This is a genomic window from Dendronalium sp. ChiSLP03b (assembly GCF_034531165.2).
Taxonomy (GTDB): Bacteria; Cyanobacteriota; Cyanobacteriia; order Cyanobacteriales; family Nostocaceae; genus Dendronalium; species Dendronalium minutum.
In genome coordinates this window covers 1-80,818 of sequence record NZ_JAVRBR020000138.1, presented here as the reverse complement: position 1 = coordinate 80,818, position 80,818 = coordinate 1, and the positions used below count along the sequence as shown (strand labels likewise).

At 42.4% G+C, this 80,818-nt stretch carries 59 protein-coding genes and 1 pseudogene; 31 read left to right on the top strand and 29 right to left on the bottom strand.

The features are described 5' to 3' along the window. Positions 1-157: 157 nt before the first annotated feature. The 16 genes from RMY31_RS31715 to RMY31_RS31640 all read right to left on the bottom strand — a co-directional run bounded on the left by RMY31_RS31715 (position 158) and on the right by RMY31_RS31640 (position 29,531). Positions 158-913, bottom strand: a complete 756-nt coding sequence (locus RMY31_RS31715) for a thioesterase II family protein (protein WP_322658435.1) — start codon at positions 911-913, stop codon at positions 158-160. A 228-nt stretch (positions 914-1,141) separates the two neighbouring features. Then, complete coding sequence (locus tag RMY31_RS31710) at positions 1,142-1,891, bottom strand: DUF4386 domain-containing protein (RefSeq protein ID WP_322658436.1); 750 nt, start codon at positions 1,889-1,891, stop codon at positions 1,142-1,144. An 81-nt stretch (positions 1,892-1,972) separates the two neighbouring features. After that, on the bottom strand, positions 1,973-2,575 hold the full coding sequence (locus tag RMY31_RS31705; RefSeq protein WP_322658437.1) for a cupin domain-containing protein: 603 nt from the start codon (positions 2,573-2,575) through the stop codon (positions 1,973-1,975). A gap of 224 nt (positions 2,576-2,799) precedes the next feature. After that, a complete protein-coding gene (locus tag RMY31_RS31700; RefSeq protein WP_322658438.1) occupies positions 2,800-3,240 on the bottom strand; it encodes a hypothetical protein in 441 nt (146 codons plus the stop codon). Positions 3,241-3,747: 507 nt separating this feature from the next. Then, positions 3,748-4,830 carry a spondin domain-containing protein gene (locus RMY31_RS31695; protein WP_322658439.1) on the bottom strand — a complete coding sequence of 361 codons (1,083 nt, stop codon included), beginning with the start codon at positions 4,828-4,830 and terminating at the stop codon, positions 3,748-3,750. Between the two features lie 25 nt (positions 4,831-4,855). Further along, positions 4,856-5,782: a PEP-CTERM sorting domain-containing protein gene (locus tag RMY31_RS31690; RefSeq protein WP_409878985.1), complete on the bottom strand. Its 927-nt coding sequence runs from the start codon at positions 5,780-5,782 to the stop codon at positions 4,856-4,858. A 385-nt stretch (positions 5,783-6,167) separates the two neighbouring features. Continuing rightward, a complete protein-coding gene (locus RMY31_RS31685) occupies positions 6,168-11,165 on the bottom strand; it encodes a non-ribosomal peptide synthetase (protein WP_322658441.1) in 4,998 nt (1,665 codons plus the stop codon). 227 nt (positions 11,166-11,392) lie between these two features. Then, on the bottom strand, positions 11,393-20,782 hold the full coding sequence (locus RMY31_RS31680) for an SDR family oxidoreductase (RefSeq protein ID WP_322658442.1): 9,390 nt from the start codon (positions 20,780-20,782) through the stop codon (positions 11,393-11,395). 403 nt (positions 20,783-21,185) lie between these two features. Then, the gene (locus RMY31_RS31675) at positions 21,186-21,932 is read right to left on the bottom strand and encodes a 4'-phosphopantetheinyl transferase family protein (RefSeq protein WP_322658443.1); all 747 of its coding nucleotides are present in this window, start codon (positions 21,930-21,932) and stop codon (positions 21,186-21,188) included. Positions 21,933-22,016: 84 nt separating this feature from the next. Next, on the bottom strand, positions 22,017-22,451 hold the full coding sequence (locus RMY31_RS31670; RefSeq protein ID WP_322658444.1) for an acyl carrier protein: 435 nt from the start codon (positions 22,449-22,451) through the stop codon (positions 22,017-22,019). A 45-nt stretch (positions 22,452-22,496) separates the two neighbouring features. Continuing rightward, positions 22,497-23,663: an MFS transporter gene (locus tag RMY31_RS31665; RefSeq protein ID WP_322658445.1), complete on the bottom strand. Its 1,167-nt coding sequence runs from the start codon at positions 23,661-23,663 to the stop codon at positions 22,497-22,499. Between the two features lie 118 nt (positions 23,664-23,781). Next, positions 23,782-24,639 carry a DNA-binding response regulator gene (locus RMY31_RS31660; RefSeq protein ID WP_322658446.1) on the bottom strand — a complete coding sequence of 286 codons (858 nt, stop codon included), beginning with the start codon at positions 24,637-24,639 and terminating at the stop codon, positions 23,782-23,784. A 660-nt stretch (positions 24,640-25,299) separates the two neighbouring features. Then, positions 25,300-25,638 carry a hypothetical protein gene (locus RMY31_RS31655; protein WP_322658447.1) on the bottom strand — a complete coding sequence of 113 codons (339 nt, stop codon included), beginning with the start codon at positions 25,636-25,638 and terminating at the stop codon, positions 25,300-25,302. 483 nt (positions 25,639-26,121) lie between these two features. Then, entirely contained in the window at positions 26,122-26,865 is a 744-nt protein-coding gene (locus RMY31_RS31650) for a DevA family ABC transporter ATP-binding protein (RefSeq protein ID WP_322658448.1), read from the bottom strand. 112 nt (positions 26,866-26,977) lie between these two features. Further along, positions 26,978-28,138, bottom strand: coding sequence for an ABC transporter permease DevC (devC, locus tag RMY31_RS31645; protein ID WP_322658449.1), 1,161 nt, complete (start codon positions 28,136-28,138; stop codon positions 26,978-26,980). 103 nt (positions 28,139-28,241) lie between these two features. Continuing rightward, on the bottom strand, positions 28,242-29,531 hold the full coding sequence (locus RMY31_RS31640) for an ABC exporter membrane fusion protein (RefSeq protein ID WP_322658450.1): 1,290 nt from the start codon (positions 29,529-29,531) through the stop codon (positions 28,242-28,244). A 240-nt stretch (positions 29,532-29,771) separates the two neighbouring features. On the opposite strand from RMY31_RS31640, the gene RMY31_RS31635 reads away from it, so the two are divergent. From RMY31_RS31635 to RMY31_RS31580, 12 genes are all read left to right on the top strand, one after another. Further along, positions 29,772-29,897: a hypothetical protein gene (locus RMY31_RS31635; RefSeq protein ID WP_409878981.1), complete on the top strand. Its 126-nt coding sequence runs from the start codon at positions 29,772-29,774 to the stop codon at positions 29,895-29,897. Between the two features lie 85 nt (positions 29,898-29,982). Beyond that, entirely contained in the window at positions 29,983-30,975 is a 993-nt protein-coding gene (locus tag RMY31_RS31630) for an ATP-binding cassette domain-containing protein (RefSeq protein WP_322658451.1), read from the top strand. Further along, positions 30,972-31,787: an ABC transporter permease gene (locus RMY31_RS31625; protein ID WP_322658452.1), complete on the top strand. Its 816-nt coding sequence runs from the start codon at positions 30,972-30,974 to the stop codon at positions 31,785-31,787. The genes RMY31_RS31630 and RMY31_RS31625 overlap by 4 nt, the downstream gene beginning before the upstream one ends. 158 nt (positions 31,788-31,945) lie before the next feature. Then, positions 31,946-32,692: an ABC transporter permease gene (locus RMY31_RS31620; protein WP_322658453.1), complete on the top strand. Its 747-nt coding sequence runs from the start codon at positions 31,946-31,948 to the stop codon at positions 32,690-32,692. Positions 32,693-33,102: 410 nt separating this feature from the next. Beyond that, positions 33,103-33,363, top strand: coding sequence for a hypothetical protein (locus tag RMY31_RS31615; protein WP_322658454.1), 261 nt, complete (start codon positions 33,103-33,105; stop codon positions 33,361-33,363). 9 nt (positions 33,364-33,372) lie between these two features. Continuing rightward, the gene (locus tag RMY31_RS31610) at positions 33,373-33,726 is read left to right on the top strand and encodes a PIN domain-containing protein (protein ID WP_322658455.1); all 354 of its coding nucleotides are present in this window, start codon (positions 33,373-33,375) and stop codon (positions 33,724-33,726) included. A 101-nt stretch (positions 33,727-33,827) separates the two neighbouring features. Then, entirely contained in the window at positions 33,828-35,558 is a 1,731-nt protein-coding gene (locus RMY31_RS31605; RefSeq protein ID WP_322658456.1) for a D-aminoacylase, read from the top strand. A gap of 124 nt (positions 35,559-35,682) precedes the next feature. Next, a complete protein-coding gene (locus RMY31_RS31600) occupies positions 35,683-35,961 on the top strand; it encodes a hypothetical protein (protein ID WP_322658457.1) in 279 nt (92 codons plus the stop codon). Beyond that, the gene (locus RMY31_RS31595; protein WP_322658458.1) at positions 35,954-36,217 is read left to right on the top strand and encodes a type II toxin-antitoxin system RelE/ParE family toxin; all 264 of its coding nucleotides are present in this window, start codon (positions 35,954-35,956) and stop codon (positions 36,215-36,217) included. Before RMY31_RS31600 ends, RMY31_RS31595 begins: the two co-directional genes overlap by 8 nt. 178 nt (positions 36,218-36,395) lie before the next feature. Then, a complete protein-coding gene (locus tag RMY31_RS31590; protein WP_322658460.1) occupies positions 36,396-36,815 on the top strand; it encodes an Mpo1-like protein in 420 nt (139 codons plus the stop codon). Next, entirely contained in the window at positions 36,802-37,827 is a 1,026-nt protein-coding gene (locus RMY31_RS31585; RefSeq protein ID WP_322658461.1) for an aromatic ring-hydroxylating dioxygenase subunit alpha, read from the top strand. The genes RMY31_RS31590 and RMY31_RS31585 overlap by 14 nt, the downstream gene beginning before the upstream one ends. A gap of 138 nt (positions 37,828-37,965) precedes the next feature. Beyond that, on the top strand, positions 37,966-39,297 hold the full coding sequence (locus RMY31_RS31580; RefSeq protein WP_322658462.1) for a hypothetical protein: 1,332 nt from the start codon (positions 37,966-37,968) through the stop codon (positions 39,295-39,297). 48 nt (positions 39,298-39,345) lie between these two features. Here RMY31_RS31580 and RMY31_RS31575 read toward each other — a convergent pair whose 3' ends face one another. Then, the gene (locus RMY31_RS31575) at positions 39,346-39,675 is read right to left on the bottom strand and encodes a hypothetical protein (protein WP_322658463.1); all 330 of its coding nucleotides are present in this window, start codon (positions 39,673-39,675) and stop codon (positions 39,346-39,348) included. Between the two features lie 283 nt (positions 39,676-39,958). Here RMY31_RS31575 and RMY31_RS31570 point away from each other — a divergent pair, with 283 nt between their 5' ends. The 3 genes from RMY31_RS31570 to RMY31_RS31560 are packed head-to-tail and all read left to right on the top strand — an operon-like array spanning position 39,959 to position 42,697. Continuing rightward, positions 39,959-40,699, top strand: coding sequence for a hypothetical protein (locus tag RMY31_RS31570; RefSeq protein ID WP_322658464.1), 741 nt, complete (start codon positions 39,959-39,961; stop codon positions 40,697-40,699). A 5-nt stretch (positions 40,700-40,704) separates the two neighbouring features. After that, positions 40,705-41,778, top strand: a complete 1,074-nt coding sequence (locus RMY31_RS31565) for an aromatic ring-hydroxylating dioxygenase subunit alpha (RefSeq protein WP_322658465.1) — start codon at positions 40,705-40,707, stop codon at positions 41,776-41,778. A gap of 1 nt (position 41,779) precedes the next feature. Then, complete coding sequence (locus RMY31_RS31560) at positions 41,780-42,697, top strand: ferritin-like domain-containing protein (RefSeq protein ID WP_322658466.1); 918 nt, start codon at positions 41,780-41,782, stop codon at positions 42,695-42,697. A 2-nt stretch (positions 42,698-42,699) separates the two neighbouring features. Here RMY31_RS31560 and RMY31_RS31555 read toward each other — a convergent pair whose 3' ends face one another. Beyond that, complete coding sequence (locus RMY31_RS31555; RefSeq protein WP_322658467.1) at positions 42,700-43,521, bottom strand: alpha/beta hydrolase; 822 nt, start codon at positions 43,519-43,521, stop codon at positions 42,700-42,702. 33 nt (positions 43,522-43,554) lie between these two features. On the opposite strand from RMY31_RS31555, the gene RMY31_RS31550 reads away from it, so the two are divergent. The 4 genes and pseudogenes from RMY31_RS31550 to RMY31_RS31535 all read left to right on the top strand — a co-directional run bounded on the left by RMY31_RS31550 (position 43,555) and on the right by RMY31_RS31535 (position 47,724). Then, entirely contained in the window at positions 43,555-44,802 is a 1,248-nt protein-coding gene (locus RMY31_RS31550) for a P-aminobenzoate N-oxygenase AurF (protein WP_322658468.1), read from the top strand. Positions 44,803-44,807: 5 nt separating this feature from the next. Then, the gene (locus RMY31_RS31545) at positions 44,808-45,098 is read left to right on the top strand and encodes a 2Fe-2S iron-sulfur cluster binding domain-containing protein (protein WP_322658469.1); all 291 of its coding nucleotides are present in this window, start codon (positions 44,808-44,810) and stop codon (positions 45,096-45,098) included. A 7-nt stretch (positions 45,099-45,105) separates the two neighbouring features. Beyond that, positions 45,106-45,255: pseudogene (locus RMY31_RS31540) on the top strand (transposase family protein); the annotation flags it as partial. A 1,050-nt stretch (positions 45,256-46,305) separates the two neighbouring features. Beyond that, a complete protein-coding gene (locus RMY31_RS31535; RefSeq protein ID WP_322658470.1) occupies positions 46,306-47,724 on the top strand; it encodes an AAA-like domain-containing protein in 1,419 nt (472 codons plus the stop codon). A 224-nt stretch (positions 47,725-47,948) separates the two neighbouring features. Here the strand turns inward: RMY31_RS31535 and RMY31_RS31530 are convergent, their stop codons facing one another. Beyond that, positions 47,949-48,242, bottom strand: a complete 294-nt coding sequence (locus tag RMY31_RS31530) for a CVNH domain-containing protein (RefSeq protein ID WP_322658471.1) — start codon at positions 48,240-48,242, stop codon at positions 47,949-47,951. A gap of 483 nt (positions 48,243-48,725) precedes the next feature. Between RMY31_RS31530 and RMY31_RS31525 the strand changes: the two genes are divergently transcribed. Next, positions 48,726-52,373 (top strand): AAA-like domain-containing protein, encoded by a 3,648-nt coding sequence (locus tag RMY31_RS31525; protein ID WP_322658472.1) that lies wholly within the window; start codon positions 48,726-48,728, stop codon positions 52,371-52,373. Positions 52,374-52,439: 66 nt separating this feature from the next. On the opposite strand, the gene RMY31_RS31520 is transcribed toward RMY31_RS31525, so the two are convergent. Next, the gene (locus RMY31_RS31520; RefSeq protein WP_322658473.1) at positions 52,440-53,045 is read right to left on the bottom strand and encodes a DedA family protein; all 606 of its coding nucleotides are present in this window, start codon (positions 53,043-53,045) and stop codon (positions 52,440-52,442) included. Between the two features lie 158 nt (positions 53,046-53,203). On the opposite strand from RMY31_RS31520, the gene RMY31_RS31515 reads away from it, so the two are divergent. The 4 genes from RMY31_RS31515 (at position 53,204) to RMY31_RS31500 (ending at position 59,877) form a co-directional block, all read left to right on the top strand. Continuing rightward, the gene (locus RMY31_RS31515; protein WP_322658474.1) at positions 53,204-53,986 is read left to right on the top strand and encodes an ABC transporter permease; all 783 of its coding nucleotides are present in this window, start codon (positions 53,204-53,206) and stop codon (positions 53,984-53,986) included. Between the two features lie 170 nt (positions 53,987-54,156). Next, a complete protein-coding gene (locus RMY31_RS31510; protein ID WP_322658475.1) occupies positions 54,157-54,534 on the top strand; it encodes a hypothetical protein in 378 nt (125 codons plus the stop codon). Between the two features lie 29 nt (positions 54,535-54,563). Next, complete coding sequence (locus RMY31_RS31505) at positions 54,564-57,083, top strand: caspase, EACC1-associated type (RefSeq protein WP_322658476.1); 2,520 nt, start codon at positions 54,564-54,566, stop codon at positions 57,081-57,083. A gap of 214 nt (positions 57,084-57,297) precedes the next feature. Beyond that, positions 57,298-59,877 (top strand): BsuBI/PstI family type II restriction endonuclease, encoded by a 2,580-nt coding sequence (locus RMY31_RS31500; RefSeq protein ID WP_322658477.1) that lies wholly within the window; start codon positions 57,298-57,300, stop codon positions 59,875-59,877. Positions 59,878-60,122: 245 nt separating this feature from the next. Here the strand turns inward: RMY31_RS31500 and RMY31_RS31495 are convergent, their stop codons facing one another. From RMY31_RS31495 to RMY31_RS31485, 3 genes are all read right to left on the bottom strand, one after another. Continuing rightward, positions 60,123-60,551 (bottom strand): hypothetical protein, encoded by a 429-nt coding sequence (locus RMY31_RS31495; protein ID WP_322658478.1) that lies wholly within the window; start codon positions 60,549-60,551, stop codon positions 60,123-60,125. Positions 60,552-60,965: 414 nt separating this feature from the next. After that, positions 60,966-61,739, bottom strand: a complete 774-nt coding sequence (locus RMY31_RS31490; protein WP_322658479.1) for a hypothetical protein — start codon at positions 61,737-61,739, stop codon at positions 60,966-60,968. A 98-nt stretch (positions 61,740-61,837) separates the two neighbouring features. After that, the gene (locus tag RMY31_RS31485; RefSeq protein ID WP_322658480.1) at positions 61,838-62,245 is read right to left on the bottom strand and encodes a hypothetical protein; all 408 of its coding nucleotides are present in this window, start codon (positions 62,243-62,245) and stop codon (positions 61,838-61,840) included. Between the two features lie 67 nt (positions 62,246-62,312). Here RMY31_RS31485 and RMY31_RS31480 point away from each other — a divergent pair, with 67 nt between their 5' ends. Continuing rightward, positions 62,313-62,978 carry a class I SAM-dependent methyltransferase gene (locus RMY31_RS31480; protein WP_322658481.1) on the top strand — a complete coding sequence of 222 codons (666 nt, stop codon included), beginning with the start codon at positions 62,313-62,315 and terminating at the stop codon, positions 62,976-62,978. Positions 62,979-63,103: 125 nt separating this feature from the next. On the opposite strand, the gene RMY31_RS31475 is transcribed toward RMY31_RS31480, so the two are convergent. From RMY31_RS31475 to ureE, 4 genes are all read right to left on the bottom strand, one after another. Next, positions 63,104-69,841, bottom strand: a complete 6,738-nt coding sequence (locus tag RMY31_RS31475) for a HAMP domain-containing protein (protein WP_322658482.1) — start codon at positions 69,839-69,841, stop codon at positions 63,104-63,106. Between the two features lie 622 nt (positions 69,842-70,463). Then, a complete protein-coding gene (gene ureG / locus RMY31_RS31470) occupies positions 70,464-71,060 on the bottom strand; it encodes an urease accessory protein UreG (RefSeq protein ID WP_322658483.1) in 597 nt (198 codons plus the stop codon). Between the two features lie 117 nt (positions 71,061-71,177). After that, positions 71,178-71,870, bottom strand: coding sequence for an urease accessory protein UreF (locus RMY31_RS31465; RefSeq protein ID WP_322658484.1), 693 nt, complete (start codon positions 71,868-71,870; stop codon positions 71,178-71,180). Then, positions 71,845-72,291, bottom strand: coding sequence for an urease accessory protein UreE (gene ureE / locus RMY31_RS31460; RefSeq protein ID WP_322658485.1), 447 nt, complete (start codon positions 72,289-72,291; stop codon positions 71,845-71,847). Before ureE ends, RMY31_RS31465 begins: the two co-directional genes overlap by 26 nt. Positions 72,292-72,723: 432 nt before the next feature. Between ureE and RMY31_RS31455 the strand changes: the two genes are divergently transcribed. From RMY31_RS31455 to RMY31_RS31440, 4 genes are all read left to right on the top strand, one after another. Then, on the top strand, positions 72,724-73,872 hold the full coding sequence (locus tag RMY31_RS31455; protein WP_322658486.1) for an FIST signal transduction protein: 1,149 nt from the start codon (positions 72,724-72,726) through the stop codon (positions 73,870-73,872). 5 nt (positions 73,873-73,877) lie between these two features. After that, on the top strand, positions 73,878-75,491 hold the full coding sequence (locus RMY31_RS31450; RefSeq protein ID WP_322658487.1) for an ATP-binding protein: 1,614 nt from the start codon (positions 73,878-73,880) through the stop codon (positions 75,489-75,491). Positions 75,492-75,593: 102 nt separating this feature from the next. After that, complete coding sequence (locus RMY31_RS31445) at positions 75,594-76,898, top strand: sensor histidine kinase (protein ID WP_322658488.1); 1,305 nt, start codon at positions 75,594-75,596, stop codon at positions 76,896-76,898. A gap of 184 nt (positions 76,899-77,082) precedes the next feature. Continuing rightward, a complete protein-coding gene (locus RMY31_RS31440; protein WP_322658489.1) occupies positions 77,083-77,292 on the top strand; it encodes a hypothetical protein in 210 nt (69 codons plus the stop codon). A 14-nt stretch (positions 77,293-77,306) separates the two neighbouring features. Here the strand turns inward: RMY31_RS31440 and RMY31_RS31435 are convergent, their stop codons facing one another. Further along, positions 77,307-78,587, bottom strand: a complete 1,281-nt coding sequence (locus RMY31_RS31435) for a sensor histidine kinase (protein ID WP_409878972.1) — start codon at positions 78,585-78,587, stop codon at positions 77,307-77,309. 118 nt (positions 78,588-78,705) lie between these two features. After that, positions 78,706-79,386, bottom strand: a complete 681-nt coding sequence (gene rppA / locus RMY31_RS31430) for a two-component system response regulator RppA (protein WP_292723872.1) — start codon at positions 79,384-79,386, stop codon at positions 78,706-78,708. Positions 79,387-79,526: 140 nt separating this feature from the next. On the opposite strand from rppA, the gene RMY31_RS31425 reads away from it, so the two are divergent. Both RMY31_RS31425 and RMY31_RS31420 read left to right on the top strand, forming a co-directional pair. Further along, positions 79,527-79,913, top strand: a complete 387-nt coding sequence (locus RMY31_RS31425; RefSeq protein ID WP_409878970.1) for a hypothetical protein — start codon at positions 79,527-79,529, stop codon at positions 79,911-79,913. Positions 79,914-80,125: 212 nt separating this feature from the next. Further along, positions 80,126-80,335 carry a hypothetical protein gene (locus RMY31_RS31420; protein WP_322666362.1) on the top strand — a complete coding sequence of 70 codons (210 nt, stop codon included), beginning with the start codon at positions 80,126-80,128 and terminating at the stop codon, positions 80,333-80,335. Positions 80,336-80,818 lie beyond the last annotated feature (483 nt).

Genomic DNA, 80,818 nt, shown 5'->3' with positions numbered 1-80,818 from the left:
AACGCACCCTACTGGCATGGCAAGGCTAAAATGTTGCATTAAAAATCTCTGAAAAATTGAAGTTTAGACACATAATCGAATTTTTCTATTGCACTACTTTAGCCTTGACACGCCACTACAGAAAATTTTTTAATTGATAGTCGTTTCACTTTAAAAGTTAAGCTGCAATTTTTTGACTCAGATTTCGAGCTATAACTGATAAAATTTGCTGGTACTCCTTACGTAAAAATAAGTGATTACCAGGAAATAAGTGAAGGTAGAAATCACTATTAGTTAACTCTCGCCAAGCCATGATTTCTTCAGAGCCGACTTTGCGATCGTGTAACCCGCCAAAGGCTGTTATTGGGTAATTAAATTGAGTGCCTGGGGTGTATTTATATGTTTCATGAATGGCAAAGTCTGCTCGCAACAGTGGTAGAAAAAACTTGGCTATTTGAGAACTTTGTAATAGTGTATCGGGTACACCATCATAGAGGCGAAGTTGCTCCCAAAAAGCGGTTTCAGGTAGTTTATGAATAGGAGGCTCTGAAGAAGGAAGATGAGGAGAGCGACGGCTAGAAACAAATAAATGTTGAGGTTCGGGGTAGCGTTGTTTTCTAATTTGACGAGCTAATTCAAAACTAATTAAGGCTCCCATACTATGGCCAAAAAAAGCATAAGGAAGGTCTAGATATGAGTTTAAAACTGGTAATAAACTCTCAACCAGCGGCGTAACATGAGTGAAAGGAGCTTCCATCGATCTGTTTTCCCGTCCAGGAAGTTGTACGGGACAAACTTCAATATCTGATGGTAATAACTCCGACCATTTACGATATGTAGAGGTACTACCTCCAGCATAAGGAAAGCAAAATAAGCGCAAACGAACTTTAGGATGGGATTGATAGCGGACAATCCAACGATTTGTGTCAATCATGATTATATTTAATTAGTAATTTATCACAACAGAATTCAGTAGTGAGAAGTAAGAATTGAATTCTGAATTTTGTACGAATGGTAGATGAATTGCTTGGTTTAAGACCACTAGTCAATCTTCTATTTAGTGGTTTTCTATTAGTAGCGGCTCTAAATCTTCCACTTTTTTTAGTCTGACTCCTAAATTCTAACTTCTGAATTCTTCTTCAAGACTGAGAACTGTTGATTTTCAAATTCTGGAGAGTTGTTGAGTTTTGTCGGTACTTTTATATTTATTTGCTGTCAAAAGTAGACTGACTCCTGTTATTAAAAGCCAAACTTCCCAAAGCATGAAACCAATAGGAGTGACTTTCCACACTGGCATAGATGGAATAACTGTTGCAAGTAATTCAGTTTGTCCGAGAATTAAAAGAGGTACTGTAAAAAGACCAAACCAAGCAATCCAAGATTTAAAGAAGGGTGAGCCAAGCATCGCCACACCAACTCCCAATGTCCATAAGGCGAGTAAAGTTTGTCCCAAATGTTCGCCGATAACAACACCACCATATTGATGAACTGCTTGAAAGACAACAGCAACAGCAGAACGAGTTGCTCTATCGGTTGTTGGTTGAACATACAAATCGGCTAAGACAGGAACGACAAATACCCAGCGCATGAGTCCAATAGACTGCAACAAACCAGAAAGCACACCCATTAAGGTAGCTGCGGACAAATAGACAGTATCTTCTCTTGTAAGTACTTTTTGTAGAAATGTACTGGCTGGAATGAATAGCAATGCTAACAAAGCAAAAAGAAACCAAGTAAAAATTAGTCCTGAACCGCCTTCGTGAAATTTAGTGAGGATGTAGTTAGTGGGTGCGCGGAGAATATCATCATACTCAAAATTTTGAATCAGCAAAATGTAGGGTATGTTGATGGAAATAGATAGAAAAGTCAGCACAGCACCTGTTATTCTCAAAAGTTGTACGCGGTCTTTCATGGTTTTCTCCTAGATAATTCGTAGTTCGTAATTCGTAATTAAAATTACTTTAACTACGAATTACTCTTGTTGATGCTGGTGTTACCGCCAATATTTGACTAGGGTTCGCTCTACTTTTAAAATACGAGCAATTTTAGTCAGTATGTTGAGTATTATTTTTTGCAGAAACGGCGGTTGTCCGACAACTATGGTGTCGGATTTCTGAACAATTAAGGCTAGTTGCAATAAATTGGTAGGTACTCCATCTTTGTTTACTTTTCCGTCTCCAGCTAAACCGTACCAAGCTTTTAAAAATTGCTCAAAATTCCCAGCAGGACGTATTTCACTAATGAATGTTACCCAGTCATTAGATTCATTCCAGAAACTATGATACATACCAGGGTAAACGTATACTTTATCTCCAGTTCGCAATGTTTTTATGTTGCCTTTTTCACAAAGTTCCATATTGAGCGAACCTCTTAAAACCTCAAAGGTTTCATGCATATAACCGTGGTAATGCAAGGGACTGCCTTTTGCTCCTGGTGGTAGGTCAAATTGAACTTGAAAATATTCTCCATTACTATCGGCGGTGGAGCAAAGAATAGTCATGCGATCGCCTGTCACAGGATTGATAATAATTTGTTTCGATAGAAACAGGTCGTCATGTGAAAATGACGAATCTTTATAAGATTTTGATGTGGTCACGGTAAGATTCCTTTCACCTAAAATGTGTAGTTAATTGATGGAATTAGCGTAATACAAAGAATTATGCTTGTGAGATAGCAATCCTATTTCAACTGTGAAAGTTATCTTTTTAACGAACCACAGAGAAGCAGAGGACACTGAGAGACAAGAATTAGAGATTTTCACAAGTGATTTAGGATTGCTATATTTACCCAGATAATATGCTTGAAGGGTCTGGATTTACGCTACTTTTGAGATGATATCTTGAATGCAGGTTGACCATCTACTAAAGTGAGCAGCAGGTAACACTTACCAAGTATATCATCATTCCATCGATGGACGGGAATGCCAGAACAATTTGTGGATTCTGTAACAACTTTTGGTAAATCTTTGAAGGTAATGTTTTTAACTGAATGCAATGATGAAAGAGCTTCTGCAAGTATCAATACTGAACCTATTTCACTTAGTCGTCTGCTTTCTAATGAAACGGTATTGCCATGTTTCAGTTCGTTCAATTCAATATCTGAGACTTTTAATCCTAAAAGATTAAAACCTTTTTGAATTTCAGGAGTTTCTATTTGAGTCGGTACAGGTATAATTGCTGTTGGAGTTGCTAAAGACATAATTTCAGGTGTTCCTAGTTGAGTGGATACGGGCATAATTGGTGTTGGAATTGATGTAGACATAATTTTTGAACCTGTTGAAATGATGTAGTTGAATTAATTTGACTTAAACAGTGGTGAGATAACCAATAAAGAATTCGGTCAAAGCTAGAAATTAGCTATATTTAAAGGTTTCACCAGTACATGTGAGTTATTTACGAAACAGATGATTTCTCACAAATATTGAGTGTAATGAGGACTAGATAAGAGTTTTATCTAGCTGTATTTCATAAGCGTTAGTCACACGAACAAGAAACTTGATAATTCACGTATGCATGAACGTGAAATTGATGATTAAGCTGATTGTGATAATTATTGAAGCGAGTTGTTCTGAAAAGGTAAGTTGGGGGGGTTTGTAGTAAGGCAGATTCAGCCCTGAAGGTATTACCGAAAGAAGGTTAAATCCTTCACTACAAACCTGTATAATTGGGCAATTTAAGGTTGGTCGAGTACGAGCAAAGAAACCTACCTGTAATGCAGGGTTTTTTTCAAACAATACAAATCTTAATTTTCCGTTTTTCGGTTGACTTTTTAGTTAAACCGTGACGAAAAATTGTTTTTTCTTTGCTTTAATTTGCTCATGATTGTAACTATCGATAACAACCCGCCGAGAACAAGTAAACCCTGATTAGTGTTTGGTTCATCTACCTTAGTAATTGTGATACGTGCTATCTGATAGCCTGGAGCTGAAAAGTCAGCGTTGGCAAAGCTTAATCCATCCAATTGAGAATCTACAATCCCTCCTTTGCCTGGTGCTTTTAAACCCGGATGGGGTTGAACTGTGCCGTTTTCATCGATGTTTGCGGGCATAGAAAAAATTTTCTCGTCGTTGACTTCGGTACCTGCATCCCATGCTTGATTCCCAAGAACGAGGAAGTCGGCTCCTAAGAAGTTTCCTTGTTCGTCAAAAACTTGAATCCCTTGAGGATCGTCATTGCCAATAAAAGCATCGTTACTAGGGAAAAGCATTGTGGCGTAACTAAAGAAACGATTTTTTTGCGGATCGTCCACTTCAATGAGTCTGGAAGCAGTTGTACCAGGAGGCTGGACTATGGGAATTGGCGATAGGGTGGGATAGAACAAGATATCTTGTGTGCCACCATTTTTTCCGGCTTGACTGTTAGCGAACTCAGCGGCAATGGTTCCTGGTGAGGGAGGTAAATCCTTCACGTCGATGTCGGAATTAAAAATCGAATCCAGGATTGCAGATATGGTGGCGCGATCGCTACCTGCTTCTAACGCAGACTGAAGTTCTGGGGAGATGAAAGCATAGTCAGTACCCGCTGCAAATGTGGAAATGACTATATCAGTGAGTTGTGGGGTAGGAATATTAAAATCCGCTAGAATTCTAGCACCAAGACCGATTACCTGTTCTTCAGCCATGAGAGCGATCGCATCGGAAGCAGCCTCACCAGCATTAAAAGCATCAAAACTACCATCATGAAAGCCTATCCAAAAATGAGCTAAGTTAATCCCACTTTCTGGAGCTACATTTTCCACAGTAACTTTGAAAGTTGCTGCTGTGGATGGTGGTGCTACTATTGCTCCAGTCGCAATCATCGAAGCTGTAACCAGGGTATGAAAATACATACCCATTTTTCCAAAAATAGCCATTCTACTTCCTCTTCTGAATTCTTCTTTACTTGCTAGTCTTTCCTACTTTTTTCTGTTGTTTTGGAAAAGAGAATATACCTGAACCTGCAAGTATCAAAAACCCCAAAATTGCAGAAGGTTCGGGAACGGAAACTGCACGAACGGATAGGGGTAGTGGAAAGTTGAATATATTAAAGCCATTGCCAGATGCAAATGCACCATCTTCAGCTGCAATGTCTTCTATAACTAGTTGAACGTTACCTCCATTGTTGGCAATGTCTAGTAAAAAGGCATCTGCAAGACCTTCTGTTAGGGGATCTAACCCAGCTACTTTTGTGGCTTTGACAGGTTCTGTGTAGAAGAGGTCAATGTTATCTTCAAGTGCTGGTGTTTCACCATACTCAAAAAGTACGTAAAAAGGGGTATATCCTAAGTTTACTATTCTGGTATCACCTAATGAAAAATAGCTTTCTACAGCATCTGGATTAGCTGTATAAATTCTTTCTTCAATTGTGGAAGTTGGACTAGCTAACCAATCTTGACCGAGTTTATCTTCCCCTAGATTCCAAGTTTCTTTGAAATCGCGATCGCTTTTTTGACCATAGCTGAAGCCAATACTATTGGGTGCAATTGAATTATTACTCAGGTAATTGAAAAAGTTAGGAAAATTTGTTGCTCCTTCTAAACTTGCGGCTCTAGTAGCACCACTATTTTCTGGGCTAGCGTTACGACCAGTTGCATAGTAAGGTGCTATGCTTCCTGAATTTGGGCTAATTTCAGCATGGCCTCTATCTACAGCATCGGGGTCGGGATTAAAGAATGCTGTTTGACCTTCGTTGTTATCCAGACTACCAAAAAACGATAATTCGGAATTAGATTCAATGGGTTTTGTGGAAATCAATTGTAATTTACTGAAGTCAAAAGTCGCAGCTTGAACTGGTAAAGCAGCCGAGACCGCAACAGTCGTTGACACAACAAAAGTGGAAAAATAATTACGCATAACGAATAGTTGTACTTTCGATGAAAGTGGAATTCCTTCAGTACTTTACCAGTACTTTCACTTAATTTAACTTCCAATTTTTGTGCTGATTTTTGCAAATCTGTCATTCTAGCAATTACTAGGTTAGTATTAAATTATTACTCGGTTAAGAATTTGCGATCGCCAGCTATACTTCAGACTTTTTTAATCATTAGTAACTGAGTACAGCATGTCATAAATTCATCAACTTTGCGCTCCTTTGCGTTTCAATTTCAACCCTCGTTTTACCCCTCCCTAACCCTCCCTTTATAAAGGCGAGGGAATCGGATTTTTCTGGTTTCCCCCCTTTATAAGGGGGGAAATATCAATTTGCTATGAATTACACTGTTAACTCTTGCAAACTTGTTTTGCGACTATTTAGACGATTATGACCATTATTTGCAGATACCACAGGTACAGCTGACACCATGTCATTCACTAATTCTAAATATCGTTCGCCCAACCGATTAATAGTTGCTGGTAGATGGAAATTAGTAGAATATTCAATCTCCAATTCTAAGGAACCATTCACAAGAGTAAAGAAGAACTCTAACAAAGTTGTACGTTTTTGTTGGGGAGGAGATAAGCGGCGATCCCAATCTTCGGGAATGAACTCAAATACCTGAGAATTAGGAATAGTACGATTGCCTAAATAATTAGCTCTCACAGGTGTTAAACGAGTATCTGGATACATATAACTGGGTAGCTTATCAGCTAACCAATCAAAAGTAACCCCATTCATCGGTAGCCATTCAAATTGTTGTTTGATTTGCTTAATGATTGGCTCCCATCTGGTTTTTTCTTCAACAGTGATACCCATAGGATAATTAACAGCAAAATTCCCAACACTGTCAAAGAATCTGTGATTATCGCCCAAATCTCTGCCGTGACTGCGATGACTTAATACTACTCCAGGTCTTCCACTCCATTCAGCAAGGAGGCGATATAGAGGAGCAAGTAAAAGATAATAAAGGTTGCAAACATAATACTCCTTGGCTTTGGTTAATAAAATTTCGCTTTGGGGTTTGGGAAGGAGAAATCTTTTTTGAGCAGCAGAAGCCTCGATGTTTTCTCCTTTTTCAAAATCGAAAGGAACTTGAAAAGCAGATTTTTCCGAAGGAAATTGGTACAACCAGTAATAAATGTGCTTCGCCAAATCTCCTTGTGCTTCTTTTTCTGTTAATAGACGCACATAGTCATTGTAGGAAGGCTTGTTGGTTGTTGCCAGATTAATATTATTTGGGTTGCCTAAATTTTGAGTGTAGGTAAACCAAAATTCTTGGAAAACTAAACCGTTGCTCAATAAATCGCCGATTAAGTGATGTCCAATAAATGCCATGTCGTAACATGAATCATTGACCTTAACAACAATTACCTTTAGTAGCGGCCATTGGTCAATTTGCAATTGTTCGCCAGCTTGTTGAATTAAATTACGAATTTCTTCATCTCGTTTTTCAGGTTTTAAATGGCTACCATCGTAGATAACTGCCTTTAATTGTTCAGTTGGCTGAATAATTTTTTGTTGCCATTGACCTGCTTTTTGGACAAAGATTGTGCGTAAAACATCATAGCGTTCTACAATCAAGTTCAGCGTTTGGTTGAAAATATTAAGTTCTAGGGGATGGCGGTACACAAAACGAGTGTAACCAGTCCATTGATAGGGAGGTTCAAAGTATTTCATGACCCAGCGCTGTGCGGGGCCTAAAGGTACGTATTCCTCGGTAGAGACGGTAGAGACGCGATTAATCGCGTCTGTACAAGGGGTTTCGCCGTTGAGGATAGCTGCGATCGCTTGCCGATCCAGTTTGCCGTTATGATTCTTGGGTAAGCTGTCTAGCAATTCTATCCGGTGCGGAATCATGTAATCAGGAACCCAGCGTCCTACGTATTCTTTGAGTTGTTTGCTGTCTACCTGCTGTCCAACGATACCAGCAACTAGCTTTTTCTGTCCCGAACCAGAGTCTAAGGCGACGACAGCCGCTTCTCGAATATCTGGGTGGCTGTTAAGCACATTTTCAATTTCTCCCAGTTCCACACGGAAGCCGCGGATTTTAACTTGATGGTCGATGCGTCCGTGATATTCAAAACTACCATCGGGTAATTGCTTGGCTACATCGCCGGTACGATAGAGATATTTGCTGTTGATGTCTGCAAAGGGGTTAGGACGGAAAGATTGTTCTGTTTTTTCAGGGTTTTTGAGATAACCAAGAGCTAATTGTACGCCACCAATCCACAGTTCTCCTAATTCACCCGGCTTCACGGGTTGCATTTGTTCGTCTAGGAGGACGATATTAACGTTGTCAATTGCTTTGCCAATGGGGATACTGGTTGCATCTCGGACACTACTAGGAATGATATGAGCGGTAACATCTATAGATGCTTCTGTGGGGCCGTAAAGATTTGCTAACCCTACTTTAGTTCCGTGCTTGTCTAACCAACGTTGAATGAAAGAAACCGGTAAGGCTTCACCACTAAACACCAACCAACGCAAGTGAGGAAATGTCCAGGCTTCTTCCTCTAAAGCAGTGACAAACTCTCCAAATAAGGAGGGAACGAAATGCATGATATTAATTTGGGTGTCATGCATCCACTGCACTAAATTCCAAGGATTTCTTACGACTTCTCGCTTCACAGGACAAGCTGTAGCGCCTACCATGAGAGGCCAGAATATTTCCCAAACTGAGATATCAAAGCAACAGGATGTTTTTTGTGCAACTCGTTCCCCAGGCGACAATTGGAAGGCTTTTTGCATCCAGTTGAGGCGGTTCATGTAACCCCGATGATTGAGCATCACTCCCTTGGGACGACCTGTAGAACCGGAGGTGTACAATACTGTCATCAAATCGTCAGGAGTATTGACGCTAGCGGGAGTTAGTTCGGAACTATTAGACCAAGAACTCTTATTAACTTGGGTTAAAGTTGTCCCAGTTAAAGCTTCTCCCTCATCCAAGAATACTAAAGTTGATAGGGGTAACTGTGCTGTCAGACATTCTGTTAATTTTGCATTCAGCTGATGTTCGCTTAATAAAGTTTGAACTTCAGCATGTTCTAGTATGTATTGAATTCGTTCGTTAGGATAAGTAGGATCTAAAGGAACGTAAGCGCCTCCCGCCTTGAGAATACCCAACATTCCCACCCACATCAGATAACCAGGAGCGAGCATTATGCCTACTAAAACACCCGGTTTAACTCCCTGAGTTTTTAAGTAATTCGCAACTTGATTAGAAAGATTATGCAGTTGTTGATAAGTGAGTTTGGTGTTGCCATCAATAACGGCCACTGCATCAGGAGTGCGCTTAACTTGTTCGATAATCTCTAAGTAAGGTATTTCTAATGCTTGGGGAGTGACTGCAGCCGTCGCGGGTATTTCTCCGTGGCTCAGTGTATAGACCATTTCTCGCAAGCTTCTGCAAGATAGTAAAGCCTGACGATTTACCTTACCTAATTGCTTTTCTAATTTAGTAATAATGCGGATTAGTTCTAGCGAATCTAAACCTAAATCTACTACTAAATCTTTATCTAAAGCTGCATCAGTAATAGTGTCATGACAAACTTCTGTGGCTATTTGTTGCAGGATGGACTTGAACTGAGTATCTGTTGCTGATAGCGAAAGTGGCTGAGTAATTTGCTGGGGCTGAATTTGCAAAGTTGCTAGTTCTTCAATATCTGCAATCAATTGTCTGCAAAAAGTATCGATGAGATATTCACTAAAGAAGTTGCTATCATAGCTGGTGTTTAAGTGCAAGCAGTTATCGAATATCTCTACTAATGTGTCTACAGTACCAGCGTTGGTGACGGTAGCTGCTCGGTAATTAAGAATCTTTAGAGAACCATACTCAGGTTTGATGTGGGTTTGCCCCATGTTGGAAAGGAATAAATTCGCTTTCATCCCCATTTGCATCAAACTAGCAGCAGTAGGGGGAATTTTGCCATCTTCGAGGGCTACTTTTTCTCGCAGCCAAATCCCCATTTGACGAGTTTGAGCGTTGTCATGATTTGCTGCTAAATTTGTATGAATTTCTGAATGAATGCCATACAGCAAATTAGACCAATTTTCGTCAGGTGTTGGTGCTTTAAAACTCAGTGCGAGATTTTGAGCAAAACAGCCAATTTCTTTAGGAATATCTACCCCAGGATAGATGCGTCCGCTAGTTGGGACGTTCAATACAACAGATTCTGGTAGCTGACAGAACTTAGCAGCAGTTCGTAAATAAGCACCAACTACTAAAGAATTGAGTGGTAAACGCCAGTCGCGGGTACGGCTAATTAAGTTATCTGTGACTTTGCGGCTGAGGCGGTAGGATAAAGTTCTAATGTTGGTAGAGTTATATTTAACGGTACTGCCTTGCGGGTTCCAGAGGAATTTATCTTTGCCCTGCTTGCTCAAATATTTTTGCAGAGATTGTTCTGCTTGTTGATTTTGCCAAGTGTTGAGCGTATTAGCGATCGCTCGATAATCTGCAACTGCGATCGCAGCAGGTAAAATAGCCTGAGTGCCGTTTAATCTTGCACCATAAATTTCCATGAAGTCGCGTAACACAATTTGGTTACTCAAACCATCAGAAATCAGGTGATGATTGGTGAAAAAGACTTCGTAAACTGCATCTTCGAGTTGAAAGACAAAGAACTTATGCAATGGCCACTGAGAGATATCCCATCTGGAATTGATGCAACGATGAATTTCTTCGTTGATGCGGTAATCTTGAGTTTGGCGATCGCAATTTCTTAAATCGGTAATGGCAATTTCTGGAGGAGTGGGATTATCCAGAACCATTAAGCGATAATCTTTAAAACTAGTTGCTCCAGCGGGAATGGAAAAGTATGCTCTCAGCATGGGATGGCGAGTCAGCAATTCTTCCCAGCTTTGGCGAAAAACTTGGGAGTTGAAAGGCCCGTTCAACCGTAATGTGGAACATAAGCTGCAAGTAGATACAGCCCAGTGGGAAGCTAAGAATATATATTGAGCATCAAGAATGGGGACTTCTTGTGCTGTTTTTTCTTCTATTTGGGGTGAGGAAATAGGAGTAGGTTGAGGTACAGAAATAGTAGCAGAAGATGCGACTGATTCTTGCGTAGCTATCCAAGTTTGACCGAGCTGGAGAACTTCTGCTAAAGTTTGCAGTTGCATTAGTTGTTCCATTGGGACAACTTGCAAAAATTCTGCTTGTTTTTCCTGTGGAACCATTTGAATAAAGCTGTTGAGTAGCTCTACCATTTTGATAGAGTCTAGTCCCATGTCGCTTTCCAGATACATATCTGGTTCTAAGTCTTCGACATCGTGTCCTGTGATTTTGCCGACTAAGGTGAAGATTTGTTGTTGCAAATTGTTAAGGCTCATAATGCTCCAATAAATAGTAGTAAATGTTTATTCAAACAGCGAGTAAGGAGGGATGAAGGGAAACGAACCGCGAAGAACGCAAAGGACGCGAAGATAAGAGATTTAGAGAGTTATTGCGTGTATACCAAAACAAACTTTGCGTTCCTCTGCGTAAACCTCAGCGCGACGGCAGTCGCTACAATGGGGGGAACCCCCACAACGCGCTGCCTCTCCTTTGCGTTTCAATCTTAATTAGTCGTATTCTCAACAGTTTTAGGAGCGAATCCGAATTCTTCAAGTAAAGCTTTGTAGCTAGATTGTCGCTGTTCTGGTGATAGTGCTACTAGATGTTCTATGAGTAGCAAACCTTCAAGTTCTAAAGCTGCTTGCAGTTCCGGTTCGCTATAGTCAATTGGAGCTTTATAAGTTTTTCGCTCGAATGGGTAAGTCGGTAATGGTACTCTCCGCAGTCCTTTGGGGAATAAACCTAGGCTGTTAAACTGAACTCCTGCGGTGTACAATCGAGCGATCGCAGTTAAGAAATTTGCGATTGGCTGATTTTTCTCGAAGTGAATCCAAAGTGTATCGTCTGCAATATTTAATTGCTGTCTGATGTTTGCTTCTCCTAGATATAAATAAGCTCCGGCTTCACTACATGTTTCTCGGCAATGTTCGGTTTTTAATGAACCAGAAACATGTACGAGTGACTGCATTTGTGTTTTGGTGAACTTACCAGATGGTTTGTAAGTTCCTAGTGGGGTTACTAAGGGAGAATTCCAAACTGTTACTAATGGAGCTTCTAATCTTGGTTCTTCGACAGAATTGTTAATCTGCTTTCCTTCTAATTCCGCTAATAATATGAATGCCTCTTTTAAAGAGAACATCGCAGTCAAACAAGCTCCGACTAAGATTCCGACTCCTTCTGTTAATAAAGCGCTGGGTTGAAGTTGCAAAGACATCAACAAGTTACACAAAGCATACTGTATGGCAAAGGTATGGGCTTTTTGTGAAAGGGCGGCGTTACTGTTTAAATCCCAGGTTGATATTGTGCGTCGCCAGAGAAACTCACAATCAGCGTAGGCTTTTCTAAATTCTGGGTAGCGATCGCTTAATATTTTGGCTTCTTCGGGTGTTAAAGTACAGCTACTATCTAAAACTAGATAAGTTGGTGTGGCTTTTTGGGGATTTGAACGATTGATTTGAATGTTTGGCTGGTTTTGCTCTGATAAAATGGCGTTTAAGGAATCCAACAAATGTTGGCGGTTATTCACAACTAACGCTGCTTTGTAAGACAGTTCGCGTTGGGAATTACTGAGCGTTAAGCAGATTTCTGATAATTCTTGTTCTGGATGTTTGCTAATATGCTCGTGTAATTGTTTGACAATTTCTTTGAGAACTTTTTGATTGCGTCCAGTCAAGCACAAAAGATGAGGAGAGGAAGTTTGTTCTGCGGATTTAGCAGATTGTGAAATTGGAGATTGTTCGACAATTAGGTGACAATTTGTGCCGCCAAATCCAAATCCGTTGACTCCGGCGCGTAACAATTCGCCATTGCTTGTCCAAGGTTTACCTTCTCCACCGACTACATATAAAGGTGTATTGGCAAAATCGATATGGGGGTTAGGTTTTTCAAAGCCGACTGTTGGCGGAATATTGCCGTTTTGCATGGCGAGTACGACTTTAATCAAGCTGATAACGCCGGAACCAGCCATTAAGTGACCGATAGAAGATTTGACTGAACCGATACCGCAAAAACCTTTACGGTCGGTGAAATCACGAAAAGCTTTGGTGATGCCCTCGACTTCTACGGGATCGCCTAACATTGTGCCAGTGCCGTGAGTTTCAATGTAGGAGATGGTTTCGGGGTCGATGCCAAACTTATTGTAAGCCTTACGAATCGCTTCAGCTTGACCTTCGGGTTTTGGGGCGGTGATGCCTTGGGAATGTCCGTCGTTGTTGATGGCGGAACCTTTAAGGACAGCGTGAATGTAATCGCCATCTTCTAAGGCTTTGCGTAAGGATTTGAGAACAACTGCGCCTGTACCTTCGCCGACAACCATCCCGTTAGCGCGGCTATCGAATGGGAAACATTCACCTGTGGGAGAAAAAGCTTGGACGCGGCTGAGGAAAGTAAAGGGAGTAGGACTGAGGTTTAGGTTAACGCCACCTGCGATCGCAATGCAAGTATCGCCCGCCCGGATACTCTCACAAGCCAGGTGTATTGCCACTAAAGAAGAGGAACAAGCTGTACCTACTTCTAAACTTGGCCCCATCAGGTCTAAGCAGTGGCTAACTCGCGCCGCAATTTGATTTAACTCGTTCCCAGCGGTTGCTTCGGGGAGGAGTTCGCTAGGTTTGAGAACATCTGAAACCGTATCCAGTAAATTTTTCTGTTCGCTAGGAGTGAGTTGCTTAAACCAAGAAGTCTTGTGCAAACGCCGCTTGAGTACAGTACTGTACTGATAATTAAAGAAGTGTTCTACATAGTTATTTTGGTCGCCACCAACGATTACCGCGATATCTTTTGTCCGGTATTTGCCGCCGTAACCTGCTTGTTGTAAAGCTTGCCAAGCTACTTCCAAAAACACCCGCTGTTGGGGATCCATCGCCGTGGCTTCCCGTGGCGAAATGCCAAAGAACATCGGGTCAAAGTCAAAGGGATTTTCGATAAAGCCACCACGCTTACAATAGGTCGTATGCGGGGCTGTTCCATTCTCCTCATAGTAATCCTCAATTAACCAGCGATCGCTCGGAACTTCTTTAATAAAGGAGCGTTTTTCAGTGAGAAACTGCCAATATTGTTCTAAATTGTCAGCCCCTGGAATTTTACAAGCCATGCCGATAATGGCAATATCTTCTTGTTTAACGTCCATTGCTTTAAAGTTTGATTGTTGTTGAACCATCAAATTATTTGCAGTCTCCTTTTTAGGTGTGCTGACGGGCGTTTCTGGAGTTGCGATCGCAGATGCGCCATACTGTTTTTCTAAATGGTCTGCTAGTTCATCCGGCGTTTGATACTCGAAGAAAAGTGTCGGAGATAATTGGTGTTTGAAAGTTAGACTTAACTGTTTGATAGCTTCTACAGCGCCTAGAGAATCTAATCCCAACTCTTGAAAAGACCTGTATCCTTGTATTTGTTCTTGGGGAATCGTTAGATATTTACTTAATATTTCCAGAACTAGGCGGCGGATATTTTGGGTTTTGGGTTGGGGAGTGGGGATTGGCGACTGGGGTAATTGAACAATTTGATGGTTTTTTGTTTCTTTTTCGAGCAAGTCTACAATGTGAACCACAGGCTCATCTAAGGACAAAGCTTCAATAAAAGCATTTACAGCTTGGTCTACTTCTAGAAGCTTCAACCCTTTAACTTTCGCTAAAATTACTAACGCCTGTCCGCCAATTTTTGCCATTCCCTTGTCGCGCCACAAGGAGAAATTAACCGCAAGTGAATGTCCTGGCGCACCGCGTTGGGCGCGGTATGTTGCATAGTTATCCAGGAAAATATTAGCTGCTGCATAATCTCCTAAGTTAGCTCCCCATTCAGCTTTTGATGCCGCAGCAGAGGAGATGACAGCAAAACATTTTAAAGGTTCGTCTTGGGTGACATTATCTAAGATAATGGTTCCCTCAACTTTCGGAGCAAGTACCTCCGCAACGGTTTCGGGTGTTTTTTGCAACAGCTTGAATCTTGTTTGATCCTGCACCCCAGCAGCGTGGATAACTCCATGTAATTGCCCGAAGCGCTCGCGGATAGTTTCCATCAACTGCTGCATTCCTTCGGCATCTGTAGCATCTACAGCGTGGTACAGTACCGTAGCTCCCAGTCGCTTTAGGTCTTGAATAATCCGGATGCGTTTGCTAGTGCTGTTGTCACCATCATGCAAGTGCCATTCTGCTTTTGGCGGTAGGGGATGACGACCAGTTAGTACTAAATTAATCGGTGCGCGACTCACCATTCCCTTAGCAATTTCTGCGCCGACATCACTCACACCACCAGTAATTAACCAAGTATCTCCCGGTGTTAAGACTGGCTGAAATTCCTTACTAGCCGGAATTTCCATTCTTTCTAAAATCCTGATAAACCGTTGTCCTTGGCGGATAACTACAATTCCTTCTTTGTCAGGTTTGGCTGGCAACTCTTGGAACAAAATTGTAGCTAGTGTTTCTGAAGAGACACTCCCAGGTGTAATATCTACTACTTTTGCTTGAATATTATTGTGTTCTTGAGTCAGTGTTTGGGCTAAGGTTGCTCCCATCGCTTGGTGTAAACCCTGAAGCGTTTCATTTGCAGATGTTACATAAGCACCCTGAGTTAACAGCAGTAAATTGATGGGAGAATTGGCGTAATGTTTGACCAGTGCTTGTCCTAAATACAACACGCTGTACATACCTTCTTGCAGTACAGAATCGTGAGAATCTACAGGCAACCTTGAAATTGCAGCTTGATTGTAATTCCAAAGGTGGATGATAGCTGTAATTGTCAAACCTTGCTGTTTGAAAGCTTGAATCAGCTTTTCATAGTCTTCCGGCGAAGCAGGATTGATAGTGAAGTGTTGTTCTGTTTTTTGTTGGAACTTTTGAGCCGCAGTGACAAAGTAGACAGGGTATTTTTCCGCATCAAACAGCTTTTCAAGGTTTTTGGCAACCATTTGAGCGTCCTTAAAGATGAGGACAGCCCCAGGCGAAATCTCTCCCGTTGCAACTAGCTGCTGAGGTTGCCATTGCCAGCCATAGAAGTATTGTTGAGATGTCCAATTCTGGCTTTGTTTGCCGAGTTCGTCTGTTGTAGTATTCAATTTTGTATTATTTCCTCCGTCGGTTTTAATCCAAAAACGTTGACGCTGAAACGGGTAAGTAGGGAGTGCTAGCTTACTGCGCGTAAAGTCTCGGTCAAATCCAGACCAATCCACATCTACGCCAAGGGTGTATAGTGTTGCCAAACTGTTGAGTAATGATTGCCAGTTGTCTTCTTTTGTTAGAGAAGTCAACCAAGTTCCTACACCTTTCGGTAAACACTGTTTTCCTAGATTTGACAGCGTAGAATTAGGGCCGATTTCCAGAAATAAGTCATAACCTTGACGATGCAGCGTCTCCATCCCGGCTGAAAATCTGACCGCTTCTCGAATATGACGACACCAATAATTCGCGTCAGGAATGTCTTGATTGCTAAGGATTTCGCCTGTCAAATTGGAAACCAAAGGAATACTAGGCGCGTTAAACTTCACAGAGGCGGCAATCTCTTCAAAAGACTCTAGCATCGGGTTCATCAACGGAGAGTGAAAAGCGTGAGAAACTCTCAAAGCTTTGGCAGAAATTTTCTGAGACTCAAATTGTTTCAGTACTTCCTGCACAGCTTCTTTGGTTCCCGAAATCACAGTTTGATTCTGACTATTCACGGTAGCAATAGATACCGTTGCATCATAAGGAGCGATCGCATCCACCACCCGTTGTTCATCAGTCAATACTGCCGCCATCATGCCATTGGGAGGCAATGCCTGCATCAACCCTGCCCTGATGGCAATCAACTTCAGCCCATCTTCTAAACTGAACACCCCAGCAGCACAAGCGGCAGCATATTCCCCGACACTGTGACCGATAACTATATCTGGAACAATTCCCCAAGATTTCCACAGTTCAAAGAGAGCATATTCCAAGGCAAATAAAGCTGGTTGTGTATATGCTGTTTCATTTAACACTGAATTTGTGTTCGACTCAGGGTAAATAACTGACAGTAGAGGTTGCTCTAGATAAGCCCGGAGAATTTCATCACAGCGTTCCAGAGTACGGCGAAAAACTGGTTGAGTTTCGTAGAGTTGCCGTCCCATTCCAGGATACTGAGAACCTTGTCCGGTGAAGAGAAACGCGATTTTACGAGGCTTACTGGTTTCTAGCTGACTGACTAATACCGCAGTTGGTTGAGAATTGGCAAAAGCATTCAGTTGTTCGCTTAACTGTGCAGTTGATTCAGCGATCGCTGCTAAACGATAATCAAAATGCGATCGCCCCGTGTTACTAGTAAAACAAACATCAGCCACAGCAACCTCTGAATTCGTCGCTAAGAATCGCCCATACTTCTGTGCTAACTCCCGCAACGCCTTCTCACTCTTCGCCGAGAGAGTCAGCAAATGCTTAGGACGCTCCCCTGCTCCTCTGCTCCCCTGCTCCCCTGCTCCTCTGCTCACGCCAGTCGCCTCAACGGGGGGAACCCCCGCACGGCGCTGGCTCCCCTGCTCCCCTGCTTCTTCCAAAATCACGTGAGCATTAGTCCCGCCAAACCCAAACGCACTCACACCAGCAAATCGCGGTTCTGTTGTCCATGCCTGGCGTTCGGTAGGAATCGCCAAACAAGTGCCCTCTAACTTGATATGAGGGTTAAGCTGCTGCAAATGTAGATGTGGTGGAATCTCTTGATGCTGTAATGCCAGTACCACTTTAATCAAGCTAGCGATTCCCGATGCAGCTTCCAAGTGACCAATATTAGTTTTTACCGAACCAATCCAGCAAGAACATGACTCATTTCTCCCCTGCATCAGCACTTCCTTGAGAGAATTCACCTCAATGGGATCTCCCAACGGTGTACCAGTACCGTGCGCCTCAACATAGCTAATTTGTCCGGGTTGGACTTGCGCCTTTTCTAAAGCCTGACGCACCACTGCTTGCTGAGAAGGGCCGTTTGGTGCTGTCAGTCCATTACTGCGACCATCTTGGTTAACAGCCGAACCTCTAATAATTCCTAAAATATTGTCTCCATCTCGCTGGGCATCACTGAGACGCTTCAGGACAACAATGCCACAGCCTTCACCGCGAACGTAACCGTTAGCACTAGCATCAAATGTCTTACAGTGCCCATCTGCTGCCATCATTTGAGCTTGGGAAAATGCGATCGTTAATTCAGGAGTCAGGATGAGATTTACTCCACCAGCTAAAGCGAGTTCCGATTCTCCTTGACGCAGACTTTGACAAGCTTGATGCACCGCCACTAGTGAAGAAGAACAAGCTGTATCTACTGCCCAACTCGGCCCGCGCAAATCTAGTAAGTAAGACAAGCGATTCGCGGTAATACTAAACGCCGAACTAGTACCAAAATAAGCATCAGTACCAGCAGGATGGTTAAATTGCAACCGCGCATAATCGTTAGTGCTAATGCCGATAAATACCCCAGTCTGACTGCCTTTTAATTGTTGTGGGGCAATGCCAGCCTTCTCCAGCGCTTCCCAACTGACCTCCAGCACTAGGCGTTGTTGCGGGTCGATACTTTCGGCTTCGCGGGGACTGATACCAAAGAAAGCAGCATCAAAAAGATCCACATCTTCTAAGAATCCGCCCCAACGAGTGTTCATCTTTCCTGGTGTTGCTGGTTGGGCATCGTAAACTTGCTGAATATCCCAGCGATCGCCCGGCACTTCTACAATGGCATCAGTACCATTTTGCAGCAGTTGCCAGAAGGCTTCTGGGTCTTTTGCTCCTGGAAAACGGCAGCCGATACCGATAATTGCGATCGCATCTGAGGATTGAGGATTAGGAGAAAGACTAGAGAATTCTCCCCCGCTCCCCAGCTCCCCCGCTCCCCAGATTCTCTGCTCCCCTGGTTCTGGCTGGGAATTCTCAACAACCACAGCTAAATGTTCAGCCAAAGCGGCAATGGAAGGATAATCATAAATCAGAGTCGGAGAAAGGCTCAACCGCAACCAATCTTCTAGTTCCGTGGAAAGCATCATCGCCGCCAGCGAATCCAAACCGTAGCGTGCAAAAGGTTCTTGAACATCTATGGTTTGAGGTGCAATCTTTAGCTGCTGTGAAATTTTCTCAACTAACCAAGCTTGGATAGTTTCTGCCTGTTTATTCAGTGCCTTTAAAGGACGAGAAGATTCTGCTTTTGCATTAGGAAGTTGGCTACTTGCGGAATGCCACATATCTACAACATCCAGCGTTCCTTCTAGAAACTTAGTTCGACAGGCATGACGCTGAATTTTACCGCTAGAAGTTTTGGGAATACTTGCAGGCTTCAACAGCACCACAGCATAAACTTGAAGTTCGTGTTCTTCTGATACCGCTTGTCGGATAGCCGCCACGACTTCATCGACATTCAGTTTGCGAATGGCAGTCCGCTCAACCTCAGAAGTAACGACGAGTTGCTCTTCGCCATTTAATTCAACAGAAAAAGCCGCCGCGAAACCAATCCGTAAAGCTGGATGACTTTTTACTACTGTCGATTCAATATCTTGGGGATAGTGATTGCGAGCGCGGATAATAATCATGTCTTTAACGCGTCCGGTGACAAACAACTCACCATCCTGCAAACATCCGAAATCACCAGTGCGAAGAAATGGGCCGCTTCCATCTTGCAGATATGCTTGAAATGTTTGTGTTGTTGCTTCTGGTCTTTGCCAATAACCTTGAGCCACGCTGGAACCAGAAACCCAAATTTCTCCGACTTCGTTAGGGGCACATTGCGTCATTGTCTCTGGGTTAGCAATGACAATTTTCGCATCTAGCCAAGAGTGCCCACACCCTACCAAATATCTAATATTCTTTGTATCTGCATTAGCTGGGATAATCCGATTTTGTTCGAGTGCTTCTGCCTCGACTTGACAGTAAATCGGTTCATCTTTGATGTTGCCACCTGAAACCATCAAAGTAGACTCTGCCAAACCATAGCAAGGGTAGAAGAAGTGAGAGCGAAAACCACAAGCTTGAAATTTAGCGGCAAACCGCTCCATTGTTTCTTTGCGAACTGGTTCAGCACCACTGTAGGCATTATGCCAATGACTTAAATCGAGAGATTCTAGTTGTTCTGGAGTGAGATTGCTGCTGGCACAGAGATCGTAGCCAAAGTTGGGACTACCGCAATGGGTTGCTTTGTAGTGCGAAATTGCTTGCAGCCATCGAATCGGTCGCTGCACAAAAGATGCAGGCGGCATCAAAATACACCTAAACCCTGTATACAAAGGTTGCAGATGTCCATCGATCAGACCCATATCATGGAAACCAGGTAGCCAAGATACAGATACGCTGTCAGGGGTCAGATTAAATGCCTGCTTCATGTACTCCAAGTTGTGCAGCAGATTGCCATGACTGACCATGACTCCCTTGGGCGTACCAGTAGAACCCGAAGTATATTGCAGAAAGGCTAAAGTGTTGCTGTTAACTTCCGGTTTTCGCCAGTCTGAGGCTAATTCCTCAGCAATGCTATCGGTAGCAAGTAAATGGATTTTTGCCAGTTCTGTATCTTGTTCAAAGCGTCCTTTAATATTCTCGAACAGAGATTGATTAGTCAGAGCTACCTTTGCTTGGGCATCTGTGATGATTGATTGTAATCTGGTAAGCTTTTGATTTTGTTTGGGTGGATAAGCCGGAACAGCCACTACCCCTGCGTACAAACACCCAAAGAAAGCGGTAATGAATTCCAAACCAGATGGATAGAGTAACAGCGCTCGTTCGCCACTAGCTCCGATAGACTGGAGATGAGCTGCGATCGCTCGTACCTGTCGATCTAATTCTCGGTAAGTTAAACTAGCCGTTTCTATTTCTCCATCCTGTAAAAAGGAAAAGGCTAATCTATCAGGTTGATGTAAAGCCCTATAGCGCAGAAGGTCTACTAACGAAGAAAATTTTAAATATTGAAAGGAAATAGTCATACTATCTTTTCCTTGGTATTAGAAAATAGGGACTGGGGACTGGGGATTGGGAAATAGATATTTTCATTCCCTCTTGGCGTTCAAATTAGTGTGGGTTTCTATCTTAAAATGAAGGTAAAGAAAATAGATTTTTAACCTTCGTTACTAATCTAGTTAGTGAATAACTATTTTGCTAATTATTTAAGTGTAATTTGGCTTAAAATTCTAGTATTTGATTGGCGAATCTTTAAGTTGCAATTATCAGTAACATAGTTAAATTTACGGAATGTGAGATGCATAATCAATGGAAAATCTTTCGGTAATCAGGGATGTATATTAGGGAGTGGGGAGATAGGGGGACGCGGGGGAAGCAGGGGGAAAAATACCACTGACAACTGACCACTGACAACTGACAACTGCCTTCCTACTCCCATTGCCAGCATTTGAGTTGCCAACCGTGTCCTTCGACAGCTAAAGCACCTACATAGCCATAAGCGGGTGTAAACTCTTGGAGTGACCAGCGGGTGACAGTGGAGCGATCGCCTTTGATACTGTAAAGTTGAACTGGTTCGCTGGGAGATAACGAGACATCTAACCGATCCATTGGAAAAAGTAGTCCATAGCCAGTAGCTTTCAAATAAGCTTCTTTGCGAGTCCAACAATTAAAAAATGCTCCTAACTTTTGGTCTTTTGGTAGCTGATGAAAGACGTTTTTTTCGCGTTCTGAAAAACAGCGATCGGCAATTTGCTCGAAGTCAGAAATAGGACGAATATATTCAATATCAACGCCAATTTCACGTTTACGAGTTATAGCATATAAAACAAGTTCATGGGAGTGAGATAAATTAAAACTCAAGATACTCCCACCAGATGTTTCTGCTAAAGTTGGTTTACCATGCTGTCCATAACAAAACTGTAATTGACTGGCATTAGTACCCAAATAAGAACCTAAGATTGTTCTTAGTAAACCGCGCCCAACAATGAAACGTTTTCTGTCTCGTTCCAAATAAAAACGTTCAGATCGAGTGCGTTCGTCTTGTGAAAGCAATTGTGATAATGTCTGAACGCGAGATGTCGATTGGTTGAGGAAAGTACACCAAACATGAACATCTTCGCTTAACAGTGACCAGTTTGTAGGTGGAGAACGCCACAGACAATCAACAGTAATCATGATAATTCGTAATTCGTAATTCGTAATTCGTAATGACGCTCGTTCGCGTAGCGTCTCCCTTTGGGAGAAGGCTCGCTAACGTAATTAAGACACGCAGACACAATCAACTTCCTTGGCTAAATGCTGGGCTAATACTTGAACTGTCGGATATTCATACACCAACTCTAAAGAAAGTCTACGTCCTAGCCAAACTTCTATGGCATATGTCAGACGTAACGCTTCTAGTGATGTAATTCCATAGTATTCAAAGGGGAGATGAATGTTAATCTCACTATGATTAACTAACAGTAGTTTAGAAAGATAGAAAACTAACCAGCCTTGAATTACTTCTTCTGTTTGAAACTGTTTTTGTGAAGGTCGCGCTTCAGAGTTCCCCCTAGACAAAAAGGTTTCATTAGTATTACCTACATTTTGTATCCACTCGATTAGTGTATTTTGACTCTCTGTTAAAAACTTTAGTAAGCCAGTATTTGTCAAAGCATTGGTTACAGATGCCATTTTTGTTTCTAGTCCTTTCATGGTTAAATAATCTCCTTTCGTATTGATGTTTTTTAGATGAATTAATTAATATACTTTTTCCAGATTTTTCAATTCTTTAATTGTGTAAAACACAACTAGAAAAAAAGTAATTGTTGACAAGCTAAAAACTTGATTATTTCCAAAAACTTGCATAGCTATGGAAGAAAGTATCGGCCCCAATGTACATCCAAAACTATAGATAGTTGTGAGTAAGGCACTTCCCGAAGATAATTCATTTCTAGAAAGTTTGTCTCCAATCATTGCTATCGCTAGGGGAAAAACGGGACTTACACTAGCTCCAGCAATAAAGGCAAGTATTTGAGTAGCGATGTTGTTAGTAACTATTGAAAGAGACAAAATAGAAAACAGTGCAAGACATACAGTAATCAAAAGAACCTTTAATCTACCAAAACGGTCTGCTAAATGAGTAATTGGAAGAGTTGCAATTAGACCTCCAACTACAAATACAGCAAATGTCAGACCTATTTGTTCCACACTATAGTTTTGTTGTATTAAATAAACTGGATATAAAGAAACTAAAGTAGATTCAGCAAAACCATAGGCAAATGCACTTTGAAAAGGAAGTTTTAACTTTCTAACAAGTTCTACACGGAAAGAAGCTCGAAAAACAACCGACTTTTCAGGTAAGCCTAACCAAACAACAACTACACCAGTAATAATTAAAAGACTACCTAAAGAAAAAGTCAATTTTGGAGAAAGATTGTAGAGAGATGAACCGATAACCGGGCCGATACCAAATCCAAAAGAAAAAGCTAAAGCATACAAACCATTAGTAATCGCTCGATTACTTTCATGACAGAAGTAATTTAATGCTGTTTGTCCACAAACTAAGTACAAACAACAACCAAAACCCATAACAGCGCGGATGATAAACCATAACGATATTTGTGTCGTCCAAGGAAACAAAGGAGCGCTAAAACCCATCAGTATCAGACCTAGCATCATAGTTTTACGGAGTCCTATTTGATGCAATATTTTTGCTACCAAAGGAGTCCCCAAAGCTATCATGAGAAAATACACTGTAGAGTTAGCGCCTATCCATAGCTCATCAATTTGATTTTGAGCCATAAGCGTTGAAATAAAAGGATTAAACAGCCCTATAGATATACCCGATAAGAAAGCAATAATATACAAGGCTGGTAATCCTGTGGAAAAGGGAGAGGTTGATTTTGCTGAAGTTAAATTTTGCATTATCTTTGTCAAATTAGGAAACGCATACAAACCTATTTTTCTCTTTATGTCTTAGTGTCCCAAATCTTGAACTACTAAGACACAAAGTATTTTCAAGTAATGATAGAAATGGTTGGCTTTAGTTCAAAGAAGGTAAGGCGGAAAAATATCCATCAACTGGCTGTATACGAGATGTGTTTCTCCATTCTTTTGGAGGAAGTTTATGAATCTGGCGAAATAAGCGAATGAAATAACCTGCGTCTGGATATCCCACTTTGTTTGCAATTCGATTGATAGTTTCGTCAGTATTGAGAAGTAAATAACGCGCTTCTGTCATCCGGCGTTCAACAATCCAGTCATGTACCGATCGCTTCGTTTGGCGTTTGACTAAATTAGTCAAGTAAGCATGAGAGTAACCTACTGCTTGGGCTACATTAGAAAGGCTAATTTGCTGATGGTAATTCTCCTCAATATATTGGAAGACTTTACTAAGTCGAGAGTTAGTAGGATAGAAAGTTGCAGTATCGGTGGATTGGGATTTGATTGATGATTGTTGATTTACATACCACTGCTTGAGTGCTGTTTGTTTTTTCAATCGGGCTGCGATCGCTGCTAGTAATTCTTCTACCGTACAAGGTTTAGTAAGATAGTCATCTGCTCCTAAGTTCATACCTTTACGGAGTTCAGACTTGGTAAGTGTAACAGTGAGAAGAATAAAAGGAATAATCGCTGTTACAGGGTCTTGGCGTAGTGTACTGAGAACGCTATAACCATCAAGTTCTGGCATCAGAACATCGCAAAGTACTAAATCAGGCGAACATTCCCGCGCCCGTTGAATACCAACAATGCCATTCTCAGCCCCAATAGGGCAGAAACCTTCAGATTTTAGGCAATTAAGAAAAAGGTTGCGTGTTGGTGTCTCGTCTTCAATCACTAAGATATTTTTCATTGTTTCTCCTGCTAATGACTGATTAACGGACTGAGTTATTAAAGCCATAATTGTTTACTTCTCCCAAAGCAGAATGTTTAAGTTGAAACTGTTATGAACAAGAGTTGGTCAGCCAGTTTATTTGTTAGCAAACAAATAAAAAGAATCGTTTCTACTATGGAAAATCAGGGTTGCAGGAATCCAAGAGATTAATAATTAACTCCTAGCTGGTAAATTTTATTGTTGACTGCGGACAGTTATTTTTAGTAGTTAGTCGCAAATTTACAAATACAGTAGATTGCAAGTTGATGGAGTACACCCCAACTCTCCCCTTGACAAGGAGGTGGGCTAGTGTACTTCACGTAGATGAAAAGCGCTGTACATCTGCCATCTCTCGATTTTTTATAAATAGGGATGACAATGCCTGCAAAAGCTTATCTGCTACATAAACTACATTTATTCGCAAACCTTGTTGTTTATAAGATTGCCAATTTTTGATGATTTACACCAGTAAATATCTAAAATTTAAGACTCAACTTAATGGCAAACCTTTTCTCTATGAGTCAAACTTGTTAAACTATCCAATAAAACTACCCACCCTGTGGCATTACAGTGTGGGTAGTTTCCTTTTAGATATTGATTCGGAATCATTAAAATTCTGAGATTTTTACCTAACAAGTCTATTCACCATGAATATAGATGAAATGCAGATAAATCAAGTAAAAACTATTATTCTCTAAAACTGTCCTTTTCCATCAACTTTGTGATAAGTGCATATAAAACAGAACGCATTGTAACTTGTTTCTGCTTACAGAGAACTTTAAACTGATACTTTAAATTTTTTGGAATGTATCCTTTTATTTCTTCTAATTCATCTTGAACTAAATGACTTGACAATTGAGGAATAGTAGCACCTGTTTGTATCCATTGTTTAATTAAGGTTTCCAATACCTCACTCATTTCTAAATTTTTCTTGACACAGAAAACCTTAAATTGAATTTTTAGCGATTTTGGTATAGTCCCCTTGACTACTGTAAATTCTGTGATTTCGTTGTTAGCCACTGTCATACAAACTTTTTTCTAGATTCTGTTATTGTCACTAAGATAGTGAGATTTCATTTTGATTTTGTATTTTCTGTAAAATTTCATATATAGTCTAATAAAATGGTTAACAATTATACTAAAATAATTACCTTTTATTTAACCTAAAAACTTTTAATCACGTCTTTTTAATTCAACTGCTTTAGTTACTCCTTTCCAAACACAAGAATACGTAATTAAATAACTACAGAGTGTGCAGAGTAATACTTCACGAAGTATGGAAATAAAAAAAGTCATGCCGTAGCGCAAAGAAGTAACTTATTTAGTTATGTTAGAGCATTTGACATTATTAACAACTGAATATCTTAAAGTTAAGAATAAACTTTAGGCGATGTGCAAGAGAGTGGGGACTGGGGAGTACAGACCTGCCATGGCAGGTCTATACAAGAGTTAGGAGTTATTCTCTTTGTCTTTCTTGTCTTCTTATCCCCTGCGTCTTTGCGTTACTAACTAGCTGCTAACATCTACGCCATCGGTCTTTAGCTGACCATCTTCCATATAGATAATGCGATCGGCAATATCGAGAATGCGGTTGTCATGGGTAACTAGCAAAATCGTACAGTTTTGTTCTTTGGCTAGCTTCTGCATCAATTCCACGACATCGCGCCCAGATTTTTTGTCGAGTGCGGCTGTGGGTTCGTCTGCTAAGACAATCTTAGGATGACTGACTAAAGCACGAGCGATCGCCACCCGTTGTTTTTGTCCCCCTGATAAATTCTCTGGGTAGTAATTTACACGCTGTCCCAAACCGACAGTTTCCAGCATGGCGATCGCTTTTGCATTGATATCTTGATTCAAAAACTCATCATGCAACTCTAAGGACATTCGCACATTTTCTTTCGCCGTGAGAAAAGTCATTAGATTATGCGCCTGAAAAATATAGCCAATTTGGCGGCGAAGCTTGGTTAATTGCTGCTTATTAGCTCCACAAATTTCCTGTCCTAAGATTTTTAAACTGCCTGCTTGAGCAGAACGCAGTCCACCCATCAAAGTTAATAAAGTGGTTTTTCCCGATCCGGAGGGGCCAGTCATAATCACGATATCGCCAGCGTTAATCTCTAAATTGATATCGAATAAAACTTGTTTGCGAAGCCCACCCCCACCAAAGTAGTGGTTGAGGTTAGTTACAGAAATCACTGGTTCTACAGCAGAGATTGTTGAGTTAAAAGTTAGTGGTAAATATTCTTGCAACATATGGAGGGGGACAAGGGGGATAATTCTTCACTTCTGCCTTCTGGAGGCAGTGCAGTCTTGGGGTCTCCCCAAATGGAGCAACTGCCGTCCTTCTGACAACTGACTCCTGAAACTAGAAAACGTCGGCTGGGTCGGCGGCTCGTAGTTTTCGCATGGCGATCGCGCCAGAAAAACTACACATGATAATAGTTAAAATTAAGACATGTATTGCCCGTTCTAGCTTCATGGCTAAGGGCAGCATTGTAGCAGTATAGGTGAGCTGATAAAGTCCGACGGAAAGGAAAAATGCCGGCATATAACCCAGCACGGCTAAGAACAATGCTTCTTGGAGTAAGACTACTAGTAAATAGCGATCGCCGTAGCCCATAGCTTTGAGCGTGGCGTATTCTGGCATGTGTTCCGAAACATCGGAGTAAAGGATTTGGTAGACAATAACGATGCCAACAATAAATCCGACTGTTGTACCTAAACCGAAAATAAAACCAATGGCAGTACCAGTTTCCCAATATTGTCTTTCGATTTGGGCAAATGCTTCTGGAATCAGGACTTTGACATCATTGGGTAATCGAGCGGCGAGTTGCGATCGCACTTTTTCGGGATCGGCATCTGGTTTGAGAGTAATTAACCCCACTTCGATGCGATCGGGTTTACGTTCTGGGAATATTTGAAGAAAGGTAGAGTCACTGGTAATCACATTACCATCGGCAGCAAAGGAAGCACCATCGGTAAACAAGGCTTTAACGCTGATGGCTTTATTATTCAGTTCCGTTTCAAAGTTGCCTGTTTTCTTAAAGATATCGCCAACTGCCCCATATTCCGGACGACCTGCTTGGTCAAACAGAACTTGATACAACTGCTTGAGATAATGTTGGTTTTGTTTGGTTTCAGGGGATTTGAATGCGGGTTTCGCTGGATCGATACCCCAAACTAAGATAGCGCGTTCGAGACGCGTTTCGGGATTTCGCCATTGTCCGGTACTGATATAAACAGAATTCACTGACTCAACACCGTCATAAGCTAATGTTTGATACAGTCGCTCTCTAGAAAAGCTTTTGACTGAGAACAGAGTTTGAAGTTGAGGATTAATCAAAACCAAATCTGCTTGCAAATTGCGATGGGGTTTTATGGCTGCATCAAACAGCGCACTTTCAAACCCCAACTGTATAAACATCAGCATATCGGCAAAGGTTATACCTGCAACCGCAACAACCAAACGCGTTTTTTCTTTCATTAACTGCCGCCATGCCAGCGGCGTTTTGCGAAATAGTTTCATATTGGATATTAGTCAATAGTTAGTCGTCAGTTGTTAGGCAAGAGTCAGTAATTATTCTCCGCGTCCCCGTGTCTTTGCGTCCCCGCGTCCTCCCCCAGTCTCTTTACAATTCAATTGCTGTTTGCACTTGCAAGTTGGTAAAACCTGCAACTCGTTTACTATCTGGGGGATTCAGGCGAATTTTTACCTCAACTACTCGGCTATCGAGATTTTCTCCTGGTTGGTTGCTAAAAACGTTTTGTCGATTTACTTGTAAACCAATATGGGAGACGGTTCCTCGTAGTTCGCCAGTAAATGCCTGACTAGTAATCACTGCTTGCTGTCCGAGTTTCACTTTACCAACATCCGTTTGATAAACTTCGGCTACTGCCATCATTTGGTTGGTTTGCGCTACGTCTGCAATGCCAGTAGTACTAATTTTTTCTCCCACTCTTGTATGAATTTTAATTATCTGACCTGCCGTTGGTGCTTTGATATAAGCACCAATCAACTCGGTTTGGGAACGTTTGAGTGTGGCGATCGCATTGTCTACCTCTGTTTTTGATGCCTGCACATCTACCGGACGGACTTCGGCAATACTGGTGAGTGTGGCTTGAGCTTGGCTGACTTGTTTGTTACTAGTGGCATTAATCCGGGTAAGTGCGACTTTAGCTTCGGCAAGTTGTCTCTTTGCAGTAGCGTTAATGCGGTTAAGAATTGCTTTGGCTTCGTCGAGTTGCTGTTTGGCAGTTTCCCAACTCAAGCGCTTCGTGTCAAACGCAGAGTTAGAAACTGCTCCTTCGGAGGATAACTGTTGATAGCGTTGATATTCGGCTTGAGCATTGTTGAGTTCTGCTTCCAGCTTTTTGATTGTTGCCTCTTGAGCTATTTTGTCTCCTAGCCACTGCGCTTCTATGCGAGCGATTGCTTCTGCTTGAGCGGTTTTATCTCCTAGAGATTGTGCTTGTATGCGTTCGATGTTTGCTTGCTGTGCTTGAATTTCTCCGGCTTTTGCACCCGCTTCAACTTGAGCGAGTTTAGCTTGGGCAACCCTAATTTGTTGTTTAGCCTGTAATACAGCAGTTTGTAAGCGATCGCGCGAGTCTAAAATTGCCACAATCTGTCCGGCTTGAACGCGATCGCCTTCTTTTACTGAAATTTGGGCAACGCGATCGCCATCTAAAGCCAAGGGCGCAGACAAGCTAATTACCTCTGCTTCCGGTTCTAGTCGTCCTAATGCTGTTACTTTTTGACTGCTTGGCGTAGTTTTTATTGGCTCAGATGAAGCAGTTTGACCAAATTGCCCAAACTGAGAAATAGCATAAATACCAATTCCACCTGTAATCGCAGTAGCAGCAATTACTAATGCCATTAACCCTTTATTTGTAGGTTTGAGTAACAGCCTTTGACTCATATATTTATCCTCTATTCAAATTTGAATTGTCTTTGTTTCAATCAATTTCAGTCATTAGCTAATAATTAGTAATGTCTAAATAATTCATAGTTAGACATTTGTTAAACGATCTTTGAAAAGTATTGAGCGAATATAACTCGCTATCCTAAGCCAGCGGGTAAATAAAATCTGATTAGTTTTCAGCTTCCCAATTTTTCAGGATTTTAACCAGCAAACATCTAAAAGTTAAGGAACAATTTAATGGCAGATGTTTTCCCTACTGGCTCACTTGAGTTGATTACGAACGGGTACGCGATCGCATCTACGAATAATGAAGCAAAATTTACTAGAAGCTTTAATAGCAGTAAAGTAACACCAAATTGGTAAAAGATGCGAAACAAGCTATATTAAACCTTCTTCTATCTGTTTTAATTACGAATTACGCATTACGAATTACGAATTAGTATCATATATGTCTCACATTCTTGTCGAAGACCTCAAGAAGACTTTTTTTGTGTCTGAACGTTCCTCTGGGCTTTTCGGTTCAATCCGAGGGCTTGTGCAGCGAAAAACTATAGAAGTCCGGGCGTTGAAAGGAGTTTCGTTCTCGCTGGAGCGGGGAGAATTGGTAGGATATATCGGCCCAAATGGAGCTGGTAAATCTACTACCATTAAAATTTTAAGTGGTATCTTAGTACCCTCTAGTGGAAAATGTATAATTGGCGGACGAACTCCTTGGAAAGATAGAATCCGGCATGTTGGTCGAATTGGAGTAGTGTTTGGTCAAAGAACGCAACTATGGTGGGATCTGCCAGTAATTGAGTCTTTCGATTTGCTGCGGGATATTTATTGTGTTCCCCATTTAGAATATCGCCAGACACGCGATGAAATGATTGATTTGCTCGATCTCTCAAGCTTTCTCTCTACTCCTGTGAGGCAGTTAAGCCTTGGTCAAAGGATGCGATGTGACTTTGCAGCCGCCATGCTGCACAGACCTGAAATTCTTTTTCTTGATGAACCTACCATCGGGCTTGATGCAGTTTCAAAGCTTGCGGTCAGAAAATTTATCAAAGCGCTGAATAAAACGCATCAAGTAACTACCATTTTGACAACCCATGATATGGATGATATCGAGGCATTGTGCGATCGCATCATTATTATTGGTGGCGGTGAGATTCTTTGTGATGGAACTCTGGCAAAGCTGCGTTCTCAAGTTTCCTCGCGGCGGTATTTAAGAATCGACTTGGCTAAGGATGATTTTTTCTTTGAGGAAGAAGGTGTCAATATCATCTCTAAAGAAGGTCGCACCGTAACTCTTGCTTTCGATCCCACGAAGCTTTCTGCTGCATCCCTGATTAGCCAAGTTACTGCAAAACATGAAGTAGAGGATCTGTTTGTAGAAAATCCACCGATTGAGGAGATAGTTGCCGAACTTTACGCCAATTCCGGAGGGACTTCCATATGACAGCATATTGGTCGCTGTTTGTTGCCAGATTTGCACTGCTGTTGCAATATCGGACTGCTGCTTTAGCAGGGGTGGCAACTCAACTTTTTTGGGGATTTGTGAAAGTAATGGTTCTTGAGGCATTCTTTACTCATGCAACCTCTACTCAACCAATGACTTTTCGTGAAGCTGTAGGATATGTCTGGCTTGGACAAGCATTTTTGATGGCTATTGTTCCTTGGTCGGGCGATCGAGAAATTCAAGAACTAATACGCTCCGGTGCGGTAGGATACGATCTGCTGCGACCCACTGACCTTTATAATTTTTGGTTTACTCGCGCTTTGGCGCTTCGCACAGCACCCCTGATACTGCGTGCTATTCCGCTTCTGAGTGTAGCAATTTTTATTTTACCCCTGCTAGGATCTGAGCGATCGCTTGCTTTTCCACCTTCGTTTGCTTCTCTTATTGCCTTTATTGTTTCCTTTATCGGTGCAATTCTACTTTCCTCTGCATTGACAATGCTTTTGACTGTATCAATGATGTGGACAATCTCTGGTGAGGGAATTAATAGTGTCCTCCCCACTTTTATAATCATCTTCTCTGGAATGATTGTTCCTCTACCACTTTTTCCTGAATGGATTAAGCCTGTCCTCAATGCACTTCCTTTCTCAGGACTTCTCGATCAACCTTTTCGTCTTTTTACTGGCAATCTGCTACCAAATGCGCTATTTAATGTATTGCTGCATCAAACTTTCTGGATAGTTGTCATTGTTATCCTTGGGCGTGTTCTTGTGAAACGTGGTGTCAGAAAGCTTGTAATTCAAGGAGGATAAAGGAATAATTCGTAATTCGTAATTCGTAATTCGTAATTCGTAATGACGCTCGCGGACGCGCTAACACTGCGCTAACGTAATTTTTAATTACTCGAAGGTTGGCTGTGAATGCTTTTTTGCTTTACTTACGATATATTTCTGTATCTTTCAGATCGCAAATGCAATATAAAGTGTCCTTCTTACTTCAACTTGTAGGGCATCTTCTAGGAACTGTTGTTGAATTTTTTGGAATCTGGGCACTTTTTAGTCGTTTTAATAATATTGGTACGTGGACTTTGGCTGAAGTTGCTCTGTTTTATGGAACGATTAATATTTCTTTTGCTTGTGCTGATGCCCTTGGCAGAGGATTTGATTCTTTTGCAACTCTCATTAAAAGCGGTAACTTCGACCGTTTACTTCTCCGTCCGCGCACTACAGTACTTCAGCTTCTAGGTACAGAATTTACATTAAAACGAATAGGACGATTTTCTCAGGGAATTGTTGTTATGGGATGGTCGCTTTCAACTCTGCACATTCCTTTTAGTTTTAAAACATTGTGGCTTTTGGGTACTTCATTTATTGGCGGAATTGCACTCTTTGTTGGTATTGTCATTGTGCAAGCAACCCTGACATTTTGGACTATTGAATCTTTAGAGATTATGAACATTCTCACTTATGGAGGAGTGGAAACGGCTCAGTATCCGCTTTCAATCTATAGTAAATGGTTCCAGCGATTTTTTACTTTCTTGATTCCGCTTGGCTGCGTCAGCTATTTTCCTTTGCTTGCAGTACTAGAAAAAGAAGATAATTTTTCAGTGCCTTTGTGGTTTTGTTATGTCTCGCCAATGGCAGGTATTCTTTTTTTGATAGTTGCACTTCAGCTTTGGAAAATAGGAGAGCGATACTACTGTTCTACTGGCAGTTAGCTATTACGAACAAGTCATATTGAACAATAAGCGATCGCTCCCAATCTCTGCCCTCAATTGCACTAGGCAAGTTTAAAAAAGAATAGGTTAACTTTTGTAGTTCGATGCAATGGCATAACAGACCAATGCATTAACATTGCAGACCGATGCATTAACATTGCAGACCGATGCATTAACATTGCAGACCGATGCATTAACATTGCAGGCTGATGCATTAACATTGCAGACCGATGCATTAACATAACACCGCGATACAAATACTAAACTGCAAGACGGAACTAATTTCCAATTAATCAGAGCTTATAAGTAGGTCGATCGCCTGCGATCGCTATTTTGAAAAAATCCTAGCAAACCCTTCTTTTCCTCAAGCTACCATCAAGATTAGAATCAAAACTAGATAAAAGATCGAGATGAGTATTAATCTTAACCTACCGCCAGAACTAGAAAACGAACTTTACAGCGAAGCCTCTCGGCTCAATTTACCTTTATCCAAATATATTTTACGTATTTTATTTACAAGAAAAGTTCTAGATAATCTACCCAAAACTGGAGCAGAACTTGTTACATACTGGCAAAATGAAGGTACGATTGATTCACGCCCTGATATCACTGATAGTCAAGCTTACGCTCTTGAGTTGCGTCATCAGGCTGAAACACGCGAGCGATCGTAAGTAAATTGAATGTACTTATTAGATACAGATATTCTGATTGACATTATGCGCGGCCACGCCACTGCAATCGCTTGGTTTGCCAGCCTTACAGAAGTACCGAGTGTTCCTGGTTTTGTTGTCATGAAACTCATTCAGGATGCTAAAAATACACAACGAGTCCGCAATGCTCTCAAGCTCGTTGCTCCCTTACCTGTCATTTGGTCTACCGAAGCTGATTCTTATCACCTATTAGACAATTTAGGCTTACTCGATGCTTTGATTGCTGCTTGTGCTGTCGGAAGAGAAGCAATGCTCTGTACTTTCAACGTCAAGCATTACAGGGCTATACCAAGTCTTAGTACAGCACAACCTTACACACGCTGAATCGGCAATATTCGATTGCAAGCGATCGCCATTTCCAATAAATTCCCAGCCTATAATGACCCTAAACAGATCCAATAATAACCAAAGGACAACAAAGAATTATGTTGGATTTGCTGATTCAAAACGGGTTAATTTTTGATGGTTTAGGAACTGCATCTGTTCGTGGGGATATTGGAATTCAAGATGGACGGATTGTGGCGATGCCTGGGTTGGGCAAAGCCAACGCTCCTTCGTTATCTACCCCAGCCCGTGAAGTGTTTGATGCTTCTGGGCTATGGGTTACGCCAGGATTTATCGATATTCACACTCACTACGATTTAGAGTTGGAAATTGCACCTGGACTGAGTGAATCAGTACGTCATGGTGTTACCAGCGTTGTCATTGGCAATTGTAGTTTGTCGATTGCGATCGGCGAACCGCAAATGCTGGCAGATATTTTTCAGCGGGTAGAAACCCTTTCTCATCGCCTAATTGAGAAATGGCTGCAACAGTCATTTTCTTGGCAGACACCAGCAGAATATTTACAGCATTTGCAACAGTTACCGCTTGGGCCTAATGTTGCGCCTTTGTTTGGGCATAGTGCTTTACGCGCTTATGTTATGGGATTGGAACGCAGCTTAACCATTCAGCCAAGCAAATTCGAGTTAAAAATTATGCAGCGAATTACGGCGGATGCTTTAGATGCTGGATTTGTTGGCGTTTCTATAGATATGTTTCCTTGGCATCGAATGAGTGGAGAATGGCAAGGCTGTACAATTCCCTCTCAACACGCCAAGTTTAAAGAATACGCGATGCTAGCGAATCTCTGTCGGCGAAGCGATCGCGTTTTTCAAGTCACTCCCAATTTACAAAAGCTGGCTTCCTTTGTGGACATCCTACGTATAGGTTCAGGCATTGGGCAAAAACCCTTACGGCTAACTGTCCTCTCAGCCTTAGATGCCGTACACGATCGCAAATTGTGGCGAATCTTTTCCCCCATCCTCAATTTTTGGAACTGCATTCTCGGTGGCAATGTTCGTTTTCAAACACTGACTGAACCTTTCACGATTTACTCGGATGGCCCCGTCACTCCCTTGTTTGAAGAATTTTCGACAGGGGCACAACTGAATGGCTGTGAGTCACGACAGGAACGACAACAACTGTGGAAATCTGAAGTTTTTCGCCGCCAGTTTCGCCAGGAATGGGTTAATAGAAGGCGTAAATCATTCCATCGTCAGTTAGATTTGATGGAAGTTGTTGACTGTCCCGAAGCGAGTTGGCAAGGGTTGAGTTTTGCCAAAATTGCCCGCCATAAGCAACAGGAACCAGTGGATTTGTTTATTCAGGCGTTACAGACTTACGATACGGATTTGCGCTGGGTAGCGACAGGAGCCAACGATCGCTTAAAACCCCGTTTGGCTATGATGCAGCATCCTTATATTTTCCCTGGTTTTACTGATGCTGGCGCTCATGTGCGTAACCTTGGCTACTATGATGGAGCTTTATCTTTGCTCAAACAAGCAGTTGCAACGAAGTTCCTTTCACCGGAAGCTGCGATTTCTCGTGTTACAGGAGAACCCGCCCGTTGGTTTCGTCTCGATACGGGAGTCCTGAAAGTTGGTGCTAAAGCCGATATAGTTTTACTCAATCCTCATGCTTTAAATCAGCCAATTAGCCCCCAAGTGCAAATATCAGATCCAGTTCTGGACGGTGAACCTCGGATGGTGAAGCGCGGTTCGGATGAGATTGTGAAAGCGGTTTATATTAATGGAATTCGAGTTGTTTGTGAGGGGAAGGTGAGCGATCGCTTGGGACGCGAAAGATTGGGAAGCGTTTTATCTCCGTGTTATTAAAAGTATCTCATGCAGAGACGCAAAGGCGCAGAGAATCGCATAAACTTTCGGGCAAGCCAATAATATTTTCCTCAAATTGATTGCCTTACAATGGACACTAAACCTTGAAGTTGCAAAGCAGGCAATGAATACTACGGATAATTCCCCAATGGAAGATAATTCGTCAGCAGATTTAGTATCTGTGACAGAGCTACAGCACCAGCTTCATGACTTACTCCAGCAACTATCGCCAGAGCGATTACAGGTGCTTGCTGATTTTGCGGCTTACTTAGCAAATGCTGAAAGCGAAGCTGCAACCCAAGAACTTTTGGCAATTCCTGGATTGCTAGAGCGAGTTAAGCAAAATCAAGCAACGCCTAAAACCGATTACACAAACTGGAGAACCCTTCGGTCTGATGTATGAAGTTCTTCTCCATCCCGATGCCCAAAAAGTTTATATCAATGCTGACAAAGCCTTAGCGAAAAAAATTGCCCGATGTTTGCAGCAACTAGAGCAAACTCCCCAGTTGCACCCCAACATCAAAGCCCTCAAGGGAGATTATGCAAGGTACTATCGTTACCGAATCGGGGACTACAGGGCGATCTATTCGATAGACGATGAACTAGTGCAGGTATTTGTTGTGGCGATCGCCCATCGCAGCGAGGCGTATGAGCCGTGAAGATGAGTTGTAAGCCTCGCAGAAACGCCGTATAACAACGGTGTTGGAGCCGAAACCTTGCTAACAACTGTAAGAAGTTCGTGCTTGAACTTTGAAGTTGATCGTGTTTGTCGTAACTTTGGAGACTTCGCTGGTCTATTTCACCAACTTGAAATCCGCTGTATATGCAAAATTTTTTATGAATCAACTTAATTATAATCTTCAACAAAATTTAAGAAATAAAATCAATAATCAAATTCTGGATCATCCTTTTACAGACTATTGGGATATTTTTGTTCTTAAACATCAGCATCCAATTAATATTACTCTACACATTTTGGGGATATTCTTTTTTTACGGTTTGCTCTTTTATGTTTGGAAATTGCAAACCTTCTATTTACTCTTGGGCTTACCACTGACTCAGGTGTTGGGATTAATCGGACATTTACTATTTGAACGCAGTCATATTGATTTACAAGATGCTATATTTTCTTGGCGGGCTTCTGATTGTTTAGGTCGAATGTTAGTGAAAGTTTTAATAGGTAAATATCAAGATGATATTCGCCTACGAAAAGAAATATTACAAAAATATCAGTCAACAAATTATGCAAATATTTAATAACTGGAATGTAGTTGCTAAGGGTTGGTATATTGCCTGTCCCAGTAGTGCATTACCTAAAAGAAAAGCAAAATCTGTAGAAATATGTGGTCAAAAAATCGCTATTTTTCGTGGTGAAGATGACCAAGTACGTGCCTTGGATGCTTACTGCCCTCATTTGGGAACAGATTTAGGAATTGGGCAAGTTGATGGTAATTGGATTCGTTGTGCCTTTCATCATTGGGCATTTGATGAAACAGGGTATTGTCAAAATATTCCCTGTCAATCAGAAATTCCTGCTCCAGCTAAATTACAAGCTTATGCAACGGAAGAAAAATATGGATTTATCTGGATTTATCCTGATGCTAAAACACTAGAAGGTGTAGCTGATTTTGATGAATTGAAAGGTAAAGAAGTTGTTGCACAAGCTGATATTGCATTTGAGAGAAGTTGTCATCATCATATCTGTATGATGAATGGCATTGATGCCCAACATTTAAAAACAATTCATCATTTAGATATCAAAATGGATCTGTCGCTACATCAAAGCGGATTAGGGACACAAATTGACTTTATAATGCGAGGAAACTTTCCTCAAACAACCTTTCGAGAACGGTTAGGTCAAAGATTTCTTGGTTCCACTTATGAGTATTCAATGCGGTATGCTCATGGTTGCATTGGCTTATTAACAATGATGAAAAATGTACGACTTTTTCCGCCACTGCACATGATATATGCTTACACCGCGATCGCACCGGGCAGAACGCGCATTCAACCGATTTATGTAACTGAAAAACGCAAGGGAATCGGGGGATATTTGCTCAGTAAGTTTTTGCTACTCTGTACTCGATTGGCTTACTACATGCTCAGAGATGAAGATGGCAAAATTTACGACAATATTCGATTTCATCCGAAGTTGCTTTTGAGTATTGATACGCCATTAGCTCAATATATGAAGTATGTGAACCAGTTAGAACCGTCTCGATGGTCGCAGAGTGTAAAAAAGGCTACTATTGAGCATGAAATATTGTAGCTGATATAAACAATTGCAACCACAGGCGAAAATTTCTGACGACCAGACCAAGCAAAACAAACTTAAAGCTAGTCTAGAAAAGGTTCAACGGATTAATGAGGCGTTTTATCAAAAATACAATCGGTATTTTGGGAACTAATGGAAAACTATACAGCAGTTTATCTTGAGGCATCTCAAGCATTTGCAAATGGTGAACCTCAGCAGGCATTTCAAAGATTGCGCTGGCTGCTGCACTACCCAGGACACCCCGAATTGTACCAAAATTGGCGAGAAGCGTTGAGTTTATTTGCTCAAATTGGAGCAGCGATCGCAGATGAGGCATTTGCACTCAAAGTCCGTCGCGTAGCTGAGGCTCCTAATGATTTACAAACGCTCTATGACCTGGGTTATGAATTAATTGAATATTCATTGCCTGAAATTGCGGCTACCATTTTGGCGCGTGCTAATAAAATTGCCCCCACACAGCCAACAATTCTCAGCGAACTGGTTGCTGCTCTAGAAATGAGCAGACATAGTTCAGAAGCCTGTCGAGTTTTGCGCCAAGCACCCGAACTGTTAGAAGAAAACTCTTTATTTTTGTATCTGCTGGCATTCAATGCCTTGATGACAGGCGATTTAGTTGAACCGAAGCAATTACTGGTGCAATTACAGCAGAATCCCGAACCATCAGAGCGTTGGATGGCAGAACGCATTGAGGAAATGCTCCAGCGAGCCGATGTCTTACAAGGAATCACACGCCTAGATCGTCAAGACTTGCGCGGCTGGCATTTTGTCCTTACAGGTGGAATCTTGCTACATCTTTCTCCTTACGGCTTGGATCAGGGGATGAACGGTCGCTATGCCTACACTCAGGATGATGAAAGCCGGATTCTTCACGGAATTCAGCGATTGAGTACAGTCATTGATACTTGGAACATTTCAGTCCCTCGTGTTTTCATGCTTCCCCATCGCGATAGCACTATTCTGGCTCATGCTGTAGCACAAATTCTTTCCTGTCCATTGCAAGAGTGGACACCTGAAACATGCGAAACTCCAGGGTTGATTGTGACGTATGACTTGAGGCAGCTGGACTCAGATATTTTAGAGCAACTAAGTCAGCATCGCCCCAGTCAAATGCTTTGGAGCCATGCAAGCTGTTGGACGCAAGAGCAATGGTTTACAGCCGATTTGACAACCTATCTCTACCAACATAATGTGTCACCTTGGCAAGAAAGGACAGGAGTCGATCCAGATAGCGATGAACTAAAGCAATTTCCAGCGATTGAGGGTAGCTTTGAAGAACTTGCTACTCGAATTGTAAAAGCAACACCTGACCCGGATGAATTGGATGATTTACCGAAGTTAATTGCGATCGCTCAGGCGGCTCGAACTGTCACAAAAGAATCTGCAAAACCTGGAGCATTCCGGCAATCTGGTCAGCGCAACCGTCAATGGCTCAGTTCGCCTGTAACTAGTAGCCAATTTTTATAAAAGACATTTAGGGTTAGTTTTTGTTGGGTTTCCTAACGTTAAGCTGACCTACGAGCGATCGCACTCTGTTTCAATCTCTTGGAAGTCACAATAAATTGAACCCTCCCTCGCAAAATCATCCTCATCCAAGTAAAGCAAACAGTGTTGTTGATGTTCGCTGATAAATTTGTGTACTGCTGGCAAAATTTGCTTGACTAGCCAAGGATAACTTTCCTCTGATGGTGGCTGCCAGTACTTTTCTGCATTTAAAACCTGCTCTGTTGAAATTCTTTCACCTTTGTAAATAATGCCTGGATTTTCAAGCAGCCAATAAGCCCATCGATATCCTGCATCAATATATTTTTTGCAGTTTACACAAGTAAAATAGCCACAATTCATTAAAATTAATAAAATTAAGTTGTAGGGTGTATTATCGCTTTAGTACAATGCACCATCAGCAATTCAAGGTGCGTTAGCCTTTGGCATAACACACCCTACTTTTACTGCTAAATTCTTCCTCAATAACCTTGTTTTGTCGAGCATCATCAGAGTAGTGATGAGTAATAAGTAGTGTAAATAACAATTATGGGATCTGTCACATTACTTGGTAACTTCACCATTTTGCCCGATAAAGTGTTAATTAAAAACATCTACTAAACTTATTTTAGGTAAATTCCGAATAATGAAGAGTTGGCTGGTTCCCGTCCAAAAGCTGCAACCAAGCGATCGCATAGCCATGTATGGGTTGCTAAATAATCACTTTAAAGGTGTAACCTGGGAAGGATTTCAGGCAGATATAGAGCGCAAAAACTGGGTTTTATTGTTGAGGGACGAAATAACCAATGCCCTGAAAGGGTTTTCAACCCTGATGTTGAGCCAGACAACTTTTGGAGGAGAGCGCATTACTGTAGTGTATTCTGGTGATACGATTGTCGATCCCAGTGCTTGGTCGAGTACAACACTACCGCGTACTTGGATTGCCGCAATCAATTTTCTGCGCGAATACTATGCGGAAAATAAATTGTACTGGCTGCTGATTTGCTCTGGTTTTCGCACTTACCGCTTTCTCCCCACTTTTTGGCAAGAGTTTTACCCCCGCTATGATGCGGCAACACCTGCCGATGTTGCGAATTTGATGGCAAATTTGGCACAGGAATACTATGGTGATTTTTACGAAGAAACAACTGGTATCGTCCGCTTCCACCATCCCCAAATATTACGAGAGGGTTTAATTGAAATCCCGACAGGCAGACAGACTAACCCCCATATCCAGTTTTTTGAGGCAAAAAACCCAGGCTATCGGCTAGGTGATGAATTGGTTTGTTTAACTGAAATCCGGTATGACAATCTCACCCGTGCCGGACAACGGATGTGGAAGTCAGAATCATTGTTAGAATTTGTCCAAGAATCTGTTCTCATTTAACTTTTATGCCTTCTACCAGCCAACACTCGAACTTTAACAATCCGACACAATTTGTAGAAGGATGGTACTGGGCATTGCCATCCAGCAAATTAAAAGTTGGCAGGGTGAAAGCAGTAACGCTACTGGGTAGAAACCTGGCAATTTATCGAGGAGTCAGCGGTCAGGTGGTGGCGGTGGATGCTTATTGTCCTCACATGGGCGCTCATTTGGCAGAGGGTAAGGTAGAAGGTGATGGCATTCGCTGCTTTTTCCATAATTGGAAATATGACGATCGCGGAATTTGTGTAGACGTTCCTTCCCAGGGAAAACCCTTGCCTGTATGTATCAAAGCCTGGCAGACAGCAGAAAAGTACGGCATGATTTGGGTTTGGGTGGGTGAGGAAAAGCCAAGTTCGCTGCCCTTCGTCCCGGATCTGGAACAGGTAGACTGCGATTATCTATTGGGGACTCGGTTTGTCAAAAACTGCCATCCCAATGTGTTGCTGATTAATGCGATCGATGCTCACCATTTCAATACAGTACACAATCTGCCCTTAGAAATTGTCTTTGATTCCCAAGACTTCAATAACGCTATTACGTTCAGCAATAATACACGGGGAGGCGATGATTCCTGGTTAATCCGCCTGATTCGTCCTTTATACCGCAACGAAGTTACTTATAGTATGTGCTATTGGTATGGCAGCACTGGCACTGTCACACTGGGGCCGGATTTCCTGCACTTCTACATCATATTTGCGCTGCGAATGATTGAAGGTGGCAAAACTGAAGGGCAAACAATCTTCGTGACTCCCAAACGACCTGGATGTATAGGATGGGGTGTAAATCGTGGGTTGCTGTGGTTAACGCAGCAGGTTGGCAATTACTTCGCCAAAGGCGATACACAGGTGTTTCAGACAATTCAGTTTGACCTCAAGACTCCCACCAAAGCCGATCGGTCGATTCTGCAATTTATTCAGCACGTTAATCACCAAAAAGCCTTAACCTGGGGAACTTGGCAAGCTGTTGATAGTCCAGAAGAGAGCGATTCTCCTTTAGAAACGCTGTGCGATCGCCATTCATCTACCTCTTTAATGCTTTAGCATGACGAATACCACTTTAAAACATCAAGTTGCTGGGCTTGACCTACCACATACAGACCCTAATGACCGATTGCAACGCATACTAAAAGCAGCATTGCCGAATCAAGGCAATAATGCTTTGCAGCCTCACTCGGATTATTGGAATGCGGCGTTTTTTAACCTACATCAAGTCAAAATTTTTCAACAAGCGAGTGCAGCCGAACAATCTGCCATAGTTCAGCTTGCCAATCGCAGCTTGTTAGAAGAATCGTATTTCATTGAGAAAGCAGGCGTTGGCTACATGGCAAAAATGGTACTGTTAGCAGAAACAGTTGAAGAAAGAATACTCTATGCACTTTTTACAGCTGATGAAGCGACCCACCTCAGCCAAATAAGCCATTTTTTACCAGAACAACTACAAACTGGTATTAACGATCCATTTCTGAGTTTGCTAGCAGAAGTCGTTGAAAGTGCAGACAAAACAGTGCTGTTGTTTGTGCTTCAGGTTGTGTTAGAAGGATGGGGCTTGAGCCATTACCGCCGCTTGGCTAAAGAATGCCACCATCCAATCCTGGCTGAACTTTTCACCAGTTTTTTGCACGCAGAAGCCCGCCATCATGGTACAGGAAGCACATTATTTAACCAAATTCCAGTTTCAGCATCCAGTCAAGCAGCAATCCTTGATGTGTTGGCACAGTTTCTATTTATGGTGCAGATGGGGCCGCAAAGTGTATTAACAGCCGTCGAACAGGTAAAAGGACATCTCTTGCGATCGCAAAAAATCCAAATCCTAGAAGAATTAGATACACAAACCCATAGTGGTACGCGATTACAAATACTGCGATCGCTCATGCGCGGCGCATCCGCAGAAGCGATCGTCCAAGCCTTAGATGAACGAGGAGCTTTTGAACCACTCCCCGCTCATAAATGTGTGTATTAGTATTAATAAGTATTATTGGTTAATACGGAGGCAAGGTGAGCGGGACGAGACAAATGTGGGCAATGTCCTCCAGGCAGTTCAATAGCATCAACTCCCAAGCGTTTACGTGCAGCGTAGCGTGACCATGCAGGAGAAATTATCCGGTCATCAGTACAAACAATATATTTACATTCTATATTTGGTAAAGAATTCAGGGGATTGACCTCATAAATATATGCCATTGATTGCTGCGAACGACTTTTTGAAAGTGCCCAGCGCATTACATCCAGTTGACAATCATGATAGAAAAGTTCAATTAATACTGCTTCATCTGAAAAGTCTTTACCAACAGAAACTGGATTAAACATACCAGGTTCATCATCAAATTGTTCGAGTTGACTTAACTCTTTTGGTTTGTAATTTAATGATTTGAGGCTATCAGCATCGAGATTATGAGAAAATTGATCGATTGTACTAAGTCTTGGGTATGGAATAAGCGCAGTTAGGAATACCAATTGGCGTACTTTATGTGCTTCTGCAACAAGGGGAATAACAGTACCAGCCATTGAGTGACCAACCAGCACAATATCATTATCAGTTTTTGGCAGCGCTTGAAATACGACATCTGCAAATTGCGATAAACTTGCCGATGCATCTTCAATAGGCAAATCCATTGCTACTGTTTTGTGACCTTGCGCTTCTAAGTAAGGAATTAACAAATTCCAACACCAAGCACCTTGGAATGCACCGTGAACTAGACAAAAAAGGCTCATAGCGATTTTAAGTAAATTTCTTGACTTGTGTTTAGCTTCTAGTTTACATCTTGCAGCATTGTCAAAAATCACCGCTCCTAGCTCACCGATTTCTAGATATTATTTATGAAAAAAACTATTCACCAACTATCAGATAGCTCAACAACTTATCGCAAATTACACATTAACCACACCCGTAACAAACAGCAAGACCATACTGCTTTAATGGATGAAGCAGCCGCTAACTTTCGCTATGAAGATTGTCAAAACGAATATTGGAATCCCGAAGAATTTTCCCTGCTGTACGGTACACCTTTGTGGGAACAGTCTAGCCAACATCAGCGTGTCATTTTAAATCAACTTTACTGGGTAGCATACTACTCACAAATCGTTTCTGCCGAAATTGCCACCATCTATTTTAATCAAACTAGTGCAGCCGGGCTTTATGCTCAAGAAGACTTCCGCTTAATATGCGATACTTTGGATTTAGAATCTTCTCAAGAACGGGCACACATTAACGCATTTCGCACAATTGCCAAACAAGTTGAACAAGCATTATTTGGGGAACTCATCTTTACGTACCCCATGCGCGGCCCGTTTACAGAAACGATGGTTTATGCTGACACTAATGCTTTAAAAACTTGGTGGAAAAAGATTCAACTGCAATACTTCGGGCTGATTTCTGCGAATAATACCTTTTTAGCTTGTCAGTATTTCACAGTCCGAGGAGTGCGGACGCTGAATGGCAAATTAGTACAGCACAAACTCAGCAATTATTATCAAAAACATCCCTATCCAGATACTGCTCCTATTCCCGCCAAAATCTCTTACTATCACTTTCTGGATGAAAGCTTTCACTTCAATAGTTCGACAATTATATCTCACAATGTTGTTACCTGCCTTCCCCAACCAACAGCATTTGAGCGACTGGTTGCTAATTTAGGTTTGCTAGGATGTCAGCGCGATCATTTTCATTTTTCGGCTGCGATTAACGGAATTTTTTGGTACGATCCAGCGTTGTATAGCAAGATTTATCAAGTGTTGCGATCGCCCATTTTTGATATGAGCGACAATGATGCTAAAGAAATGATGCGTCGCTGTTTTACAGAAGATTCGGAAGGATTGCAGCGTAGTTTCTTAACTCATCAAGAGGCGATGCAATCTTATAAAGTATATGTGGAAAAACTCGATTACCTGTGGCAACGTAATCGAGAAATGTCACTCATAGGAGCTAATTCGATCTCTCGATATTTGGCGACTCAGCAAAGTGCTTTTCGACATTTTGAACGGTATTTTCGTGAGGATTTGAAGGATTTAATTTTATTTCACGCAGAGATGCAAAGCCGTAAAGAAGAACACAAAAGTGTGGTTTAAATACTATGTCTAACCTGTGTATTATTTCTTTTCCCGGAAGTGATTTTGCTCCTATCACTCTGGAATGTCATCAAAATTTATCTGAGTATCTCACAATTCAGAATTCACCTGTATTGTTTGGTTGTCGGACTGGGATTTGTGGAACTTGTTTGGTTGAGGTTATTGGTGAAATTTCTCCCCCTAAACTAGATGAACAAGAAATGCTGGATACACTAGCTCCTTATTATCCCCATGCTCGGTTGGCTTGTCAGGTTGACCTTACAGCCAATGTCGAAATTCGCAAAATTGAACAATGAATTTGGGATGAAACTGAAGCCCAAAATCACCATTGCTGACCACTTTGCACAGATGGAATAGCAACGAATAGATCGCACAAAACGGCACAAGGTAATTGAGATTATAACAATTGCCATATGTGCAGTGATATGTGAAGCAGATAGTTGGGGTCTTGTCAGCTTTTGGCGATCAATAGTGGGCTAGTTTAGGCAGAGGGCAGAGGGCAGAAGGTAAAAGACAAGAAGAAAACTCCATAAATCCTTGTGGTGCAAGGGTTACAGAACATCTGCATCAGAATTTGGTCTTGAAGTTGGATTTGAGCCTTTGTCACTAGTTCCACAAAGACAGGCACTCATACCAATTCGTAATTCGTAATTCGTAATTCGTAATTAAGAAAGTCCCATTTAGTCTAGGTTTCTGGGTTTGGATCTGTATCATTATTTTTGGGAAATGGTATCAGATTTAAAATCCTTCTGCCTTAAAGCGCGTAACCTTCCATCATCACCAAAAGTTGCCAAGAACCGATAGTTGGGTGGCAAAAGCAGATTACATGATTACCTAAAAAAAGAACCAAGGTAATCTATATGATGAGGCGGAAAAACTATTTTTGGCGTTGCATAGTTGCAGGATGATTTAGCAACTTCTAAAATTCTCCCCCTGCTTCCCCTGCATCCCCTGCTTACCCCAATTCATCCCACTGTTATGCAACGCCTATTTTTTAAAGGGATAAGCACGGGTTGTCACTCTGTTGAACACAGCACATATAAAACGCTGAGGAGCCAGTGCATTGGGGAGGCAGTACGTTGTAGAGCCTGTACCGTAATGTTAAGGAACTCCAAAAGTTAAATTACCCAATTCCTTACTTTTTCACAGTCAACATTAGAGGTAAAGAATGCTTATCCAAGAAGTATTGCTACCAGCGTAACAATTGTAAACATAGGAAAAGTAAGAAAAGTAGGAAAAGTAGGAAAAGTAACTCTAATTATAAAATAACCCGTAACTTTACTGATAAAGTCTTGCTCGATCAATCAAATACATGTATCTTTAAATGTAACTTTAAAAAATACACCATCAAAAACTAATTTCAGCACGATGAAAAAGTATTAGCTTACTGAATTGACAGCAGACAACAATGATGCTTCATATTTCAGTCATCCTTAGTGACTAAGGATAACTGCAAATATGGAAATAAAAGGTTTTCTCAGTGTAAATTTTATAGTTAGCGAGATGAAACAATCTAAAACCAGACGAAAACGGGGAGTTTTGTTGACATCTGCAGGACTAAAGCGTTTGCAGACGGCAATTCGGGCTGTGGAGATCGTCCAGAATAATGGCGCTCGCTTCACCTTACATGAGTTAAGCGATCGTGTCCAGGTATGTACGAAAACCTTAAGTCGGTTATGGTCTTTGAATGCCAGTGTGGATCAGCGAACGCTCAAACTATGTTTTAACACCTTTGACCTGGAATTATCTACAGAAGATTACATCATTGAGAGAGATCCAGATTTTGATGAAAGCATTGAAGCTCTGTTGCCAAGCTTGGACAAAAAACAGATATATTCGTTGCTATCGATAACCGAAGGCTCCTTCACTAAGGAACAGCACGAGAATTTAGAGTATTGTTGCTCATACCCAGAAGGTCCTGTTTCCCTTGATTCTCCGTTGTATATCGAACGTCCACCCCTAGAGAAACTTGTTTATCAGGAAATAACTCAACCAGGTTGCGTGATTCGGATTCACGCTCCCAGAGAAATGGGTAAAAGTTCTCTTGTGCTGCGGTTGTTAGCTTTTGCTCAGCAACAGGAGTATCACACGATAAAACTAGATTGCGACCAAATGGATGCATCTTGTCTAAGTAATTTAGACCAATTCTTTCGTTGTTTTTGCTGGCGAGTAGCAACAGAGTTAGGTATCGCTCCCCAACTGGATACCTACTGGGATGAGGAAATTGGTAGTAAGTTAAGTTGTAGTTTCTACTTGAAAAACTACTTACTGCGGCAAATTAACCGTCCAATAGTTCTTGTTTTAGAGCGAGTTGGTCGCTTTTTTGAATATCCGCACATTGCTCAAGAGTTTTTTCCTTTGTTGCGCTCGTGGCATGAAGAAGCACGTCAGGATACTAACTGGCAGAAATTGAGACTAGTGGTTGTTTACTCTACAGAAGTCTATGTTTGCTTGGATATCAACCGCTCCCCGTTCAACATTGGATTACCAGTGCGCCTGAGCGAATTTACCCAGCAACAGGTAGAAGAATTAGCCAATCGGCACGGACTAAAATGGAATTTCGGTAAAGAGGCTAGGCAACTGATGTCGCTCGTGGGGGGACATCCGGCGCTGATTCGGATTGGTCTATATCATCTAACCTGTCAAAGTATGACCTTAGAAAAACTAGTAAAGGAGGCTATGACTAACGGTGGCATTTACCGCTCTCATTTATGGCGACACTGGGAGAAACTGCAAGAAAACCCAAGTCTGGCAAGGGTATATGCTGAACTTGTGACAGCAAAGCAAAGTATTTCTCTTAATCCTATGGATACTTCTAAACTTGACAGTTTGGGATTAATTCGTTTTGAGGGCGATCGCATCTTACCCCGTTGCGAACTCTACCGTGCTTATTTTGTCAAACAACTGTCTAATATTATGTAAAATTTTTGAATGAAAATGAAAGGGAATTTTCACAACCTTAAATTTCTTAATTTATGGTAAAAAATCCTCTTAATTGTGGTATTCGATTAGTTCTACTCGTATTTTAAAGTGCCATCAGTGTTCGCGATATGAGCATCTGGTTCAAGCTCTGATGGATAATATTTATCTCCTCCGGCTGCTGGTTGGCAATCAGCAACAAGTATTAGTTGTCTGGTACTCAGTAACTATGCTGGAGCAATTTTTTTGCAGGTTTTAGAAAAATTTGTATCATTCCAGGATAATGTTCCATTCGAGTTACCGATGTATTTATTTAAGTCAATGGAAGTTGGCTGCAAATCGCCATTATTTTTTTTGCAACTTGTTGATAAAATTGACCCATTTATCTGTATATTGTCTTTGTCGCAGCTGAAGCTAAATTGACCTGTTGCCATCGCTTTATCAACCACAAAGTTAGTCCCTACAAGGAAAGCAAACAAAAAGGCCATAGCGCCTCTGATTAGTAGCCAGACTTTATTCATCTTCTATTAACCTCCTCTATTTTGATTGAAATATGGCTATTTGTTCCAAAAATTATTCTTCCAGTACGAACTTGACTGAATTATCTTGACAACAAATTGCTTAAAGCTAACATCAATATATTCCTGCTTTTGGCATAATAATGCAAGGACAGATAAGACAGTTAATCACCAAAATAAAATAAATAACAGACAATTAAGACATTTAAGACAGTTAAGCTAAAAACAATCAAATAATGTAATTTTAAAAATGATAAAATCCAAGTTAAAACCAAAAGAGGAGTTATACTATATTGTGGAATTTTCAAGTGGTTTTTAGCAGCATTTTTAGCTTTTAAGATGTGAAAAAAGAGCAATTACTTCCAGTTCTTAGAGCTAAGCGATGTCTAACGACAAGCCACTACGTGTCTACGCATCCAAATAAAACATTATCTACAAATTGCTAATCATTGTGTTAATCTCTTTGTTTGATAATCCAAATTTGACATGAGATACCAAGTTGGCGGCAGCCTCTGCGGTGACGATCCTACGTATGTTGTCCGTCAGGCAGACGAAAAACTTTATGCAAGTCTAAAAGGTGGTGATTTCTGTTACGTCTTAAATTCTCGCCAGATGGGCAAGTCATCGCTATTACAGCGCACGAGTTATCGTCTCAAAAAAGAAGGCTATGAATGTGCTTACTTAGATGTGACCCGCTTGGGTAGTGAAGATACCACACCGGAACAATGGTACAAAGGTATTATCATCAGCTTGTTTTACAGCTTAAATCTGGCAGAAAAAGTCAACTTTAAGCTTTGGTGGGAGATGCAAGCAGGCGTTTCTTTAGTGCAACGCCTAGACCAGTTTCTAGAAGAAGTTTTACTACCATACGTTCAAAGCGATCGCATATTCATTTTTCTTGATGAGATTGATAGTCTGCTGAGTTTAAATTTTCCGGTTAACGACTTTTTTGCCTGGATTCGTCATTGTTACAATCAGCAGGCACATGACCCGAATTACCAACGTTTGGGATTTGCATTATTTGGGGTAGCTAGTCCATCTGACTTGATTGCCGACAAGCGCCGCACACCCTTTAATATTGGTACAGCAATTGAGTTATACGGCTTTCAATTACATGAAGCTACGCTATTACTCCAAGGATTAGAGGAAGTAGTTAACCAAAGCCAAGCAGTGCTGCGAGAGATTATCTACTGGAGTGGAGGACAACCGTTTCTCACCCAAAAACTCTGTCAGTTAATTGTGCAAACAGCCTTAGAAACATCAAATCGCAAAATTGATTTACCTCCAGACACCGCAACATTTTGGGTAGAACAATTGGTGCGATCGCAAATTATTCAACACTGGGAAGCAAAAGATGAACCCGAACACCTGCGTACCATTCGCGATCGCCTACTTTTTTACGAACATCGAGCAGGAAGATTATTAGGACTTTACCAACGAGTATTGCAAGCTGAAGAGGAACAGGACGCGGGGACGCGAGGACATGGTGAGACAGCGCTGCGGGAGGGTTTCCCGACCCAGGCGACTGCGAATCCAAAGGGAGACACGGAAAAAGAAGACACCAACAACTCTCCGCGTCTTCTTCCTCCTGTACCGACTGATGATAGTCGAGAACAGACAGAACTTTTACTATCTGGATTGGTTGAAAGACACGACGGCTATCTCAGAATCAAAAACCCCATTTATCGCAGTGTCTTTAATTCTGAATGGGTACTCAGGCAGTTAGACAATCTTCGCCCGTACTCACAAACATTTAATGCTTGGGTAGCATCAAGCTATAAAGATGAATCGCGTTTGTTGCGAGGAAAGGCCCTAAAAGAAACCCAAAATTGGGCGCAAGGCAAAAGTTTGAGTGATTTGGATTATCAATTTTTAGCCGCTAGTCAAGAATGCGAACGGCGCGAAGTGCAAACGGCATTGGAGGCAGCACGGGCCCAAGAGGTAGAAGCACGACTAGCACAAGAGAAAAAAACTGCGAAATTGCAAAGGTTTCTCTTAGTTGTAGTGTGTATTGGGTTTCTCGTTTCTAGCGGATTGGGGGTAGGGATTTTCATTCTCTACCACCAAGCCAAGAAAAGCGCAAGTCAAGCTAAGAACAGCGAAATTCGAGCGCTGATATCTTCTTCTGAGGGAATGTTTGCCTCAAATCGCAGATTGGATGCGCTCATAGAAGCAATCAAAGCCAAACATAAACTGCAAAAACTAGGTAAAGCAAACACAAATATTCAGCGTCAGGTAGACAATGTATTACGGCAAGCAGTTTATGGAGCAGATGAATACAATCGTTTTTCTGGTCATACAGCAGCAGTTCTGGCAGTAGATGTTAGTCCTGACAGCTCTGTGATTGCCTCAGCAAGTACAGATCAAACAATCAAGCTTTGGCGACGTGATGGTACAGAATTAGCAACTCTCAAAGGTCATCAGGCAACAGTTAGGGCAGTCAATTTTAGTTCTGACGGGCAGATACTCGCCTCAGCTAGTGAAGATGGCACTATTAAACTCTGGAAGCGAGATGGCACTTTGCTTAACACTTTCAAAGGTCACACGGCTTCAGTCTGGGGAGTAGCGTTTAGTCCCGATGGTCAGTTTCTGGCCTCTGCCAGTTTTGACAGAACAGTGAAACTCTGGAAGCGAGACGGCACCTTGCTCAAAACTTTTCAAAGAGACAGAGTGGGGTTTTGGGGAGTAACTTTTAGTCCCGATGGTCAAATCGTTGCTGCCGCAAGTCTAGACAAAACAGTAAAACTTTGGAAACGAGACGCTAAAGGCTGGCAAAATGCCAAGCTACTACAAACTCTTGAAGGTCACACCTCTTGGGTTATAGGAGTAGCTTTCAGCCCTGACGGTCAGACTATTGCTTCATCAAGTGAAGACAAAACTGTTAAACTTTGGAAACGAAACAGTAAAGATGGAAGCTACCGCCTCGATCGAACTCTTAAAGGTCACGATGCTGGCATTTGGGGAGTAGCCTTTAGTCCGGATGGTCAAACTATTGCTTCTGCCAGTCTCGACAAAACAATTAAACTTTGGAACATTGATGGTACAGAACTGAGGACGCTGAAAGGACACACTGCCTCAGTTTGGGGAGTGACTTTTAGCCCCGACGGCAGCTTTATTGCTTCGGCGGGTGCAGAGAATGTTGTCAGACTCTGGCAGAAAGAGAATCCCTTTCAAAAGTCTATTGTTGCCCATAAAGCAGGGATTTGGTCATTAGATATCGCCTCCGACAGTTCAACCATCGCCACAGCAAGCCACGAAAATATTGCTAAACTTTGGAGTCGCCAAGGTAAATTGCTGAAAACTTTTACTGAATCTGGGGGCGCAATCTTCGATGTTTCATTCAGTGGCGATGGTAAGTTAATTGCCCTTCGCACTTACGAGGATAGGATTAAACTCAAGCAACGAGACGGCACTTTAGTTGCTACTTACAAAGATCCTCTCGGTAAGCTTTTAGCAGCAGTCTTGAGTCCCGACGGTCAAACGATCGCAATGGCAAATGTTGACAAAATTGTTCAGATATGGCATCGTAATATTCCTGCACCGCAGATTCTCAAGGGACATCAGGCGGAAGTTTGGCATGTCGTATTTAGTCCAGATGGTCGGCTGGTTGGCTCAGCCAGTGGCGATGGTACTTCTAAGCTGTGGACGCTTGATGGTAAGTTATTTAGAACCCTTGTAGGACACTCGGCGGCAGTATGGAGAGTTGCCTTTAGCCCTGATAGTAAAATGGTAGCCTCTGGAAGTGGCGACAATACCATTAAGCTGTGGAATCTAGATGGTAAATTGCTGCAAACTTTCAAAGGTCATACAGCTGCGATTTGGGGAGTTGCATTTACTCCCGATGGAAAAAGAGTTGCTTCTGGTAGCGTAGATGGTAACATCAAACTTTGGCAGCTTAATGGTACGGAACTCACGACTCTTAAAGGACATACCGCAGCGATTAGGCAAATTGCTATCAGCCCTGACGGAACTTTGCTGGTCTCAGGGGGTGATGATAACAGACTCATTCTGTGGAATTTGCAGCGAATTCTCAAGCTAGACCCAATTGCTTATGGTTGCGCTCTTGTGCAAGATTACTTGAAAACTAATATAGCCGTCGAGGAGGGCGCTCGCTCGATCTGCACGGGAAAATAGAGGGACAGGGGAGACGCGGGGACACGGAGACAATAAAAATAACTCTTGACTCCCGCCTTATGCCTTTTATTTTTTATTGCCTTTATATTCTTGAATTAAATGAATAATCGACGGTAGTAAAGATACTACAATAATTAACCCAATAATTGGCAATAAATACTTATCTACTTGTTCAGCTGGCAGAGATTTTCCTAGGAAATAACCTAATAGAGTAAGTCCAAATGTCCAAGCAAAGCCGCCTATTAAGTTATAAAATAAAAATGTTCGGTAATGCATAGCACCAAGTCCAGCTACAATCGGTGCAAAAGTCCGGACTATCGGCACAAATCTTGCTAAAACAATAGTTTTTTTACCATGCTGTTGATAAAACTGTTGAGTTTTAACAACATGTTTTCTATGAAATAACCACGAATCTTCCTTCTGAAATAATCTTCTACCAAATTTGTGACCAGTAGTATAGCCGACATTATCACCTAGGAATGCACAAATAAAAGCACCAATCATCAGAATCCAAATATTTAAGAAATTCTGAGAGGCGATAAATCCAGCAGTGAATAGTAAACTATCTCCTGGTAGAAAAAAACCAATTAATAACCCTGATTCAGCAAATATAATTGCCCATACTCCAAAGTAGCCTAGTGATTTAATCAACTGTGGTAAGTCAAAATGCATAAAATCTCACATTATTAAACAATATGCATCCAACATCTTAACGTTCAGCAATTTTTCCAAATGATTAATATTATTAAGTTTAGATGAATTTATTTAGTATGGAGTATTAGGAAAGGTTTTCCCAGTCACCAGTCCCCAGTCTCTATTACGGGTGCAAAATGCAAAGATATTGGAAAGTATTAAGGTTATTTTGGAGTACCTCCATAGCAGCGGAGATGGAGTATCGTCTCAACTTCCTCATAGCTGCCCTCAGCAGCTTGGGCAACCTTGGAGGCAGTCTGTTTGGACTGTTCTTGTTTTACCGCACGGGCTACACCTTTGCCGGCTGGTCATGGGAAGCAGCTTTAATTGTTGTGGGAGTGTTTACTTTGCTACAAGGCTTTTCTGCTACCTTTCTGGCTCCAAATCTCAATCGAATTGTCAGTCATGTCCAGGTAGGTACTTTAGATTTTGTGCTACTTAAACCTATCCGCAGTCAGTTTTGGCTTTCTACTCATACCCTTTCTCCTTGGGGACTGCCAGATTTAGTTTTTGGCAGTTTCATAATTGGCTATGCAGGTAAACGCCTCGGCTTAGAAATCAGTAACTATCTCATTGGTGTAGTGCCGTTGTTCTTCGGCTTGGTGATTCTTTACAGCCTGTGGTTTATGCTGGGAGCAACTAGCATTTGGTTTGTGAAAATATACAACGCCACAGAAGTGCTACGAGGTTTATTAGAAGCTGGAAGATATCCGATCGCAGCATACCCCACAGCTTACCGCTTCTTCTTCACCTTTGTAGTGCCAGTGACCTTTTTAACTACCGTACCAGCAGAGATCGTCCTGGGACGAGGTGAAATGACTTGGTTGATAGGTGCGGGGGTGTTAGCAGTCGTGCTATTTTTCATTTCTACCTGGTTTTGGCGGTTTGCCTTGCGGTTTTATACCAGTGCTTCGAGTTAACAAACAAAAGCGATCGCTTGTCTCTCTACATATTTTTACTTAAACTTTATAAATTTCTGTAAAAATCTTAAAAAAATTTAGGGAATATTACATAGCGAGTATGATGTCAATAGAGATATCACGGAAATGCTATTGACTGTCAACTGCTAGAAAACCTAAAAGGGTACAAAATGAGTTCTGAATCTAACGTCAAACTAACGATCGCTCTTACTAATCCAGACTTAGATCCAGAGGAACAAGAGCAGCAAACGCGAAATCTGTTGCGGGAAATACAAGACTTAGATGTAGAAAGTGCTGAACTTGTAGCAGTTACAGAAACACCTGAAGGATCGAAAGCTTTTGGAGGTTTTCTGCTGGGAGTGTTGCAAGCTGAGGTGAGCCTTGCCAATTTTAAGAAATTGCTGGGATTTTTAGGCGATCGCTTGGGTAATAAACCAATTGAATTAGAAGTTGAGGCTAATGGCAAAAAACTCAAGGTTAAAGCCAGCAGTCGCGAAGAGTTAACCGCCGCCATTGAAGAAGCTCAAAAGTTTATTGCAGGCAACTGAGAAATTTATCAGCAAGGAAGAATAGCCAGATGGCGAAAGTAGCACTTCTAATTGGGATAAGCGAGTATGAGTCTAATCTAACCCCATTACCAGCGGCGGCAAAAGATGTTGAAGCAATGCAGCGAGTTTTGCAAAACTCCGAGATTGGCGGTTTTGATGAGGTAAAAGTACTGGTAAATCCTCAACGACAAGCAATGGAGGAAGCCATTGAAACCTTGTTTGATGGTCGTCAAAAAGATGACCTCTTGCTGTTATTTTTCTCTGGTCATGGCATTAAAGATGAGAGCGGTAAGCTTTACTTTGCTACTTGCAACACCCGCAAAAATTTACAGGGGAGACTTGTTGAGACAACCGCAGTAGCAGCTAGTTCTGTGCATAGGTTCATGACTACTAGCCGCTCTAAGCATCAAGTAGTGATTCTTGATTGTTGCTTTAGTGGTGCGTTTGCCGAGGGTATGTTAGCAAGAGATGATGGTTTTGTAGATGTCAAAAACCAATTAGGTGGTGAAGGACGGGCTGTTCTCACATCTAGTACTTCAACTCAATATTCTTTTGAACAACAAGGGGCAGATACTTCAACTTACACGCGCTACATAGTTGAGGGACTGGAGACTGGTGCAGCAGATTGGGATGAAGATGGTTGGATTTCGGTTGATGAATTGCATGATTATGCTGCCAAGAAGGTACAAGAAGCTGCTCCAGCAATGAAACCAGAGATATATCCTGTCAAAGGAGGTTATAAAATCAAGCTTGCCAAAGCACCTACTGACGACCCTAAGCTCAAATATCGTCGAGAAGTTGAGTATTGGGTAGAGGGTGGTAACGGTGAGATTTCTTTTATTGGTCGCGCGGCATTGGATGGGCTACAAGATGGGCTAGAACTAGCACCTGAGGAGGCTGCTGCAATTGAAACTGAAGTTTTAGCACCTATTGAAGTTTACAAGAAAAAATTGCAGCGATATGAGCAAGCATTACGTAAGGAGATTGAAAATGAGGTTCCGCTCAGTGATAGAACTCGCGCTAATTTAAAACGTCTTCAGCAAGTTTTAGGACTAAGAGATGAAGATATAGCCTTAATTGAAGCTCCGATAATTACGGAACAAAAAGTCACCACATCTCCAGTAGATGTCAATTCTACACACTCCCGCAATAGCAATTATTTAAACTACATGGGAGCGTTCATTATCGGAATAATTGGAGTAGTGATTGGTGGTACTGTAGTCTATTTTCTAACCAAAAATTCGTCTACAACTGTAGTTGCGCCTACACTAAATTCTTGTGCTAAAGAGACTTATAGTTTGAATGACAACATTAGCCTGGGCGAAGAAATTTTAGATAAACAAGATACGAACTCAGATAAAGAAGCTGGATCTAGGGCATTTTTAAATGGTGATTGTCAGACTGCTATTAATAAATTTGATTCATATCGAATAGCTAACCTCAGAGATCCAGAAGCCTTGATTTACCTGAATAATACTAAAGCTCGTCAGCAAGGAGAGCGGCTTAAAATTGCTGTGAGCGTACCCATTGGCACTAACCGAAACGTAGCACAAGAGATGTTACGCGGTGTGGCTCAAGCCCAAGATGAAATAAATAACAATGGTGGTATTAAAGGCAAAGCTTTGGAGGTGGCGATCGCTAATGATAACAATAACCCAAGCAAAGCCGCACAGCTTGCCACTGAGTTTGTCATAGATACTCACATTTTGGCTGTCGTGGGACATAATTCTAGTAATGCTTCCCTCTCCGCAGCCCCAGTCTATCAAAAAGACGGGTTAGTAATGATATCTCCGACTAGTTATGCCCAAAACCTTACCAGTATTGGCAACTATATCTTCCGCACTGCTCCTAGTGTTAAATCTATAGCAGATAGCGTCTCTAATTACGCTATTAAAAAAGCAGGCAAATCCAATTTTCTGATCTGTGTTGATTACCAAGGGATAGATAATCAATCGTTTAACAGTGAGTTTGTCAGAGCAATCAAGGCTGCTGGCGGTCAGATTAATTCTACAGAGTGCGATATTTCTGCCCGTGACTTTAACCCTAGTGCTGTCATTTCTCAAGCTGTAGGTAGCGGTGCTAATGGATTGGTGTTAGGTCTTTATATAGACAAAATCAAGCAAGGTCTAGCGGTAGCACAATCTAATCAAGGACAGTTGACTGTATTTGGTAGTCCGACACTTTTCACTGACGAAACCTTAAAGGAAGGCAGAGGTATCGACGGACTGATCATCTCTGCACCTTGGTATCCCGCAGCATTTCCAAATAACATCTTTGTGCAAAAAGCTCAGAGACTTTGGGGTGCAACTGTGAATTGGCGAACAGCTACAGCTTATGATGCAACTTTAGCAATAGTCAAAGGTTTGGAGCAAACTAACAGGCGCGATGAATTGCAAAGGGTGCTGCACAGTCCAAGTTTTTCAGTCGATGGTGCCACGGGAAAGATTCAATTTTTACCATCAGGCGATCGCACAAATAATCCCATCTTCTTAGTCAAAGTTCAACGAAAAGCTAGTGCTGATGAATATGAATTTGTGCCGCTTAAGTAGCTGTCATAAACTGGTGAGCAAGGGACGCAAAGACGCAGTGCAGTGAGGAAGTCGGAGTCTTGGCGGTGAGGTAGTAGTTGCATAGATTAATCAGCGATCGCCACATTCCATTCGCCATAGCATTTAAAAAGACGGATAATCATGAGAAAATCCCACAACTAAGGATAAAAAAGATTTCTTCCCCAGTCCCTACTCCCTATTTTCAAGACATATCGTGAGCATTCCATCAAGTAGTAAAGCTTTCGTAGCAGGTGATAGAAGTATTTTAGGTTTCAGCAGCCTCGCACAATTATCTAGGGGCAACTTGCTTGCAGAAGTGGATCTGCATCGGGCTGTAGCAAGTTTTAAACTAAGACAAAATAAAAAAGGATTAATGGGGCAGTTTCTTACCCCCGCTTCGGTGGCGGAATTGATGGCTGGGATGTTTGATAGGCTGGATTTGCCTGAAATATTTTTGCTTGATGCTGGAGCTGGAATCGGTTCATTACTAGCCGCTTTTGTGACCAAAGTATGCCAACAGCAACAACATACGTCAAGTTTACGTATTGTAGCCTATGAAATTGACCCTTTTCTGATCGGGTATTTGCGCCAGACTTTAGAGCTATGTGCCAGGGAATGCCAACATGTAGGTATTTCTTTCAATTACGAAATTCGTGAGACTGATTTTATTGAAGATGCTGTTAAGCGACTTCAGCTTGGTTTATTAAATAATACAAATCCAGCAGAATTTACCCATGCGATCCTCAATCCACCTTATTTAAAAATCAACGCTCATTCCCAAGTTAGGAAATTGCTACGTTCTATAGGTTTGGAAACTAGCAATCTTTATACTGGTTTTATGGCTGCCACAGCACAACTGCTAAAACCACAAGGCGAGTTTGTAGCGATTACCCCGCGTAGTTTTTGCAATGGTCCGTATTTTTGTGACTTTCGGAAGATGTTTTTGGAGATGATGGCTTTACAACAAGTACATCTTTTTGAGTCGCGGCAAGAAGCATTTAATGATGATGTTCTACAAGAAACTGCGATCGTCCGAGCTACAAAACAAGAGCAAAAGTTTAGCAACGTAATCATCAATACTAGCTTTGGTGCTAATGATGACTATATCATGTCACACTCTGTACCATATGCGGACTTAGTTCACCCTGACGATAAAGAGCAGTTCATTCATATTCTTCCAGATAAAATTAGCCAGCAATTTGTTCAGCAAATGGCACTTTTCACTTGCACTTTACAAGATTTGGGGCTAACAGTTTCAACTGGAAAGGTTGTAGATTTTCGAGCTAAAAATTACCTCAGAACAAATTCCGAAAAAAATACTGTTCCTTTGATTTATCCGGTAAATTTCTCAGATGGATATATAGAGCATCCCAAAATAACCAAAAAGCCCCAAGCTATAGTGCATAGAGCAGAAACAAAGAATCTTCTAGTACCAAATGAGCATTACGTTCTCTGCAAAAGATTTTCGTCAAAAGAAGAGAAAAGACGGATTGTTGCGGTCATTTATAATGCCGATCGATTTGATTATGCTTATGTCGGCTTTGAAAATCACTTGAATTACTTTCACAAAGAGGGGCGTGGACTTAGCTATACCTTGGCTTGTGGGCTTGCAGTTTATCTTAATTCAACCTTGGTTGATTCATTCTTTCGGTTGTTCAATGGACATACTCAGGTAAATGCAACAGATTTGCGGAAATTAAAGTATCCTACTTTGGAACAACTATTGTCTTTAGGGACGGAAATCAAAGAACAGTTTCTCTCTTTGCGCGCAATCGATGAACTTGTGGAAAATAAGTTACTGAGTATGTCGAATCAGTCAGGCAACAATCCCATCGCAATTAAGTCTAGAATTGATGAAGCGGTGCAAATTTTGTCACAATTGGGCTTTCCACGAAGACAGCTTAACGAACGGTCAGCTTTAACCCTTCTGGCGTTACTTGACTTAAAGCCGACAGACTCTTGGCAATTAGCAACTTCCCCTTTTATGGGAATCACGCCGATGATGGAATTCATGGCTCAGCATTATGGCAAAACCTATAAGCCCAATACACGAGAAACAGTACGCCGCCAGACAGTACATCAATTTCTAGATGCTGCTTTGATAGTTGCTAATCCAGACGATCCAAGCCGCCCTATCAACAGTCCAAAAACTGTGTATCAAATCGAAGCAAGTGCGCTCGAACTATTACGAACCTACGGTACTGAGGAATGGGAAAAAAGCATCCGTACTTACCTTGCTTCTATTGAAACCTTAAAAAAGCAGTATGCTCAAGAGCGTGAAATGTCCCATATTCCCATAATAATTGAAGGAGAAATTAAAACTTTATTGCCAGGGGGTCAGAATATTCTAATTGAAAAAATTATTAATGATTTTGCCCCTCGTTTTACTCCTGGTGGAAAGCTCATTTATGTCGGCGATACAGATGAAAAGTTCGCCCACTTTGATGAAGCAGCATTAGTGGATTTAGGCGTTAGTGTTGCTCGCCATGGCAAAATGCCAGATGTAATTATCCACTTGACAACAAATAATTGGTTGGTGTTGATTGAAGCTGTAACGTCACACGGCCCAATTAATCCAAAGCGAAAGAAGGAACTTGAAGTTTTATTCAGAGGCGTAAGAATACCTCTGGTTATGGTGACATCATTCTTGAGTCGCAAGACAATGGTGGAATATCTGGCAGAAATTGCTTGGGAAACAGATGTTTGGGTTACTGAAGATGCAACTCATCTAATTCATTTCAATGGTGAACATTTATTGCAGGCTTACCAAATAGAAAAAAATAAAACTTCCTGAATATACAGCGGATTTCAAGTTGGTGAGGCAGCATGAATTCTGAACGGCAGTTGCTACAAGTCAGGGAACCCGCCAACGCACTGCCTCCTCCTGACTCCTGAATTATGCTGTAGCTATGATTTAGGCTGTTTTAAAAAATTGAATAATTTCACGCACACGATCGATAAATTGTCCATCGGTGGTAAGGGAAGCGATCGCATTTCTCGCTCCCCTTACCATGTCACTACTTACTTATAATGCACATCCTAACTTGTTACTGCTGCTTTGCTTCCATTATCGTTGCCGTTCACAGTAGCAATGTATGACGGTTGCTGAGAACTGGAAGTTGGCGACTCGCCTCGCAGTCTCTTGCGGCGCTGGCTTTTAGGAACTCCTCCCGCCATACCGTACTCTACACTACTTTTGCCATATCGAGTCCCAACTCCCAACAGCATATGCTCTGCCATATCTGCCAACTCGTCCTCTGTTTCCAGCATTTCACGGTACAATTTATCCAGGTTGGAAAGTGCAGTATTGTATGCATTTTCTTTAGTTCGCATCGTCTCGATCAGAGTTAAAAAGGCAGGCTGAGTAAGTCCGTGGCCTAAATTTAAATTCACATCAATTGAATTGATGCCAGCCGCACGACGCACTGCTTTTTCTAATACCGGAGAGGTTCTTTTTCTACGAGCCATGATATACACCTTTCAATAGAGTACAGTTAATATTCTTTACCTTAAAAAACTTCCGTATCGATCGGCTTGAGAGAATTCCGGCAAATCTCTAATGGCTTTTGCTACAAGCGCGATAGTTGTCATGAATGCGCGATCTACTGAAATGAGAAAGCAAACTGGGGTTTGAGAAAGTAAACTGCCGTTTGCTTGCTGAATCTACTGAAATGAGAAAGCAAACTCCAGTTTGAGAAAGCATTTAGGCAAAATGAGAAAGCAAACTGGGGTTTGCTTATTGAATTAGACATATTATTTGTTCTTGAGTGCGATCCCGCACAGTGCCAAAAGCGATCGCATCAACCTTTGCGACGACGGATGAGGTTACATTCAACATCTCTACCAAAGAATTTGTCGAAATAATTAATTGAAGCGGTATGATTAAGCTGATTTAAAAAATCGGATAATTTCGCGCACATGGTCGAGAAATTGCCCATCGGTAGAAAGTTGAGCGATCGCATTTCTCGCTTCTCTCGCCAAACGTTCGTGTTCGGTTTGATTTGTAGCGCGTAATTCTTCCAAATTAGCCGCAATTCGGGCTAAGTCTCTGCGAGTTTCTTCGGCAAAGCGTTGTTGGGTTGCTGGCAAAGAGTAAGGCTGTTCTGGATTGAGTTGTTCTTCTATCTGCCGAACTTTCTCTTCTAAAGAGTTGAAGCGATCGCGCAGTTCGACAATATCTTCACGGGGATATTTCCATTCTTGACGAATCATTGCCAACCGCGCATATAAATATTCGTAAGCACGGATAGCCGGACGGAGAATAGTTAATAACAAAGCTGCACCAGAACTGATATATCCCACGGCACTAATACCAGTAGCAGCGAGGGTATAAAGACCAACAGCTGAAAATAAGTGTAAAGCAAGGGCAACCCAGAGCGATCGCTTTGCTAACACCTGGACGTATTTCACTTGTTTATGATCGACTGGAATGTTTTTCTCTTGTGATTGTGCTGCTTCTGCTAAAACTTCTTTGGCTTGAAAATGCACATTCCACGGGACGGTGACAATTACCAATAACCACCAAAAACTTGCACCACCAATCACCCAGTCGAGGAAGTTGCCAGCAGGTATGTGGAACCATTGCAGCACTCCAAAACCCAGCAGCACCGCTGCCAAAATTCCCACAATAGAACTAATCAAAAAGTTGAAATACATGTTGCCCTGTCTTTGGTAAAACTATCACCTCGATTGTGGCTACACCTTAGCACTTATACGGATATACTTATGATGGTTTTTCTAATTGCACATACGAGTTATTCAATGAGATAGCTGCGCCAGATAGGTTGAGCTTCCTTACTACCCTTATCTAGAAGTAACAATCGCCAGGTTTTGCCTTCTTGTTGAATTTGCAGATAAATATCAAATGGTTGTTGCGCTTGCGTCAACTGTCTCTTTGGTAGCTTGACGATCGAGTCGTAGGTTCCTCGAACCCGGAAAGCTGGTAAATTTTCAATTGTTAGCGGTTTTTCTTGAGTAATAGATAACCGCTTGATTTCAAATCCTTGGAAATCTAAATCCAGTTGTTGGTTGAGTTGCTGTTGGGTTTGCGATAGCTGAAGGGCGATCGCTTTTTGCACTAACTGGCTAGTTGGTAGCAATCCAATACTGCCACAAGCTGTCAATAGTACCAGCAAAATTGCTGTAAAAACGAGCCGCACCATGTAATTTCTGATATTTCACTCTCCAGCGTTAGTATAGCGGTAGATGCGTTAAATTCCCTAATGTCCTATGTCAACACAGACGATTGGTCTTAATAAGCAGCTTTACGATTACCTTTTATCTACTTCTGTGCGAGAGCCTGAGATTCTCTGGAAGTTACGCCAAGAAACTGCTAGCCATCCCAGAGCTACAATGCAGATATCACCGGAACAAGGACAGTTTATGAGACTGCTGGTGCAACTCATGGGAGCAAAGAAAACCTTGGAAGTTGGCGTATTTACAGGTTATAGCTCGCTTTCTGTAGCATTGGCGTTGCCTACCGATGGCAAAATTATCGCTTGTGATGTGAGTGAGGAATTTACAGCGATCGCTCGGCGATATTGGCAGCAAGCAGGGGTTGCCGATAAAATTAATTTGCGCTTAGCACCAGGCTTGGAAACTTTAGATGCACTATTGGCAGATGGCCAAGCTGGGACGTTTGATTTTGCCTTTATCGATGCTGATAAAGAAAATTATGATGGCTATTACGAGCGAGTTCTGGAATTAGTACGTCCAGGTGGATTGATTGCTATTGATAATGTTTTATGGTCTGGACGAGTTGCCGATCCCCAAAATCAAGATGAAAGTACTAAAGTTATCCGCGCTCTCAATCAAAAGTTACATGATGATGAACGAGTCACACTGTCTCTTGTCCCAATTGGCGATGGACTAACTTTAGCACTCAAGCGAGGTTGATGCAGACTTAGGAATATTTATACCAAGTTGCACTTTAAAGGCGTAACTGGGGGATGAGAAAGATCAGGGAAACGCAAAGAAGGAGAATGTCCCCGCGTCCCCGCATCCCCACGTCCCTTGAGGATTTATTGATATAGCCAAACGCGCAAGAGCGAAAGCAATTGTTCAGTGTCAACGGGTTTGGTGATGTAGTCTGATGCGCCTGCTGCAATACACTTATCGCGATCGCCTTGCATGGCTTTAGCTGTCAGTGCAATTATTGGTAAACCTTGAAATTGTTCATCCTGGCGGATCAGGCTCGTTGTCTCATAACCGTCCATTTCTGGCATCATTATGTCCATCAAAACTATATCAATGTCTGGTGTCTCTTCTAAAACTCTAATACCTTCGCTGCCGTTCTCGGCATATAAAACCTGCATTTGATAGCGCTCCAGCATACTTGTCAGCGCGAAGATGTTACGTACATCGTCGTCTACGATTAGCACTTTTTTGCCAGCGAGTAAGTAGTCTCGAGAATGCAATTGTTCTAATAACTGTCGTTTGGGTACAGGCATATCCGCCTGTACTCGGTGTAGGAATAATGCTGTTTCGTCGAGGAGACGTTCGGGCGATTGCACGTCTTTGAGGATAATCGTTTCCGCTATCCGCCTGAGTTCAGTTTCTTGTGTTTTGCTAATTTCTCTGCCCGTGTAGACAATAATTGGTAAAGTTTCACCATTGGGTTCTTGCTTAATCTGCTCGATCAGTTCAAATCCAGTCATATCAGGTAGTCCTAAATCGAGGACGAGGCAATCAAAATGCTGAGAACGGATGGCTTCTAGTGCTTCTTGTCCAGTACCCACAGCAGTGGTAGCAACATCACTGTTGCCGATTAATTCAACAATGCTATGCCGTTGAGTATCGTCATCTTCTACTACTAGCAAACTCTTTACCCGACGCTCAACAAAACCTTTGATTTTAGTCAATGCCTCAGATATTCGCTCGCTGGTAACGGGTTTTTGCAGATATGCGATCGCTCCTAATTGCAAACCGCGTTGTCGTCCTTCCTCAACTGTCATAATATGTACGGGAATGTGACGCGTATTTGGGTCATGCTTTAAGCGATCTAATACTGTCCAACCATCCATTTCTGGCAATCGAATATCCAGCAAAACAGCTGAAGGTAGGAAGTGCTGTGCTAGGTTTAAACCTGCACTGCCACTTTGAGCGGTTATCACTTTAAATCCTTGCTGCCGTGCCATATCTATCAGAATACGTGCAAAGTTAATGTCATCCTCAACAACCAGCAGCACGCGATCGCCACTTTCGATAATAGCGCGATCGTCGCTGATGAGGGTTGAGTGCTGAGTACTGAGGAGCCGATGCGCTGCGGCAGAGTTTCCTTCCGTAGCAACTGGCGTTGCTGAGTACTGAGGAGCCGGTGCGGTCTTGGGGTCTCCCCAAGTAGAGAAAGTGGCGTTGCTGAGTGAGGAACTTGGGTTACCTTCTGGAGAGAAGGAGTAATGCGAAGTGGGGAGTAGTGCTGTTTTAGGCTCAGGACTCGGAATTCGGAACTCAGAACTGAATTGCGGCAGGTAGAATGTAAACGTGCTACCTTGACCGGGGCGACTGACAAGTTTGATTTCTCCGCCAAAGAGGTGGGCAATTTCACGGCTAATTGATAAGCCCAATCCAGTGCCACCATATTTACGACTGGTAGTGCCGTCGGCTTGCTGAAACGCCTCGAAAATAACTTTCTGCTTGTCCTGAGCAATGCCAATACCCGTATCGGTGACTGAGAAAGCAATTACCATCTGGGCACGATTCAAGGTTTCCTGGTTGAGGCTCCATCCTTGGTTTGCCACTTCAATCCGTAAGCGTACCTCTCCACGTTCTGTAAATTTAAAAGCGTTGGAGAGGAGATTTTTCAACACTTGTTGTAAGCGTTTCACGTCCGTATGGATGGTGTCTGGCAATTCGGCAGCCAAGTCAATTGCGAAGGCGAGTCCTTTATTCTGAGCTACTTGCCCAAAGGTACGCTGAATCTGCTCGGACAATTCTGGCAATACCATCTGAGTCATGTCAATTGACATAGTTCCAGATTCAATCTTGGCGAGATCCAAAATGTCATTGATTAACGCCAGCAAATCAGTACCTGCGGAGTAAATTGTCTGGCTGTATTCGACTTGTCTGTTGGTGAGGTTTCCGTCGATGTTATCTGCCAACAGCCTCGCCAAAATCAACAAGCTATTCAGCGGTGTCCGCAGTTCATGGGACATATTCGCCAGAAACTCCGATTTATATTTTGAAGACAGTGCGAGTTGTTCGGCCTTTTCTTCCAAAGACCGTCTTGCTTGTTCGATTTCGCGATTTTTGCGCTCGACTTCTCTCTTTTGCTGCGCTAACAACTCTGCTTTTTCTTCTAACTCGGCGTTGGTTTGCTGTAACTCTTCTTGCTGTCCTTTGAGTAAATCTTCAGAGGTTTTGAGGGATTGGGCTTGTTGTTCGAGGCGTTTGTTGGTTTCTCTGAGTTCGTTTTGCTGAGTTTGCAGTTCTTCGGCTAGCGACTGGGATTGCTTGAGCAATTCTTCAGTCCGCATGGAAGCAGCGATGGTGTTGAGAACGATCGCAATACTTTCGGTGAGTTGATCGAAGAATGTCAAATGAATTTCGCTAAAGCGGCGGAATGAAGCTAACTCAATCACCGCTGTCACCTGCCCTTCAAACAGTACGGGTAAGACTACGGCATTGAGTGGGCTAGCTTCTCCCAAACCAGAGTTAATTTTGATGTAATCAGTGGGCACTTCCGACAGCAGAATTCGCTCTTTTTCCAGGGCGCATTGTCCCACCAAACCTTCACCCAAGTGAAAGCGGTTCGCCAGATGCTTGCGTTCGCGGTAAGCATAGCTACTGAGTAGTTTGAGATAAGACTGAGTTTCTATTGCCTCCATCAAGTAGAATACGCCATGTTGCGCTCCTACCAGGGGTGCTAGTTCGGAGAGAATGAGTTTGGATACGGTTTCCAAGTCTCGCTGACCTTGCAGCATTCGGGTAAACTTGGCTAGGTTAGTTTTTAACCAGTCTTGTTCAGTATTTTTCTGGGTTGTTTCCCGGAGATTGGCAATCATCTGGTTGATGTTGTCTTTGAGGATTGCCACTTCCCCTAAAGCTTCCACAGCGATGGAACGAGTTAAATCGCCCTTGGTCACGGCTGTTGCCACTTCGGCGATCGCCCGTAACTGAGTTGTGAGTGTGGCAGCTAGTTCGTTCACGTTGTCCGTCAAATCTTTCCAAGTCCCAGCCGCCCCAGGCACCCTAGCTTGACCGCCCAGTTTTCCTTCAATTCCCACTTCCCTTGCCACTGTAGTTACCTGATTGGCAAAGGTCGCCAGGGTATCAATCATTTCGTTGATTGTCTCTGCCAAGGTTTCAATTTCTCCCTTGGCATCTAGCATCAGTTTGCGCTTCAAGTCGCCATTAGCAACCGCCGTCACAACTCTAGCAATACCTCGCACCTGGGCTGTCAAGTTCCCCGCCATCGAGTTCACGTTGTCAGTCAAATCTTTCCAAGTGCCTGCAACACCTTGAACCAAAGCTTGTCCGCCTAACTTACCTTCGGTTCCCACTTCCCGCGCTACCCGCGTTACTTCACTTGCAAAGGAACTGAGTTGATCCACCATCGTGTTAATGGTGTTTTTCAGATCCAAAATTTCGCCTTTCACATCAACGGTGATTTTCTTGGAAAGGTCGCCATTCGCCACCGCCTTAGTCACTTCGGCAATGTTCCGCACCTGGGCTGTCAGGTTCCCCGCCATCGAGTTCACGTTGTCGGTCAAATCTTTCCAGGTGCCACCGACTCCTCTAACGTAGGCTTGCACGCCCAGTTTTCCTTCGGTTCCCACCTCCCGCGCCACGCGCGTCACTTCCGATGCGAAGGAGTTAAGTTGATCCACCATCGTGTTAATGGTGTTTTTCAGTTCCTGAATTTCGCCTTTGACATCGACGGTGATTTTCTTGGATAAGTCGCCATTTGCCACCGCCGTGGTCACTTCGGCAATGTTCCGTACTTGGGCTGTCAAACTTCCCGCCATGAAGTTCACACTGTCAGTTAGGTCTTTCCAAGTACCCGCTACGCCTTTGACTTCTGCTTGCACGCCTAATTTCCCTTCGGTTCCCACCTCCCTAGCAACCCGCGTTACTTCACTTGCAAAGGAGTTGAGTTGATCCACCATCGTGTTGACGGTGTTTTTCAACTCTAAAATTTCACCTTTGACATCAACAGAGATTTTCTTGGAGAGGTCGCCATTGGCTACTGCCGTTGTCACGGCAGCAATGTTCCGCACTTGGGCTGTCAAACTGCCTGCCATGAAGTTCACACTATCTGTTAAATCTTTCCAAGTACCTGCTACGCCCTTGACATCGGCTTGTACGCCCAGTTTCCCTTCACTTCCCACCTCCCGTGCAACCCGCGTTACTTCTGATGCGAAGGAGTTGAGTTGATCCACCATGATGTTGATGGTGTTTTTCAACTCTAAAATTTCACCTTTAACTTGAACGGTAATTTTCTTGGATAGATCGCCATTTGCGATCGCTGTGGCAACTTCGGCGATGTTTCGTACTTGGTCGGTGAGGTTCCCCGCCATCATATTCACCGCACCAGTCAAATCTTTCCAGGTGCCTGCCACCCCTCGTACCTCGGCTTGCACGCCCAACTTACCTTCGGTTCCTACCTCCCTGGCAACCCGCGTTACTTCACTTGCAAAGGAACTGAGTTGATCCACCATTGTGTTAATAGTATTTTTCAACTCTAGAATTTCGCCTTTAACATCAACAGTGATTTTCTTAGAGAGGTCGCCTGTTGCCACCGCTGTTGTCACTTCGGCGATGTTCCGCACTTGGGCTGTCAAACTTCCCGCCATGAAGTTCACACTATCTGTCAAATCCTTCCAAGTACCTGCAACACCCCGGACATCAGCTTGTACGCCCAGTTTCCCTTCACTGCCTACCTCCCTGGCAACCCGCGTTACTTCACTTGCAAAGGAGTTAAGCTGATCCACCATCGTGTTAATGGTGTTTTTCAGTTCCAGAATTTCACCTTTCACATCAACAGTGATTTTCTTAGAGAGGTCGCCTGTTGCCACCGCCGTGGTCACTTCAGCAATATTACGCACTTGGGCTGTCAAACTTCCCGCCATGAAGTTCACACTATCTGTCAAATCCTTCCAAGTGCCAGCTACACCCTTCACATCGGCTTGTACGCCCAGTTTCCCTTCACTGCCCACCTCTCTAGCAACCCGCGTTACTTCTGATGCAAAGGAACTGAGTTGATCCACCATGATATTGATGGTGTTTTTCAACTCTAAAATTTCGCCTTTGACATCAACAGTAATTTTCTTAGAAAGGTCACCGTTGGCGATCGCTGTGGCAACTTCAGCAATATTCCGCACCTGTCCGGTAAGATTACCCGCCATTAAGTTCACGTTATCGGTCAAGTCTTTCCAGGTGCCTGCTACCCCCCGGACTTCTGCTTGTACGCCCAACTTACCTTCGGTTCCCACCTCCCTAGCAACCCGCGTTACTTCACTTGCAAAGGAGTTGAGTTGATCCACCATCGTGTTAATAGTGTTTTTCAACTCTAAAATTTCGCCTTTGACATCGACGGTGATTTTCTTGGAAAGATCGCCTGTTGCCACCGCGGTCGTTACTTCTGCAATATTCCGTACTTGGGCTGTTAAACTTCCCGCCATGAAGTTCACACTATCCGTCAAATCTTTCCAAGTACCCGCAACTCCCCGGACTTCCGCTTGACCGCCCAATTTTCCTTCTGCACCCACTTCTCTAGCAACTCGCGTTACTTCACTTGCAAAGGAATTGAGTTGATCCACCATGATGTTGACGGTGTTTTTCAATTCTAAAATTTCGCCTCTGACATCAACGGTGATTTTCTTGGAAAGGTCGCCATTTGCCACCGCCGTCGTTACTTCCGCAATATTACGGACTTGGGCTGTCAGATTACCAGCCATTAAGTTGACGTTGTCGGTCAAATCCTTCCAAGTACCTGCTACTCCCCGCACTTCTGCTTGTACGCCCAGCTTACCTTCAGTTCCTACTTCACGGGCAACTCTTGTTACTTCACTAGCAAAGGAATTTAGCTGATCCACCATCGTATTGACGGTGTTTTTAAGTTCGAGAATTTCGCCTTTGACATCGACGGTGATTTTCTTGGAAAGGTCACCGTTGGCGATCGCTGTGGCAACTTCGGCAATGTTCCGCACTTGACCAGTCAGATTACCTGCCATCAAGTTAACATTGTCGGTCAAATCCTTCCAAGTACCTGCCACGCCGCGCACTTGGGCTTGCACGCCCAGTTTCCCTTCTGTTCCCACTTCTCTAGCAACTCTTGTTACTTCAGAAGCAAACGAACCGAGCCGATCTACCATCGTGTTGACAATATTAGCCGTTTGCAGAAACTCCCCTTGGAGGGGTCTACCGTCAATTTCTGTGGCGATCGTTTGGGATAAATCGCCATTAGCCACCGCCCGGATCACGCGAGTAGTTTCAGATGTCGGTTGAACTAAATCTGTAATTAAAGTATTGACAGAACTAACACAATCTGACCATGAACCACGAACATTTCCTAGAGAAGCGCGTTCAGTAATCTTACCTTCTTTGCCAACCACATTACCGATCCGCTGTATCTCTGCCGCCATTTGCTCATTCTGCTCAATAATATGGTTGAGCGTATCGGCTATTTTACCTGCCATGCCAACTTGGTCAACAGGCATCCGCGCCGAGAAATTACCTTGTTTGACAGCAGTCAGTGTTCTCAGTAGTTGTTTTAAATCGAGATTGTCGCTATCTCTAGTTAACTGTTCAGTAGCCATAGCCTTATCCTTAATAAATTTTTGTATGTTTTTGCATCACCGTATCTACCTAAGATAACTTTCAGGTAATGCTTAGCACTCATTCACTCTTGGACAATGTTTGGGTTAGTTTTAGCTCCTGCACCTGCTGTATAACCGTAACTACTGCCAGAAACACCACTTAGCCAATGATAGCTATTAGTTCACTGCTTGAGAGAACTGGCAAATATTTTTAAAGAATATAAGGTTAAATTAAGAATTACTTGTTATCTCTTCTCCAGAGGCTCAAACACCTTTGTCTAGTATGTTCTTAATATTTAAGCCAGTATAATTACTTATAATTAGCCTAAGATACTTGAAAAGTCATTTAAAATAAGAAGCTGAGTGCCATTAAATATAAAATACACTTTTGGTTTGCAGTCAGCGCTTTAATGCATTTAAAAAAATCAATACTAGACCTAACAAACTTCAGCGTGTTTATACTTATTTTTTTTGAAAATAGAGACTGGAGAGTAGGGATTGAGAAAAGGTTAAGAGCAAAAGCTTCGCTTTGGGGAAGAGGGAAAGGAATTCAACAAAGTTCTTCCACTTTCTCTTTAACCTTTTCGCCATTTTGCCTAGTCCCCAGTGACTTTGAAAATTGCTAACAAAAATTTGTGCGGACAAAGTTAATCACATCTGCTAGACCTTTGTGAGTTTTCAAATTAGTAAAAACAAAGGGGCGATCGCCACGCATTTTTTTAGCATCCCGCTCCATTACACTTAAATCTGCACCTACATATGGTGCAAGGTCAGTTTTATTAATCACCAGTAAATCTGATTTGGTAATGCCAGGGCCACCTTTGCGGGGAATTTTATCACCAGCCGCCACATCGATGACATAAATCGTTAAATCTACCAATTCTGGACTAAAGGTAGCAGCTAAATTATCGCCGCCACTTTCTAAAAACACCAAATCTAAATTAGTAAATCGTTGTTCTAATTGTTCAATAGCTGCCAAATTCATAGAAGCATCTTCACGAATAGCAGTATGAGGACAACCGCCAGTTTCCACACCCAAAATGCGATCGCTTGCCAACGCCTGAGAACGCACCAAAAACTGAGCATCCTCTTGCGTATAGATATCATTTGTTACCACCGCAATCTGGTACTGCTCGCGCAATGCCTTACACAAAGCATCAACTAAAGCAGTCTTTCCCGAACCCACAGGGCCAGCAACCCCTACTCGAAATGTACTCATTATAGTTAGTTGTCAGTTGTCAGGAGGCAAAAGGCAAAAAGCAAAAGTGAAGAATCATCTCCCTTGTCTCCCTTATCTCCCTTATCTCTCACATCCCCGCGTCTCCCCCAGTCCCTCCTAACTTCTAAACAACCTTGTATACTGCGTTTCATGCTGCATACTAGCTAGCGATAAACCCCAGCTACAGCAGCCGAGTTCATCGTCCTCCAAAGCCATTATTTCTGTTGCTGCGGCACTAATCAATGGTTGCAATTCTAGTAATAGTTCTTGTCCTGCTGTTTGACCAAGGGGGATGAGTTTTACCCCAGCAGTAATTAGATTACTTGCCCAGCTATGCAGATATCCTAGCAAGGCAGCTTTAATATTGATTTGCCAATGGACAGCAGCAATACCAACTGCGATCGCATAATTGCAAGGATTACCAACAGCGTTGGCTAGAGGCAAGATTTGCGGTTGGAGTTTACCAAGTAACTGTATCAGCGATCGCCCCATCTGCCAGCTGGAGTTGCGTAACTCTTGGGTTTCCCTAGCAGCTGATAACCACATGTTCCAACGACATAGCGCCTCCATATCACCCATATTCCCAGATTGATAAGCTCGTACCATCACCGCCGCCTCTAATCGAATTGCCCCATAATGCAGTTCAGCTTGTAACCAGTGCTTTAAAGTAGTTTGATTTGCGATCGCACCATTTTCTACCAGCGTTTCCAATCCTTCAGAATAACTATACGCTCCCACAGGTAAAGCTGGACTAGCTAACTGCAAAATACATAAAAACTGGCTATCAGTGAGCGTGATGGTGTTGTCCATAAGCACCTAATTCCGGCTGAAACGGTAGAATTTCCTCTTTGATTTCTAGTCCCAGTTGTTCCAACATGGTGCGTAAAACTGGATCGGTCGATAAACGTAAATAACTTGGGGTAATTTCTACAGGTACATGGCGATTTCCTAAGTGGTATGCTGCCCGCATCAACAAAAGCGGTGTTTGGGCAAAGACTGTTAAAACTGATTCTGGTTTGGCAGTGATTCTGATTACATTATTATTGGTTTCATCTTGCAGAATATCACTATCCCGCAGAACTGTTCCTCTGGGCAAACGCAAAAACACAACTTTGCCATCTTCAGTCTCAAAGCGATGACGACTGCGAGTGCGTTCTTCTGCTGTGAGCGCTAGAGTCAAAGTGACAGCTACATCAGGGTTAGGTGGTTTACGTTTGGTCAACGTCAGCATGATGAATGATATAAAAATAGCAAATTGTGTCTAGGTGAATTTTAAGCTGCTAGTTGAAAAAGGGAGCAGGAGTATGAAGGGGCAAGGGGGCAGAGGGAGAAATAACTACTAACTCTTGTACAGACGCGATTAATGAGCCAGCGCGTTGCGGGGGTTTCCCCCGTTGTAGCGACTGGCGTCGCGTCTCTACTCAACACTCTTTTGCAACACAATCTGTTGAACTCAAGACTGGAATGGGAATACTAGGTGAGTATTTATTTACCACGGTATATGCTTTACTATTTCCTGTCGTCTTTGTAGCTTTTTACTCCTTTAACTTTTACCATATAAAATAAGGGCTAAATCGTTCAAATAGTCACAGTTTTTTGGGATAGTAGGCTGCTCGTGGCTGAGATTGTCCAAGAGAAAATATAGAAGGATTACTGGCAAGCCATGTTGAAAGTTGCAGTAGGTCACAGTAACGATCCAGATGCCTCAGCAGCCATTGACGAAGTTATTGAGCAATGTATCCAATCTTTAGCAGGTCAGGTTCCTCAAGCAGGAATTCTCTTTACGGCGATTGACTTCGATCATCCCCTGATTTTAGAACGGATTCAAGATGTGTTTCCAGGCATTGATTTGATTGGAGGTACAACGGATGGAGAAATATCATCAGTACTGAATTACCAACAAGATTCTGTAACTTTGATGGTATTTTGCTCAGATCGAGTTGAAATTCATGCTGGACTTGGACGAGGGGTGTCAAAAGATCCCATTGCTGCTACTCAACAAGCCGTTCAAGACGCACAGCGTCAAAGTCAATCACTAACCAAGTTGTGTCTAACAATTCCAGAGAGCCTCACAACTAGCGGTGTCCGGATTTTGGATGGCTTAAAGCAAGCACTAGGTCATAACACCTTGATTGTCGGGGGTACTGCTGGCGATCAACAGCGGATGCAACATACATACCAATTTTTCCGTGGCGAGGTCTTGAGTGATTCAGTCCCCGTCCTGCTGTTTTCTGGAGATGTGTTGTTCTCGTTTGGGATGGCAGGGGGGTGGAAAACCATTGGTACACAAGGAATTGCCACTAAGGTCGATCGCAATATTCTCTATGAAATTGATGGTAAACCTGCTTTGGAATTTTATCTGCATTATTTAGGTGCGCCTCCTTCAGATGAATATCCACTGGCTGTCTATGAACCAAGTGGGCAAAAATATTTTATGAGGGCACCTAGTGGTTATGATGAAGAGACAGGCAGCATTAACTTTTTCACCGATATTCCAGAAAAAGCTCAGGTGCAAATGTTGGAAGCCAGTCGCGAGGAACTGGTGTCAGCATCCCAAACCTCATTTCGACAAGCTTTAGAGAGTTATCCAGGACAGGAACCTTCAGCAGCTGTTTTAATTTCTTGTGCAGCTCGCCGTCACCTTTTGGGCACTCGCACTGAAGGAGAATACCAGACAATTAAAGCAAATCTCGCCAAAAATTTACCTTGTTGCGGGTTTTATTCCTACGGTGAGTTAGCACCTCTGGAACCAAAGAGTGAAACTTATTTCCACAACGAGACGTTTGTAACGTTATTGTTGGGAGTGCAGTAGGGACTATGCCAGCTTTTGACCGCGAAAGCAAGTATCAAGAACTAGAAAAAGAGAATCGGATTCTCAAGAAACAGTTAGAACGCTCTACCGCCGATCGCATGAGGTTAGAGGAGACAATTGAGAAAAGACAATCACTATTAAGGCAAGTAATTCAGGAGTTGCGGGAATCTCAAGAAAAGCTGGAATCACAAAGAATTCAGTTAGAAGCGGCCAAAATTGTAGCCGATAAAGCTAATGAAGCTAAGAGTGAATTTTTAGCCAACATGAGCCATGAATTACGGACACCGCTCAACGGTATTCTCGGATATGTGCAAATTCTGCAACGTTCTCAAACACTGAGCGAAAAAGATAAAAAAGGTGTTAGCATCATTCATCATTGTGGTTCTCACCTCCTGACGTTGATTAACGATATCTTGGATCTGTCTAAGATAGAAGCTCGGAAATTGGAACTCAATCTCACCACGTTTCACCTACCTTCTTTCCTACAAGGGGTTGTCGAAATTTGTCGAGTGCGAGCTGAGCAAAAAGGAATTGCCTTTATTTATGAACCCAATTCTCCACTGCCTACAGGGATTCGTGCAGATGAAAAACGCTTGCGACAAGTTTTGCTCAATTTGTTGGGCAATGCGATCAAATTCACCGACTGGGGCAGTGTGACGTTTCGCATTCACACTCAAGCGTTCGATTCCCAAGGAAAATCCTGGCAGCGGCTATGCTTTGAAGTGATTGATACGGGTGTCGGCATGAGTCCTGACCAATTAGAAAAAATCTTTTTGCCTTTTGAACAAGTCGGTAGTACCAAAAAGCAAACAGAAGGAACTGGTTTAGGACTGGCGATTAGCCTCAAGATTGTCGCCCTGATGGGCAGTCAAATTGAGGTACAGAGTGAGCCGAACAAAGGCAGTACTTTTTGGTTCGAGCTGGAGGTTCCAGAAGCAGAAAATTGGGCGATCGCATCCACAACAACTCAACAGGGAACGGTCGTAGGTTATCAAGGGAAGAAACGCCAAGTTCTCGTGGTGGATGACAAATGGGAAAATCGCTCAGTTATTGTTAACTTACTTGAACCCATTGGCTTTGCCGTGGTTGAAGCCGAGAATGGTCAAGTAGGACTCGATAAAGCCTTGAAAATGCAGCCTGATTTGGTGATTACCGATTTGACCATGCCCATCATGCACGGCTTTGAGCTGCTGAAGCATTTGCGACAGTCCCCCCAACTCAAACATGTAGTAGCGATCGCTTCCTCCGCCAGTGTCTTTGATGCCGATCGACATCAGAGCTTGGATGGTGGAGCTGATGCTTTTTTGCCCAAACCAGTGCAAGCAGATTTACTCTTAGAAATTATTTGCAAATATCTCAACTTAACATGGGTGTATGACCAAACTGCTACAACTGAGCGATCGCTAACTAATCTAACAAAGATGGTGCTGCCATCTGCCGAGATTCTCAACTGCTTATATGAGTTAGCTCAAGATGGAGAAATTGATGCCGTAGCCGCCGAAGCTGAAAAACTCAAGTTAGCGCATCCTGAATACACAGATTTTGCCCAACAGGTTATCCAAATGGCAGAAGACTGTCAACTGAAACAAATTAAGGATTTTCTCAAGCAATCCCTTTAAGTGCTGAGTGCTGAGTAGAGACGCGATTAATCGCGTCTGTACAAGAGTTAGTAGTTTTTCTCCCCCTGCTCCCCTGCCCCTCTGCCCCCCTGCCCCCTCATCATGTTAGACTTCTCTACTGCATCAATCCTGCTAGTCGATGACAATCCCACTAATTTGTCGGTGCTAAGACAAGCGCTGAAAGAACTTGGGCTAAATGTCCGTATTGCCACAAATGGAGAAGAAGCGCTAGAGCAGGTGCAACGCAAGCTCCCCGATCTGATTTTGCTAGACGTGCAAATGCCTGGAATAGATGGTTTTGAAACTTGCCGCCAACTCAAGTCAAATTTACTAACTCAAGACATTCCAGTTATTTTCATGACTGCTCATTCCAATACTGAAAGCAAAGTCAAAGGCTTATCGGTCGGTGCAGTGGATTATGTGACCAAACCCTTTGAGCAAGAGGAAGTGTTAGCACGCGTGAAAGTGCACCTGCAACTACGGTATCTTACCTCTGCGTTGCAACAAACAAATGAAACGCTAGAGGAACGTGTCAAACAACGCACAGATGCTTTACAAAAAGCACAAGTGCAATTAGTGCAGCAAGAAAAAATGTCAGCTTTGGGTCAGTTGGTGGCAGGAGTTGCCCATGAGATTAATAACCCGATAGGCTATATTGCTGGCAATCTTCACCAAGCAGAACTGGCAGTCAAAGATGTCTTAGGACATCTGCGGCTGTACCAAGCAACATTTCCCGATGCAGGACATGCTATTCAAGAGAATGCCAAAAATATTGATTTAGAATACTTGCTCAGTGACCTGCCGAACATGATTTCGTCAATGAAAGTCGGATGCGATCGCATTCAAAACATTAGCACGTCACTTCGTACTTTCTCGCGTGCCGACAAAGACAGCAAAGTTCTTTGCAATATTCACGACGGCATCGACAGCACGCTGTTGATTCTCAAACATCGCCTCAAAGCTAATGAACAGCATCCGGATATTGAAGTCATTACAGAATATGCAGAGTTACCACTAGTCGAATGTTTCCCTAGTCAGTTAAATCAAGTATTTATGAATATCCTAGCGAATGCAATCGATGCCTTAGAAGAAAGCAATGCCGGACGTAGCTTTGAAGATATCCAAGCTCATCCCAACCAAATTCGGATTCAAACACAACTCAGTCCAGACTGCCAACAGGTGGCGATTCGGATTGCTGACAACGGCATTGGTATATCTGAGGAGGTCAAGCAGCACATTTTTGACCAATTGTTCACCACCAAAGCAGTGGGGAAAGGAACAGGCTTAGGGTTAGCGATCGCCCAGCAAATTGTCGTAGAAAAACATGGCGGAGCAATTGAGGTGAATTCTCTGCCTGGTCCAGGAACTGAGTTTATCATCAACCTGAGTTTGAAATCAGCAACTTAGCTCCAGGGGTTTTATGACAAAAGCTTTTGACAGTGATTTTCGTCAATGAAACATACGCAACTATTAGGGAGCCAAGCCAGAACGAAATTCACAGCGTAATGTTTAAAAATTGATAAAGGTGTGGAATAATACGTAGGCAGTAAATTTAATTTCACCAGCATCAATTTTTAATAGGTGTAAAGCTATGATTGCTCAAAATTACGATTCAAGTTATGGTGAAAACAACTTGCTTCGACAAATCAAAGTTAGAGAAAATCAGCTAAAAATTGCCCAAGAATCTAATATGCTCTATGTAGCTGAAGCATTGCAGAGTCAGTTGTTCAAGTTAAAATATCAATTATCAGAGCAGCAAGACCTTGAATTTCAAGCGTTGATGAGTTTAGTCAACGATTGAAATTTGTGAGGTGGTTAGGAATAGCTTCTCAGCGGTAATTTAATCTGGAATGTCGAGCCTTGACCCTCATGGCTCATCACATGAATGTGACCGCCGTGAGCCTGGACAATTTGTTGAGCGATCGCTAATCCCAACCCAAATCCGCCGCTTTCTCTGGCACGTTCTGTGTCAACCCGGTAAAAGCGATCGAAAATGTAAGGTAAATCTGCCTCTGGAATTCCAATTCCAGTATCAATAACCTGAATTACTGCCCGATCTGGGTGAGGTTCTAAGCGTAACCAGACAGTTCCACCAGATGGAGTGTAATTGCAGGCGTTGTTGAGCAAGTTTTCAACAGCTAGCCGCAGCAAATCGGGGTCAGCCCACAACTTAATGGGTTGTTCTGGTAAATGGCCGATCAACTCGATCGACGCTTTTGCAGCAACAGTATTGTAATAAATAGCTAAATTCTCTAGTAAGCTATTGAGATTAACCTTTTTGAGAGATTCGGGAGTTAATTTTCCCTGATGTCGAGCTAACAGCAATAGGTTATTGACCAAGGTACTCATCGACTTAGCACTATCGATGATGTTCTCCACTGAGGGATGGATTTGGGGATGGTCTGCGGACATTAGTAACCCAACTTGGGCATTGGTCAAAATCGCAGAAAGGGGCGATCGCAACTCATGAGAAGCATCTGATGTGAAGCGTTGCAGTTGATTATAGGCTAGCTGAACAGGCTGCATGGCTATGCCACTGAGTACCCAACCTGTAAGTCCAATTAACCCCAGTGCTACAGGCACAGCTAGCGTCAATATCAACTGAAATTCTCTGAGTTCGTTTTGAGTTTCTGTCAGCGGGATAGCAACTTGCAGATAACCAATGATCGAATTTCCTCCTTGAACAGGTAACGTGACTTGACGCAGCCAAAGCGTCTTACCTGTAAACTGGTCAACGGACTTAATCGTGAGAAACTCAGATGCTATTTCTAACTCTTCTGGAGGTGGAGTACCAAAAAACCGCTTGAGTTTGCCATACGGGTCATACCAGCGAACATAGACCAATTCAATATCAGCGGGGTGAGAACCACTACCCAATAGCGGTATATTGCTCAGATCGACTTCTTTTTGTCCTTGATACAGCCGATACTGCGAACTGGCTGCCATCAGCTCTGCTCTTTTATAAAGCAGTTGATCTAATGCTTTGAGTTTGTCTTTTACCTCAAGATTGTAAATGACTCCAGCAAAGAGAATCAGAATGCACCCCATTGAAAGGGTAAACCAACGAGCTAAGTTACGACGACTGCGGTTAAACACAACTCATGCTAATTCGTAATTCGTAATTCGTAATTCGTAATTTTTAGTTACAACACTTTTCAAGTAATTGAACTACACTACTCCCTCATCCCCCTCATCTCCCAGTCCCCAGTCCCTTTTACGATGGTTCTGGAGGGTTGAGGCGATAGCCCATACCGTAGACAGTTTCAATCCAATCGGCTGCTGCTAATGTTTGCAAACGTTGGCGAAGTTTACGAACTAAAACGGTGATTGCATTGCTTTCTGGTTCACTACCCCACTCCCATACAGCTTGCTCAATCTGGTTGCGAGTCAGGACTTGCTTAGGATGACGCATGAAGTACTCTAGCAACTGAAATTCTTGGCTGGAAAGGGATACGATCGCCCCTTGTCGCTCCAAAATTAGTCTATCGAGATGAAGTTCGAGGTCTGCCAAGCAGAGGGTGTCTCCTTGCCAGAGAGGCGATCGCCTCCTCAATGCCCGCACCCGTGCCATGAACTCTACGATATCAATTGGTTTGACGAGGTAATCATCTGCTCCCGCATCTAATCCTATGACTTTATCAGGTGTGGTATCTTTTGCCGTGATCATTAATACGGGAGCTGTTTTTCCCGCCGCCCGATACTGTTGACACAAACTTACTCCACTAATTCGAGGTAACATCCAATCCAAAATCAGCAGGTCATATTCTTTTTCAGCCAAAAGCCATTGAGCGGTTTCACCATCCTTGACACCATCGACGCTGTGTCCAGCCTGAGAGAGAACCATTTGCAGCGGCATTAATTGCTTTGGATCATCCTCTACCAGTAAGATTTTCATCACCTTTATACACTTGTGCTTGTTTAGAATAATGCATTGAAGCAATCTCAACGTCTTTCATCAGTCAGATTTCAGAAAATTGTCTACCCCATTAGGATATAGATGAAGTGTGACCTAGCAAAATCAGAAGCAGGTGTAGTGTGTGGCGTATTAGTAAACATTGGCTGCAAGGACTGGGATTAGAGTTTTGGTTGCCTCTACCACTGGTAGCGGTTGTGTTTTGGCTTGGCTGTAATTTCCTAGCTGCTCAAGAGTTAAGCCGACCCTACTCCACGAAGAAAAAACTTCAGTCAGATACTCAACTTGAAGCACGGGTATCAGTAAATGTGTTGCTCATTAACGCTGCCGTCAACCGAACTAAAAGAATTACCCAGGTAGAAGTGGAAACAGCAGACCCCATCTTGAAGCGACTGGAATTAGAACTTCCAACAATAGAATTCAGCCAAATAGAAGCGACAATTGCCCAAGAACTAGGTCTACCCCGTCAGGATATTAGGAAGTTAGTGCGCTATGAAATTGTGGAATAACATTCAGCGTATATCACTCTAGAAAAGAAAAATGTAAAAAAGTCTGCATGTAGACAGCCGTAAAACTCCCTACACGCGAACTTTTTGTAAACTAATACTGCTAGGTCGTGCCATGATTATTGCAATTAGGGGAGATTAAACCAATGCTGCCTAACACTTTTGCGAGGTTGTGGCTTTTTCTACTCTTTCAGGCGTGAGCGTCGGGAACATCCATGAATCGAGAAGACTTTGAGGATTTGATTACACGAAATAGGTCAAAGGTGGAATTGGGAAAACGTGCCAAAGCGGCTTTTCTACTTGCTTTAAGCAACACAAATGTCACCCGGACTTATTTTCAAATTGTTAGCCAGAGATTGAGCGTGCTTTCAGAGCCTCTACTGTTCACAGGTATTGTTTGGTCGTACCTCACTTTACTTTTGTGAACATAGGACATGAAAAAGCGACTGGTTAATCTTCTTGTACAACATTGCTATGACCAAAAGCTTGTAACTTTTATATCGTAAGCCCTTAATAACAAAGAACTTTCCACATTACATCCTCAATTAGAATCTTTTGCGAAAAATTTTTGAATATCAGTGCAAATAAAATATTTCTAAAGTCCGTAAATTTTATAGTTGGCTTATCATTTTGGTTCGTGATTCATGCAGCATTCCACTTTTGAGCCATAACGTGTAATTACTGGCTATATATATTGATATAGCGTTGAGCTTTTTTGGCATTGAGCCGACAATCGTGTAATTTCCGTTTAGATGGTAGAGAGTAGAGCATATCCCTGTTCTGTCACTCTCGGAAAACAATAATCGAAGCAAGATTCTGAAACTTTGATTGAGTCAAGCTTTGAGCCTTTATTTTCTAACAGTAACTAAAATTTATAGCCAAAACTTAGAAATTAAAGCCTCGAAAGG

Bases quoted from the DNA above. Each gene is read 5' to 3' on its own strand.
- RMY31_RS31715 (WP_322658435.1), bottom strand. From the start codon at position 913: ATGATTGACACAAATCGTTGGATTGTCCGCTATCAATCCCATCCTAAA.
- RMY31_RS31710 (WP_322658436.1), bottom strand. From the start codon at position 1,891: ATGAAAGACCGCGTACAACTTTTGAGAATAACAGGTGCTGTGCTGACT.
- RMY31_RS31700 (WP_322658438.1), bottom strand. From the start codon at position 3,240: ATGTCTACATCAATTCCAACACCAATTATGCCCGTATCCACTCAACTA.
- RMY31_RS31695 (WP_322658439.1), bottom strand. From the start codon at position 4,830: ATGGCTATTTTTGGAAAAATGGGTATGTATTTTCATACCCTGGTTACA.
- RMY31_RS31685 (WP_322658441.1), bottom strand. From the start codon at position 11,165: ATGAGCCTTAACAATTTGCAACAACAAATCTTCACCTTAGTCGGCAAA.
- RMY31_RS31680 (WP_322658442.1), bottom strand. From the start codon at position 20,782: ATGACTATTTCCTTTCAATATTTAAAATTTTCTTCGTTAGTAGACCTT.
- RMY31_RS31675 (WP_322658443.1), bottom strand. From the start codon at position 21,932: ATGATTACTGTTGATTGTCTGTGGCGTTCTCCACCTACAAACTGGTCA.
- RMY31_RS31670 (WP_322658444.1), bottom strand. From the start codon at position 22,451: ATGAAAGGACTAGAAACAAAAATGGCATCTGTAACCAATGCTTTGACA.
- RMY31_RS31665 (WP_322658445.1), bottom strand. From the start codon at position 23,663: ATGCAAAATTTAACTTCAGCAAAATCAACCTCTCCCTTTTCCACAGGA.
- RMY31_RS31660 (WP_322658446.1), bottom strand. From the start codon at position 24,639: ATGGCTTTAATAACTCAGTCCGTTAATCAGTCATTAGCAGGAGAAACA.
- RMY31_RS31655 (WP_322658447.1), bottom strand. From the start codon at position 25,638: ATGACAGTGGCTAACAACGAAATCACAGAATTTACAGTAGTCAAGGGG.
- RMY31_RS31650 (WP_322658448.1), bottom strand. From the start codon at position 26,865: ATGTTGCAAGAATATTTACCACTAACTTTTAACTCAACAATCTCTGCT.
- devC (WP_322658449.1), bottom strand. From the start codon at position 28,138: ATGAAACTATTTCGCAAAACGCCGCTGGCATGGCGGCAGTTAATGAAA.
- RMY31_RS31640 (WP_322658450.1), bottom strand. From the start codon at position 29,531: ATGAGTCAAAGGCTGTTACTCAAACCTACAAATAAAGGGTTAATGGCA.
- RMY31_RS31635 (WP_409878981.1), top strand. From the start codon at position 29,772: ATGGCAGATGTTTTCCCTACTGGCTCACTTGAGTTGATTACGAACGGG.
- RMY31_RS31630 (WP_322658451.1), top strand. From the start codon at position 29,983: ATGTCTCACATTCTTGTCGAAGACCTCAAGAAGACTTTTTTTGTGTCT.
- RMY31_RS31625 (WP_322658452.1), top strand. From the start codon at position 30,972: ATGACAGCATATTGGTCGCTGTTTGTTGCCAGATTTGCACTGCTGTTG.
- RMY31_RS31620 (WP_322658453.1), top strand. From the start codon at position 31,946: ATGCAATATAAAGTGTCCTTCTTACTTCAACTTGTAGGGCATCTTCTA.
- RMY31_RS31615 (WP_322658454.1), top strand. From the start codon at position 33,103: ATGAGTATTAATCTTAACCTACCGCCAGAACTAGAAAACGAACTTTAC.
- RMY31_RS31610 (WP_322658455.1), top strand. From the start codon at position 33,373: ATGTACTTATTAGATACAGATATTCTGATTGACATTATGCGCGGCCAC.
- RMY31_RS31605 (WP_322658456.1), top strand. From the start codon at position 33,828: ATGTTGGATTTGCTGATTCAAAACGGGTTAATTTTTGATGGTTTAGGA.
- RMY31_RS31600 (WP_322658457.1), top strand. From the start codon at position 35,683: ATGAATACTACGGATAATTCCCCAATGGAAGATAATTCGTCAGCAGAT.
- RMY31_RS31595 (WP_322658458.1), top strand. From the start codon at position 35,954: ATGTATGAAGTTCTTCTCCATCCCGATGCCCAAAAAGTTTATATCAAT.
- RMY31_RS31590 (WP_322658460.1), top strand. From the start codon at position 36,396: ATGAATCAACTTAATTATAATCTTCAACAAAATTTAAGAAATAAAATC.
- RMY31_RS31585 (WP_322658461.1), top strand. From the start codon at position 36,802: ATGCAAATATTTAATAACTGGAATGTAGTTGCTAAGGGTTGGTATATT.
- RMY31_RS31580 (WP_322658462.1), top strand. From the start codon at position 37,966: ATGGAAAACTATACAGCAGTTTATCTTGAGGCATCTCAAGCATTTGCA.
- RMY31_RS31575 (WP_322658463.1), bottom strand. From the start codon at position 39,675: ATGAATTGTGGCTATTTTACTTGTGTAAACTGCAAAAAATATATTGAT.
- RMY31_RS31570 (WP_322658464.1), top strand. From the start codon at position 39,959: ATGAAGAGTTGGCTGGTTCCCGTCCAAAAGCTGCAACCAAGCGATCGC.
- RMY31_RS31565 (WP_322658465.1), top strand. From the start codon at position 40,705: ATGCCTTCTACCAGCCAACACTCGAACTTTAACAATCCGACACAATTT.
- RMY31_RS31560 (WP_322658466.1), top strand. From the start codon at position 41,780: ATGACGAATACCACTTTAAAACATCAAGTTGCTGGGCTTGACCTACCA.
- RMY31_RS31550 (WP_322658468.1), top strand. From the start codon at position 43,555: ATGAAAAAAACTATTCACCAACTATCAGATAGCTCAACAACTTATCGC.
- RMY31_RS31545 (WP_322658469.1), top strand. From the start codon at position 44,808: ATGTCTAACCTGTGTATTATTTCTTTTCCCGGAAGTGATTTTGCTCCT.
- RMY31_RS31535 (WP_322658470.1), top strand. From the start codon at position 46,306: ATGAAACAATCTAAAACCAGACGAAAACGGGGAGTTTTGTTGACATCT.
- RMY31_RS31530 (WP_322658471.1), bottom strand. From the start codon at position 48,242: ATGAATAAAGTCTGGCTACTAATCAGAGGCGCTATGGCCTTTTTGTTT.
- RMY31_RS31525 (WP_322658472.1), top strand. From the start codon at position 48,726: ATGAGATACCAAGTTGGCGGCAGCCTCTGCGGTGACGATCCTACGTAT.
- RMY31_RS31520 (WP_322658473.1), bottom strand. From the start codon at position 53,045: ATGCATTTTGACTTACCACAGTTGATTAAATCACTAGGCTACTTTGGA.
- RMY31_RS31515 (WP_322658474.1), top strand. From the start codon at position 53,204: ATGCAAAGATATTGGAAAGTATTAAGGTTATTTTGGAGTACCTCCATA.
- RMY31_RS31510 (WP_322658475.1), top strand. From the start codon at position 54,157: ATGAGTTCTGAATCTAACGTCAAACTAACGATCGCTCTTACTAATCCA.
- RMY31_RS31505 (WP_322658476.1), top strand. From the start codon at position 54,564: ATGGCGAAAGTAGCACTTCTAATTGGGATAAGCGAGTATGAGTCTAAT.
- RMY31_RS31495 (WP_322658478.1), bottom strand. From the start codon at position 60,551: ATGGCTCGTAGAAAAAGAACCTCTCCGGTATTAGAAAAAGCAGTGCGT.
- RMY31_RS31490 (WP_322658479.1), bottom strand. From the start codon at position 61,739: ATGTATTTCAACTTTTTGATTAGTTCTATTGTGGGAATTTTGGCAGCG.
- RMY31_RS31485 (WP_322658480.1), bottom strand. From the start codon at position 62,245: ATGGTGCGGCTCGTTTTTACAGCAATTTTGCTGGTACTATTGACAGCT.
- RMY31_RS31480 (WP_322658481.1), top strand. From the start codon at position 62,313: ATGTCAACACAGACGATTGGTCTTAATAAGCAGCTTTACGATTACCTT.
- RMY31_RS31475 (WP_322658482.1), bottom strand. From the start codon at position 69,841: ATGGCTACTGAACAGTTAACTAGAGATAGCGACAATCTCGATTTAAAA.
- ureG (WP_322658483.1), bottom strand. From the start codon at position 71,060: ATGAGTACATTTCGAGTAGGGGTTGCTGGCCCTGTGGGTTCGGGAAAG.
- RMY31_RS31465 (WP_322658484.1), bottom strand. From the start codon at position 71,870: ATGGACAACACCATCACGCTCACTGATAGCCAGTTTTTATGTATTTTG.
- ureE (WP_322658485.1), bottom strand. From the start codon at position 72,291: ATGCTGACGTTGACCAAACGTAAACCACCTAACCCTGATGTAGCTGTC.
- RMY31_RS31455 (WP_322658486.1), top strand. From the start codon at position 72,724: ATGTTGAAAGTTGCAGTAGGTCACAGTAACGATCCAGATGCCTCAGCA.
- RMY31_RS31450 (WP_322658487.1), top strand. From the start codon at position 73,878: ATGCCAGCTTTTGACCGCGAAAGCAAGTATCAAGAACTAGAAAAAGAG.
- RMY31_RS31445 (WP_322658488.1), top strand. From the start codon at position 75,594: ATGTTAGACTTCTCTACTGCATCAATCCTGCTAGTCGATGACAATCCC.
- RMY31_RS31440 (WP_322658489.1), top strand. From the start codon at position 77,083: ATGATTGCTCAAAATTACGATTCAAGTTATGGTGAAAACAACTTGCTT.
- rppA (WP_292723872.1), bottom strand. From the start codon at position 79,386: ATGAAAATCTTACTGGTAGAGGATGATCCAAAGCAATTAATGCCGCTG.
- RMY31_RS31420 (WP_322666362.1), top strand. From the start codon at position 80,126: ATGAATCGAGAAGACTTTGAGGATTTGATTACACGAAATAGGTCAAAG.